The organism is Hyphobacterium sp. SN044, assembly GCF_021864465.1.
GTDB lineage: Bacteria > Pseudomonadota > Alphaproteobacteria > Caulobacterales > Maricaulaceae > Hyphobacterium.
This window is the reverse complement of the sequence record NZ_JAKKUV010000005.1, coordinates 1-94,454: the sequence shown is the minus strand read 5'-3', so window position 1 is coordinate 94,454 and position 94,454 is coordinate 1. Positions and strand designations below refer to the sequence as shown.

Below are 94,454 nucleotides of genomic sequence, written 5' to 3'. Positions count from 1 at the left end.
CCGGTCAGCCGGGCTTCGGCCTCGTCGGCCAGCGTGATCGCCAGTTCCCGCGCATTGCCGCAGCGGCGGACGGCTTCCGCGTCGCAGGCCATTTCCCGGTCGCGGTCGATCCGCGCACTGATCCAGTGCATCGCCGGATTCCACCAGAACAGTGCCAGTACCAGCTTCTGGACGAGGGCGATGGCCGGGTCGGCGCGCGACACATGGGCGCGCTCATGTTCGAGGATCGCCGCGAGCGCGGAGGCGGTGCGGGCGTCGGTGAAATGCTCCGGCAGAAGGATGGTGGGACGGGTCAGGCCGACCACCATCGGGCCACCCACCTCGGCATGCTGGCGCACGGCGATCCCGGCGAAACGGATCGAGACCGGCTCGGGCAGGGTGACGGGTGTCGCCGCCCGGCGCAGGCGTTCCGCGGCAAAGGCGGCCACCAGCGTGCGCAAGGCCAGCAGGACCGATCCCGCCAGCATGATGAGGGCGGCGGCCTGTGCTGCGATCACACCCCAGGCGAAGGCCGGACGGGCCAGAGGTGCCGCCGCGCCGATGAATTCCGCGTCGCCGCCGAAATCGAAGGCCGCATCGGCGATCGCCTGCGCACCCTCCATCGGGGCGCCGCCGCCGAAGCCGAATTCCGGAAGCAGGGTCGCGAGCGGGGCGAGGGCCGCCAGCGTGAACGCCGCGAGGCCAAGCACGAGCCTTTGTCCCGGGCGCCGGCCGAGCGCGGCATAGCCCGCCGCCAGTGCCAGCGCGATCAACGCGCCTTGCCACAGATGATGCAGGGCGAAGGGCAGGAATTCCGTCAGCGCGCTCATTGCCCGTCCTCCGCATCGTCATCACCGGCCTCGTCGATCCGCCTGCGGATTTCCGCCAGCTCGTCGAGGTCGAGATCGGTATCCTTCATCAGATGCTGGGCGAGGGATTCCGGCGAGCCGTCGAAAAACTGGCCGAGCAGCTGGCGCAGCGCCTGGCTGCGCGCCTCGTTGCGGCTGACCAGCGGACGGTAGATGAAGGCACGGCCTTCCTGGCGCGGCGCGGCATAGCCCTTGTCGGTCAGAATGCGCAGCTGCGTCAGCACGGTCGTGTAGGCCGTGCCGTGATCGGCTTTCAGCGCTTCGGTCACGTCCCGTACGCTGGCCTCACCCCTGTCCCACAGGACGCGCATGATGCGCTGTTCCGTCTCGGTCAGGATTTTCGATTTCTTCCGCGCCATGCCGCACTCCCCGTTCTCGCCGAAGGCTCGATTCACGGGGGCGTGGAGTCAACTAATTTATTAGTAAGTTTCAGAATGAAGTCTTGAATCGATGTTAATTCAGCGACTTAAATCTAATGATGGTCGCCGTTTTCCGGTTCGTGACCCGCATCGGACGACGGCGCGTCATGTCCGCTGTCGGCCATGCGGGTCGTGCCGGGCGGTGTCGCAGGCAGACCGGCGAGCGTGACTTCGGCCTCGACCGCATTGACCGGGACATCGGAGACGAGGGTGCGGAAACTCCGCGCCTCGCCCGGGCGCATCGGTCCGCCTTCGACCAGCACCGTCCATTCCAGCACCGAGGCGGCTTCGCCGTTCAGAAGCGCCGCGCGCAGCGCCGGAGCGGCCCGTTCGCGGCGGTCGATATTGCGGATCTCGCCCTCGATCACGATCACCGGCAGGCCATGCTCGGTCTCGCGGGTGATGGTCAGATCGCCAAGGGCGACCCCGTACGGATTGGCTTCAATCCCGACCGCGGCATAGGCGCTCGACGCCTGCGGCCAGGCGCTGACGATGTCGGCGCGGAACAGAAGGGCGCAGACCAGAACCCCGGCCACGGCCGCGCCCAGACCGCCCCACGCGCCGCCAGCGGCGGTACGGATCGCGTTCTTGCGCTTCTGCTCGACCTTCTCGCGATAGGCGCGGTGCGGCAGTTTCGGCTCGGTGTCGGCGGCGGGCTGGATCTCGGGCAGGGTGGCCGCGTCGATTTCCGGCTTGGCCATCCAGACATGCCCGCACGATGCGCAGCGTACCTTCCGCGATTGCGCACCAAAGGCGCTGGCATCGGCGCGGTAGCGCGTGGCACAACTGGGACAGCTCAGTATCATCTCGGCTCGATTCACCGCATCGTAATCCCGTCAGTGTCTGGAGTATTCCGTGCCGTCCGCTTCGCCCGATACCCGCCCCGACGACGCGTTCGAAAGCGTGATCCGCTTCGACGGAGTCGGCATGCGCTACGGACGCGGACCGGAAGTCCTCCAGGACATCACATTCGATCTACCGCGAGGGAGTTTCCAATTCCTCACCGGACCGTCCGGTGCCGGTAAAACCTCGCTTTTGAAGCTGATTTATCTCGCGCAGCGCCCGTCGCGAGGGCTGATCTGGCACTTCGGACGTGATTCGTCGAAGCTTCACAGGCGCGAATTGCCCGATGTCCGGCGCCGAATCGGCATGGTGTTCCAGGATTTCCGGACGCTCGATCACCTCTCGGTTTTCGAAAATGTCGCCCTGCCGCTGCGCGTGGCCGGCCGCAAGCGCAAGGAATACGCCGACGATGTCGCGGAGCTGATCCACTGGGTCGGCCTCGGCGACAAGATGGACGCCCAGCCCCAGACCCTGTCGGGCGGTGAACAGCAGCGCGTGGCGATCGCCCGCGCCGTGGTCGGACAGCCCGAATTGCTGGTCGCCGACGAACCCACGGGCAATGTCGACCCGGCGATGGCGCGCCGTCTCCTGCGCCTGTTCACCGAACTCAACCGCCTCGGCACGACCGTGCTGATCGCAACGCACGACATCACCCTCGTCCGCGCGCTCGACGTGCCCATCATGTCGCTGGCGGACGGACGGCTGAACACCGGCCGCCGGAAGGCGAGCGCATGACCGAGGACCGCCTCCCGCCCACCGCGCCGGAAAAGTCGGCCCCGCTGCTGCCCGCCGATTCCGGCCGCGATCGCCCGCTCTTCGCGGTGGCGGCGATCCTCGTCTTTCTCGCCTGCCTTGCGGCGCTCGGCGCGCGCGGGGCGTGGACCGTGTCCGATGGCTGGATAGCCGATCTGTCCGGCCGCATGACGGTGCAGATTCTGCCCGTCGACGGCCGCGATGCCGAGGCGGATGCCGCCGAGGCCGCGGCGCTGGCCGAAGCCCTGCCCGGCGTGCGCCGCGCCGCGGCCGGCACGCGCGCCGAGGCCGAAGCCCTGCTCGAACCCTGGCTGGGCGGGGAGGGACTGCCCGCCGACCTGCCTGTGCCCCTGCTGGTCGATATCGAACTCGACTCTGGCAACCCGGCATCGGCAGCCGATCTGACGGCGGCGCTGGACACAGCAGGCATTCCCGCCCGTGTCGACGACCACGCACGCTGGAGCGAGGCCGTGGTCCGCACCGCGCGCCTGGCACGCCTGATGGCGCTGGGTCTTCTCGCCCTGATCGCCGGGGCGGCCGCGGCGGTGATCGCCTTCGCGGCGCGCGCCTCGCTCGCGGCCCGTCAGTCGGTGGTCGATGCGCTGCACCTCGTCGGCGCGCAGGACGGCTATATCGCCCGCCTGTTCGAACGCCGTTTTTTCGTCCTTGGCGTCAGGGCCGGAATCGCCGGGGCCTTTTTCGCTTTCGCGATTGCGCTCCTCGTCACCTATGGCGGACCGGGCCAGTCGGAAGGCTTCATCCCGGTCTGGTCATTCAGCCTCTGGGACGGCGCCGTGCTGCTCTTGGCCCCTGTGCTTGCCGGGCTGATCGCGGCATTGTCGGCCCGCCTCGCGGTCGCCAATGATTTGCGGGCGCGCTGGTGATCGGCCTGTATCTTGCCATGATGACCGCGATAATCGGACAGGACGCGAAAGACAGGCCCGAAAGCGACCATGGCCAGACGGCGTAACCCAGAGACTTCCGGCGGCACGCTGCTTTCGGCCGCCCGCCTCGGCGCCTTTCTGGTGCTGGGCGTGCTCCTCGCCGGTTTCCTGGCATTCAGCGTCCATGTCGCGGGACTGGAGCCCGATGAAAGCGCCCGCGGCGATGCGATCATCGTCCTGACCGGCGGCGAAGGACGTCTGGCGGTGGCCACCGAGCTTCTCGAACGCCGCGCGGGGTCGCGCCTCCTGATCTCTGGCGTTCACCCGGACGTCACACCCGACGAATTGCGTGCTGCCATGGGCACCAGCGCGCCGCTGTTCGACTGCTGCGTCGATCTCGGGCGCGAGGCCGCCGACACGACCGGAAACGCGATCGAGACGGCCGGTTGGGTGTCGGAGCAGGGCTTTGACCGGGTGCTGATCGTGACCAGCGACTACCATCTGCCGCGCAGCCTTCTGGAAATGCGCGCGCGCATGCCCGATGTCGAGCTTGTCGCCTACCCGGTGCGATCGCCGCGCCCGTGGACGGATGTGCATTCGGCCCGGCGCTGGGTGCTGGAATATCTGAAGTTCACGGCGGTCTGGGTGCGCTATAGCGTCTCCAACCCGCACGCCTGACCCTCAACGAAACGCACCGCCGATGACCCTGATCCGTTCCCTCCTCTTCGTTGTCTGGATGTATGGCCTCGTCCTCGTGATGGGCCTTGTCGGTATCTGGCTCCTGCTCTGCCCGCGCAGCTGGGTACGCGCCTATTACCGCCTCTGGCTGGCGTTGGTCTTCGGCGGGCTGAAGGTGATCTGCGGCCTGCGCTACAAGGTGGAGGGGCTGGAAAACATCCCCGAAGGCGGTGCGCTGATCGCCTCGAAACACCAGTCGATGATGGAAACCCAGGCCTTCTGGCAGATCCTGCCGGATCCGGCGATCATCCTGAAGAAAGAGCTCGCCTACTTACCCTTCTTCGGCTGGTTTGCGGTGAAGCTCGGCAATATCGTCGTCGACCGTGGCGCGGCAGCCAAGGCACTTCGAAAGATGCTCGGCGACGCGCGGCGCTGGGCCGGCGACGGGCGCCAGATCCTGATCTTCCCGGAAGGCACGCGCATGGCGCCCTTCGAGACGGATGAATTCAAACCCGGCGTCGCGGGTCTCTATTCCGCGATGAAGGCACCGTGCGTTCCCGTGGCGCTCAATACCGGGCATTTCTGGGCCGGACGCGGCGTCATCCGCAAGCCGGGCGTGGCCACGATCCGCTTCCTCGAGCCGATCGCGCCGGGCCTGCCGCGCGAAGACTTCATGGCGCTTCTGAAGCAGCGCATCGACACAGCCACCGCCGAGCTGGAAGCCGGCCTGGAGACGAAGCGATGAGTCAGTCCCGCCGCGGCGGTATACCCGCGCGCTTTCTCCTGCCCTTCATCGGCGTCATCGTCCTGATCGTCGCCTACACCGCCTACTGGCTCTATGCGCAAGGCCAGATCCGCCAGTCCGCGCTCGCCTGGATCGATCTGCAACGCCAGTCCGGCTACGAGATCGAACACGCGCCCGTGCGCGTCGGCGGCTATCCCTTCCGCTTCGAAGTACGCATTGCAGAAGCCACCGTCTCGACACCCGAGGCGGTCGAGGGCTGGACGCTTCAGACCGGCCGCGCCGTTGCGGTGGCGATGCCCTATGACTTCAATCACTGGATCGTCGAAATCCACGATCCGATGACGGTCAATTTCGATGCCGGCGGCGAATACCGTCTGGCGTCCGCAGCCACCCGCTTCAGCATCCGTTCGGGGCTGGGCGGCACGCAGCGCCTCGCCGTCGAGATCGACGATCTAGGGGTCGAGGCCCTGTCCGGCCCGCCGGCGGCGATCGAACGCGTCGGGCATCTGCGCCTGATCAGCGAACTGACCGGCGCAGATACGCTCGATACGCAGCTGGCCGCTGGCGAGATCACCATCGGCGATGTGGCGCTCGATGACGCCCTCCTCGAGGAACTTGGCACGGAGATCGCCCTCGTCCGACTCGAACTGTCCGTGACCCATTGGTCCGATCTCGCCCGCGAGGCCCGGACCGACATGTGGCGCGAGGCCGGCGGGCAGGTCGAGATCACCGAATCCGGGATCGACTGGGGCTCGGTCGCCTTCCAGGCCGAAGGCGCGCTCACGGTCGACCCCTCTGGTTATCCCGATGGCCGCGTCAGCCTCTTCGTGCTCGATCCCGAAGCCCTGGCGGACGTCCTCGTCGCCAGCGGCACCGTGCGCGGCGAGAACGAGAATGCCCTGCGTCTGCTGGCGCAGTCCGCCCCGCGCGGCGAGCGCGGCACGGCGGTGCCGCTCACCCTGAGGCGCGGCGGCGTCTATCTCGGTCCGGTGCGGATCGGCGAACTGGAACGCGTCGGCGGCTGATCAGGCCGACATGAACTCCGTCAGCGCGTCGACAACCTTGCGGTTGTCGTCGGCGAGGCCCGCCGTCAGCCTGAGCGCGTTCGGCAGATTGTAAGGCACCAGAGGCCGCACGATCAGCCCGCGTTCGGTCAGGAAGCGGTCGGCATCGGCCGCCGTCTTTCCGGCCGTCTCCGGGAAGTGGATCAGCACGAAATTCCCGACGCTTGGCGTGATCTCGAGACCGATACCGCGCAGCTGCTGGGTCAGATAGGCGACCTGTTCGCGGTTGTGGGCGGCAGACTTTTCGCGGAACTCGACATCGCGGATCGCGGCGATACCGGCATCGATCGCGGGCAGGTTCACATTGAACGGTCCGCGCACGCGGTTCAGCACGTCGATGATCGAACGGTCGGCATAGGCCCAGCCCAGGCGCAGCGCGGCAAGTCCGTGGATCTTCGAGAAGGTGCGCGTGACGATCGTGTCGTCGCGTTCGCGCGCCATGGGCAGCATGGTCTCGTAGTCCGGCACGTCGACATATTCGGCATAGGCCTCGTCGACGACGAGGAGGCAGCCTTCCGGCAGGCCGGCACGCAGGCGGCGGATTTCCTCGCCCGACAGATAGGTGCCGGTCGGGTTGTTCGGATTGGCGAGGAAGACGATGGCCGCATCGTCGCCGGCCGCTTCGAGCAGCGCATCGACATCGGCGCGGCAGTCCGTCTCCGGCGCGGAGACGAATTGCGCCCCCGACGTCATCGCGACGAGGCGGTAGACGAGGAAGCCATACTCCGACTGCACGACCTTGTCGCCGGGTTCGAGATAGGCGCGGCCGAGCAGCTGCAGGATTTCGTCCGAGCCGCAGCCGCACACGATGCGGTCGGCTTCGAGGCCTTCGACCTCGGCGATCGCTTCGCGCAGCTTCCGCGCGCCGCCATCGGGATAGAGGTTCAGCTTCTTCGACGCCGCCTCGAACGCTTCCTTCGCCTTCGGCGAGCAGCCGAGCGGGTTCTCGTTCGAGGACAGTTTGATCGGGTTGGCGATCCCGGGCGCATCCGCGGCACCAGGCTTGTAGGGGCGGATGTCGAGAATGCCGGGGCGGGGCGTCACGGGCATGGGATCACCGGGTTTTGTGAGAACGGGAAATTGGTTTGGTGCGGGATAGCGCGGGGGCGGGTCCGCCTTCAAGTCCGCGTACCCGCGTGGGGCTGACCTTGACGGCGCGCGGCGTCATCCCGCCGACGCGTTTGACGGCCTCGACCATCAACACGCCGCCGAAGCCGGGAAACAGACGGCCGCCGATCGCTTCCCACGCGTCCGCGCCGCGCGGGCCGCAGCACCAGGAGAAGGGCGGGGCGAACAGGGTCCGGGTCGAGTGCGTCACCTCGAACATGCCGTCGCCGAGAAGCGTGCCGAGCTGGCCGCGCGACCACGGGCGGCCATGGCCGAAGGGCGTGGCATCGGTTCTCGCCCACAATCCCGAACGGTTGGAAACCGCGAACACGACCCGGCCTTCCGGGGCAGTCACACGCCAGATCTCGCGGATCAGCGCCTGCGGCGATTCCGCGTCTTCCAGCGCGTGCAGCGCGATGACGCGGTCGAATTGCGCGTCGGCGAAAGGCAGGCGGACTTCCTCGGCCAGCGCTGTGCTCGACTTGCCGTTCGGCGGCCAGATCACGGCGCCCTGGCTGGCCGGCATGGCGGCCACCACGCGGCGCGCCCCCTTGGGCAAACCGTCCAGCAGGGGCGTTGCGAATCCGAGGCCGAGCACGTCGAGCCCGGTGAAGGACGGCCACAGCGCGACGATCCGGACCAGCATCAGCCGTTCGGCGGCCTGTCCGCGCTTGGTGGCGTAGAAACGGTCGAGTTCGACGGCGTCCTGTCGCATGTCCTGTCCAATCGGGCGGTGGCCCTTCAGCGCGGCGATGCTAGGTTGGGCGGTGAAACGCGCAACCGGAGCCCTTTACCTATGGCGTCTCTGCTCGTCCGGCAATTTCCCTGCCTGCAGGACAATTACGGTTTTCTCGTCCACGATCCCGAAAGCGGCGAAACCGCCGCGATCGACACGCCTGATGCGCCGCGCATCAAGGCCGAGGCCGACAAGGCCGGGTGGAGGATCACCCAGATCTGGAACACGCACCATCACTGGGATCATGCCGGCGGTAACGCTGCGCTGAAGGAGATGACCGGCGCGCGCATCGTCGCGCCGTCCTACGACCGCGCCCGGATCGAGGGCATCGATGTCGAGGTTTCCGACGGCGACACGGTTTCGCTGGGCACGAAGACGGCACAGGTCTTCTTCACGCCCGGCCACACGCTCGGCCATGTCATCTACTGGTTTGAGGAGGACGCGGTCGCCTTCGTCGGCGACACGCTGTTCGCGCTCGGCTGCGGCCGCCTGTTCGAGGGCAGCCCGGAGCAGATGTGGTCGAGCCTGTCCCGGCTAGCCGCACTGCCGGAAAAGACCGCCGTCTACTGCGCCCACGAATACACGCAGTCGAATGCCCGATTCGCGCTGTCGGTCGAGCCGGATCATGCCGCGCTCAAGGCCTATGCCGGCGAGGTCGAGACGCTGCGCGCGCGCGGCGAGCCGACCGTGCCGACCACGATCGGGCGCGAAAAGGCCGCCAACCCCTTCCTGCGTGCCGCCGACCCGGATCTGCGGCGGGCACTGAACATGCCCGCAGCGAGCGACGCCGAAGTCTTCGCCGAAGTCCGCCGCCGCAAGGACAATTTCTGAGAGACGCCATGACCGCAGACGAAATCATCGACCTGTTGCAGCTCGAACCGCACCCGGAGGGCGGGGCGTTCCGCGAGACCTTCCGCGACCGGGGCGGCGAGGATGGCCGTGCCAAGTCGACGGCGATCTATTTCCTCCTGCGCCGGGGCCAGCGCTCGGCCTGGCATACGGTCGATGCGATCGAGATGTGGCACTGGTATGCCGGCGCTCCGATGAAGCTGTGGATTTCCGAGGACGGAAAGACAGTCGACGAGATCAACCTCGGCAATGATCTCGCGGCCGGTCAGCGCCCGCAGGGCATCGTGCCGGAAGGCGCCTGGCAGTCCGCGGAAAGCCAGGGCGACTGGACGCTCGTCGGCTGCACCGTCGCGCCGGGCTTCGAGTTTTCGGGATTCGTGCTGGCCGCGCCCGGCTGGGAACCCGGCTGATCTCAGCTCGACTGGGTTTCGCCCGCCACGATGTGGGCGATGCGCTCCGATGACGGGCGCCCGGCAAAACCGCCATCGGGATCGATTTCGACGATCAGCTCGGTGCCGGAATAACGCACATCGGCGGCATCCCCGACGACAAAGCGGACAAGGACCAGGCCGTTGGCCGCCCGCTCGTCGCGCAGGCGCGCCTTGCGGATGCCCGTGACGGTCAGGTCGATCGCTTCGAACATCACGGCGAGGCCGTCACGCGGCGCGGCGCCATAATCGACCTGCACCCCGTGGCCCAGTTCCTCGCGCAGCGCGCTGGCGGCCCAGCGTATCCGGTCGGTCACTTCCTCGACCGTCCGGTTGCCCATACGCAGCGGACCGGCCGGTTCCCACGCGTCGGCGATCACGCCCGACGGGACGTCGGGAGGGTAAAGCGTCGCGCCGCCATAGGTGTTCACGCGCAGGAGCTCATGGCCCCAGTCCGTGACCAGCGAGGTTTCTCCGCCGGCCGCGCGGCGGGCCGACAACACCATCACTTCGGTGGAATCATTCCAGCGGAACAGGATGCCGCTTCCGGCCCGGTCGAGCACGAATCCGCCTTCGCCGTCCGCGCGTTCGAATCGCGAGACCGCAGCGACTTCGGAACGGCGATTGCCGAGCCGGTCGCGTATGGCATTGCTCTGCTCGTTCGCGGTCGCGGCGACGGTTGAGAAACCGGCGGCGATCACGAGCAGGGCGCGAAGGAGACGTCCTGTCATGGCTTCGCGGTCTGACCCGGTATCAGGGCGCTTTTTTGGCAGGTTGATGAATGGCGCAGTTTTGGTCTGGACCGTGTCTTTTCGGCCAAACCCGCGCGCCTAGCCGCACATATACTGGCCGCCATTGGCGGACAGTGTCGCCCCGGTGATGAAGCCGGCGTCCTCGCTGCACAGGAAGGCCACCGCCTTGCCGATCTCGTCGGCCTTGCCGAGCCGGTTGACCGGAATGCCGGCGATGATCTGGTCCAGCACGTTCTGCGGTACGGCGGCGACCATGTCGGTGTCGATATAGCCCGGCGCGACGCAATTGACGGTGATGCCCTTGCGCGCGGTTTCCTGCGCCAGCGCCTTGGTGAAGCCGATCACGCCGGCCTTGGCGGCGGAATAATTCACCTGGCCCATCTGGCCCTTCTGGCCGTTGATCGACGAGATGTTGACGATCCGGCCCCAGCCGCGCTCGCGCATGCCGTCGATCACCGGACGGGACATGTTGAACAGCGAGGACAGGTCGACGCGGATTACCTCGTTCCAGGCCTCCGGCGTCATCTTGTGGAACATGCCGTCGCGGGTGATGCCGGCATTGTTGACGACGATGTCGATCCCGCCGCCGAGAACGCTTTCAGCTTCCTTCAGGCCGGCGGCGCAGGCGTCATAATCGCCGACATCCCATTTGATCGTTGCGATCCCGGTCTGGTCGGTGAAGGCCTTGGCCGCTTCGGCATTGCCGGCGAAATTGGCGACGACGTCATGACCGGCGTCTTTCAGCGCGATCGAAATCGCTGCACCGATACCCCGCGTTCCACCCGTCACAACTGCCCTGCGCGCCATTGAAAACTCCCGGTTTGCTGCACCTTTTGCTGCGCCGCGATGTCTTCGCGCTTGCAGCAACAGTGTTTGATCGCGATGATCGTTAATGAAGCAGGCGGGGTGTCTTGTCGAGACGATCCGTTTCGATTCTGGCGAAGCCCGCTATGCAAAAAGGAAAGGGAAGGGCGCTGCCATGAGCAAGTCCGGAACCAAGGGCGATACGATCGTCATCAAGAAGTATGCGAACCGCCGCCTCTACGACACATCCACAAGCCGCTATGTGACGCTCGACCATTTGCGCGAGCTGGTGAAGCAGGACGCAGAATTCGTCGTGCTTGATGCCAAGTCCGGCGAGGACCTGACGCGTGGCGTGCTCGCCCAGATCATCTTCGAGGAAGAGGCCAATGGCGCGAACATGCTGCCGCTGCCCTTCCTGCGTCAGCTGATCAGCTATTACGGCGATGCGCTGGAAGCCGTCGTGCCGAACTACCTGCAGATGACGATGAACAATTTCGCGCAGGAGCAGGAACGCCTGCGCGAGAACTTCCTTGAGGCGATGGGCTCGCCCGGCGCCATGATACAGATGATGGAGGGCCAGACCCGCCGGAATATCGAGATGTTCCAGCAGGCGATGCGCATGTTCACGCCCTTCCCCGAGGGCATGCCCGCCACCGGCACGATGCCCGAGCCGGAAGACAAGCCCGCCGCGTCCGGCGAGAAGTCCGAGCTCGAGAGCCTGAAGAAGGAACTCGAGGCGATGCGCTCCAAGATCGACAAGCTCGCGGGCAGCTAGGGCGCCTTAACGCCCGTCCCAATTCGTTACGCAAATCTTAACGATCCCGGTCCGGATGACCGGGATCGTGCCGTTTCCGGTGAGATTCCGCCTGTTTTCGGGGGTTAACGCCCCCTTAACAACTGGCATCCGGATTGCGACATGGGGGTCATGACGCAGATTCGTGGCCTTCTCTCCTATGTCCCGACCACCGGCGCTTCCCGTGTTCCGCCGGTCGATACGGTCACGAATGACAACGAGCAACACGCCCGGAAGGCGCCGAACCATCTCTCCCTGGTCCGGACCGGCGGCCGTCCCGCCCCGGTCCCGGCGCTTTCCGGCGAGCTCCTTGTCTCCCTGTCGGCGCTGCCGCGCCGCCGCGGCCTGAAGGCCGACCCGAGCGAGCGCAACCGCTATGCCCGGGCCTATGCCGGTCTGGCTGCAGATACGGCAACGCCGCCCCCGATGCGGGAGCGGCGTGCGTGATGGGCGCTGTGGCCCGATCCTTGACCCTGAAGCGGCTGGCGCTGGCGATTGACGCCACCGTGGCCGCAGGGCTGGTTCTGTTTCTGCTCTAGGCCTGAGATCAGGCCCCGCCGTCGCCCCCAACCGCGAGGTCGCGGCGCGAGGCCACGATCGTCACGACGAAGCCGGCCATCACGTCGATCAGCGTCATGATCATCAGGATGAAGAAGGTCGAGGTCGCGAAGCGGCCCACCAACAGGAAGAGCGCCAGAGCGATCACGAAGACGATCATCGAAAGCGCATGATTGACGATGGTCGTCGATCCGGTCCCCGACGACTGCATGAATTCGATGAACAGGACAATGAGGCCGAAGACGAGCAGCAGATCGCCCGTGGTCAGGCCCCAGCCGTCCGGCGTCGACATCATCGGAATGGTAAACAGGACGCTCGACATCGCTCCGGTTCCGGCGATGAAGGCGACAAGCGCGTAAATGATGATCGGAACGATCATCTTCGGAAACATACTGAACAAGGATCCACCCCCTGATTGCGGCCCGCCCGACGTATTCCCCTGCCGTTCGCGAGCCCGGCGAGCGGCCATCATGCCCAGGAAGAAACCTGAATCTCCGGTGTTCGCCATTGGTTACCCCTACACTTCGTCTGACCCGCGCGGATTCCTGGCCCGCGCGTTGAGCCAGATCATTCCTATCATGTCTGCAAGTGAGGCGAAAAGCCGACCGAAATTCGTATACTTCGATTTTCCTGCTCCGCGGGGCCGGTGACCGACATCGCGGAACTCGCAGCGGAAGCCCTCGCGCTTCATCAGTGCAGGCAGGAAACGGTGCTGGTGATCGAAGAAGGGCAGCAGAAGATAAGCCTGACGGTCAAAGGCTTTAAGCCCGCAACCGGTGTCGTCGGCGTCGTCGTTCAGGAGGCTCTTGCGGACCCCGTTTCCGATCCGCGAGGCCAGCTTCTTCCACGCCGAATCCTGGCGTTTCGCGCGGCGTCCGCCGACCAGTTTCAGATCCTCCGGAGCGTCCGGACGCATCAGCGCATCGGCCAGTGTCGGGATGTCGGCGGGCGGATTCTGGCCGTCACCATCGAGCGTCACGATCGTCTTGCCGCGGGCGTGGAGGATGCCGGTGCGTACCGAACGCGACTGTCCGGCATTGTGGCGGTGCGCGATCACGCGCAGCGCGGGCATCTCGGCCTTCGCCGCGACCAGTTCGGCGCGCGTCGTGTCGGTCGAGCAATCGTCGACGAAAATCATTTCGTAGTCGCGCCCCTCCATCGCGCTCGCGATCTCGCGGGCGAGGTTGGCGGCATTCCCAGCCTCGTTATAGGCCGGCACGACGACGGAGATGGCGGGAGAGGGCGTGGTCACGATCTTCATTCCTTGCGGGCTTGCAGCAGCCTTTCCCGCGTTACATACCCGGTTTCGGCAGGTGTGCGAGTGTAATTCCTGCAGGACGCGGAAGGGCGAAGGGTAATGCAGCACTGGATCGAAGGCTGGCGGGCCCCGGCAATCGTCTGTGTGATCGCGGCGATCTGCGCGCTGGCGGGCGTGTTCACCCTGCCGCCGCTGGACCGCGACGAATCCCGCTTCGCCCAGGCAACGGCGCAGATGCTGGAAACCGGCGACCTCGTCCGCATCGAATTCCAGGACGATCCGCGCCACAAGAAACCGGTCGGGATTCACTGGCTGCAGGCCGCCGTGGTGGCCGTCATCTCCGACACCGAAGCGCGTGATATCTGGACCTATCGCATCCCCTCCGTACTCGGCGTGATGCTCGCCGCCTTCGCGACCTTCTGGGGTGGACAACGCCTGGTCGGGCGCGAGGCCGCCTTCGCCGCCGCGGCCCTGTTCGCCGCGACGGTTCTCCTGGGCATAGAGGGCGGCATCGCCAAGACCGACGCCATGCTCTGCGGGCTGACGACGCTCGCCATGGCGGCGCTCGCGCATCTCAGGACCGGGGGAGGGCGAAAATCCGCATTGATATTCTGGCTCGCCATCGGCGGCGGTATCCTGATCAAGGGGCCGGTCACGCCGATGGTCGCGGGACTGGCCATCATCGGCCTCCTGATCTGGGAGCGGAAGGCGAACTGGCTGAAGCCGCTGGCCTGGTGGCCCGGCCCGCTTCTGGCCATCGCGATTGCCGCGCCCTGGCTGATCGCGGTGCAGATCGCCACTGACGGGGCTTTCCTGCGCGAAGCGATGGGCGAGGATCTGGGGCCGAAACTCGTCTCCGGACATGAGCGCCATGGTGGCCTGCCGGGCTATCACCTCCTGCTCCTGCCGGCGCTCTTCTTCCCGGCGACGCTCTTCCTTGTGCCGGGCATCGCGAAAGGCGTGGCCGCGCTGCGGCAAAAGACGGACTTCGCCCCCGCCGTCCGCTTTCTTCTGGCCTGGGCGGTTCCGACCTGGCTCGTCTTCGAACTGCTCCCGACCAAGCTGCCGCACTACGTTCTGCCGGCCTATCCGGCGCTGGCTCTGCTGGCGGGATGGGCGCTCGTTTCGCTGGGCGATCTCAAGGGCTGGCCGCGCTGGGTCTCGCTGTCGCTGGCGGCATTCGGTGCGATCCTGCTCGCCGCGGTGATCGGCGCCCTGCCGGCAATCTACGGCCCCGGCGCGACGCTCGGCATCATTCTCGCGCTCATCTTCCTCGCCGTCGCCATCGGTGCGCTGGTCGAGGCGGCCCGGCGCCGTGTCCTGACCGCGCTGATCCTGTCTATCGCGGCAGGCTTTACGTGGCACGCGGCGGCGCGCGGACTGGCCGCGCAATCCGCCAGCGACGTGCATTTGGCGGACCGGGCCCGGTCCGCCATCGTCGAGCTTGGCGGGTCACCGGATTGGCCGGTTGTCTCGACCTATACCGAACCCAGCCTCGTCTTCTCACTCGGCACGGATACCCGGCTGGCCGAGTTCGGCGAACTGCCCGGCCTTTTGCCGGAAGGCGATGATCCCTACATCACGATCGAGGACGTCTCCCGGTCGGGCGACGACCTCGCCGCGCTGGACGCGCTCGAGCGCAATGTCTGCGCTTCGCGCGAACTGCCCGGCTTCAACTATTCGCGCGGCGACGAGACCGTGCTGATCGTCCGCCTGCACAACTGCCCGGAGGCCAGCGAATGAGCCGCCCCATCGAAATCGTCGAAGTCGGCCCGCGCGACGGGCTGCAGAACGATCCGGCCCTGATGCCGACGGACGTGAAACTCGAATTCATCGACCGGCTGATCGACGCGGGTGTCCGCCGCATGGAGGTGGCGAGCTTCGTCAATCCGAAGCTGGTTCCGGCGATGGCCGATTCCGACGACATCATGGCGCGGGTGCCGCGTGACCGCGGCGTCACCTATATCGGCCTTGCTCTCAATGAACGCGGCATGCGCCGGGCGCTCGACACGAAATGCGACGAGGTCAATTTCGTGATGGTCGCCTCGGAGGGCTTCGGCAAGGCGAACCAGAACGCGAGCCCGGAAGTCACCGCCGATCTGTTCGACCGCATCGCCGTGCTGGCCCATGACGAGAAGGTACCCGTCTCCGTGACGATCTCGGTCGCTTTCGGCGACCCGTTCGACGGCGAGGTTCCGATCGACCGTGTGGCCATGCTGGCCGGACGTGCGGCCGAGGCCGGGGCGATGGAGATCGCCCTCGGGGACACGATCGGCGTGGCCAATCCCTGGGATGTGCGCGAACGCGTCGCGGCGGTCCGCGCGGCGGCCCCGAAGGCGCGCCTGCGCCTGCACTTCCACAACACCCGCAACACCGCCCTGGCGAACATCTATGCCGCAGTGGAGGCGGGTGTGGACGTGATCGACGCGTCGTGCGGCGGCATTGGCGGCTGCCCCTTCGCGCCGAAGGCGACGGGCAATGTCGCGACGGAAGACGTCGTCTACATGCTGCACCGCGCCGGTTTCGACACGGGCATCGATCTGGACAGGATGATCAAGACAGCGCGCTGGCTCGAGGCCGAGGGGCTGAAACACCCGATCGCATCGATGGTGGCGAAGGCCGGCGGTTTCCCCGCTAGTCGAGCTTCCTGATCCGGCGATACCAGCCGTCGATCCAGCCGCGCACCCAGATATAGACGGACCGCGCGACGACGAGGCCGTAGATCACCGGTATCACCATCAGCGTCAGGACGCGCTGCGGGAAACGGTCGTAGAATTTCCAGAAATATCGGCGGAAGCCGTGCGCCTTGTTCCACTCGACGCGGAACAGGCTGGCTTCGCTGGTCGAGCCGTAGTGCAGCAGTTCGGCGCGCGGTTCGAACAGGACATGGCCGCCGGCCTCAAGCACGCGGCGGCACAGATCGATGTCCTCGACATGCAGGAAGTAGCGCTCGTCGAACCCGCCGAGCGCCTCGTAGTCGTCCCGGCGCATCATCATCGCGGCCCCGGAGGTCACATCGATCCGGATCGGCCCGGGCGGGACGGGATCACGCTCGCGGTGAATGTCGTGGAAGGCGCGGCCGAACACCGGTTCGAGGCGGTGCAGGCCGAGAAAGCCGACCATGGCGGTCCAGGGCGTCAGCAGACCGCGCCGCGCCCCGCGCTGTTCCCTGCCGTTCTTGTCGAGCAGGCGCGCGCCGACGAGCCAGGGGCGGTGGGCCGTCTCGCCCGTATCCGCGAGCCGCCGTGCCACCCCGCCGGGCAGGACGGCGTCGGGATTGAGGAAGAAGAGATAGTCGCCGGTCGCCGCCTTCGCGCCGATATTGCACCCTTTCGAGAAACCCAGATTCGCGCCGGTCTCGATCAGCACCATCTTCGGATTCTCGCCCGCGCGCTGACGCAGCGCGGCCAGGACATCCGGCGGGTTCTCGTGATTGACCAGGACGAATTCATCGACGTCGGGCGCGGCCAGAACGGCCTCGACCGCTTCGGCGAGATGCGGCCCGGTCCGCCATGTCACCATGACGACGCTGATGCGGCCCTCCGCCATCAGGCCTTCCTCCGCGCGCCCAGCAGCGTGCATCCGCCGATGGCGACCGCGGTGCAGGCAATCAGCCATTCCTGCCAGATGCCATAGCTGCCCATGATCAGCACGGTGTGGACCGAGACCACCCAGGCGATGGAAGCCGCCTGAAGCCGCGACAGGCGCGGCGCGCCGGCCACCCTTCCGCCGATCATGACAAGCGCGAAGGCGAGCAGCATCGCGCCGAAGGCACCGGTTTCGAGCCAGACATTGAGTGCGGCATTGTGCGGGTGCAGCGGCAGCAGGTCGAAGCTGAGCCCGCGCACCTCCGCCGGACCGCCCAGCACCCGCGAGGCGTCAAGGCCCCAGCCAGTCCACAGCCGCTCGCGAAGCTGTTCGGAGGCATAGCTCCAGATTTCGAGGCGCATCACCCAGCTGGTGGGCATGGCATCGATGAGGCCTTGCGGAAGCGCGCCGATCAGGCCCGGCAGGGTCAGCGGGATCACGACGAACATGCCGCCGACGAGGCCGAACAGGGCCGAGAGAATGCCGCGTGGCTGGAAATAGGCGAGCGCTGCCACGAGGAGGGCGACGGCGACGGCGACGATGTTGATCTCGGTCGAGAAGCCGAAGGCGGAGATGATGGCGAGGCCGACGATCACCATCCCGATCAGCGGCGCGCCCTCGCGCCAGGCCAGCGCGGCCGCCGGTCCGGCGAGCAGGATCAGGAGGGCGGTGCCATGCCCCAGGCTCTTGTTCACGAGGTCCTGCAGGTCGGCGCCTTCGTGCGCCCCGCCTTCGACGGCAAGCTTGAACGACATCGTCCCCGCCCCGCCGGTGATGGTTTCCGCGACGAAGAACAGGCCCAGTGCGATCGTGCAGAAGAGAAGAGCGGCTTCGACGCGTGTCTTCCACCGCCCTTCCAGCAATGACATGGCGAAGGCGAAGGCCGCAAAGCTCGGCACGCCGATCGCCAGCTTCCAGACCTGGTCCGGCTGGTCATAGGGCGACCACAGGAAACTGATGCACGCCCAGGCGATGAACAGGCCCGCCGCGATCGCCTCCCATGGAGCTTCCTTACGGAACTGCCCCATGGCGCGCGCCGGGAAGCCCAGCACGCCGGCGAAAAAGGTGAAGCCGGCCACCATCAAGCCGCCGGCAATCCCGCTCACGAAAGCGAGGCCGAACAGGAGGATGGCAATGAGGCCCATGCGGGCCTGCCCCTTCACCATGCGCGTTTTGCGTCCTTCGCGGTCTAGCTGCGCTTCAGGTCCGGCGGCGTGGCTTCACCGCTCAACTTGTCGCAGGCGGCGTCCAGCGCCATCACTTCCTGATTGCGGCCTTCCTCGCCGAGGAAGCGCAGGGCGACCGTTTTGTCCTCGGCCTCCTTGCGTCCGACCACGGCGATGACCGGCACCTTGGCGAGCGAATGTTCCCGGACCTTGTAGTTGATCTTCTCGTTGCGAAGATCGGCCCTGACCCGCAGCCCCGCCGCTTTCAGCGCCTTCTCCACTTCGAGCGCATAGCCGTCGGCTTCCGACGTGATCGTGGCGACGACAATCTGCGTCGGCGCCAGCCACATCGGGAATTTGCCGGCATAGTTCTCGATCAATATGCCGATGAAGCGTTCGAACGACCCCAGGATCGCGCGGTGCAGCATGACCGGACGGTGCTTGGCCCCGTCCTCGCCCGTGAACTCCGCGTCCAGCCGGTCGGGCAGGACGAAGTCCACCTGCAGCGTGCCGCACTGCCAGTCCCGGCCGATCGCATCGCGCAGCACGAATTCCAGCTTCGGGCCGTAGAACGCGCCCTCGCCGGGATTCATGATCACCTCCACGCCCGCCGCCGCCGTGGCATCGCGCAGCGCCTTCTCCGCCCGGTCCCACGTCGCGTCGTCGCCGGCGCGCGTTTCGGGGCGGTCGGAGAATTTCACGATGAAGTCGTCGAAACCGAGATCGGCATAGACCGACGTCAGAAGGTCGATGAAGGCCTTCGTCTCGTCCTCGATCTGGTTTTCCAGGCAGAAGATGTGCGCATCGTCCTGCACGAAGCCGCGCACCCGCATCAGCCCGTGCAGCGCGCCCGACGGTTCATACCGCGAGCACGAGCCGAATTCGGCCATGCGCAGCGGCAGGTCGCGGTAGGAGCGCTGGCCCGTGCGGAAGATCTGTACGTGGGCGGGGCAGTTCATCGGCTTCAGCGCAAGGACTTCGCCGTCCTCCGTCTGGGCCGTGAACATGTTCTCGCCGAACTTCTCCCAGTGGCCGGACTTCTCCCACAGCGTCCGGTCGATCAGCATCGGCGTTTTGACTTCCTGGTAGTTCTCCGCCTGCAGCCGCCGGCGCATGTAGTTTTCCAGCGCCCGGTAGAGCGTCCAGCCCTGGTCGTGCCAGAACACCTGGCCGCGCGCCTCTTCCTGCATGTGGAACAGGCCCATCTGACGGCCGACCTTGCGGTGGTCGCGCTTCTCGGCCTCCTCGATCCGCTGCAGGTGTTCCTTCAGCTGGTTCTCGTTCGCCCAGGCCGTGCCGTAGATCCGCTGCAGCATGGCGTTGCGGTGATCGCCGCGCCAATAGGCGCCCGCCACCTTCATCAGCTTGAACGCCTTGCCGATCCGGCCCGTGGAGGGCAGGTGCGGTCCGCGGCACAGATCAATCCAGTCGCCCTGGCGGTAGATCGTGATCTCTTCCGTCTCGGGCAGGTCGCGGATCAGCTCCGCCTTGTATTTCTCGCCGATCGACTCGAAGTGCCGGATCGCGTCATTGCGGTCCCACACCTCGCGCACGAAGGGCAGGTCGCGGTCGACGATGTCGGCCATCCGCTTCTCGATCGCCTCGAAATCCTCCGTGGAGAAGGGCTCGTCGCGGGCGAAGTCGTAATAGAAGCCGTCCTCGATCGCCGGGCCGATCGTGACCTGCGTGCCGGGGAACAGCTCCTGAACCGCCTGGGCCAGGATGTGCGCCGTGTCGTGGCGGATGATTTCAAGGCCTTCGGGCTGGTCGCGCGTGACCAGTTCCACCTTCGCGTCGCCGGGCAGGGGCCGGACAAGGTCCCAGTCCTTCCCGTTCACACGGGCATAGAGCGCCTTCTTGGCAAGGGATTTCGAGATGCCCTCGGCCAGGTCCATCGGCGAGGCCCCGTCGGGCAGTTCGCGCTTCGCGCCATCGGGCAGTTGAACTTCAATCATGGTTTCGTCTCGTCTCTTGATCCCGCCTGCGGCACGTCCGGGCGTCGGGGCGGGTCGCGGAACCGCGTCACCGCCCAGAAGGGCACGTCCTTGCGCTCCACCGGAGCCGGGTCGTAGCCGTGCGTGCCGCCGGGACGGCATCGCAGGACACGGCCCGCCGCCAGGAAGAAGCCGCGCCACGCCCCCTGAACGCGCACCGAGTCCACCGCATAATGCGAGCATGAGGGTTCATGCCGGCAGCGGACCCCGAACGCGTAGAAGACGGGCGAGAGCGTCCATTGATAGAGGCGGAGCGCCCCGATCAACATAACGCCGAACGGGCCGGAACCCGTTTCATGCCTCTTCGACGAACGCATGGTCGTGACTTGCCTTTTAGCGCCGCCTGTTGGCGTGTCCACCGGGCCTTGCCGGTCGGGACCTCATACCGGGCGGGAATTTCACTTTATTGGGGTTGGGAAGGCGATTTCGGACCACACGGGGATCCGCGCCGGCGGGCGCGGGCCGCGGGCCCTATCCAGTGAGGGTGGTTTCGGTCGCCGTGTTCTGCGCGCGGGCGCACGCCTCCGCTGCCGCTTCGAAGGCGAGGCGGATCGACGCATGGCGCGCCGGATAGCCGCGTGCGGCTTCCAGAACCGACAGTTCGGCGAACCGGCCTTCGGGCGCGTCCGCACCCTTCAGCATGGCAGCGAGCCCGTCGCGCGCCGCGGCAATCTCCGCCGCCGTCGCGCCAATGGCGTGCTTTGCCAGAATGGCGGAAGACGCCTGCCCCAGCGCGCAGGCCTTCACCTGCAGCGCGATGCCGGAAACCACGCCGCGTTCGAGCGCGATCTCCACCTCCACCTCGGACCCGCACAGGCGGGACACACGGCGCGCGGAACCGTCCGGCCGGGCAAGCCGGCCGATATGCGGAATGTCCGCGGCGAGACGCAATATCTCGCTGGAGTAGAGCGCATCATTCATGTCACCGCTGCATATAGGGGAAATGTGACCAAATCGGAATGGGGGTGTTCTGAGGCAGTCGGACGGACGTTCTTCCCCTCGCTCCCATTTGGGGGAGAGGGTGGCGCGAAGCGCCGGGTGAGGGGGACAGCCTCTGACCCTGATTTCGGAGCAGAACCCCTCATCCGCCCTTCGGGCACCTTCTCCCCTTCAAAAAGGGGAGAAGGGAGCACTCAATCGTCACCCCGGCGGAAGCCGGGGTCCAGATTGACGGTTGTTCTGGATTCCGGCTTTCGCCGGAATGACGGTTTCGTTTTCAATTCAATAAGCCTTTCCCTCCCCTCAAGGGGGAGGGCGGAAGAAAGGCGATCACCCCTTCCGCCAGGTGCTCCCTTCCGGGCCGTCCTCGACACTGACGCCCATCGCGGTCAGCTCATCGCGGAGCGTATCGGCGAGGGCGAAATCCTTCGACCGCCTCGCATCACCGCGCGCCTCGACGAGGGCGTCGATCTTTTCCCGCTCCTCGGCCGGCAGGTCGGCGACGCCGAACCACGCATCCGGGTCCATTTCCAGGATCCCGATTGCGCGCCCCCCGGCGAGGAGGGCCGCAGCCGCCGCCTCCCGGTCGTCATTGGTCGCGGCCCGGTTGGCCTGACCGGCGAGATCGAACAGCACGGCGAGCGCTTTCGGGGTGTTGAGATCGTCGGCCAGCGCGGCTTCCACCGCCTCGGGCACTTCGGCGGCGGGCTCGGTGCGGATACGGCGCAGCACGCCGTAAAGCCGGTCGAGCGACTTCATCGTCCGGTCGATCAGCGCGTCGGTCCAGTCGAGCGGCGCGCGGTAATGCCCGGTCAGCAGGGCATAGCGCAGCGCCTCGCCCGGCCAGGTCTTGATGAGCTCATGGACGAGTTTCACGTTTCCGAGCGATTTCGACATCTTCTCGGAATCCATCGACAGGAAGCCATTGTGCATCCAGTAGCGCGCCATCGGCGCGCCGCCATGGCTGCAAACCGACTGCGCGATCTCGTTTTCATGGTGCGGGAAGACGAGGTCCTGCCCGCCACCATGAATGTCGATGGTCTGGCCCAGATGCGCCTCGGCCATCGCCGAGCACTCGATATGCCAGCCCGGCCGCCCGCGGCCCCAGGGGCTGTCCCAGCCCGGCTCGCCATCCTTCGCCGGCTTCCACAGAACGAAATCGGCGGCGTCCTTCTTGTAGGGCGCCACCTCGACCCGCGCCCCGGCGATCATGTCGTCCATGTCGCGTTTCGAGAGCGCGCCATATTTCTCGTAGCTCTTCACCGAGAACAGGACATGGCCCTCCGCCTCATAGGCGTGACCCTTGGCGATCAGGTCTTCGATCATCGCCACCATCTGCGGGATATGCCCGGTGCAGAGCGGCTCGATCGTCGGCGCCTGCACGCCCAGCGCGCCCATGTCGGCGCGGTAGACGTCGGCATAATGCTCGGTGATCTCCGAGATCGGTTTGCCGGTCTTCGATGACGCCTCGATGATCTTGTCGTCCACATCGGTGATGTTGCGCGCATAGATCACATGGGTCTCGCCGTAGCGCCGCTTCAGGAAGCGGAACAGCGTGTCGAACACCACGGCCGGGCGCGCATTGCCGATATGGGCATAGGAATAGACGGTCGGGCCGCAGACATAGAGCGTCACCCGCTCCGGATTGCCGGGGGTGAAGACCTGCTTCTTGCCGGTCAATGTGTCGTGCAGCCTGATGTCGGTCATGACGATTTCCTGATGGGAATGCTTGGACGCGGCGCGTTCGCGCCCTACATAGCCGGGACGCAGCGATGCGCAAACCGGAAGGACGGCGAAGACAGGCTTCGTGTTCGGACTTTCGATCTGGAAACCGGCACTAACCGTATGAAGGCGGTGTTACCGCCCCAAGCGGACCCGACAACGCAAGGATCTGATGAGCACGATGGATGCCCAAACCCCTGCCAATTCCCGCGATGCGCTCCGCGTCGTGACCTCCTCCAAGACCCGCCCGAGCCGCGAACAGGCCGAAGAGGCCGTCCGCACGCTGATCGCCTGGGCCGGTGACGACCCGTCGCGCGAAGGCCTGCTCGACACGCCGAAACGCGTCGTGAAGGCCTATGAGGAATGGTTCTCCGGCTATCAGGCCGACCCGGCGGAAGAACTTTCCCGCGTGTTCGAGGAGGTCGGCGGCTATGACGATCTGGTCCTGCTGACCAATATCGACGTCGAGAGCCATTGCGAACACCACCTCGCCCCGATCATGGGCGTGGCGCATGTCGCCTATCTGCCGAACGAGAAGGTCGTCGGCATCTCCAAGATCGCCCGGGTCGTGGAAATCTTCTCCAAGCGCATGCAGACGCAGGAGACGATGACCGCCCAGATCGCCAATGCGCTGATGGAGGCGATGGGCGCGCGCGGCGTGGCCGTGCTGGTCGATGCCAAGCACCAGTGCATGACGACGCGCGGGGTCCATCACCCGAATGTCTCGACCGTCACCACCACCTTCCTCGGCGAATTCAAGACCAATGAGGAATTGCGCGGCCGCTTCCTGAAGCACATCGAACGCGCCCCGGTCATTCAGCGGTAAATCCATGTCAGACGAGACGGTCCATGACTTCACCGCCGCCGGCGAGGACGCCGGCGCGCGGCTGGACCGCTTTCTCGCCGACAAGGCCGCCGACCTCTCCCGCTCGCGCATCAAGGCGCTGATCGAGGCCGGGCAGCTAACCGCCGACGGCAAGGTTCTGACCGATCCGTCCGCCAAGGTCGCCGAGGGCGTGACCTATGCCCTGACCGTGCCGCCGCCCGAACCCGCCATCCCCGAGGCCGAGGACATTCCGCTCGATATCTTGTTCGAGGACGAACATCTGATCGTCGTCAACAAGCCGGCCGGGATGACGGTGCATCCCGCGGCGGGCAACTGGACCGGTACGCTGGTCCACGCCCTGCTGCACCACTGCAAGGGCAGCCTGTCCGGCATTGGCGGGGTGGAGCGCCCCGGCATCGTCCACCGCATCGACAAGGACACGTCCGGCATTCTGGTCGTCGCCAAGGACGACAAGACCCATCAGGGCCTGTCGAAACTGTTCGCGAAACACGACATCGAGCGGGTCTACATCGCCTATGTGCGCGGCGCACCGATGCCGCGCGAGGGCACGATCGACGCCCCGCTCGCCCGCTCCAATGCCGACCGCAAGAAGATGGCGGTGATCAAGGCGCGCGAGGGCGGGCCGGGCAAGGACGCGGTCACGCACTACCGCACGCTCGCCATGTATGGCCGCGATCCGAAACGGCCGATCGGCCACCCGATCGCCGCGAAGGTGGAATGCACGCTGGAAACCGGCCGCACCCACCAGATCCGCGCTCACATGGCGCATATCGGCTGTCCGCTGCTCGGCGACCCGATGTATGGCCGCGGGCGGGCGCAACAGCTTCTCAACCTCGATGACGGGCGGGACTTCCGCGATTTCCGCCGCCAGGCGCTGCACGCCGCCGTGCTCGGCTTCGTGCATCCGGTGACGAAGGAAGTGCTGCGCTTCGAGGCGGACATCCCCGCGGACATGACCCGCCTCGAAGGCTTTCTGGAGACGCTCTAGACCCCTCACCCTGACGCTCGCCCGTGGCGGGCTCGCGTCTTTCCCTCTCCCTGCAGGGAGAGGGAGGGGACCCAGCCGGAGCCGAAGGCGAAGGTTGGGGAGGGTGAGGGGTCTTGAGACCTAAGCCCCGTCCCCGAACATGAAGAGGAAGCCGAAGGCGTCGGTGTCCGCGTCTTCGGGCAGCCAGAATTCATGCGCGTGCCCGGCCGGGACGAAATAGGCGTTGCCCGCCTCGATCCGCATCTCGATCCCGTTGATCCGGCCGTAGGCCCAGCCCTCGGTCACCACGAAGAGCGACGGGAAGGGATTGGTCTGCGACCGTTCGTCGGCATTCACGTGATGGCCCGGCTCGATGTGGAAGAAGCCCGAGCGGAATCCGGGCTGGTAGAAGAAGATGCCGCCATTCGTGCCGTGCGTGACCCGCGTCATGCCGCGCCCGAACGGGATCGCTTCCGGCTGGCCGCGCGTCCAGAAGTGGAAGCTGGTGGCGAGCAGCGGACCGACGAAGTCCTGGTCGGGGGTGAAGCCCTCCATCATGCCGATATCCATCGGCGCGAAATCGCTGGAGAAGGCCTTCGCCATGCCGGTCAGCGCATTGATCTCGCTGGCGTCGATCCGCGCGACGGTCTCCGCGTCGGTGACGAAATAGAAGGTCGGTTCACCCGGCTGGCCCTCGCGCAAGGATGCGCGGCCGGGTGAGGCGGTGACCGTGTACCAGTCCTCGCCCACGAGGATGCCGAAACTCTGCGCTTCGGTGACGCTGGGGTCGGCGGCATAGTCGGCGACGAAACGCTGCAACGTGTCGGCGACATCGTCGGCCAGGGCGGCGGGGGAAAGGGCAAGGGCGGCCATCGCCGCAATCAGGGAGGATTTACGCATGTCATCTCCATCCGGCGCGGATCTTCCGCCCGCGCCTGTCTTGATATGCGTCCCGTCCCCGCCCGGAAGCGGCCCGGAGCAACATTAATTTAACCGTGCGGTTAAAATCAAGCGGAAAGCGACCGGATCACCCCGTCAGCGACGAAATCGGCGAAGGCCTCCGTCTCCGGCCGGGAGAAAGTCCAGCGCCCCTCCGCGGCAAGCCGGTCGCGATAGCCGCGCGTCAGGACGAAGAAGACGAAGGCGCCGGTGAAGGCGAGGTGCACGACCTGGCTGTCGGTTGCGCAGAACTCGCCCGCCGCGACACCCTCCCGCACCAGCGCGTCGGTGCGCAGGAAGAGGCGCGACAGGCTGGCCATCGGCCCGGGCGCATCCTGCTGCCGTCCTGTGGCGTATTCCATCGTCACCATGGAACACAGATGCGGCACCTCGGTGAGGGCAAGAGCGGTCGAGCGGATATGCGCGCGCAACCTTTCGCCAGGCGCGCCGCCGGCCTCGGCGGCCGCGCCGACCTTTTCCAGAACCGCCTCTACCGCAGCATCCAGCACCGCGAGATAAAGCCCGTCCTTCGATCCGAAATGGTAGGCGACCAACGCCTTGTTCGCCGCGGCCCGCGCTGCGATCATGTCGAGCGTCGTGCCGGCGAAGCCGTGACGCGCGAACAGGGCCGCGCCTGCATCGATCAGGGCGCGGCGGGAGGCCTCGGAATCGTGGGCGCGTCGCTTCTTTTCGCTCATGGCTCGATATGATGACCGGGACCGTAGAATGTCCAATCCCGCATCACCGGCGTATGACTTTGCCGTGAAACCCTCGCAATCGGGTCCGCGTTTCCCTAAATAGCGGTCTCAACGGAGTGGCGGGGGCGCCTCCGGGCCCGCTTTCGCCATCGCGAGGGACAGAATAATGGCCAATGCCGTACCTGCAATGACGCTGTCGCCGGAAGGCGGCCTTTCCCGTTACCTCTCCGAGATCCGGAAGTTTCCGATGCTGGAGAAGGACGAGGAATTCATGCTCGCCAAGCGCTGGGCCGAGCACGAGGACCCGCAAGCGGCCGAGCGTCTCGTCACTTCTCACCTGCGTCTCGTTGCGAAGATCGCCATGGGCTATCGCGGCTACGGCCTGCCGATCGCCGAGGTGATTTCCGAAGGCAATGTCGGCCTGATGCAGGCGGTCAAGAAATTCGATCCGGACAAGGGCTTCCGCCTTGCCACCTATGCGATGTGGTGGATCCGCGCCTCGATCCAGGAATACATCCTGCGCTCCTGGTCGCTCGTGAAGATGGGCACTACGGCGGCGCAGAAGAAGCTGTTCTTCAACCTGCGGCGCATGAAGTCGAAGATGCAGGCGCTGGAAGAGGGCGATCTGCGTCCCGAACAGGTCGAGGAAATCGCCACCAAGCTGGGCGTCACGGATGACGATGTCATCTCGATGAACCGCCGCCTGTCCGGGCCGGACGCGTCGCTGAACGCGCCGCTGCGCGGGTCCGAGGACGGCGACAGCCAGTGGCAGGACTGGCTCGCCGACGACACCAGCGTCAGCCAGGAAGACGATCTCGCCGAGCATGACGAGTTCGACCAGCGCATGGAGCTCTTGCAGGCCGCCATGGGCGAACTCAACGAGCGCGAGCGCCACATCATCCAGGAGCGCAAGCTGACTGACGAGCCCAAGACGCTCGAGGAACTGGCCGAGGTTTACGGCGTCAGCCGTGAGCGTATCCGCCAGATCGAGGTCCGGGCGTTCGAGAAGCTGCAGGCCGCGATGAAGAAGGCCGCCGCCGGCCGCGGCCTCGTTCCCGAAGAGGCGTAGCGCGCCGTACGCTCAGGCTCGACGCCGGAGCGGACTGGCCCTAGGTGTATGGCAAAGCCAGCGCATCCGGGGGAATCCCATGTTCCGAATTCTTTGTGTCGCGAGCTTCGCGTTCGCCGGCCTTCTCGTCACGTCTGCTGCGTCGGCGCAGGAATTGTCAGACGGCTACCGGCGGCTGATCGCCGATGCCGCGACCTATGATGACGGCGCGAATTTCGACGAGATCGTCGTCATGGTCGCGCGCAATGCTGCGGGCGGAGCGGACGCGGTGATGGACGCCGTGCGCAGCGTTGCACCGGATCGTACCGAACAGGCCGCCGCGCTTCTGGGGCAGGTCGCGCCGGTTGCCCGGACACCGAACGTGCCCGCACCGCAAACCCTGGCGATGGAACCCGACGACACGATCACTGCGGCTGATGCGGCCCCAGCAGCGGCGCCGGCGGCTCCGGCAGCCGCGCCGGCGCACACCTCGAACCACGACTGGACCGGCCGTGTTTCGGCCGGGCTGACGCTTGCGAGCGGCAATTCCGACCAGCAGACTTGGAATCTCGGGCTCCAGCTCGACCGCAATTTCGGCAATGGCTGGTCGCTGGCGAGCCGTCTGAACTACGCCTATGGCGAATCTGCCGGCGTCGTGTCGCAGGACCAGTTGCAGGTCGAGGCGCGCGGCGAGCGCGAGATCGGCGACCGCTGGGGCGTCTTCCTCGGCGGCCAGTATGATCGCGACGTGCTGTCGAGCTATGACTGGACGGCCTTTGTGTCCGCCGGTGCGACCCGCCACGTGATCAAGCGCGAGCACATGCACTGGACGCTGCGCGCCGGTCCGGGTGTACGCTACCTCGTCCCCGCGACAGGCGGCGGCGAAGAGACGCAGGTCGTGCTCGATCTCGGCTCCGATTTCGAATGGCAGATCAACGACAATTCGACCTTCCATTCCGAGACGACCGTCCTGGCGGCGGAATCGGCCAAGGTCGAACAATCCTTCCGCTACACGACGTCTGTGGCCCAGAACTGGGCGGTGGAGTTCGAATGGCGGTACCGCCACGAATTCGATCCGCTCCCCGGCTTCGAGGAAGGCGATTCCCGTGTCACGGCTTCTCTGGTGCGGGAGTTCTAACTCTTCCGGGGGTCTGTCAGCCCGAGCGCCAATCCGAACTGCGCCGCGACATAAGTGACCCAGACCGCTGGACCGCGCCAGGCGGGGTCGTAGTCCATGAACAGGCCGAGCGCGATCAGCGTGTCGGACAGGACGAAAAGCAGCGCCCCCGCCACGGCGATCATCGGTGCGCGCGACATCAGGGCGAGGCAGGCCATGACCACGATCACGCCGTTGTAGATCGTTGCCGGAATACGCAGATCGCCCATTCCGGGTTGCAGCCAGAGCAGGAGCACGATGCCGATCAGCGCCAGCACGCCGGCGGCAGCATAGCCGGACAAGCCGCGTGTGCCGCCTGTCCGGATCAGATTGATGAAAATCACGGCGTAGACGATGTGGGCGAGGCCGAACGCCGCAATCCCGAACGTCATCTGTGCCGGCTGCAGCGCCAGCATCACATCGCCCACTGCCGACAGGGCCAGCGCCAGCGCGACCAGCGGGAAGCGTTTCAACCCGGCATAGAGCGCCAGCAGCACGATGCCGGATGCCTTGAGCGCCGCATTCCACGGATAGGGCAGTCCGAGCGCCGTCCCATCGAACAGGTAGAACGTCGCCAGAAGCAGCGCCGGAACCAGAAGCAGCGTGCCGGTCCGGCCTGGGGTGATCGCGGTCGCCATCCTACTTGCCGATCAGGGCATCGGGACCGGCGGCAATGCCGGGCTTCACGCCGCCGCGCATCGCCGTCTGGCGTCCGAGCCGTCCTGCGCGGAAATCGTCGAGATATTCGATCCAGTTCTCGCTGCGCGCCGCGATGTAGATGAAGGGACCATTGGGGTTGCGCCGGAAGTTGGAGTCCGTGGCCACGATATACCAGTCCGCCCCGTCGCGGATCATGAAGGGCGAACCGCTGTCGCCGCGCGTCGTGTCGCAATCATGCGCCATCGTGCCGTCGGCGTAGATCTCCGTCATGCGGCAGCGCTCGTTTCCGGACAGGTGCGCGCCCGTGTCCCAGCTATAGCCTGCCTGGTAGAGATCAGTGCGCATCGCGCCGCGATTGCCGGCCTCGTCGACAAGGCCCCGCGCGCCGACAAAGCCCAGCTCGCGGCCGAGCGGCGTATCGATCCGCAAGAGTGCCCAGTCGGTGTTGTCGATCTCGTCCGTGCCCGAGAAGCGGACATGATCCCAGTCCGGGTCGATGAAATAGTCGATGATCCGTGCCGTCCGCGGGCCACCGGGCAGGGCGAAGCCGGTCTCGAACCGGCCGGAGAACTCGACCTGGCCATTGTTGTGAATGCAGTGGCTGGCGGTGATCAGCACATCCTCGCCGACGAGCGTCGCGGTGCAGGCACTGCCGCGATCAAGATGGATTTCCCCGACCGCCACCCACGGGAAGACGGCCGTGTTCATGAACACGCGGTCGTCATGGCCGAAGAAGTGATCGTTGATCGTCATCGGGCGGTCGCGGCCCGCGCAATCGGCGCGGTCGGTGCGCGCCGCACAGCGGCCCGATCCGATACCGGGCTCTTCGCAAACGCCATTGAAGGCGGTCTCGCAGGCATCCGTGCGGAAGCGCAGCTCGACCACATCGCCGCAATCGGAAATGTCCGTGCCCTGGGTGCAGGCACCGGTGCCGAAGCCCGGCTCGTCGCATTCCCCGTCATTGGCCCAGCGGCAGGAATCGTCCTCGGTCCCGGCCACGATGCGCCAGCAATCGGAATAATCCGTGCCCTGCTGGCAGGCGCCGGTGCCGTATCGCGGGTCGTCGCACTCGCCGTCATTCGCCCAGCGGCAGCTGTCGTCGCCGGTGAAGCCGGACGGTGTGGCGGGGCCCGGACCCATGCCCGGCTTGACCTGGAGTGTGCGCAGATAACGGCCGATCTCGTGCGAGCTCAACTGCTCGGGCGCGTCCGCATAAGCGGTTCCGGTGAAGAGGGCCGCAAAAAGGGCGAGGCTGGCCAGTATCCGCATCATTCCGTCTCCTGTCCCTGACCGCCTGTTTAGCCACACAAATGGGACCGGTCCATGACCCGAATGGGGGAGGGCGCTGCCGGGCCTCCGGAACCGGCCGCGCCAGGGGGCGTTCATGGGGCTGAACGCTGTGTTCAGGGTGGAGACAGGTGCACGCTGCTAGACAGGCCGTGTGCTTGGGACGTCCAGACCTAGGAGACGGCAGATATGTTCACTCCCCTGAAACTCGGCGCTGCCGCCATTTTCGTGTCGCTGACGGCCATGGCCGCGGCACCGGCCGCCAATGCGGGCACCTGGCATCTGGATGCCCGCGCCTGCCCCGACATCCGCGAGGACTATCGCGATGCCCGCCGCTGGAGCGGCCGTGGCGACCGCCGCGAGGACTTCCGCGACGCGCGCCAGATCAATTGCCCGGCTCGCGCCTGGTCCTACCAGCCGGACCGGTATGAGCGCAGCTATCATCATGCCCGCTATTCAACGCCCGGCGTCGTCTATCAGGCCCGTTATGGCGGGTATTTCGCGGTGGACCGCTACGGCCAGCGCGTCCCGATACGCGTCGTGATCCACAATGAACCGCGCTACGCGCACCGTCCGGGCTACCGTGATCGCTACGACCGCTATCGTGACCGATATCGCGACCGGCACCACCATCGTGATCGCTATGGCTATCGCGGCTGGTAACGCGAAGCGTCCGAATTGAAGGAAGGGCCGTCCCGATGCCGGGGCGGCCCTTTCTCATGGCAGCGTCAGATGACCGTCGAGATAGGGCTGAGCCCGGCCGATCAGCGTCACGCGCTCGCCATAGGGGCCCACGTCCAGCGCACCGGGGCGCGGGCCGATCTGCCGTGCGGTCAGGCGTGATTTTCCGAGCCGCTGCGCCCAGTAGGGGGCCAGCGTGCAATGCGCCGAACCCGTGACCGGGTCTTCCGGCACGCCGGAGGCCGGTGCGAAGAAGCGCGAGACGAAATCCGTGCGGTCGCCAGGCGCGGTCACGATCGTATTCGTGTTCGCGATGGCCAGTGCACCATGGTCGGGCTTCAGGTGCGCGATCACGCCTTCGTCCGGATAGACGATCAGCTTGTAGTCCGCGCCGTGGATGCGCTTCACGTCGAACACGGCGTCCGGCACGCCGCCGCCCAGCGCTTCCTCGATCAGCGGATTGGACACGCCGGGCTCGAACCCGACCTTCGGCAGGTCCATGGCGAACAACTCACCATCCCGCCGCACGGTCAGCCGGCCCGACCTCGTATCGAACTTCGCTTCCCCGCCGGCGACCGCATCCTGTCCGAACAGCCAGGCTCCGGACGCAAAGGTGGCGTGGCCGCACAGATCGACCTCGACCGTCGGCGTGAACCAGCGCAGCTCCCACGTGTCCGCCTCACCCGCCTTGGGGACGAGGAAGGCCGTCTCGGAGAGGTTGTTGGACAGGGCGATGCCGAGCAGCATCCGGTTGTCCGGCCAGCGCTCCAGAAGGCAGACCCCCGCCGGATTGCCGGTGAAGGGCCGGTCGCCATCGGCGAAGGCGTGAAGTTCGGCATAGGGCAGTTTCGTCATGTCGAGACCCTGAATTCGGCTAGCCCGGCAACGGAACGAGTTGCGCACCGCGCAGTCCGTTGACGATCATCTCAACCGCCAGGGCGGCGAGAATGACGCCCATGATCCGGATCGAAACCGTGCGGGCCGTTTGGGACACCATGCGGTCGAGCAAGGGCGCGACGATCAGTGCGGCCCCCACGATCGCCACTACGGTGAAGATGCCCGCGCCATAGGCGAGCAGGCCACCCAGCGTGCCCGTGCTTTCCGAGAAGATGATCAGCGTCGACATCGTGCCCGGGCCGACAATGATGGGGATGGTCAGGGGATAGATCGCCGGATCGTCGACCGCGTCCTGCTGGGCGCGCTCCCCGGGTTGGCCGGCATGGCTGGGGTGGCGGGCCCCGGAGATCATCGTCAGCGAGATCGTGAACAGTAGGATGCCGCCGGCGATGCGGAAGGAATTGATGTCGATCGAGAAGGCGGACAGAACGGCGCGCCCCGCGACGGCCACGAGAATACAGGCGATCAGCACCGCGATCGTGGCCCGGATCGCCACCGCCTGACGCTGCTGGGTCGTGCGGCCTTCCGTCAGAGACAGGAAGATCGGCATGTTGACCGGCGGGTTGAGGATTGCGAACAGCGCAGCGGTGAAGCGCACATAGAAATCGAGATCGAACATGGTGCGCTGCGTTTCCTCTCCGGGTGCGACGATCGGCACCTTGCCCCGATTGGTGCGGACGCGCAAAGGGGAGTGCATGCAACCCACACGAATTGTCCCCGAACGCCGCGGGCCGCTGGCTCCCGGCATCGACGAGGCGCTGATCGAGCGTGTCGTCCGCGGCTTCTACGCCCGTGTGCGCGAGGATGACATGCTCGGTCCGGTCTTCGATGACGTGATCGAGGACTGGGAGCCGCATCTTCGCACGATGATGGATTTCTGGTCGTCCGTCCTGATGATGACCGGGCGCTATCATGGCCGGCCGATGCCCAAGCACATGCGCCTGCCGATCGGCCGCAATCACTTCCTGCGCTGGCTCGCCCTGTTCGAGGCGACGGTGAACGAGGAATGCGAGGGCGAGGCGGCGGCCCTGTTCATCGATCGGGCCCACCGCATTGCGCGCTCGCTTCTCCTGGGGCTGAGCTACTCGCCCTCTTCCCACGGGCCGAGCGGTCCGTAGACCGGCAGGTCGAGCGCGATCTGTGGATTCGTCGCGTCCCATTCCGCCGCCAATGCGGCATCGAGCGCGCGACCGTCAGAAAACGTCAGAAGGGCCGAACGCGCGTCGTCGCGGGCGTCGCCGCGCAGACGGTCGACATCGTTGCGCATCCGGCGGCGCTGGCGTTCGACATCGTCCTCGAAGGAATGAAAGGCCTCGACCGAGTCGGTCGCGTCGTCGTCATGGCCCGCGCGTTCGAACAGCGGCGCCATCTCCGCCCGCAGGGTCTCGATCTCGCGGTAGGCCCGCATCAGCCGCGCACCTTCACGAGCCTCCCACGCATTGATTTGCGCCATCAGCGCCTGATAGGTCTCCGTATTCTCCACGAGGCCTGCCGAACCCGGCCGGATCGACGCGTGGGCGGTGAAATATTCCACGGCATCCGATGTCGGGCGGGAATAGGCATTGCCCCAGTCGTGAACGCTCGGACCGTTCACCAGACCCAGCTCCGGGTCGACGACGAGGATGGTCGGCGTGGCATAGATCACCGGCACGCCGAAGCGGGCGGGGATGTCCTGATTGCGGTTGCGCATCCCGACATCGACCCAGACGACTTCATAGTCGGCGAGTACGGGCCGCATGGCCTCACTCGCCAAGTGCGCGGCCATGCCGCGGCTGTCATGGCACCAGTTCCCGCCGAGCACGACGATGACACGGTGACTGTGAGCGCGCGCACGGTCCATCGCCGCATCGACGTCCGCCGCCGCGTCCGCAGTCTCGTCGAACGGGCGGATGCCGTCATCGGCGAGCGCCGGAACTGTGAGGATCAGGAGGAAAATCAGTGCAAACGCGCGAAACATCGTGGAATCCGTCATCCGTCTTGAGAGGGCCAGCATAGCGGCTGGCGCGGATGACGCGACCGGTTTCGCGGTGGCCGGCAGTCAGGCGAGGCGGGCGCACCGAAGCCCGCCTCCTCGAAACCGGGAGAGATTATTTCTCCTTGCCGATTTCCTTCTGGGCCTTGCCGAATTCCTTCTGGGCCTTGCCCTGGGCTTCGCGCAGCTTGTCGTCGGTCACCTTGCCTTCGGCTTCCTTCAGCTTGCCCTTGGCGACATTGGCATCGCCCTGCTTCTTGATCGTGCTCATGTGTGTCTCCGATTGGAAATGACGGGGTCTTGGGTCGGAGAATGAACGCGGCAGAGGCGCTGAAAGTTCCTGCTGTACGCGGGAATCGGTGCGGAGTGCCGATTACAGCCAGCATCAGCCTTTCGACGGCCAATGCCTGCTGCAACCGGCTACAACCTACTTCTTCCTGGCGGCCGGCTTTTGCCCTTTGCTGGCAGCCGGCTTTCCGGCGGCTGCCTTGCCACCGGCATCGGATGGCTTGCCCTTCGCGGCCGCAGCGGCGGTCGGCTTCTTCGTCGATTTCATGGTGACCTCCCCGTTTCGCCGTCAGCCTCAGCGCCGACAGTATCGATACTCTGCGCCAAGGGGCGGAAGTTTCCAGCGCTATCGTAGTCCTGCGGCCCGTGAAGCAATGTCGAGCAGCGCCTGTTCCAGTGCGTTGAAGCCGGTTTCAGGATCGGCCTCCCGCTCGAAGGCTGCGTCGGTGCCGTTGACGACATAACCGATCGATACCCGCCCGTCGGGCGTCACCCAGGACCCGGAAATCAGGCCATAAGCCTCGCCGGCGTGACCGATCAGCCCGCCCGGCCAGCCATTGGCCTCGCCCGGCTGGACGAGGCGGGGGCCGAGCCCCCAGGCCTCACCCGGTGCGCGCCAGATCGGTCGCGTCAATCCATGGCCCATCCCCTCCGGCCCGAAGGCTTCGGCGAGCACCGCCATGTCGTGCGCACTGGCCCGCCAGCCGCCCTGCGGAGAGAACAGCGTGCCGTTCTGCCCGGGCACATAGCTGTCGAGACTCGCCCCGTCCTCCATCAGGATAGTGGGCGCATCACCCTCCAGCATGGCGCGGCCGTCGACCTGTTCGATCCAGACGCTGTTCTCCCGGACATAGAGGGTCGCACCATTGCGGCGGATATCGGCGGGGACGCCGGACCAGTTGAACCCGGTATGCGCCAGCCCGAGCGGTTCAAGGACGCGGGTCCGCGCAATCACGTCGAAACGCTCCAGTACCGCTGCTTCCATCGCGGTAGCCAGCAAGCCGTAGCCGATATTGGCGTACTCCCAGCCCTCGCCGGGCGCGTGATCGGCCCAGTGCGGCTGGTCCAGCAGTGTTTCGATCCGCCCCGGATGCGCCATCCAGTAAACCTCCGGATCGCGAATGCCGGACGTATGGGACAGCAGCATCGCCGGGGTGATCCGGGCTTCGGGTGCGAGCGGATGGTCGAGTGCGGAGTCGAACCAGACATGAAGATCGGCGCTCAGGACGAACCACTGGTTCTCGGCGAGATCTCCCGCGGCGAGCGCCGTGACCAGTTTCGACACCGACGCCGCACGGACCGGCGACCGCGTCGTAATCGGCCTTAGCGGCGTTATGCCGTCGGCGGCGAACTCGGCTGTTCCGGCCGCGCCTTCGAAAACGGTCTCGCCATCGATCCGGACGACGAGCGCGACGCCCGCAATGGCCTCCGCGCCATCGCGGCGGGTGAGGGCATCCAGCTCGTCCTGCGGCGCGGGGATGCTCGCACAGGCGGACACGGTGGCGGTGAGGAAAAGTGCGATCAGAGTGCGCATGCGCGGACCCTAGCAAACGGGCCGCATCACCGGCACTGAAATCTACGAGCCGAAACGCTCCAGCAGCCGCTCGATATAGTCGATCTCGTCCTGCGGCCGGCCCTGCTCGGCGGCGCGTTCGCGCAGCTGTTCGAGGATGCGGCGCGCACGCTGGCGGGTGTCTTCGTCGGGAATGTCGACGCCGGTGCCTGACGAGAAGGAGCCGCTGCCCGGACGGCCGAGCGGATCATTCTCGCCCTCTTCGCCTTCCGCGCCGCCTTCATTCTCGGCCATGCGGTCGAGCATGTCCTGCGCAATACCTTCCGCGCCTTCGCGCAGCGCCTGCAGAGCCTCGTTCTGGGCTTCGAGCGCGGCCTGTGCATCGCCCTGTTCCAGCGCTTCCTGGGCCTGGCGCATGGCCTCTTGAGCGCCCGACAGCGCCTCGCCGGTTTCCGCGCCGGGGAAACCCTGCGCGATGGCGGCGAGTTCTTCGGCGAGGCGGCCCTGCTGCTGTGCCAGCGCCTGCGCCTGTCCGCCGCCCTGCTGGTCCTGCGGACCCTGCGCGCCGGACCCCGGGCCCTGCTGGGGCGCGCCTTCCGGCTGCCCTGGCATGCCCTGGCCTTCCTCGGTCATGCCGAAGGTCTGGTCCTGCAATTCGCGCTGCTCGCCGATCACGTCGCCCAGTTCTTCCAGCGCCTCGCGCATCGCCTGGGTCAGCGCGTCATCGCCTTCGCCGGACCCGCCCTGTGCCATCTGCATCTGCAGATTCCGGAGAAGTTCGCCGAGCGTCTGCAGCGCGCGGCGCGCATCGGCGGTATCACCGAGTTCGGCGGCTTCGCGCAGCGCATTGAGGAGCTCCATCAGCCCCTGCGTATCCATGCCGCCTTCGCCGCCGCCCTCGGCCATCTCGCCGCTCTCGGCGGCCTCGCGGGCGAGCGCGGCGAGATAGTTCTCCATCGCCTGCTGATAGGCTTCGAACAGCGGGGCCAGCTCGCTTTCGTCGGCGCCGCGGGCGAGCGCTTCCATCAGCGCGCGTTCGGCAGCGCGAAGGGCGGCTTCGGCATCGGACAGCGAGCCGAGTTCGGCGCGCAGCGCGATCTGCCAGAGATTTTCCTCGACCGGGCCGATCTCGTCATGGCCGCGTGCCCGGCGGATTTCGAGAAGCGCCCGGCGCAGGCCGAGATAGACGATCGGGTCCTCGAAGAAATATTCCGGCGCGTCGGTCATCGCGTCGATCGCGTTGGCCGCGTGCTGCAGGCCTTCCGGCGCGCGTTCGATCCGGCGCTCGGGCTCCTCGCCCATATAGACCGTACCGGTCGGCACATCGCCGGACAGGATGACCGGCAGCTCGGGCAGGTCGGCATAATCCTCGCTGCGTGCGCTCATCACTTCGCGGCGCTGTTCGGCGACCGCGCGGGCCAGCGAGTCGAGGAAGATCCGCTCCGGCAGGGTGAAGGCGATCGAGGGCGAACGGCCGGTATTGTCCGCAGCGTCGGTGGCGGTCACGCGCAGGTCGACGCGCGAGCCGGCGAGGCGGTGCTGGCCGGTATCGACGATGGCCCGGAAGCCCTCGTCGGTTTCCGCGGCCGAAGCCGGCTGGATTTCGAGGCTTTCCCACTCGGCGCTGTCATCGCCGCGCCGGCGGAATTCGACCGAATAGCTGACCGCACCATAATCGTCGTCGGCGCGGAAGTGCAGCACGAGTTCGCCGGTGGCCCGCGCCTCGGGCGCGTCGGTCATGCGCACGACCGGCTCGGTATCGGAAATGATGTGGATGCGCCAGGACTGGCGGCGGCCGCCCGCGCGCAATTCGGGAACCGCGTCAGTCATCAGCGGGATTCGGCTTTCCCACACGCCGTCGCCAATGCGGCGGTTCTCGCCTCGCTCGCCATCGAGCCGCAGCGAGGGTTCACGGCCCACCCCGGCGGTCCGCACGATCAGCGTCGAGCCTTCCGGCGCTTCGATCCTCGCCATCTCCTCGCGGATGATGACCGGCGCGCGTCCGGTATAGGCCGGCGGGTCGAGCCAGGCATCGACCGTCAGAGCGCCGCTGGACCGGTAGATCGGCCGCAGCCCGAAGGCATCGCCGAGACGACCGGCGGCGAACTCGCCCGCGACACCCACGCCGACCACCACGAACAGCACCAGCGCGACCCGCAAGCCCCACGCGTCGATCGCGGCCCAGGCCGCTTTCGGTCGGCGGGCATTCGCCCCCGACAGGCGTGCCGACATGCGATCGCGGTGCGCCTGCCACAAGGCGACGGACACGTCGTCTCGGTCGGCCGGTTGGTCGAGCAGGGCTTCGTGCGGCCGGGCGGTGATGCCGGAGTCTTCTTCGACCCGGCGGGCCGCGTCCTCATGCGTCGGGGCGGCGAACTGCTTCCAGGCCCGCCAGACAAACCATCCGGCCAGACCCAGCCCGGCCAGCGCCGCCAGCGCGCGCCAAGGGTCGCCAACCGCGTCCCACAGGCCGAACAGCGCCAGTCCGGCGTACACGGCGAGCAGGATCGCCACCGGCCACAGGACCGGCGCAAGGCGCTCCCACCAGAGCGCGGCAAAGGCCTTGTAGAGGGCGAACCGCTTCATCGGCTCAGAAGCTATCACGCCTTCCCGGCGCGAAAAGCCGCGGAGTCATTACACTTTGGTGAGTCAGAGCGTGACCGCCGTCTCGCCCGCCAGGGTGAACCAGGCGGGGGGCGGACGGTCGAGATCGCCGCGCAGGCCGCAGGCCGACAGGGTCAGCGCCGACAGCGCGATGAGGGCGAGGGTCAGGCGTTTCTTCACGACATCGCTCCTTGAAGGCGGGCGCGCCAGCGCGCCACCTGTTCCTTAACCCGGACCGGGGCGGTTCCGCCATAGCTGGTCCGGCTTTCCATGGAGGCGCGCGCCGAAAGGACGGAAAACACGTCTTCGCGAATGTCGGGATCGACGCTGCGGAAATCCTCGAGCGTCAGGCCGGACAGCGGCACGCCCTTCGATTCGGCCAGCTTCACCGCCGTTCCGGCGATGTGGTGCGCGCTGCGGAAAGGCTTGCCGAGTTCGCGCACGACATAGTCGGCGAGATCAGTGGCGTCGGAATAGGCCTCCCCCGCCGCCCCGGCCATCGCCTCGGTGTTGAAGGTCAGATCACCGGCCATGCCGGTCATCGCGGCCAGCGCCAGTTCAAGGTCGTCGAGCGCGCGGAAGACCGGCGCCTTGTCCTCCTGCAGATCCTTGGAATAGGCGAGCGGCAGGCCTTTCACCACGATCAGGAGCTGGTTGAGCGAACCGATAATGCTGCCCGGCTTGGCGCGCACCAGTTCGGCGGCGTCGGGATTGCGCTTTTGCGGCATGATGGACGAGCCTGTCGACCAGGCGTCGGACAGTTTCGCGAAGCCGAAGCGGCGCGACGTCCAGAACACGATCTCCTCGGCGAAACGCGACAAATGCGTGGCGGTAATCGCGGCTGCGGACAGCACTTCCAGCGCGAAGTCGCGCGACGACACCGCATCGAGGCTGTTGCCCATCGGCCGGTCGAAACCGAGCGCTTTGGCGGTGCGGTCGCGGTCGATCGGAAAGGCCGTCCCGGCCAGCGCCGCCGCGCCGAGCGGGCTTTCATTGAGGCGCTTTCTCGCATCGGCGAAGCGGCCGCGGTCGCGGTCTGCCGCTTCGACCCAGCACAGCAAGTGGTGACCGAGGCTGATCGGTTGGGCGGTCTGCAGATGCGTGAAGCCGGGCATCACCGTCTCGGCGTGCTTTTCGGCCTGGTCCACCAGCGCGGCCTGGTAGGCGGCCAACGCCGCATCGGCGCGTTCGCACGCCTCGCGCATCCACAGCCGGAAATCGGTCGCGACCTGGTCGTTGCGCGACCGCGCGGTGTGCAGCCGGCCTGCCGGCTCACCGATAATCTCCTTCAGGCGCGACTCCACATTCATGTGGACGTCTTCCAGCGCTTTCGACCATTGCATCGCGCCGGAGCGGACCTCGTCGCGCACCTGTTCCAGGCCGCGCCGTATCGCCGCGCCATCTTCGCTTGAAATGATGCCCCGGTCGGACAACATCTCCGCATGGGCGAGCGAGCCGGCGATGTCCTGCTCGGCAAGCCGCTTGTCGGTATCGATCGAGGCATTGATCGCCTCCATCACCGCCGACGGGCCGGCCTCGAAACGCCCGCCCCACAGGGCATTGGCCTGTTGGGATTTTGAATCGCGGGAGTCGTCGCGGCCTGTCATGGGTCGGCTCCTGATGGGAGGGAGGGCAGTCGCCCGATGAAGTTTTCACCGCTCAAGGCCGGGCTGATCGCCCTGCCGGTCGTCGGCATTGCCGTGTTCCTATACGTGGTTTTCTCGGCCATGAACAATCCGTCGCATAGTGCCTTTTCCGACTATGCGACCGGCGAAATGCGCCAGCTCGAATTCCTCGAAGCGCCGCCGCCGCGGCCCGCGACCGCCTTCGTCGACGGCGAGGGCAATACGGTGACGCTCGCCGACTATGAGGGCCAGGTCATCCTGGTGAATCTCTGGGCGACCTGGTGCGGGCCCTGCATCGTGGAGATGCCGGAACTCGACCAGCTCCAGGGCGATCTCGGCGGCGAGGATTTCCAGGTCGTCACGATCAGCCTCGACCGCTCGATCGAGGATCCCCGCGAATTCTACGCCGAGAACGGGATCGAACACCTGCCCCTGCTGCACGAGAACACGTTCGGTATCGCCGCGGAAGCGCAGGCGCGCGGCCTGCCGATGACGATCCTCTACAATCGCCGCGGCTTGGAGATCGCCCGCATGCCCCGCGACGCCCACTGGGCCAGCGAGGACGCCTACGCCTTCATCCGCGCCGCGATTGCGATGGAGTAAAGCCATAACGCCTTGCGTTATGTAACGCGTCGCGTTATAAAATCCGAATGATCCGGAGCTTCGCCGATCGCGAAACCGAGACCATCTGGTCAGGCCGGCGGAGCCGCAAGCTGCCACGGGACATCCAGGCCGTGGCCCTGAGGAAGCTTCGCTATCTCAACCAGGCCAGGCGGCTGGAGGATTTGCGTGTTCCACCGGGAAACCGTCTGGAGGCGCTGAAGGGCGACCGGCGTGGCCAGCATTCTATCCGGATCATCGGCCAGTGGCGGATAACTTTTGTCTGGAGTGATGGAGGTGCGGATCATGTCGAGATCGTCGACTATCATGGCTGAAGCCGATCTTTTGCCGAACCCGCATCCGGGCGAAATCCTGCTCAAGGACTTCCTTGAGCCGATGGGGCTCAGCCAGAACGCGCTCGCCCGCGCCATCGGGGTGCCGCCGCGCCGGATCAACGAGATCGTGCTCGGCAAGCGCGCGGTGAGTGCCGATACCGACCTTCGGCTCGCCCGCTATTTCGGCATTTCCGAAGGCATCTTCCTCGGCCTGCAGGCGGACTTCGATCTGATGCAGCGCCGCCGCGAGATCGGAACCGAGCTTGACCGGATCGCGCCCCGCGCGGCGTGAATCGAAAAGCCCCGGCGTTTCCGCCGGGGCTTTTACCTGTCAGGCGGTGAGGACAATCAGTAACCGGCCTTGGCCAATTCCGCGTCGAGTTCCGGCAGCGCCTTGAACAGATCCGCCACGAGGCCGTAATCGGCGACCGAGAAGATCGGCGCTTCCTCGTCCTTGTTGATCGCGACGATCACCTTGGAGTCCTTCATGCCGGCGAGGTGCTGGATCGCGCCGGATATGCCGACGGCGATGTAGAGCTCCGGCGCGACGACCTTGCCGGTCTGGCCGACCTGATAGTCGTTGGGCACGAAGCCGGCATCGACCGCGGCGCGCGAGGCGCCGACGGCGGCGTTCAGCTTGTCGGCAATCTTGTCCAGCAGGTGGAAATTGTCGCCCGAAGCCATGCCGCGGCCACCGGAGATGACGATCTTCGCCGCCGTCAGTTCCGGGCGGTCGGACTTCGCCAGCTCTTCGGATACGAAGGCCGACTTGAACGGACCGGCAGGCGCATCGACGCTCTCGACCGACGCCGAGCCGCCGTCGCCGGCCTTCTCGAACGTCGTGCCGCGCACGGTGATGACCTTCTTCGCGTCGGTCGACTTCACCGTCATCATCGCATTGCCCGCATAGATGGGGCGCACGAAGGTGTCGGCGCTTTCCACCGAAGTGATGTCGGAGATCTGCATCACGTCCAGCTTCGCGGCGACGCGGGGCATGAAATTCTTGCCCGTCGTGGTGGCTGGCGAGAGGATGGCGTCATAGCCGTCGGCGAGCGACAGCACGAGCGCGGCCAGCGCCTCGGCCATCTTGTGTTCGAGGTGGTCCGCATCGGCGTGCAGCACCTTGGCCACACCGTCGAGCTTGCCCGCGGCTTCCGCGACGCCCGAAGCGCCCTTGCCCGCGACGAGGACGTGGATGTCCCCGCCCATCTTCGAAGCGGCCGTCACGGCGGCGCGCGTCGCGTCGTTGAGGCTCTTGTTGTCGTGTTCAGCGATAACCAGAACAGCCATGATCAGAGCACTCCCGCTTCGTTCTTCAGCTTGTCGACGAGCTGGGCGACGCTCTCGACCTTGATGCCCGCTTCGCGCTTCGGCGGTTCGGTCACCTTCACCACTTCAAGGCGCGGCGAAATGTCGACGCCGTAATCCTCGGGGGTCTTGGTGTCGATCGGCTTGCGCTTGGCCTTCATGATGTTCGGCAGCGAGGCATAGCGCGGCTCGTTGAGGCGGAGATCGGTGGTCACGATGGCCGGACCGTCGAGCTTGATCGTCTGCAGGCCGCCATCGATCTCGCGGGTCACCGTGACATTGCCGCCGTCCAGTTCGACCTTCGAGGCGAAAGTGCCCTGCGGCCAGTCGAGCAGCGCGCCCAGCATCTGGCCGGTCTGGTTGGCGTCGTCATCGATCGCCTGCTTGCCGAGCACGACGAGGTCGGGGCTCTCTTCCTCGACGATCTTGGCGAGGATTTTCGCCACGGCGAGCGGTTCGACCCGGCCTTCGGCGGTGACGAGAATGCCGCGGTCGGCACCCATGGCCAGCGCGGTGCGGATCGTCTCCTGCGCTTGGCTCGGGCCGATCGACACGACGACGATCTCGTCGGCCTTGCCCGCCTCTTTCAGGCGGATCGCCTCTTCCACGGCGATCTCGCAGAAGGGGTTCATGCTCATCTTGACGTTGGCGAGGTCTACGCCCGACTGGTCGGGTTTCACGCGGACCTTCACGTTGTAATCGACGACCCGTTTGACGGGCACCAGGATTTTCATGCGCGTGCGTCTCCGGTTCCGGCGCTGCCAAGCCATCTAGAGCGGCTGGTCCGGCAAGGAAAGGTGAGGGCGGAAACTGCCCCCCGGACCCTGCCCTGTCAACGTGACGCTAGGGTCAACTGGCAGGTGGGCTCCCATACCCATTCGATACTTCTGCCCCGGATTTATTCCGGGGCCTGCCTTCGGTGCGAACCGGGCGCGGGAATGACTGTCTCTGCCACCCTTCTCCCCTTTCGAAGGGGAGAAGGTGGCCTGAAAGGCCGGATGAGGGGTTCTGCTCCGAGTTTAAAGTGGGAGGCTGTCTTCGGGCCGGGATCTGTCCAACTGGCGGGCAACCCGGAAACGTGGACAGGCCCCGGAATAAATCCGGGGAAGGGTGAGTTTTTTGAGATTGGGGACATCGCAAATCCCGACGCTCCCCGGTTTCGCGCAGCGAAGACCGGGGTCCAGAGGCGATAAGACATGGATCCCGGACCGGCTATGCCGTCCGGGAGACGTCAAACAATGGTGTGATACTTCACCCCACCCCGCTCCCGTCCTTCTTGTGAAGGCCGCTCGCGTCCCTCCCCTTCGAGGGGAGGGAAGAATCATCACCACCCCTGCGCTTTCGCTGCCAGGGGCTACGTTCCGGCCGCTCTTTTGCCCGGCCGGTTCGTCCCGCCGGTCAGGCTCGAGGCATCACCCCCCGCCGCCACGATGTGAGACGACTGCAGACCGCCCCCTTCCCGCCTGCGCGGGAATGACGAATTCAGTAAGGGAACAAAAAAGCCGGCCCCTCGCGGAGCCGGCTTTGTCATGCGTTGGAGGGGATAACCCTATTCCGCGGCGTCTTCTTGCGCGGGGGCTTCCTCGACCAGTTCGGTCTCGATCACGAGAAGGACTTCGTCAGAGACGAAGGGCACGGCATAGCCGAGGCCCCACTCAGACCGCATCAGCGTCGCGGTGGCGGTGAAGCCGAGCTTGGAGCGTCCGTCCTGAGTCGCGTCGGACTTGTTCAGCGTCACGTCGAGCGTCACCGGATGGGTGACCCCGAGCAGGGTGAGGTCGCCGGTCATCGTGCCGGTCTGGCCGTCCTCGGTCTCGAACGCCGTCGCCACGAAGCGCGCGGTCGGGAATTCGGCGGTGTTGAACAGGTCGGCGGAATTCAGGTGCGCGATGAAGCGGTCATGGTGCGCGCCGACCCAGAAGCCGTCATCGACCAGCGAGAAGGTGATGTCGACGACGCTGTTGGACGGGGTTTCCAGGTCGAGGTCGAGCGTGCCGTCATACTGGGTGAACTGCATCGACTGGCGGGAATAGCCCGCATGATCCCAACTCGCGCGGATCTCGGTGTGGCTGCGGTCGAAATCGTACGACACGGGGGCGGCGGCGGCAGCCGGCGCGATCATCGCGGCGGCCGAAAGGGCAATGGCGAAACGCTTCACGGGTCAAATCCTCCTCTGGGGGCGGTGACACCGCCCGTCTCGCACTTACACATAAGGAGCGTTTTGCCGCTGTCAGCCAGCGGCGGCGAAAATCGCTTATGCCCTGTGGGAAATAATCAACACCGGCGGCGCGTCAGCGCTGTCCGCCGGGCACCCATTTCACGTCGGCCCTTCCCTCGTCATTGGCGATGCGGGCGAGAACGAAGAGCAGGTCGCTGGCGCGGTTGAGATACTTGATCGCTTCGGCATTCACCGGTTCGCCCGCCTCGGCCAGCGCCACGGTGCGCCGTTCGGCCCGGCGCATCACCGTGCGCGCCACGTGAAGCCGCGCGGCGGCTTCCGTCCCGCCGGGCAGGATGAAGGAATCGAGCGGGTCGAGCTTGGCGTTGAAGCGGTCGATATCGGCCTCGAGCGCACTGACCTGGTCCGCCGTTGCGCGCAGCGGCTCCCACTCCAGCTTCTCCCCCCGGTCGGGCACGCAGAGGTCGGCCCCGACGTCGAACAAGTCGTTCTGCACCCGCATCAGCACGGCGTCGATCGCGCTGCCGACGGGCAGGGCGGCGCGCGCCAGGCCGATCGCGGAATTGGCCTCGTCCACCGTGCCATAAGCCTCGACGCGGGCGTCGGTCTTGGAGGTTTCCGACATGTCGCCGAGCCGGGTTTTCCCGCCATCGCCGGTGCGCGTGTAGATTTTCGTCAGCCGGACCATGGGATCTGGACGCCTTCCTTCCCGCTTACACCGCGAAACTGGATCAGGCAGGGTGACGAGACAAGTCCGCAGACCGGAGACCGCCCATGATCGCCCTTGCCGCCGCCCTTCTCTTGCAGGCCGCCGAACCCGCCGCCGACGCGCAACGCCTCGTCGATCGCGGCGCGCCCGGTGCTGTCGTGATGCTGCTGGATCAGGGCGACCCGGTGATTGCCGTCGCCGGGGTTCGCGCCGCCGGCGAGGAGGCCGCGATCGAACTGACCGATCTCTGGCATCTCGGCTCCAACACCAAGGCGATGACGGCGGTCCTGGTCGCGCGCCTGGTGGAACAGGGCGTCGTCGAGTGGGACGACACGGTCGCGGAGTGGCTCGGCGACCGGGTCGAGACGATCCGCCCCGACTACGCGGACGCCACCTTCGCCGACCTGATGCATCACCGCTCCGGCATCATCGCCAATCCCGGCCCGCTCACTTCGCTGCAGCTGATGGGCACCGACGCCAGCCGCGACGTGATGGCCGACCGGCTGCGCTATGCCGCGGCCGTGCTGGACCATGACCCGGGTGCGGCGCCGGGCGAGTTTCTCTACTCCAATGCGGGCTACACCGTGGCCGGGACGATGCTGGAGGCCGCGACCGGCGAAAGCTGGGAGGCGCTGCTTCAGCGCGAGGTCTTCACCCCGCTCGGCATCGCGCATGCCGGTTTCGGCCCGCCCGGATCGACAGACGTGATCGACCAGCCGCGCGGCCACAGTTCCGGACTGTTCGGCGGACTGAACGCCGTGCCGCCGGGCGCCCGCGCCGACAATCCGCCCGCCATGGGACCGGCCGGTCGCGTCCACATGTCGATGCCCGACTACGCGCTCTGGCTCGATGCGGTGATGGCCGGCGCGCGCGGCGAGGGTGACCCGGACTTCCTGTCGCCGGAAAGCTGGCAGATCCTGCTGACCCCGCCCGAAGGCGGAAACTACGCCATGGGCTGGGGCGTGACGGACGAAGGTGCGGTGCTGCGCCATGCCGGGTCGAACACGATGTGGTTCGTCCAGGCCGTGCTGTGGCCGGAAGCCGACCGCGCCGCGGTTGCGGGCGTCAATGACGGCCGGCTCGACCGCGTCGCCCCGCATGTCGGTGAGGTGGTGCTGGGCTACGCGCCGGAGTGATCCGCCGCGTTCAATCAGAACAGTCTTGAATTCCCGGACGCGCTAGCGCGATCCGGGACCTCGAACCGGCAGGGCGCAAAGGCGCCCGTGAAATTGCAGATTCGGGCGGCTCCGCCTTTGCTCCCTGATCTGCCGAGGTCCCCGCTTTTGCGGGGAATTCAGAAATCGACAACGCTGACGCTCCCCGGTTTCGGGGTCCCCGCATTCGCGGGGAAAACGAAGACCGGGGTCAAATCTGGATCCCGGCTCGCCCTGACGGGCGTCCGGGAAACGTCAGTTTGAGTGCTGAAAAGCTTAACCCGAAATCGCGCCGCGGATGATGAAGCCGAGCACCATCAGTGCGATGGCGGCGAATTGCAGGCCGACGCGCCAGCGCATCAGCACGTTCGACCGACCGGCCGAGCCGTCGCCGCCCCGCGTCATGTTGACGAGGCCGGCGATGAGCGTGACCAGCACTAGGAGGAGCGCCACGCCGATCATGATGTTCACGAAAAGAAGCATATCGACCTATCTGGACCGGCCGGTCCGTTCGGCAAGCGCCTAGCTGCGCCAGCGCAGCGTGGCGGGCTTTACCGGATTGACGAAGGGGTCGCCGGTCTGGCGGTGTTTCCGCCACGCCTGCTTCAGCTTGTAATACCATTTCGCCTGAACGTCGGCGTCGTGGATCAGCATCAGCTTCGGGTCGTAGGCGAGGCCCTTCTGCTGGGCGTTCACCGCGTCGCGGTCCTGGCGGACAAAGGTGGTGATCGCCTTCCGCAGGATCGCGTTCGGCAGGATCTCGAAGATCGGATGCTTCCAGTAGACGACGATGGTGATCGTCGTGGAATCCGCCGTCGTCGGCGTCACCGCCGTGAAGCCGGTGAAGAAGGAATTCCCGACCTTGATATATTCGGTGCGAAGGCCCGGCAGCTGGAAGCGGATCTCGGTTTCCGGCTTCGCGCCGAGGATTTTGTAGGCGAAGGAATTCGAGGACGGCCGGTGCGGCAGCATCGAGAAGCCGCGCTCCACGGGGCCGAACTTCTTCGCCTTCTCGTGAACGGACTTCTCCGTGCGCCACCACCACTGCCGGTGGATGAAGGGGATGTGCGCCGGGTCCATCAGGCCGATCACGGCGTGATCGACATGGCAGTTGAACACTTCGCGCTCGACCATCTTCACCCGCGCGCCCTCGGGCAGGTCGAGGGTGGGCGGGCCCAGGTCCGGCGCCGCTTCGGGATCGGCCCCGAACCAGATCCAGATCAGGCCCTGTGCCTCGTGCACCGGATAGGAGCGCACCCGGATCTTCGATAATTCCATCGCCTCGGCCTGGTCGGCGGTCAGCGAGGGGATGGCGGCGCAGCTGCCGTCCTTGCGGAAGCGCCAGCCGTGATAGGGACATTCGACGGTCGTCTCGCCGTCCTTGTTCACCATCCGCCCGGTCGACAGGATGATGCCGCGGTGCGGGCAGATATCCCGCATGGCGAAGGCCTCGCCGTCATGCGTGCGGCCGAACAGGACCGGCTCGCCCAGGATCTGGCGGTGCAGATGCTGGCCGGGCTTCAGCTCGCTGGCGACGGCGCCGAAATACCAAAGGTCGCGCAGGAAGCCGTCATCTGTGACGGCTTCGTCGGAAACGCGCGGTGCCGGGGTCGGGCTCTGTCCGGTGTCGGGTGCCATCCCCGCCTTCTACGCTTCCGGCCGCTGCTTCGCAAAGGGCGGAGTTGCCGCAGGCTTCGCGCGCCGCTGCGCCAGCCACACTCCAGTCAGCACCAGCCCTGCGCCGAGGAACTGGATTGCGACCAGGGCCTCGCCGAACATCACCCAGCCGGCGATCGCCGAAACGACGGGCTGGACGAGGATGATGATCGAGGCGACCGGCGCCGGCACGCGCCCGAGGCCGAAGGCGACACTGCCCTGTCCGCCGATCTGCACACCGAGCGCTAGGCCGATCAGGATCAGCCATTCAATTCCCGAGGGCGGCATCAGGCTCTCGCCCATGCCGAAAGCGACGATCAGCAGCACCGGGGCGGAGGCGAGGCTGGTCCACAGGATGACCATGCCGGTCGAGGCGAAGGCCCGTGCCCGCCGCACGGCGAGGATATAGCCGGCATACCAGACCGCCGTGATCAGCGAGAGCGCGTCGCCTGGAAGCCGTTCCGGCGCGATGGAGATGTTCGCCGCTGACAGGAGACCCGCCCCGGTCACCGCCACGGCCGCGGCAATCAGGAAGGCGCGGGTCGGCCGGTCGCGGAAGATCAGCCAGCTCGCCAAGACCACGAAGACCGGCTGGAGATTGGCGAGGAAGGTCGCGTTCGCGACCGTCGTGATCTTGATCCCGGAATGCCAGAAGGCGAGATCACCGGCGAAAAGAAGGCCCGGCAGGGCGAGATAGAGATATTTCCGCCAGCCCGGCGGCGCCGCCTGCGGTCTTGGATTGCGGTCGATCCCGGCCCAGATCAGTCCGGCGGGGATGGCGAGCGCCATGCGCCAGAAGGCCACCGCCGTCGGCTCCATCGCCGACAGCTTCACCAGCGGCGCGGCCATGCCGATGCCGATCGCGCCGAGGATCAGCACGATCGTGCCGATGGCGATCTGCCGCGGTGTCAGATGGTCGGTCGAATCCCCCATGGGGCGGAGCCTAATCCCGGAAACCGAGCTGCGTCAGCACGTCTTTTCGCGTCATCCCGCGCTCGCGCATCGACTTCAGCGTCGCCGACTTGTCGCGCTTGGCGTAGCGCTTGCCGTCCGGCCCGGTCATGAGGCCGTGATGGCGCCAGACCGGGACCGGCAGGCCGAGGAGGTGGATCAGCAGGCGGTGCAGGTGCGTGGCGTGATAGAGGTCCTGCCCGCGGATCACATGCGTCACGCCCTGCAGCGCGTCATCGTGCACGACGGCCATGTGATAGCTCGTCCCGACATCCTTGCGCGCCAGGATCACATCGCCGAGCAGGTCCGGGCGGATCGGAATCTCGCCGGTCTCGCCGTTCGGGCCTTCGCCGGTTTCGGTGAAGCTCAACCCGTCCCAGTCCGCGCCGAGCCGCTCGCGGCACGCGCCGAGCGACAGGCGCCAGGCATAGGGGTCGCCGGCCGCGAGCCGGCCCTCCTCCTCCACCGGGTCGATAGGCTCGTCCGGTCCGGCATAGATCACGCCCTCCGGGCCCTCGCCGGGATGGTGCGGGGCGCGCTCTATCTCCTCCATGATCTCCTTGCGGGTCTTGAAGCAGCGATAGACGAGCCCGTCCGCACGCAGCTTGTCGAGCGCCGCGGCGTAGTCCGGGAAATGGTCGCTCTGCCGGCGGATCTCGCCGTCGTGGGTGATGCCGAGCCATTCAAGGTCTTCAAGGATCGCCGCCTCGAACTCCGGCTTGCAGCGGGTGCGGTCGATATCCTCGATCCTGAGAAGAAAACGCCCGCCCGCCTCCAGTGCCGCGCGCCATGCCGTCATCGCCGAGAAGGCGTGACCCAGATGCAGATAGCCGGTCGGGGAGGGCGCGAAACGCGTGACGAAAGCCATGCCACTGCATCGCGCGACCGGGCCGGGGCTTCAAGTGCTGCGTTGCGTGATTATAGTCCGCCGACCCATGACACCGGAGACGAATGGACATGATGCTGATCGACGGACCCCGCCAGCCGCCCGCTTCCGGCGGCCGCCCGAAAAAGCTGGTGATCTTCCTTCACGGCTATGGCGCAAATGGCGAGGATCTGATCGGTCTGGCCGGCCCCTGGGCGCGCGAATTGCCCGACGCGCAATTCGTCTCGCCCAACGCCCCCGAACCCGTGCCCGGCGCGCCCGGCGGCTATCAGTGGTTCCCGCTGACCCGGCTCGATCCGTCCGAAACCGAACGCGGCACGAAGAAGGCGGCCCCGGTCCTGCAATCCTTCATCGAAGGCGAAATGAAGCGCTACGGACTCGGTCCGTCGGACGTTGCACTCGTCGGCTTCTCGCAAGGCACGATGATGGCGCTGCATGTCGGTCTCCGGCAGGACCAGCCCTTCGCCGGGATTCTCGGCTTCTCCGGCGCGCTCGCCGGGCGCGAGGGGCTGAAGGGCGAGATCGCCTCGAAACCGCCGGTGATGCTGATCCATGGCGATCAGGACCAGGTGCTGCCGCTCGGCTTCATGTTCGACGCCTGCGAGGGTCTCGTCGAGGCCGGACACGGTGCGCAATGGCATATCTCGCCGGGCATTCCGCACGGGATCGGCCCGGACGGGATGGAGCTGGGCGCCCACTTCCTGCGCAAGGTGTTGTCCGGACGCTACGGTCAGACCGCAATATCTGGGGTCTGACAGCACTTGTCATAGGCGCGTCATGCGAACGGGACTATATCTTCCGTCATGGATCGGACGGCCGGGTATGGCGATGCCGTATCTTCAGCCCGGCCCGAACCCTCGGGAGGCGCGTTTTCAGTACGCTCTCAAGACCTGACCGGTGTCGAACCGGTGCGGCCGGAAACGGAGGCCGCGATGCAAGTGCTCGATAAGGCACCGCAGGGCTGGCCCTGTCTGGTTCTGAACGCCGACTATCAGCCGCTGTCCTACTGGCCGCTGTCGACCTGGCCGTGGCAGGAGGCGGTGAAGAACGTCTTCCTCGACCGCGTCGATGTCGTCTCCAGCTACAAGGAATGCGTCCACAGCCCGTCGCTGACGATGCAGGTCCCCTCGGTCGTGGCGCTGCGCGAATTCGTGCCGCAGAACCGCTTCCCGGCCTTCACCCGCTATAATGTCTGGCTGCGCGACGGCTTCAGATGCGTCTATTGCGGCGCCGACGACGTCCACAACCTGACCTTCGACCACGTCATCCCGCGCTCGCGCGGCGGCGAGACGTCGTGGGAGAACATCGTCGCGGCTTGTGCGCCCTGCAATCTGAAGAAGGGCAATCGTACACCGGCCGAGGTCGGGATGGTGGCCAAGCACATCGCCATGCGCCCGACCATGCATCAGCTGCAGGCGCAGGGGCGGCGCTTCCCGCCGAAATACCTGCACCAGAGCTGGCTCGATTTCCTCTACTGGGACGTCGAGCTTACGTCCTGACCGCGCCCGCGGGCGGGGCAGAGGCCGCGCGCCGCGCCGGCAAGGCGCCGAACACCAGACCGCAGACAAGGCCGATCAGCGCGCTGGCGCCGAACACGGATGGTTCGAAGCTGATCGGCCAGCTCCAGGCGCGCGATGCGGCCAAGCCGATCGCCAGCGCCAGAACCCCGCCAAGCGCGCCGCCGAGCACGCCCAGCACGGCGTTCTCGGTCAGGAATTGCAGGATGATGTCGGACTTCGACGCGCCGAGTGTTCGTCTCAGCGCGACTTCCCGGCGGCGTTCCGACGCCGCCGCGGCGACCGCGGACCCGTAGCCGATCAGACCCGAAATCAGGCCCACCCCGGCGATCACGAACAGCAGCCGCGCGACCAGTTCGCGCTGCTGGCGCAGGCTGCGGACCGAAGCAGTCGGGTCGGCATAGATGAAGGGCGAGGCCTGCGAGAAAGGCACGCCATAGCGCCGGCGCAGCGTGCGGTCCGCCCACATCTGCGCCCGCTCCAGATAGCGCCCGTCATTCAGGATCAAGGTGAGCTGTGTCGCTTCGTCCGGGGCCATGACCGTGGTGTAGGTGAAATAGCGGGACGCCGCGCCGAACGTGGTCAGGACTGCGCCGGCATAGCGTTCAGCGATGCGGTTCTGCGGTTCGCCCAGCACGCCGATCACTTCGCACGACACGCCATTGATCCGGATCGGCCTTCCTACCGCCGCCTCGTCCGGGAAGAAGCGCCGCGCGGCGTAATCCCCCAGGACACAGATCCGCCGTGACGTATTGGCCTCGTCGCCGGTGATATGACGGCCCGCCGCCAGCGGCGCGCTCGCTTCGCGCCGGAAGTCGCCATAGACGCCGTAGATCTCGGTCTGTCCGTGCGCGTCCGGCGTATCGACCTCCGCGCCATAGAGGATGCGCCAGGCGGCGGCGCTCTCCACGCCCGGCACAGACTGGCGCAGCCGTTCGATATCCGACAGGCGCGGCGACCCGACCCGGTCTTCGACGAAGAAATTCTCCCGGATCACCAGCGAGCGGCCATAGGCACCGAACGACATCTGCTCGATCCGGCGTTCGAAGCCGCTGAGGACGCCGGCGACCAGCGCCACGGTCGCGACCGAAATCGCCAGCGCGATCAGGGTCGCTGACGTCCGGGCGGGGCGGCTCGCCAGCCCCCAGATCGCTTCGCGGAAGACGTCGCCGGCCTTCATCGCGCCGCCCCCGTCTCGGTGATGCGGCCATGGCGCATTTCGTAGATCCGGTCGGCGAGCGGCATTAGATCCCGGTCGTGTGTCGCCAGGATGACCGAGGCCCCGCGCTCCTTCATCTCGCTGATCCGGCGCGCCACATCCTGCGCCGTCGCCGCATCGAGCGCGGCGGTCGGTTCGTCGCAGATCAGGATGTCAGGATCGCAGACGATGGCGCGGGCCAGTCCGGCGCGCTGGCGCTCACCGCCCGACAACTCGCCGGGCGCGTGGTGCATACGGTCGGCCAGCCCGACGGCTTCGAGCGCCGCTTGCGCCCGGTTCTCCCGCTCCTTGCGGGGCACGCCGCGATAGATCAGGGGCAGGGCGGTGTTGTCGAGGATCGGTTTGCGATCGATCAGACCGGCGTCCTGGAACAGGAAGCCCAGATGGGTGCGCCGCAGCTTCGCCCGCGCGTCCTCGCTCGCGCTTGTGACATCGTCTCCATTCAGGAAGACCTGACCGCCATCGGGCGGATCAAGCAGGCCGAGGATCGACAGAAGCGTCGACTTGCCGGACCCGGAGGGTCCCATGATCAGGACGAGTTCGCCCGCGCGGGCCTCGAAATCAGCCGAGTCGAGCGCCACCACCTCGCTCCCGCCGCTGCGCTTGTAGCGGCGGCTGACACCGGCAACCCTCAACCGCGCAGGCCCGTCACCGTGCGGCATCTGCGGGGCCGATGATGATCAGATCGCCTTCCTCGACCTCGCCGTCCGCGATTTCGAAGTAATCGAGATCCTGGATGCCGACGCTGATCTCGCGCATGTCCGGCGAACCGGAGTCGAGCACGAAGACACGCGCCCGGTCGCGCGCGATCAGGATGCCAACCTCGATGCTGGCCAGGAAGGTGCGGCGCATTTCCGGCGTGTCGAAGCGCGACAGCGAGCCGCGCTCCTCCGCCATGCGCAAGGCTTCCTCGGGCAATTCCGGCTCGTAGTCGTCGGGAATGAAGTAGAGCGTCTCGATCGGCGCGCGCAGAACGCTGCGCGCATCGCTGTGAACGAATTCGACCGAGGCGGTCATGCCGGGCAGCAGGCGTTCGCCCGGGTCCATGGCGCGGATCTCGACCGGATAGCTGACCAGCCGGCCGGTGCGGATCGGCGCGCGGCGGATCGGGCCGCTTTCACCCTCGAAATACTCATCGGGATAGGCATCGACCGTGAAGCGGACGCGCATGCCTTCCTCGATCCGGCCGACATCATTTTCCGCCACCCGCGCTTCGATCACAACCTCGGTCAGATTGGCGGCGATGACGAACAGGGTCGGCGCGGTCTGGACCGCGTTGACGACCTGACCGGCTTCGACCCGGCGCTCCAGTACGAAACCGTCGATCGGCGCGCGGATTTCCGTCCGGCCAAGCGCGAACTCGGCGTCCTCGACCCGCGCTTCGGCCAGCGCCACACTGGCCTGGGCCCGCGCCAGGTCGGCGCGCGCCGACCGTACGGCGAATTCGCGGTCCTGCAGTGCCGAGGCGGAACCCGCGCCCCGGCCGGTCAGCGTCCGGATCCGTTCCAGCTGGGCGTTCTGGGAATCGTATTCGGCTGAGGCGGAATCGCGGTCGGCCGAGGCCATGCTCAGCTGAGCCTGGGCCTGGCGCAGGGCGGCCTCGAACGGGGCCGGGTCGATCCGCGCGAGCAGTTGTCCGGCTTCGACCGGCTCGTCGAAATCGACGAAGACCTCGGCCACCGTGCCGCTGACTTCCGCCCCGACCTCGACCGCCGCGGCAGCCTGGATTTCCCCCACGGCCGGGACGATGTCGACAATGTCGCCGCGCGTGATCGGGATGACGCGGTAACCCGCGCGCTCGAAGATCTGGGTCTCGCCGCCCGGGGTCTCGTCCGGCCCGGAGCCGCCGGAACAGGCGGCGGCAAACGCGGCAAGGAGAAAGCAGGCGGCCAGTCTTTTCATCATAGCTGAGGGCTCTGACCCGCCATCGCGGGTGCGCATCTGCACCGACCGGTTATGGCTCTATTCGGTGCCTGCGTCACCTTCTTCGCCCGGAAAGGTTAAGCGGGTCGCACGGATCAGATACTCGCCCGTGTCCGTCTGCAGCGGCCAGCCATAGCGGGTCGACAGGGCGATGGTCCGGGATGTGGTGACCGTCATGTCGGCTTCGGGACGGCGGCCTGGCATGTAGGAGCGGGAATCCGAGACCACCCGGTAGAAACGGACCGGCTCGACCGAGCCATCGACCTCAACCGTGCCGCATCCCTCGAACGTCACGATGAACGGGCCGCGGATCGTCCGCGTGCGATTGCCCATTGCCGAGGTCTCGGCGCGTTCGGTCGTCGCGGTTTCGCCCGGCTCCAGCCCGGTCAGCAATTCCAGCGGATCGTCGGAATAACCATAGCGGCGGCGGCCTTCATCGCCTTCTGCCGGACCGGAATCCAGCATGAACAGCGCCGCGACGGATCGCTGTTCGCGCGGCGGGAAGAGGCGTTCGCCCGCCATGTCGAACGAGGAGATGCTCTGACGGATCCATTCCGTCTCCGCGCCGTCGCTCTCGCCGATCCGGTTCAGCGTCGTGATGCTGAGCACCCGGCCGTCATCGCTGACGGTCTCGTACAGGACTTCCATCCCGGCTGGCGGCGGCGCGTAGGAATCAAGAGCGGCACAGGCGGTATCCCCATCCTGTGCCGCAATTGCCAACGATGCCCCCAAAAGCGCTGGGCCAAGACCCGCGATTTCAAGAAAGAGCATGCTGTAAACTCCAGAAGGCTTAGAACGTCAGTTCTGCAACCTTTGGATTAATCGTCAATGCACGCGACGATGCAACCCACCTGGCAGCCATCGAGGCAGGCATTGAGCTCGCCTTCGTCGTCTGCATAGGCGTTGTTGCAATAGAAATTGCAGATGCCACCACACGTCTGGCAGTTGGCATAAACAGCTGTGCTCAGCATCAGCGCGCCGACCACACCCACAGCGATCCGATACAGTTTCATGAGGAGTCCCCTGCTTTCACTCGAACGACCCGCACTGCGGCGGGATGCCCGAGACTACCGGGGGCTGTTAACCAAAGTAAATAAAAACTTAACGCGTCGCTGCAATTGAGCGTAAGTCATCAGATACGTTTGCAAATTCCGATTGCAGTCCGGCAACCCGCCTTGATGGCCGCTGAAAGCAGCGGATAACCGGCGGCGTCGCGGGCCCCTTCATGCAAGGCGGTGTCGCGGTGCGCGATCTCTTCCTCGCGGAATTGCGCGAACTGCGCCGCCAGGCCGGTTTCGCTCATGGTTTCAAGCGCTTCGATCTGACCGGCATAGTGGCGTTCGATCACGTCCTCGACCGCCTCGGTGCAGGCATGGGCGGCTTTCTCGCCCATCAAGGCGGTGCCGACGCCGAGCGCGCGTCCGGCAATCTGCCACAGCGGCATCATCAGCGTCGGACGTGATTCGCGTTCCGCGATCAGCGCATCGAACGCGTCGAGGTGGTGCTGTTCGTCGGCTTCCATCTGCTTCAGCTGCGCCGCGACGCGTCCCTTCGACGGGATCCGGTCGAAGACGGCGCGCTGGCCCTGATAGATCGTCACCGCGCCGTATTCCCCGGCATGGTCGACGCGCACCATCGACTTCACGGCCTCGCGACTGGAACGCGATCCGGGCAGGGGCGGGCGCTTTGCGCGGCTCATGCGCGCCTCCAGGCGATGAGGCCGCTCAAGCCCGCCAGCCCGGCGGACATCAGCGCATTGTATCCGGCCATCGAGATGCCGGCGAGCGTCCAGGCCGCCTCGTCGCACAGGACGATCGGATCGCCGCCGCCCGACAGGAGGGCGTTCAGATCGTCCATGGATACACTCGTGCTGCCGGTATTGGTGCAGGTCGCGGGACCTTCCCACCAGCCGTACTCGATCCCGGCATGCCAGCCGGCGAAGCCGGCGGAATAGACGTAGATCGCGCCGATCAGGAGACAGGCGAGCCAGCCGAAGCGGCGCGTCCCCGGGGCGAAATGCATGACAAGGCCGGTCACGAGACCCGCGCCGATCACCGCCTGGTGGATGTGCCGCTGGTCATAGCACAGCGCGCAGGGGGCATAGTTCAGCACGTATTGAAAGAAGTACGCCCCGCCCAGGATGAGCGCGGAAGCGAGCGCGGCGAACAGTGGCCAGCGATGGGCGGCGGGAAGCATCATGGTTCAGACGATAGGCGAGCGGCGCGCGCGCGCAAGCATGGAGGGCTGCGGCAGTCAGCCGCCCCCGTTGATGAAACCGCGCGCCCATTCGACCATGGCGTAGATCAGCGTCGGCCCGCCGACCACGAGCAGCGTGATCCACGCCACCCCGAAGATCAGGCCAAGCAGGATCAGGATTCCATCGCGCGTGATCAGGCCGAGCGAGCCGAGCGTGATCGCCATGCCCGGCGCGGAATTGGTCAGCGGCAGCGGCACCAGGATCGAGGCGCAGAACAGGCAGAAGAAGGCGCCCGTGACCCGCTCCCCGATCGGTCCGGACAGGAAGAGCAGGCGCGGACGCGCCAGCGCTTCGAGCCAGCCGAACCAGCGGCGACCATTCTTCGCCATCGACTGAAGCCCGGCCTTGCCGATCCGCCGCTGCGCGAATTTATGCGGCAGCCAGGGTTCGCCGAGCCCGGCGACCATCTGGCCGGCCAGCACGATCATCGGCAGGGCGACGACCTGCGGCACGAGATAGAGAAAGGGAATGCACACCGGCAGGGCGAGGGCGAACAGGACGACGCCAAAGGCCCGCTCGCTGAGCGCCTCAATGAAGTCCTCAAGCGTGATGCCGTCTTCCGGCGCGTCGGCGGCAATTTCCTCAAGCCGGGCGATCAGACCGGTCGCGCTTTCCTTTTCCTCGAAATCGGATGGGGCGTCGGTCATGGCGGCTCCGGCTGCAGCGTGACGGCGGCGCGAAACTAGGCGAGCCGGGGCGCCGCGTCGAGCGCGCTTGCTTGTTGATTTGCCGCGCGACCGGAGGCAAGTTCCGCCCGCTTCACGGCAATGGCCCCCGTGGCGGAATTGGTAGACGCGACGGACTCAAAATCCGTTTCCTTCGGGAGTGTCCGTTCGAGTCGGACCGGGGGCACCACTCTTTGTCTTATTCTCCCTCGCTCCGCTCGGTCGTTCCTCGCTAAAGCTGCGGGCGCGCGGTCGCGCTTGCGGACCCTGCGGGTCCGGTGTCACGCGCGTCGCGATCTCCGAGTTGGCACCTACGCTGCGCCCACCGGGCGGCTGCCGCCGATATTCAGCACCTTTTTCACCAGGCCCGTGATCAGCGTGGCGACGGTGGCCACCGCGACATCGATCGCGATACGCCCGCCAAACCCGTCGAGCAGGCCAGGCTCGTCGGCGACATCGCCGGCGCGTTCTGCCATCGCCATCGACACGGTCTCCGGCTGGCCGGTGACCATCATCGTCAGGCGTTCCTGCAGGGCGATGTTGAAGGCCAGCACGTCCTGAAGCACCGGGTGGAGCGACAGGTCGAACAGGCCGGTCAGTTGCGCCGCCAGCGAGGACAGCATCGACCAGGTGATCAGCGCGAGCGGGATGGCGATGACCCAGGAGATCACGGTTCGGCGGGCGGGATAGAAGATCATCGCCAGCGCCGCGAACACCATGACGCCATAGCCGATCTCGGCGGCCCATGGCACGGACTGGCCGAGGAAAAATCCGCCGAACACGCCGACAATGCCGAGGGCGGCGAGGAACACGTAGAGCCTGAGCATGGCCGTACACCCTTTTTTCGCGCTTTGAAGCGACCTTATCAGAGACGGTTAACGGCGCGAAGATGAAACCGGCCTGAACGGGCAAGGGGGCGGTCCGGCAAGGCCTGTAACATTGCGAAGTGAACCGTGTTCACTTTTGCCGCCTTACCTTTCTTGACCGGGGGAGTCGCCCCCTTATCGTCTCGCGCTTGGCCCGCAAGTGGCCGCTATCGGGGAGTAACAGGCGAATGGGTCCGATCCGCTATCTCGGCCGCGAATTCTTCTATCTGAAGGAACTGCTGCGCGTGACGCGGGAGGTGGGCTGGATCAAGCCGGATTCCGAAACGCTGACGCCCGACCATCTCGAAGAGATCGTCGACGAACATCGCGATCTGCCGGTCTTCATCACCGAGACCGGCGAGGTCAGCTATGCCGAATACGATGCCTATGCGAACCGCGTCGCGCACTGGGCGCTGGGCCAGGGTCTGAAGCCCGGCGACACGGTCGCGCTCTTCCTGACCAATCGCTGGGAGTACATTGCCCTGTGGTACGGCCTGTCCAAGGTCGGCGTGGTCTCCGCGCTGGTGAATTACCAGCTGCGCGGTGCGTCGCTGGCGCACTGCCTGTCGATCTCCGGCGCAAGCAAGGTCATCCTCGAGGACGATCTGAAGGAGGCTTTCGACAGCGCCTGCGACGAGATCGATTGCGAGATGGTGCCCTGGTATCTCGACCGCACCCCGGCCCCGGACGGGGCGGGCGATTTCGACGAGGCGATTGCAGGCCAGCCCGCCGACCGTCCGTCGCGCGAACACAGGTCGCATCTGCGCGCCCGCGATGCCTGCCTGAAGATGTACACATCGGGCACGACCGGCCTTCCGAAGGCCGCGCCGCTCGCCCACACGCGGGTGATGTACTACCTCAACATCTTCTCCGCGGGCTGCAATGCCGGACCGGGAGACCGCATGTTCATGGTGCTGCCGCTCTATCACTCGACCGGCGGGTTGTGCGGCGTCGGCTGTGCCATCTCGCGCGGCGGCGCACTCATCGTGCGCAAGAAATTCTCCGCCTCGCTGTTCTGGGACGAGGTCCAGCGCTACCGCGCCACCCTCTTCATGTATGTCGGCGAGCTCTGCCGCTTCCTGCTGTCGACCCCGCCCAATCCGGCCGAGGACGACCACGACATCCGCTGCATCATCGGCAATGGTCTCAGGCCCGACATCTGGGTCGAGTTCCAGAAGCGCTTCGCGATTCCGCGCATCATGGAGTTTTACGGCGCGACCGAGGGCAATGTCGGCCTCGTCAATCTCGACTCCAAGCCCGGTGCGATCGGGCGCATACCGCCCTGGCTGAAATGGCGCTTCAATGTCGAACTGGCCGCGTTCGACTACGAAACCGAGGCGCCGGTGCGCGGTCCCGACGGGTTCTGCCGCAAGACGGAGCCGGGCGAGGTCGGCGAAGCCATCGGCCGGATCGATCCGAACGACACCCGCTTCCGCTTCGAGGGCTATCAGAACAAGGAAGAGACCGCGAAGAAGATCCTCCGCGACGTCTTCGAAACCGGCGATGCCTGGTTCCGCACCGGCGACCTGATGCGCCGCGATGCCGAGGGCTATTACTATTTCGTCGACCGGGTGGGCGACACCTTCCGCTGGCGCTCGGAGAACGTCTCGACCAACGAGGTCGCCGAGGCGATCGGCCGCTTCCCGGGGGTCCAGCAGGCCAATGTCTATGGCGTCGAGGTTCCGGGCTATCCCGGCCGTGCCGGCATGGCCGCGCTGGTCGTCGCGCCGGACTTCGACCTCGCAGGCCTGCGTGCCCACATCCATGGGGCGCTGCCGGCCTATGCCCGCCCGGTCTTCATCCGGCTGCAGCAAGAGACCGACACGACCGGCACGTTCAAATTCCGCAAGGTCGATCTCGTGAAGCAGGGCTACGACCCGAAGACGGTCAAGGACCCGCTCTGGTTCGATGACGAGGAGAAGGGCTATATTGCACTGAAACCGGCCCTGTTCACCGCGATCAACGACGGAATCAAACGCCTTTGACGACGCTCACGCCGCAATCGGTTCTGACATTCTGGTTTGAGGAAATCCCGCGCGAGCGCTGGTTCGTCTCCGATGCGAAGTTCGATGCGAAAATCCGCCGGCGTTTCGCGAAGGCGATCGAGGCCGAGGCGCGGCGCGCCGAGCCGGATGGCCATCCCTGGGAAGCCACGGCGGATGGGGCACTCGCCCTCATCATCCTGTTCGACCAGCTGACGCGGAACACCTGGCGCGGTTCGGGCAAGGCGTTCGACTTCGACCATCTGGCCCATGCCGCGGCCTTCCGCCTCGTCGACAGCGGGCTCGACTGGACGATCGCACCGTCGCGCCGCTCCTTCGCCTACGTGCCCTTCATGCATTCCGAGGACATCGAGGATCAGGATCTCTGCGTCGCCCTGTGCGCCGAACGCTTGCCCGAAGGCGACAACACGGTTGAACACGCGAAAAAGCACCGCGAGGTGATCGAACGCTTCGGCCGCTTCCCCTATCGCAATGATGCGCTGGGGCGGACCTCGACGCCGGAAGAAATCACCTATCTCCGCAATGGCGGCTACGCACCCGGCGCGAAACGCCCGGCAAAATCCTCCGGCACGGCAGGATCGTCACGAACGCCGGTCTCCGAGCAATCGACCAACGACAATTAAATCAAGGGCTTGGGCGCGCCTAGCGCTGGCCCGGCCCTTGCTCCCTATCCGGTCAAACCCATCCGGAGAGTTTTCATCCCATGCACCCGTCCTCCCGCATCACCCCCGATGACATGCGTCAGATCGCCTTCACCCTCGTCGACCGTCACGGCGCGCGCGCCATCGGCTATGCCGACGAGGCGGTGGGCGAGATGGAGGCCCTCGGCGATGACGGCCGCGCCGACGCCTGGCGCGCCCTGCGTTCGGTGATGGAAGACGCGCTCGCCGGCCGCCTCGACCGCGGCGGCGAGATCACGGTGCATTAGACCCCTCACCCTCCCCAACCTTCGCCTTCGGCTCAGGCCGGGTCCCCTCCCTCTCCCTGGAGGGAGAGGGAAAGACGGGCGGCCCTGAAAGGGACGCGCGTCAGGGTGAGGGGGAATAACATCGAAGGACGAGGGCGCTTGCCCGCTCCCCTCCACCCGGCTATCGCCAATCCATGAGCGATTTCGGAAAAGAATTCTGGACCAAGCTGGGCATGTCGGACCCGTTCGCATCCGACGCCATGATCGCCCGCGTCCGCGACGGCATGGGCAAGGCGCCCGAACTGATCGAGGCGACGCCGCCCGCCATCCTCGACACGCACGACCTCGACATTCCGGGCCCGGCCGGTCCGCTGAAGGCGCGCCTCTACCGTCCGGAACACGCCCACGAAACCGGGCCGCTCTGCGTCTTCTTTCATGGCGGGGGCTATGTCTTTGGCGATCTCGACAGTCATGACCGGGTCTGTCGACGGCTCTGCGCCATCGCCAATGTCCGCGTGCTCGCCATCGCCTATCGCCTCGCGCCCGAGAACCCCTTCCCGGCGGCCTATGACGACTGCCTTGCCGCCTTCGACTGGGCGGTGGGCCAGGGCGCGGCGCGGATCGGCGCCGATACCACCCGCGTCGCCGTGGCCGGTGACAGCGCGGGGGGCGGACTTGCCGCGGCGGTGGCGCAGGCGCGGCGGGGGCAGTTGCGCTTCCAGCTCCTCATCTATCCGCTCTTGCAACTCGCCGAGGTGCGCAAGGACAAGCTGAAAGCCTTCGAGGGCCATTTCGTCTCCGCCAAATCGCTGAACTGGATTCGCGACAATTATGCCGGCAGCACCGAAACTGCCCGCGACCCGCGCGTCTCGCCGCTCTTCTGCACCGATCTGGCGGGGCTGCCGCCAGCCTATATCGCCGTGGCGGAATATGACCCGCTGAAGGACGAGGGCGCGGCCTATGCCGACATGCTGTCGGCGGCCGGGGTGCGCGCCGAGCTGCATTTCGCGAAGGCCCTGCCGCACGGCTATTTCAACTTCACCCGCATGCTGCCCGTGGCGAAGAAGCTGGCCGACAAGGCCGCCGATGCGCTGGGCCGCGCGCTCGCCGATTGACCTTGCGGGGCAAGGCGAAGCCGCCTAGCTGAAACGCATGGCTTTCGATTTCCGTCCCGACCGCGCCTTTCCCGCCCTCGGGGCCGAGTTCGCCGATCCGGTCGATCCGGCGGACTTTTCCCATATTCAGGAACGCTTCTGGAATGCCCGCTGGGCCCGCGAAATCGGGCTGGATGGTCTCGGGCGCGACGAGAAGATCGAGCATTTCGCCCGCTTTGCGCCGCTGCCCGGATGGACCGACCCCCCGCTCGCCATGCGCTATCACGGCCATCAATTCCGGCAATACAATCCCCAGATTGGCGACGGGCGCGGTTTTCTCTATGCCCAGATGCGCGACCCGGCCGGGCGCCTGCTCGACTTCGGCACCAAGGGGTCGGGTCAGACGCCCTGGTCGCGGTCCGGCGACGGGCGGCTGACGCTGAAGGGCGCGGTACGCGAAATCCTCGCCGCGCAGATGCTTGAGGCGCTTGGCGTCTACACGTCGAAGGCCTTCGCCGTATTCGAGACCGGCGACAAACTGCACCGCCATGACGAGCCGTCGCCGGCGCGCGGCGCGGTGCTGACCCGGCTGCAGCACTCCCATGTCCGCTTCGGCACCTTTCAGCGGCAGGCCTATGAGCAGAACACCGGAAATCTGACCGCGCTGGTCGATCACTGCATCGCCGCCTACTACCCGGCGCTCGATGACCGCAAGGGTGAGGAGCGGCCGCTCGCCCTGTTGAACGAAATCCTCGCCCAGTCCGCCCGGCTCGCCGGCGAGTGGATGGCGGCGGGGTTCGTCCACGGCGTCCTCAACACCGACAATCTCAACGTCACCGGCGAAAGTTTCGACTACGGCCCGTGGCGCTTCCTGCCGTATTTCGAGCCGGGCTTCACCGCCGCCTATTTCGACGAGCACGGCCTCTATGCCTTCGCGCGCCAGCCCGAAGCGGTGTTCTGGGCGCTCCAGCAACTCGGCGCGGCGCTGTCGTTGATCGTGCCGGGCGAGAAGCTTGTCGAAGTGCTGAACACCTTCCCGGAGCGTTACCGCACCAGTGTCGGCACGGCCTTCACCCGGCGGCTGGGCATAAGGCACACGGAAGGCGGTTCGCACGACGATCTGATCAGGTCGGCGCTCACCTTCCTGAAGGACAGCCGCGCGCCGTGGGAGGCCTTCTTCTTCGACCATTTCGCGCAGCGCGGCATGGAGGCCCCGGACGACCGCCGCGCCCTCTATGCCGGTGAGACCTACGACGCCTTCCGAACCGCCTTCGACGCCTTCGAAGCCGAGCGCCCGGAACGGCTGGAGCATCCCTATTTCCGCCGCAGCGATCCGGTTCACATGACGATCGAGCAGATGGAGGCGAGCTTCGCCCCCATCCACGAGCGCGACGACTGGTCGGCCTTCCATACGCTTCTGGGCGATATCGCCGAGGCGCGGGCGGGTTATGATCTGGGGGCCGGGCGGACCGGCTTTCTGCCGGAGGAGACGGGGTGAGCGACCTGGAATTCCTGCACGCGGACACACTCGACCGGCCGGGCATCGTCCACGCCTTCACAACGCGTCATGGCGGGGTTTCGACCGGCGGCTATGCCAGCCTCAATCTCAGCTGGAAGGACGGCGACGACAAGGCCGCGATCACCGAGAACCGCCGCCGCGTCACCGAGGCGCTCGGCCTCGACCGGCTGATTTTCCTCAACCAGGTCCACGGCAATACCGTTCACCGCGTCGATGCCATCCCGGAGACGGGCTGGTCGGTGGGGCAGGGCGACGCGATGATCACCAACCTTCCGCGCCTCGGCCTCGTGACCCAGACCGCGGACTGCACGCCCGTCCTGCTCTTCGACCCGGTCAGGCGCGCCGTCGGTGCGGTGCATTCGGGCTGGCGCGGCACGGCGCAGGACGTGGCAGGCGAAACCGTCGAGGCGATGGTGCGTGAATACGGCACTGATCCGGCCGACCTTCTGGCTGCCATCGGCCCGGCCATCACGGCGCAGAATTACCGCGTCGGCCCGGAAGTGCTGGAGCAGTTCGAAGATCTGTTCGGCTCACTCGAGGGCCTGGCCCTCGAACGCGACGCCGAGGGCGGTGCCGGGATCGACGTGTCGGAAGCCGTGCGCCGCCAGCTCGCAGCGGCGGGCATTCCGGAGACGCAGATCGAGCGCCTGCCGGTCTGCACTTATGCCGACGAGCGCTTCTTTTCCTGCCGCCGCGCGAAGGGCACGCCCTTCGGCGGTCAGGCGGGGATCATCGCGCTGGTGTGAGCGATCTCAGCGAAAGTGGATACCGGTTTCGCGGTTCGAGATCGTGACCACAAGAATACCTGAGCGGTATCAGTTCTGGTGCACCGCCAGAAGCGGAACCCGCGCGGCGCGGATGCCCGGGATGATTCCGCCGAGGAAACCGACGGAAAGCGCCAGCACCAGGCCGGAGATCACCGAGCCGAGCGTCACCTCGAAGGAGAAGACGATCTGGGTGAAGCCGCCGCCGAGCGTCGACGCCGAATTCCCGTTGAACAGGATGTAGATCACGAGGATCGCCAGCGCCCCGCCGAGCAGGGCGAGCACGAGCGATTCGATCAGCGTGCCCATGAAGGCGGTAAAGCCGCTGAAGCCGATCGTGCGCAGTGTCGCGATCTCGCGGGTTCGGGAATCCACCGACGAATACATCGTGTTCCACGCCCCGGCGAAGGCACCGATTGCCATCACGATCGACAGCGGCCAGCCGACGAATTTCAGCAAGGTGGCGATACCGCCCGCGCTGTCGGCGAAATATTCGCGCTCGCTCGTGACGTCGAGATTGAGCCGGTCTTCGCCCTCGACATAGGCGCGGACGTCTTCGATCGCGTCCGGCGAGGTCAGCCGGGCGCGGAGGGACTGAACGCTGGAGCCGCGTTGATAGAGGTTTTGGACGACACCGAGATCGGCCCAGACCTCGCTGTCGAACACTGACCCCCCGGTCGAGAATGTCCCGACGATCGTCCAGGTATTGCTGCCGAGACGGATCGTCTGGCCCAGATCAAAGCCTTCGAATTCGCGGATCACGCCTTCGCCGACGACAAGTTCGGCCGTGCCCGGCTCGAACATCCGTCCGCCCGTCAGCGCGAAATTCTGGCGCAGATTGACCGCCTGTTGCTGCACGCCGCGCAGCGGCAGGTTCGCTTCGGTCTGCGAGGAGCGCTTGGTGCCATCGACGATCACATAGAGTTCGGCCGACATGATGGGATCACCGCTCTCGTCGGTCGCGATTCCCGGCGCGACCTCGATCAGCCGCGCATCCTCTCGCGCCAGGACACTGTTGACTTCGGCCTGCGAACCGCCGCGCAGGAAGACGGCGACATCGTCCGAACCTGATCCGTTGATTGTCTTCTCGAACCCGTTCGCCATGGCGAGGAAGCCGAGCAGAACCGCGACCATGAACGCAACCGACGTGATCGTCGCGATGGACATGCCCGCGCGCTGCGGGATCGAGCGGACATTCATGCCGATGACGGCAAACAGCTGTTTCATGGCCTCGCTCCTAGAGTTTGCCGAAGGCTTCGACGATCCGGATCCGCATCGCGTTGAAGGCGGGGAAGAAACCCGTCACCAGCGCGAAGGCGATCATCAGGGCGAACGCCTGCCACACGACGCTGAGCGGCATGCGGAAGCCGGGCAGGAAGGCCTGGAAGCCTTCAGCGGCGGCCATGACCAGAGCCGTGGCGAGCCCGAGGCCGATCGCCCCGCCGATCAGGCTGAGGAGGAAGGATTCCGTCAGGATCATCCGGAAGATGCGGCCTGACTGGAAGCCGAGCGTCTTCAGCACCGCGATTTCCTTGGTCCGCTCATTGATCGCGAGGACCAGCGTCGTGCCGACAATCATCAGGATGGTCGCGAAGGCCGCGCCGATGACCGAGGTGAGGATCAGATTGATGTTGCCGAGCTGCTCGACAAACGCCTGGCTGAACGCCGCCTCGGTCGTGGTTTCGGTCTCTGCCGGGGAGTTCGCGAACATGGCGTCGATCTCGTCGGCGACCTGGTCGTTCAGCGAGACGTCCTCGGTGGTCAGGATCATCCATCCGATCGTGTCGCGCGCGAAGGCGAGGCTCTCGTTGAAATACTCGTAGTGGAACATCGCGTAATTCGTCGGCACCGAGCTGTCTTCGGCGGTGAAGATGCCGCAGATGTCGAAATCCCAGTCGCTTGACCCGTCGGCCTGTTGCCAGATGTTCGAATTGAGCGGGATCCGGTCCCCGAGCGACCAGCCGTATTGCGTCGCCAGCGCCTGCCCGACGATCAGACAGGTCCGCGTGTTGATCCACGCCTCGCGCTGTTCGGGCGGCAGGATCAGTTCCGGATAGACGTCGAGATAGGTTTCCGGCTCGACCGCGAAGGTCTGCACGAAATTCGCCGGCTGTTGGTAATAGCCGCCGAACCAGTTCGCATGCGTGACGTGCGTGATGCCATCCACGCCCTGGACCCGTCCGAAATAGGCGTAGGGCATGGAGACGGTGAAATTGATCGCGTTGACAATGACAAGGCGGTTCGCCGCGGCCACGTCGACGCCGGCGTTGAACGCCTTGTTCACCGCGCCGAGCACGCCGAAAATGAAAAAGGCAATCGAGATCGAGACCATCATCAGGATGGCGCGCAGCACCTTCCTGAACAGGCCTTTCCTTATCAGGGTGGCTTCGTTCACGACCGATTCCCCCGCTCCACGAACTCGCCCTTGTCGAGATAGAGCTCGCGCTTGGCGTATTTCGCCGCCGAGGGGTCGTGCGTGACCATGACGATCGTCTTGCCGAGTTCGGTGTTCAGCTGCTGCAGCATGCCGAGGATTTCGTCCGCCGTGGTGCGGTCGAGGTCACCGGTCGGCTCGTCGGCCAGCAGGATTTTCGGGTCGGCCACGATGGCGCGCGCGATCGCGACGCGCTGCTGCTGCCCGCCCGACAGCTGGCGCGGCTTGTGCCCGGCGCGGTCGGCGATGCCGACGATTTCGAGTGCCGTCTTCACCCGCTTCTTGCGCTCGCCGCCAGACAGGCCGGTGAGCAGCAGCGGCAGTTCGACATTCTGCGCCGCCGAGAGGGTCGGCATCAGATTGTAGAACTGGAAGATGAAGCCGACATTCCGCGACCGCCACTTGGCCAGCGCACCTTGGCTGAGATTGTCGATCCGCTTGCCTTCGAACACGACCTGGCCGGACGAGGGGCTGTCGATGCCGCCGAGCTGGTTCAGCAGCGTCGTCTTGCCCGAGCCGGACGGGCCCATGATGGCGATGAAGTCGCCATGCTGGATGTCCATGTCCAGGCCCTTGAAGATCGAGATCGACTCCTTGCCGCGCGTATAGGTCTTGGAGAGGTCGCGCAGCTGGTAGAGCGGCTGTTGATCGGTCATGTCAGTCCCCGTTGTTCGCCCTGTCCTATCACGGCCCAGCGAAACTTTAAATTATAAAGTTAATTCCGTTCGACGAAGGTCACCCGCGCCGCCATGTCCGGCAGGATGCGGTCGTCGCGCTCGTCGAAGGCCACGCGGACCTGGATTGTCGCGCGGCTGCGGTCGGCGGTCGGGATGATGGCTTCCACATGCGCCGGAATCCGCCAGTCGGAATAGGCATCGAGCACGGCCTCGACCTGCTGGCCGGGCGTGACGCGCTGGATCTGGCCTTCATTGACGTCGACCTCGATCTCCAGCGAACTCATGTCGACGAGCGTGGCGACGCCGGTCCGGGTGAAGCCGCCGCCGGCCGAGGCCGGTGACAGGATCTCGCCGACCTGAGCATTCTTGGCGATCACCACGCCGGCAAACGGCGCGCGCACGACATAGCGTTCGATCAGGTCTTCCTGGCTTTCCACCTGCACGCGGGCTGCGGCGGCATCGGCGCGGGCGGACTGGATCTGGGCGTTCAGGCTCGACAGCTGCGCCTGTGCAGCAGTCACCGCGGCTTCCGAGCCGATATTCGACTGGGCGAGGCGCTGCGCGCGTTCCAGCACGGTCGCGGCTTCGGCGCTTTGTGCGTTCAGCGCGGCCACCCGCGCTTCGGCGGCGGCCACGCGGGCGCGCAATTCCTGCAGCTGCAGCCGGGCGCGCGTGTCGTCGAGGCGGGCGAGAACCTGACCGGCTTCGACCTCGGTTCCTTCCTCGAACAGGATTTCCTGGATGCGGCCGGTGATCTCGGCCGAGACCGTCGCCTGGCGGCGCGCCACGACATAACCGGACGCGACGAGACCGGTCGAGCGCGGCACGGCGGGCGATGATGCCGCGGTCGTCTGCGCTGGCGCTTCGGTGCGTGCCGGTTCAGCGGTTCGCACCGGCGTGGCAGGTTCGCTTCCGGTTCCGGTCAGCAACCAGGTCGCCCCGGCACCCAGGCCGGCGAACACGATCGCAACCAGTACAACGACCAGCAGCGGGATGCCGCCGCGCGGGGCCTCCTCGGTGCGGTCGATACTTAGCGAACGCAGCTGTTCGCTCCGCGTATCATTCATGCGCAGTCCCTCCATCGGTTGCACATCTAGCGCGCAATCGGCCCGCTTGTAATCGGGACAGGAGAATTCACAGTCCCTGTTGCACTGCGGCATCGCAAGGGCAGTGCGGGGCTGGCTGGTTACCGCGAGTAAACCCCGAACGCCGTTGTCACTTGGTTTTTATGCAGTTTTGTGATACGTTAAGACATTATTAGGCGGTGCGAAGAGCAGCGCCATCCTTCGGTCGGAGTAAGGCATCCACTCCCGGGTCGTTTCGTTTTCGCCGGAACGGTCTTGGGGAGGCGGGAAAGTTTTCGCCTGGTCCGACCCAGCCAGAGAGCATCCATGTCGAAGAAAACCGCGAATGACAACACGTCCTTCAAGAAGGGCGACTTCATTGTTTACCCCGCTCATGGCGTGGGCCGTGTGACCGGCGTCGAGAAAGACACCGTCGCCGGGTTCGATATCGAGGTTTATGTCGTTGCCTTCGAGCAGGACAAGATGGTCCTGCGCGTGCCGACCGCGAAGGCGACCCAGTCCGGCATGCGTTCGCTGTCCAGCGACAAGATCGTCAAGGACGCGCTGAAGACGCTGAAGGGCAAGGCCCGCGTGAAGCGCACCATGTGGTCGCGCCGGGCCCAGGAATACGAAGCGAAGATCAATTCCGGCGACCTGATCTCGATCGCGGAAGTCGTGCGCGACCTGCACCGCGGTGAAGACCAGCCGGAGCAGTCCTACTCCGAGCGCCAGCTCTACGAGTCGGCGCTGGACCGCATGATCCGCGAAGTCGCGGCGGTGGAAAACATCGACCACGACACAGCGCGCGACAAGCTGTCGAAGTCGTTGCTGGCGAAAGCCGCATAAGGTTTCAGGCTCCGTCCCGAACCTGATGGAACGCCCGGCCGCCTTGGCCGGGCGTTTCGCGTTTTGCCGTCATGCAGCCGTGAATGATCCAACCCGCCCCCGCATGCGTAGAGTCGCAGGCGAGGAGATACGGATATGGAATCTTCAGGACCCGCACGCCGCTCTGCTGATCCGGACCGCCGCTTTCTGCGCCGCGCGATGGACGAAAAGCTTCTGGAGCGTGACGAGGAACAGGAACTGGCCCGCCGCTGGAAGGACCAGCGCGACGAGGCCGCGCTTCACAATTTGACCCAAGCCTATATGCGGCTGGTCATCTCCGTAGCATCGCGTTTTCGAAAATACGGACTGCCCTTCGCTGACCTGGTGCAGGAGGGCAATGTCGGCCTGATGGAGGCGGCGGCCCGTTTCGAACCCGACCGCGATGTCCGCTTCTCCACCTATGCCGCCTGGTGGATCCGGTCCGCGATCCAGGACTATGTCCTCAGAAACTGGTCGATCGTGCGCACCGGAACGACCTCGGCCCAGAAGACGCTCTTCTTCAACCTGCGGCGCGTGCGCGCGATGATCGACGATGTCGGCACGACGATGTCGCCCGAGCAGCGCGCGAAGATCGCCACGCTGCTGCGCGTGAAGGAAAGCGATGTCGAGGCGATGTCCTCGCGGCTCGCCGCGTCGGATCGCTCGCTGAACGCCCCGATGGGCGAGGAGGGCGACGCGACCTGGATGGATTTCCTGCCGGACGAACAGCCCGCGCCGGAAGACGATGTCATGCTGCGCCATGACAGCGCCAAGCGTGTCGGCTGGGTCCGCGACGCCATGCAGGTCCTGACCGAGCGGGAGCAGCTGATCATCCGTGAGCGCAAGCTGAATGACGACGAGGTCGTGACGCTCGAAGCGCTCGGCGAACGGCTCGGCATCTCCAAGGAACGCGTCCGCCAGATCGAGCATCAGGCGCTCGGCAAGCTCTCCAAGGCCCTGAAGTCGCGCTTCGGCGAAGACGAGGTCGATGGCCTGATCGCGGACGGTTAGGCCGGCACGCCCGCTTCCTTCCCTTTCATGAAGGTGAATGAGTTTGGCGTTCTTCCCCTCGCCCCCTTTTAGGGGGAGAGGGCGGCGCGTAGCGCCGGGTGAGGGGGACGGCCACTTACCGTGATTTCGGAGTAGAACCCCTCATCCGCCCTTCGGGCACCTTCTCCCCTTCAAGAAGGGGAGAAGGGACTGTCCGCCACTGCCGACTATGCGGGTGTAACAACCGGTATTCAGTGAGGATGGCTTCCGCGGGCACAAGGCCGGTACGAACGCTGGATCGTCCTGTGCTCTGTCAGAAAGGCTCAACCCTCCCCCGTAAACGGGGGAGGAAAGAAAGGAAGATCAGGGCGGACTTAATATCTCCAGCCGTTCGGGGTGATCGATCGTGATCGCCGGGCCATTCATTGCATAGACCCAGCCTCGAACCCGGACCTCCGCGCCCTCCAGCGCAAGCAGATCGATCCCTGCCGTCTCGAAGGCGCGCCGATCGCGCGCTTCGATACTGATCGTGAAATCGCTGCGGTAGTCGAAACCGAAATTGAGATAGGTCCGCCCGTCGACCTGCGCGGTCGAGATCACCCGCCCCTCGACGATCTGCACGCTGTCGAGATCGAGCGCGAGCAGGTTCGGGTCGGGTGTACGGATCCGGTAGGCCGGGTCGGACCACAGTCCGTGGCCGGCTTCCCGCGCCTCGGCTTCAAGCGCCAGCAATTCCGCAATCCCCGCTGTCTCGCCGGGCCAGGAATAGACCCGCGCCCAACCGGCGGAGACCAGCGCATCCTGCAGCGTCGCCCGTCCTCAAAGGTAACGACGGCGATTGCCCGTTCGTATCGATCCCGTGTCTCGCCGGGATAGGACAGGGACACCGTCCGGCCGTCCGCAATTTGCGCGAGAAACGCGGCTGCTTCATCCGCGAGCGGGTCGTCGCCGGAGGGGATCAGGATGCCGGCGGGCCGAACCGCCAGCGGCGGGACATCACCGAGCTCGAGCGACAGCCATCCGTCCCCGGCCGACAGGCGTCCGGTTTCACCCGGCGCCGCGTCCTGTGCCTCGGCCCCGCATGCCGCCAGAGCGGCCGCGCACAGCCATGCTCCATACCCCCGCATGCGCGTAGCAAAGCCCCGCTGCACGCCAGAGTCGAGTCCGCGTCGGGTCCATGTCGAGCCCGGTCAGGCGCGAAGCGCCGCCGCAGCAGGGAAATGATCGTCAGGCGGCACTGGTTCTCTGGGTATTGGCGCGTAGCGCAGGAAGTGCATTTCGGCGCGCGCACGACCCTCAAGTGCGATGTCGAGGGCGTGTTCGTAATCGAGCAGGTTTGCGAGCGGCACTTCAGCTGTGATGACCGTTTGGCCGACCTGCCGATTCCCTGCCCCGACATTGCCGCGGCGCGATTTGATATCGGCAAGCACCGCCTCGCGATCCGCATGCGGGCTGGTCACGGTGACATGCATGATCGGCTCAAGCAGTTGCGGAGCCGTCTCGGCTTTTGCCAGTCTTAACGCGGCCCGGCCGGCCGTCTCGAACGCGTTCATGGACGCCTTGCCGTCTCCGGCCTCGGCACTGAGGAGCGTCGCCTTCACGCCGATCATCGGAAAACCCGCGATCAAACCGCCTTCCGCGGCGGAGCGGACGCCGCGTTCAACGGCCCCGGCGATGTCCGGCGCGATAGAGCCGGATACTGGCGCACTGACGAATATGAATTCCGATTGCGTATCGACGGGTTCGAAGCGGATCGTGACGGCTGCATGCGCCGGCGTCTCGGTGGACGAGCGGCGCTGAACGTGCTGCACGGTCGCCGCGCGGCCCAAAGTCTCGCGATACGCGACCTGCGGCTGGCCGGCATGGAAGGCGACGCCGAACTCGCTTCTCAGCCGATCGATGATGTGCTCGAGCTGCAGCACGCTCCGACCGCCGATAATGGTCTGACCGCTCTCGGGGCCGACCAGAATCCGGCGGGTTTTCTCCGTTCGGGACAGAAACGCGATCGCGTCGGCCAGCCGCGCGCGGTCATCCGGCGAACGGGCTTCGATCGCGATTTCGACGAGACACAGGCTGGGGTCGTTCGTCACCATGCCGGGAGCAAACCGCCGGGAGCGCTCCGTGTCGAGTCCGGTCAGGCGAACAAGGGGATCGGGCCGCGCCCGCCGCCATTCCAGTTCGACCAGTTCGGGAATACATAGGGCATGTCCGCATCGCTGACGCCAAGCCAGCGGGCGAGCGCGCCGCCATATTCCTCCACCGAGACCGCGGGAATCCAGCGCCCGTCATCGCGGGCATCGTCCGGCCCGCCGAGCGCCAGTTCCGGGTAGCGGCCGAGCAATTGGGACCCGTTCAGACCGCCGCCGACGACGAAGTGGTGCGCCCCCCAGGCATGATCGGACCCGCGTGAGCCATTGCCTTCGAACACGCGGTTGAAATCCGACATGGTGAAGAGCGTCACGTCGGCATCCATGCCGAGCGCCTTCATCACATTCCAGAAGCCGTGCGCGCACCGCGCCACATTGTTGAGCAGGCCCGCATGCGTGCCGTTTGTGGCCTCGCCGCCGACCTGGTCGCGGTGGGTGTCGAAACCGCCGGTCGAAACGACGAAGGTCTGGCGCGTCGCCGACAGGCGGTCGCGGCCTTCGATCAGACGCGCGACGCGCTTCAGCTGGGTTGCGAGCGAGGAATTCACCGCATTGCCATTCGCGTCGAGGAAATTGGCGTCGACGATCGAAGTGCTGCCATTGATCACGTCATTGAGGATCGCGCCGGCGTCGAGGTCGCCCTGCATGATCGCTGCCGTGATGTCGGCGAGGCGAGAACCCTGCGTGCCGGTCAGCATGGCATCGAAGGCGGCCCGCCGCGTCGTCGTCCGCGTCGAGGTGTCGATCGGCGAGAAGCCGTAGAGCGACAGATTGTTGCCCGAGATCAGGATCGGCGAATTGCGGTCACCGATCAGCGAACGCTGCGACCCGGCGAGCGAGACCGACGGATTGCGCACACCGGCATCGACATAGCGGTCCCCGATGCGCCCCAGCCAGCCCGTGGTCAGTTCCGACTGCGCGCCAGCGGTCTGCCAGAGGTTTTGCTGGGCATCGTGGCTGAACAGATTGGCGGGCCTGAGGCTTGGCGAGTTGTTGTACTGGTCGCGCGTGATCGGCTCGATCAACGGCCCGGAATTCAGCACCCAGCTGAGCGCGCCCTGGTCCCAGATCGACGCCAGATCCGACATCGCCGGATTGAGACCGAAATTCGTCCCCGTCAGCGGCGTCAGCGAAGCCTGCGGTATGGCGAGCGCAGATCCGCGCAGCCGGGCATAGTCGGCATGGCGCGCGTCGGTCGGCACGATCATGTTGTTGGCGTCGTTGCCGCCATAGAGGAAGAGCATGACCGTGGCGCGGTAGCCGGACCCGCCGCCCACCGTCTGGGCGCGAGCAAAGGCGGGGGCCAGCGCGGCGAGGCTGGAACCGGCAACGAGTTTGAGGACTTCGCGGCGATCGAGACCCATGATGTCCTCCTAGTGATCGATCTGGAATTGCGGCGAGGTGACAATCAGATAGATCGCCTGCCGGGCCTGAAGCTCGGCCTGGATCAGCGGATCGTTGTTCGTGCGGTGACGCAGCGATTCCAGGATCGCGGCGCGCTGCACCGGGGTCAGGTCTTCCTCGAGCGCGATGGCATCGAGCGTATCGATCAGCCGTTCGGGCGTCTGGGCCAGCCGTCCCCACGGCGTCCAGTCGATCTGCGTCCCCGTCGAACCCGGGAAGTCGCCGAGCGGGTTCCAGTCCCATCGGCCATTATAGCCGTTATAGGTCCAGTCATAGAGAAGGTTGTGCCGCTCATAGACGGTCGAAAGGTTCATCAGCGCCTGCGACGGGCTCTGCAGACCTTCGCTCCCCGGCAGGGCGAAGTCCGGCGGGTAGAAGTTGAACACGGAGGGGGATTCGAATGGCACCTGCCCGAGCGCGCTGATCCGCCGGAGGAAGGCATAGCCGTCCGTCCGGGCCCCGACGAGGCGCATCACGCTGGTCGTGAGAAGCACCGGATCGCGAAGCTTGCCGCCCGTCTCGTAATTGGTGGAGATCGTCCGCGCCGCCGGGTCGAGCAGGATCGCCCGGACCACGGCCCGCAGATCACCGCGCACGCCCGCGCCATTGTTCTCGAACACGGCGGAGATCCGCGCGACATAATCGGGCGGCGGGTTCGACATGACGAGGTGCTGGATCAGCTGCCGCGACACGAAGGGCGCGACATTCGGGTGCTGATAGACGGCCGCGATGACGCTTTCGAGGTCTGCATCCGCGCCCTGACCGGCGGGCAGGCCGACGCCCAGCACGATCTTCGGCCCATTGTCGTGCTCGGCCGGATAGGGCGACATGTCCCGGTCGTAATAGCGCGGCGACCGCGGCGAGGGCAGTTCACCCGGCCGCGTTGGATAGACCCAGCCGGTCAGCGCGCGGGCGACCTCCAGCACGTCCTGTTCGCTGTAGGCGGGCATGCCGCGGCCCTGATTGTCGAGCACCGGCGTCCCGTCGGGATTGAGGAGAGTCTCGCCCAGCCCGAAGAGCTGAAGCAGTTCGCGCGGGAAATTCTCCGCCGGCGCTTCGGCCCGCGAATTCACCGTGTCGAGATAGTCTCCCATGACCGGCGAGCGCGCGACGCCTTCCAGGATGTCCCGGTAATTTCCGAAAGCATTGTCCAGCAGCATCTGGTTATAGGTCGCCAGCGCGTAATTCATGTTCACCTCGTACTCGGACACGACGAGGATTTGCGACAGGGCGAAGGCGACCCGCTGGCGCAGCTGGTCGGGCTGGTGCACGGCATTCTCGAAGAAGCGCATCTGCAGCGGGAAGGCCGAGAAATGGTCGCGCGAGCAGGGATAGGGAATGCCGGAACAATAGCTGGTATTCACTATCTGCCCGGCGAGGTCGGCATAGGACGAATCCGTCAGCGTCAGCTGGTGATCGATCCAGCCCTCGATGCCGCGGCGGCGGATTTCCTCGATTGTCCCCGACGTCGGCCCGAAGGTCGCCTGCTGGGCGAGGCGCAGCGCGTCGCGCTGATCGGTCTGGAAGCTGGGTCCCGGCGCGGTGATCGCCGCACCGGCGGCCGCCGCAAGCCGGTTGCCGACCAGAAAGCGGACCTCGACGCGCGTATTTGCAGGTGCCAGCGTGATCCCGATCCCGTTGTCGGCCTGAGCGAAGACCGAGAAGGTCCGCACCTGGCTCTGCGCGAACGACACCGACAATTCGCTGACCGGCGATGACAGGCAGCGCCCGTCGGACCCGGATTCGCAGATCGTCAGCGTGGCCGGCAGGCGGTCATTGAGGCCATAGACCCCGACCGGGCGCACCGTAACCGTATCCGCCGCGCCGATATTGATCGCCGCTACGGCCATCGCCTGGCGTCCGCCCTCATTGGCGATGCGGATCACGCCGTCATTGTTCGGCAGCGCGATACCAATGGCCAGAATGTCCGCCGGCGCGGTTTCCGACACGGTCAGCGCCAGCGTGTTCACGCCGTAGAGCACATCCGCCGTCGCCCCGCCCGAGCATTCGAAGACCGGCGAGGCGATGCCGTCGAACTCGGCATTCGCGGTGAAGGCCAGTGCCAGCGCGCGCGATCCGCGCGGGTCGAGCGAGAAGGGCGTGTTCTCGCTGCCGGGAACGGCGGAATTGTCGGCCGCATTCGTCCACACCCAGCCGACTGCGAGCGGGCTGCCGCGCGGCATGTCGACCGTGCAATTGCCGAGCGCGCTGTCGGTCCGGTTGATCACGGTGGCATAGACGGTCGCGGTCGCCGTGCCGCCCGGCGTGATCGAGACCGAACGCGCCGTCGGCGAGATCGCCGACGACAGATCGCCCGCGTCCGCCGCCCCTGAAAGGAGCAGGATGAAAAGCGCCGCGCTCATTGCGCGGCCGATGCGGCTGAAGGGCTCCGTCATCCCTCTATCCCCGTCGCAAATACCGGTATCGTGAAAGCCTAGCGCATTTCTCGCGCACGCCTAACAAAAGAGTATGTGACAGGGTTGATCGCGTCTTGCGGGAAAACGTCGGATTGCGGGCGGTCCGGTTCAGTACCTGTGATGAACGAAGCGGGACGTCCCGCGTTACGTGGACGCCAGCCACCCGGGCGAAGAACGAAATGGACCGCGAACATCCGCTCGAAGACGTGCTCGACAAGGCGGCCGAAGCCGCCGAGGGCGATCAGGTGAAGATCGCCGATATTCTCGATCTCTATGGGGACCGGTCCTTCGGGCCGATCCTGCTGCTGCTCGGGCTGATCGCCGTGATTCCGCCCATGGGCGCCATTCCCGGCGTTCCCGCGGCGGTTGGCGCCGTGATCATCCTGTTTTCCGTCCAGATGCTGTTGGGACGAAAGCATGTCTGGCTGCCTGGCTTCATCGCGGATCGATCCATCAAGAAGGACAAGATCCGCAAGGCGCACGAGAAGTCGGAATCGGTGCTCTCGGCGATCGACCATATGGTCACCGAGCGGCTCGAATGGGCGACGGGCGGAACCGCCCGCTACGCCGCTGCGGTGTTGGTGACCCTGTTGTCGCTCGCGCTGATCCCGCTCGAACTCGTGCCCTTCGCCGTGGCGATACCGGGCGTGGCGATCAGCGTCATCGGTCTCGCGCTGATGGCGCGGGATGGTGCGCTGATGCTGCTCGCCTACGCGCTCTGCGCAGTCGCCGGCTTCGTCCTCGTCAGATTCTCGCCGCTCGCCGGGATGATTGGCCTCTAGCCCCCAGCGCGCGATCCGGGACGTCAGCGCCCGGCTCGGGGTCGAGCGTTACTGCGTTGTTTCGAGTTCACGCATGAGTTCGGGCGCCTTGGGGGCACGACCAAGGAAAAAGAAACGAACGAAGAGAACAAGACTCACGAGTGCCAAAAAGCCGCCAAGAATGGCCCAGGGAAGCTGGTTGCTTTCACGTTCGGAATAGAAAGATGCGCGCCCCGCTTCATATTGATCAGCGGCCCAGCCGAGAGCGACAATCGCGAGAACGAATAATACGCAATTAATCAAAAAGCGCCGAAGGGTGCGCATATTATACTTGTTTGCGAGGGCAGCTAACTCGGCGAACGCATAAGGATACGGCGATCCATGCTGCCGCTCCCATCTTGCCGCTTCAATGTCGAATGCGGATCTGAGCCTTTGATTGCCGCCTGATGCGACACCAGAAAAGAACACGGCTGCAACAATCAGGATGAGACCAATTGGACCAATTACGAGCATCAATACCCCCCCCATTTCAACACAACGATATGATATCGTTGGCCCTTCGACCGGTCAACGAAGCGGGACCCACGCCCGGATGCGACACAAGCCAGTAACGAGACTTGTAAGCAATTCGCCAATCTATCAGAAGACACCCATGCGTCCCCGTAGCTCAGCAGGATAGAGCAACGGTTTCCTAAACCGCAGGTCGGAGGTTCGAATCCTCTCGGGGACGCCACGTTAAAAGGGGACGGGGACATGGACTTCAACGGCACGATCGCCATCGTCACGGGCGGCGCATCCGGCATCGGCAAGGCGCTCGCCGAGGGGCTTCACAAGCGCGGTGCGCGCGTCGCCGTGTGCGATCTCGACGGCGCGGGCGCGGAGACCGTCGCTCAGGCCTGCGGCGGGATCGGCCGGCGGGTCGATGTCTCCGACGAGGGCCAGGTCGCAAACTTCCTCAACACGGTCGAGCGCGAAATGGGCCCGGTCGACGTTTATTTCTCCAACGCCGGCGTGGGCTATTCCGACGGTCCGCTGTGGCAGGCCGCCAGCGCCCCCAATGCAATCTGGGAGAAGCAGTGGGCGATCAACGTCATGGGCAGCGTCTATGCCGCCCGTCACGTCATCCCCGGCATGGCGAAGCGCGGCAAGGGCGTCTTCCTGATCACCGCCTCGGCGGCCGGCGTCCTCAACCAGATTGGCGATGCCGCCTATTCCGCGACCAAGGCCGCGGCGCTGTCGCTGGCGGAAAGCATCGCCATCACCCATGGCGATGAGGGCATCAGTGCCCACGTCCTCTGCCCGCAATATGTGAAGTCGAACATGACCGCGCTTCTGCCCGAGGCCATGAAGCAGATGGACGGCATCATCGAGGCCGACGAGGCCGCCGAGATCACGCTGAGCGCCATCGAGGCGGGCCAGTTCCTGATCCTGACCCACAAGGCGACCGGCGAGCACTATGCCCGCAAGTCCGGTGATCGCGACCGTTGGCTGTCCGGCATGCGCAAGATGCGCCGCTTCCTGCTGGAGGCCAATCACGGCCGCCCGATCTGACGGGACGGTGAGGGCGCTGCCCTAGTCGCCCTTGCCGGGCTTTTCGGAGAAGTATTTCTCGAACTTGCCCGTCTCCTTCGCCATTTCGTCGGCGTCGGCGGGGCGTTCCCCGATCTGCGTGATGTTCGGCCAGACCTTCGAGTATTTCGAGTTGATCTCCAGCCACTTGCCGTCGGCGTCGTCCTCGGTGTCGGGCTTGATCGCCTCGACCGGGCATTCCGGCTCGCACACACCGCAATCGATGCACTCGTCGGGATGGATGACGAGAAAGTTCTCGCCCTCGTAGAAGCAGTCCACGGGGCAGACTTCCACGCAGTCCATGTATTTGCAGCGCACGCAGGCGTCGGTGACGATATAGGTCATCGCAGATTCTTCACGCGGGGCAGGTGATCAGATCGCGCCGGACATGTGCCGACAGCGCCGCTTTGTCAACGCTTGCGGGCTGCGGCCTCTGCGCGCGACCGGGCGAAGACGCGCTCGCGGTCATCGACCGCCAGCAGCGGCGCGACCGTGCGGATGAAGCTTTCCTCGAAGGGCGATTTTTCGCCGTCCGACAGGGCGACGGCCCAGAGATGCTCGATCAGCGACACGCGCTGCGCTTTCGGCAGGCAGGCCTTCACCACCTTGGTGAACCTGTAGTGGTCGACCGCGGTCTCGGCCAGATCCTCGGCCTCGTTGTGGATGCGTTCGGCTGCTGCCTCGTCCAGTTCGAAGGTCGCCATCAGGATGGCGCGGATCTGCTTCTCCTCGATCTGTGCATAGACGCCGTCGGCCAGTGCGGCTTCGACCAGCAGCGCGGCGGCGGCCACCTGCGGGTCGAGTTCCGGGTGGGATTTCGGCCGCTCGGCGGCGAACAGGCGTTTCAGGGCATCAAGCATGCGCCTCTCCTACGCCGGGCAGTGTGGTCTCGTAAAGCGCGCGCGCTTCGGCCGGCGGGCCCCGGCGCACGCCGAGGCTGGCAATCCGAACCTGGCAGACGCCGGAATGCAGGGACAGGGTGAGCACATCGCCCGGCATCACCAGCACCGAGGCTTTCTCGATCCGAGCGGTTTGTCCGGCCCGGCCAAGGCGCACCGAACCGGTATCCACGAAGCGGGTCGCCTTCGAGCGCGACTTGAAGAAGCGGGCGCGCCACAGCCAGACATCGACGCGCACGCCCGCCGCCTCGCTCATTTGCGCGCCTTCTTGGCGCGGCGCGGCTTTCGCCGTGCAGCCGGCTCCGGCGCCGGGCGGGCGAGCGCGGCAAGGGCGGCAAACGGGCTGTCGGGATCGACCTTCACTGGCGCAGGTTCCTGCGCGCGGTGCTTGCGAACGCGCACGGCCCAGCGTTCGCCCTCGGCCTTTTCCGGGTCCGGCCCGGTCTGGATGCGGCGATAGCCGAGCGCGTTCAGCACGCCGCGCAAATCGGCGACCGAACAGCCGAGGATGGAGGTCATGTCCGCCGTCATCGCGAAGCCGTGTCCGTCCTTGGCGGCGCGGCCCTCTCGGATCAGGTCGGCAAGACGTTCCAGCATGTCGACGCGCACCGCCAGCGGCCCGCAGCGGTGGAAGCCCGCAGCGGCATAGTCGCCTGCCGCCCGACCCTCTTCCGCCGGCACGCTGACGAGACCCGGTCCGGGCAGGAAGGGCGCATGCCCGTCGCCGCGCGCCGTCGCGCGCAGGAGAGAGGCGAGGCTTGCCGCAGCCGGCTTGGTCAGCGCCGGCATGAAGAGGACATGCTCGCCGATCCGCACGCCGAGACTGCGCAGCTGGCGGCGTTCCACGGGAGACAGGGCGCGCACCTCGGTCAGCACGTCGGCGCGGGCCACGCAGCCGCCAGCTTCTTCCAGGCGGTGCGCGATGCCGCGCGCCATGCCGGTCACCTTGCCCTCGGCCGCAGCGGCGGGCAGCGCCAGCAGCGGCGCCAGCTTCGCGGCGATCTCGCCCTGAACGAAGGCGTCGAGCCGGCGCATTGCCCGTTCCCGAGCTTCCGCCGAGCCCAGCTCGCCGCCGATCAGCTTTACGCCCGGCTTCAATAGCGTGTCGCCCGCCACCAGGAGGGCGACCGGCGTCTCACCATCGAGGATGCGTCCGTCCGCGGTGATGCTCAGCGTGGTGTCTTCGGCCTTGGTCAATCGTCCCAGTCTCCGGTTCATTTCAGGTCTCAGCGCCCGGTCGGCGGCCTGCCGCAGGGCGCGCGCTTCAAGCGCTCCGCCGGAAATGTCCGGCAGGAATTTCAATCCTTCAAGATGGCCGACCTCATGGCCTTCCACCGTCACCCGTCCGTCGGGTGTCACACCGGCCAGCAATTCCTTGTCCTCGCGCAGGCCGCGGATCAGCGCGCTGGTGCGCCGATCGACGAAGCGCTGGGTCAATCTTTCGTGCAGCGCGTCGGACAGGCGGTCTTCCACCTCCCGCGCCCGGTCGCGCCACAGATGGGCGTCTTCACTCCAGTCGGTGCGGTGGCTGACATAGGCCCAGGTGCGCACATGCGCGAGTCGCTGGGAGAGGATATCGACATCGCCCTCGACCCGGTCGAGCCGGTCGAGCTGCCGCGCCATGAAGTCCGACGGGATGCGCGCGTTCGGGCTCATCAGATGGTCGAGGATCTGCCGCACCAGGCGCGCGTGCGCGTCGATCGTGATCTTGCGGAAGTCGGGAATGCGGCAGGCGTCCCAGACCATTTCCACACCGCGCGGGGTGGAGGCGTAACGGCGCACATCCGGATCGGCGGCCAGGATGTCGAGAACTTTTTCGTCCTCCGCGCCGCGCACGCGTTCCAGCGCCGGATCGGGCGAGGGGCGGCGAAGCGAGGCGAACAGGCGGTCGAGCGAGCGGAGGTCAAGATCGCTGTTGCGCCAGGACAGCTTTTCCAGCCGCGCGAATTCGTGGTTCTCCAGCGCCTCGACCACCTCGCCTTCCAGCGGGCGCACATCGGACGTCTCGCCGAACGTGCCGTCATCGCGGAACCGGCCCGCGCGTCCGGCGATCTGACCCAGCTCTGCCGGGGTCAGCTTGCGGCGGCGATGCCCGTCGAACTTGGTGATCTCGGCAAAGGCGACATGGTCGACATCCATGTTCAGACCCATGCCGATCGCGTCCGTCGCGACGAGATAGTCGACCTCGCCGGACTGGTAGAGCGCGACCTGGGCATTGCGCGTGCGCGGACTGAGTGCGCCGAGCACCACGGCCGCGCCCCCGCGCTGGCGGCGCAACAGTTCGGCGATGGCGTAGACGCTCTCACCGGAGAAGGCGACGATGGCCGAGCGCCGCGGCAGCTTGGTGATCTTCGCCGGCCCGGCATAGCGCAACGTCGAGAAACGCTCGCGCTGCAGGATCTCGGCATCGGGGACGAGGCGGCGGATCAGTCCTTCCACCGTCGATGCGCCCAGCAGCATCGTCTCTTCCGTGCCGCGCATGTGCAGGAGGCGGTCGGTGAAGACATGCCCGCGGTCCGGGTCGGCGGCCAGCTGCACCTCGTCGATCGCCACGAAGGCGACGCGCATGTCGAGCGGCATCGATTCGACGGTGCAGATGAAATAGCGCGCGGTCGGCGGGGCGATCTTTTCCTCGCCGGTGATCAGGGCAGCGGCATGAACGCCCTTGGCCTTGACCACCCGGTCGTAGATTTCCCGCGCCAACAGGCGCAACGGCAGGCCGATCATGCCCGAGGAACGCGCCATCATGCGCTCCACGGCGAGGTGGGTCTTGCCGGTATTGGTCGGTCCGAGGACCGCGGTCAGTGCGGAATAGGCAGACATGATGGCTCACACATAGACCGCGTGTGCGACAGGTGCGAGGCCGCGAGGCGCTATTCGATGGAAATCGAGCGCGCCTCGACCGTGATGCCGCCGAATCCGGCATTCGCGCGGATACGCACCGGAAAATACACCTGACCGTCGGCAAAGGGTGCAAGCCACAGCGTCACCGGTTCGGCGATGTCTTCCGCGGTCGGCTGGTCTTCCGGGTCGTATCCCGCAATCGGCTCGTAATAGGCGTTGCACACGATCGCCTCGCCGCGATAGCCGCGATTGCGGACGCTGTCCGTGCCCTGGCGTTCCAGGCGCAGATTGTAGCGCGCCTTGCCGTCGAACACCGGGATGCGGCCGGTGCAAGGCTCGCCGCCATTGGAGCGGTAGTTCACGGCCATCGAGATCATGCCCGTCAGCGGATCGATCGCGCCGGTGCGCTGTTCCGCGCTGGCGGGCGGTTCGCCCATCGAACCGAAGGGCGGGTTGATATTGGGTTCGGCCACGCGTTCCGGGAAGGTGATTTCGATCACCCGGTTCTTCGAACTGGCGTGATTGCGGTGCTGGTACTGCCAGGGCTGGAGGTGCGCACCCTCGTTGTAGCCGCTGACCCCCGCCTCGATATCGGCGTCGGAGAAGAGCGCGGCCAGGCCCGCGGCGCGGAATCGCGCATTGGCGGAATAGGTGTCGTCGGCGATTTCGCTCGACACGCGGATGTTTGCGACCTGGAAGATCAGGACCGAACCGGAAAATTCGGCATTGATCCGCAGCGGCTCGCGGGCCGGAACAGCGGCCTCATCAGCGCCGGCGAGGCCGAAACTGAACGCCAGGGCGGTCAGGGCATGGATTACTGCACGCATGGGGATAGACACTCCTGCCTCGTCTTCTCGGCACCGCCCCCGGCCCGTTGCAGGTAATATATCATCGAACCCGTCTGCAAGATGAACGGCGCAGAACTGCGACAATGCTTGACGGGAGGGGCGCTCTTGGCTATCTCGCCCGCTCCCGCGCCGTCCCCCCGTCGGAACCGGCGTAGAATTTTGCGAGATAAGGGAAGTCAGTCATGTCGCGGCGCTGCGAACTCACCGGTGTCGGCCCGATGGTCGGTAACAACGTGTCCCACGCGAACAACAAGACGAAGCGCCGGTTCCTGCCGAACCTGTGCGACGTGACGCTTGCGTCCGAAGCGCTGGGCCAGTCCTACCGCTTCCGCATCACCGCCGGCGCGCTGCGTTCGGTCGACCATGTCGGTGGCCTCGACACCTTCCTGATGAAGGCCCGCGACGCCAACCTGTCGACCCGCGCCCTCAAGGTGAAACGCGCCCTGAAGAAGAAGGCGGACGCCGCCGCGGCCTGATCGCGCGCCCGCTTCTGATACAGCGTTCCGAACGCCCGCCGCACTCCGGCGGGCGTTTTCTTTTGCCCTTCCGCCCGATAGGGTCCGCTCCGACACGATTTTCCGTCGCCATCCGAGGAATTCCCATGCGCCTTCTGCCCGTCCTGGCCGCCGCTGCGATCGCGGCCTGTTCCCCGTCCGAACCGCAGACATCCGGCGAAACCGGAACAACGGCGGAAGCGCCGGCCACCGAATACGCGACGATGATTGTGCGCGGTGGTCCGATCCACACCGCCGACGACGCCGTGCCGACGGCCGAAGCGGTCGCGGTGCGCGATGGCCGGATCGTCTATGTCGGCGATGAGGCGGGCGTGGAAGCTCTTGCCGGGCCGGAGACCGAGATCGTCGAACTGGACGGTGCGGCGCTCTATCCGGGCTTTACCGATGCCCACGTCCACGTTCTGGGTGTCGGCTCGCGCGAACGCACGCTGAACCTCGAAGGCACCGAATCGATCACCGACCTGCAGGACCGGGTCCGTGCGGCTGCCGCCGAACTGCCCGAAGGTTCGGTCCTCTATGGACGCGGCTGGATCGAAACGCATTGGCCCGAAGGCCGCTTCCCGAACCGCGAAGATCTCGATGCTGCCGCGCCGGACCATGCCGTCGTGCTGACCCGGGCCGACGGTCATGCCCTCGTCGCCAATTCACTGGCACTTGAACGCGCCGGGATCACGGCGGACAGCATCGCCCCCGAGGGTGGCGACATCCTGCGCGACGAGGCGGGCGAGCCGACCGGCATGCTGATCGACACCGCCATGTATCCGGCCAATGCCCTTGTCGGTGATCTGGAAGGCGCGGAGCGCGCCGACACCTATGCCGAAGGCGCGAGTGTCATGGCGAGCCTGGGCTGGACCGGCGGGCACGACATGTCCGTGCCCTATTCCGACGTCGCGATGATCGAGGGGCTGGCCGAAGAGGACCGCCTGCCGATCCGCGTCTATGTCTCGGTCAATCCCGACGGCCTCGCCGAGTTGGCGCGCGCGACCCCGCGCATCGCAGACGATGGCCGCGTCATCACCCGCGCCGTGAAAATGTATATGGACGGCGCGCTGGGCAGCCGCGGGGCCGCGCTGCTCGAACCCTATTCCGACGCACCGTCGAACCAGGGCCTGATGCTGTCGAACGAGGACGAGACGCTGTCGGCCTTCACCGAAGCCCTGCGCGCCGGCGTCCAGATGAATGTCCACGCCATCGGCGACCGCGGCAATCGCCTGCTGCTCGACTGGGTCGAGGCCGCCTATGCTGCCGTGCCGCCGGAAGAGCGCGCGATCGAGAACCCGCGCTGGCGCGACGAGCACACCCAGATCGTCGATCCGGCCGACATCCCCCGCTTTACCGAACTGGGCGTCATTCCGTCCATGCAGCCGAGCCACGCCATCGGCGATCTGTTCTTCGCGCCGGACCGTCTGGGCGAGGAACGTCTCGATGGCGCCTATGCCTGGCGCGACCTGATCGATTCGGGCGTGGTGATCGCCGGGGGGTCCGACGCGCCGGTCGAACGCGGCGATCCGCGCATCGAATTCTACGCCGCCGTGGCGCGCCGCGCACTGGATGGCACCCAGACCGAAGAATGGCACCCGGACCAGGCCGTGACGCGGCAGGAAGCCCTGCGCATGTTCACTGCATGGCCGGCCTATGCCAGCTTCCGCGAGGACGAGCTGGGCCGCATCGCCGTGGGCCTGCGTGCGGACTTCACCGTCTTCTCCGAAGACATCATGACCATCCCGGAGGAGGACATCCTGACGGTGGAACCGGTGATGACCATCGTCGACGGCGAGGTGGTCTACAGCGCGCGCTAACCTTCCTGGGGTGAGCGCACCGTCATCCGGAGGGCGTGGACCGGCCCGGCCAGTTCCTCGGCAAGGGCGGCATTGACCGCGCGTTGCCGGTCAAGCCGGGATTTCCCGGTGAAGGCCTCGGCGACGATCAGGACGTGGAAATGGCTTTCCCCGCCCACAGGCGCGCCGGCATGCCCGGCGTGCGAGGCGGACTCATCGGTCACGTCGAGCCGCGACGGCGCGAAAGCTTCCGTGAGCTTTGCAGCAATCCTGCCGCGAAGGTCACCCATGATCACACCCCTGTTTATTGCCGCTTTAACCGCTGAGCCCCATACTTAGAACCATGCACGGCACGTACAAATACCGCCCGCGCTTTCGCGACATCCGGATCAAGCCGCCCAAGGACAAGCCGGAACCGGAAGATCGCGTCTGCGAATGGCCCGGCTGCCTGTCGAAGGGCGATTCCCGCGCGCCGAAGGGGCCGGACCGTCTCGACGACTATCACTGGTTCTGCCAGCACCATGCCGGGCAATACAACAAGAGCTGGAATTTCTTCGCCGGCATGAGCGAAGGCGAGATGAAGGCCTTCAACCAGTCCGCCCATTACGGCCACCGGCCGACCTGGAATTTCCGCGGCAATACCGGCGCACACGCCAAGTCGGCGCGCGCCTCGGCGGATTTCTCCAAGGGGTTCGACGACATGCTCGGCCTGTTCGGGCACAAGCCGGCCAATGACCGCCGCAATGACGAGGCGCCGCGCCGCCGCTTCGGCCGGCTGCAGGAAATGGCGCTGGAGACGATGAACCTCACCGGCGACGAGACCAAGGGCGAGGTGAAGAAGCGCTATGCCGAGCTGGTGAAGCGCTATCACCCCGATGCCAATGGCGGCGACCGCTCAAGCGAGGAACAGCTCGGCCGCGTCATCCACGCCTACCAGATCCTCAAATCGGCGGGCATGGCCTAGCAAGAATTGACCTTCCCCGGTTTCGCGAAGCGAAGACCGGGGCCCAAATGATGCTGAAATCTGGATCCCGGATCGCGCTTCGCGCGTCCGGGAGGCGTCGATTTCTTGCTCTTATGCTTCACCCCACCCTGACCCTCCCCTCAAGGGGAGGGAATAAGTGCGGCGTTTCTCTCCCTCCCCTCTCAGGGGAGGGTTGGGGTGGGGTGACCTAAAGCCGCCCGAGCATCTCCAGCATCGCGTCGAGATTGGCCGCGCCGAGCCGCTTGCAGCGCTCCGGCGACCAGGCCTGGTCGGGCTCGGGATGGTTCGCCGCATCCTTGAACGGCATTTCCAGCGTCATCGAGAGACAGCGGAAGCGCGAATAGATGTAGTGCGTGGCGATCGTCATCTCCGCGCCGCCCGGCCGGTCCGGCGCATAGCCGTGCTCGGTCTGGAAGTCGGGCGAGAGCCGCGCGAGGATGCCGCGATAGGCGTCGAGCCTGTCCTGGTCGGCCGTCTCCCAGCCCGGCACGCCTTCCGCCCCGGCGATGAAATTGTAGGGCAGGCCTTCATCCCCGTGGACGTCGAGGAAGAGATCGCAGCCCGTCTCCTCCATCTCCTTGAGGACGCAATGAACCTCGGGCGAGTTCTCGGGCGAGGCCTTGCCCCATTCCCGGTTCAGATTGACGCCCTTGGCGTTGGTGCGCAGGTGCCCGCGGCACGACCCGTCCGGATTCATGTTCGGCACTATGTGGAAACGCGCGTCGCGCAGCAGCTTGCGCGCCACCGGGTCGGCCGGATCGACGAGGCGTTCCAGGAAGCCTTCCATCCACCACTCGGCCATCGTCTCGCCGGGGTGCTGGCGGGCGGTGACCCAAATGGTCTTCGGCCCGTGCCCGATGACGAGGCAGTCCATCGTCTGGCCTTCGAGCGTCTGGCCGAGGACTTTCAGCGTCACGCCCGGGGCGTTCTGAATGTCGGCGATGAGGTTGTTGTGCCGCTCGACCGGATAGGGCGCGAAATAGGCGTACCAGACCGCGTCGGCGGCCGGCGTGTCGCGGATCACGAGTTCGCCGTTCTCATAGGTCGTCGGCACGCGGAACCAGTAATCCCGGTCGGTTGAGGCGGCCGCGTGATAGTCGGTCCAGCCCTCGGGATAGCTCGCCCCGCCGGCATTCGTGATGCGCAGCGTCAGCGGCACACCGTTTGCGCCGGAAACCCGGAAGAAGAACCACTGATAATGCTCCGACCCGGCATCCTTGCGGATCTCCAGCCTTATGTCGGAGGGATCGGACGCATCGACGACATTGATGTTTCCGCTGTCGAAGGCGGCGGTGATGTGAAGGGACATGGGTCGCTCCGGATGGGTTTGGGTGAGGGGTAGCCCAAGCCTTCCAATCCTTCAAACGCCGATCTGCCACGAACAGTTTCTCCCCCCGCTTGCGGGGGGAGTGCCCCCGGACTTGTTCCGGGGGCGAGGGGGGGGGAGAAAAGGGGGGGGGGGGGGGGGGGGGGGGGGCGGGGGGGGGCCGAGAAAATCCCCCCTCCGTCGGCTCCGCCGACACCTCCCCCGTGAACGGGGGAGGAAAACATTGAGATCGAGCCTGGCCTGAGGAGGACGCGAAGCGGCGTCTCAAACGCGGCTCGATATATCCGACGCTCCCCGGTTTCGCGAAGCGAAGACCGGGGCCTAACCTGGATCCCGGACCGACTTCGTCGTCCGGGAAACGTCAATCAGTCGGCTGAATGTCACCCCACCCCGCTCCCGTCTTGCTGTTAGCAAGCCGCTCGCGTCCCTCCCCTTCAAGGGGAGGGGAAAGGAACGCTATCCCGGAATCGCGAAGCTCAAGAGAAGCGTGCGCTGGGACGGGTTGTAATTGTCGTCGGAGATGAGGAAGAGGCGGCGTTCGCCGTCGACCGTGGCGAGCGCCGCGCCCTCGATATTGTCGACCGTGATGTCCGGCGTGAATTCCGCGAGGAGGTCGGGCTGGATCACCGAGCCGGCCGCGCGGGCGTTCTCGATCGCCTGCGGCGTCACCCGCACGACGCGGATCCGGTTGCCGATCGCCTGCGAATAGAAGCGCTCCACGATGATCAGCGTGCCGTCTTCCTGCACCGCGATGGCCGTCAGGCCGAAGCCGCGCTCGGCTGCGAGATTGTAGGACAGGTCGATTCCGCCGCCGGTGTGGATCTGCCAGACCGTGTGCGGCCGTCCGTCGATGATCGGGTCCTCCACCGCCATCCAGATCGACCCGTTCGGGCCCGGCGCCATGCCCTCGATCCCGGCATTGTTCCTGAGGCGCTCGATCCCCGGCGGGCCGGGCAGGGGCGAGGGCAGGGCATTCTCGATGCCGGCCCAGTCCGCGCCGATGTCATAGGCGAGCACGCGGTGATCGCGCTCGAAGCTGACGGCGTAGTGGCCCTCACCCAGATCGGCGAGGCCTTCGGCGTCCTCGTGATCGCCTTCCAGCACTTCTCCCGCCATACCCAGCATGTCGGCCATGCGAACGTCCGTGAGGCCGCTCAGGCCGCCGGCCTCATAAGCGAGCGACGCGGTCATCCAGTAGCCGCTGTCGGAAATGGCAAGCAGACGCGTGCCGTCTTCGCTGACCTCGATGGCGGAGAAGCCGCCGAAACGGTCGTCATCGGAGGACAGGACCAGACCGCCGCGATAGTCGAGTGATCCGAGATCGAGCCGCTGCGCCTCTTCCGGATAGAGCGCGACATACTCCGCCGTGACGGTGACCTCCGCCGGGCCGCCATCCCCCGCGCCGCAGGCGGTCAGGACGAAGGCGGCGGCAAGGGCGAAGCGTTTCATCGGCGGGGTCCCACTCCGGCAAGGTCGAGCCGCCTTATGGCGCTCAACGGATCGGTCTTCTGCTGCGACCACGGCCGGCGGCGGTCGTGGCTGTCGGGGTCGAACAGGGCGGCCAGCTGTTCGGTGATCGCACCGCCCAGTTGCTCGACATCGGTGATCGTAACAGCCCGGCGATAATATCTTGTGACATCGTGGCCGATACCAATCGCGAGAAGCTCGACCTCGCTGCGCTTCTCGATCGTCGCGATCACTTCGCGCAGGTGCCGTTCGAGATAGCTGCCCGCATTGGCCGACTGCGTCCCGTCATCGACCGGCGCGCCGTCGGAGATGACCATCAGGATCCGGCGCTGTTCGGGGCGCACCGACAGCCGCCGCCACGCCCATTGCAGCGCCTCGCCGTCGATATTCTCCTTCAAGAGGCCCTCGCGCATCATCAGGCCCAGCTTGTCGTGCGCGCGCCGCCAAGGCGTGTCCGCCGCCTTGTAGATGATGTGGCGAAGGTCATTCAGGCGGCCCGGATGCGGCGGCTTGCCCTCGGCCAGCCACTTCTCCTTCGCCCGTCCGCCCTTCCAGGCGCGCGTGGTGAAGCCGAGAATCTCGGTCTTCACGCCGCAGCGTTCCAGCGTGCGGGCGAGAATGTCGGCGCAGGCGGCAGCGACGAGGATCGGCCGCCCGCGCATCGAGCCGGAATTGTCGATCAAGAGGGTCACGACCGTGTCGCGGAACTCGGTCTCCTTCTCCATCTTGAAGGAGAGCGGCACGGTGGGGTCGGTGACGACGCGGGTCAGGCGGGCGGTGTCGAGCACGCCCTCCTCGAGATCGAAGCTCCAGCTGCGCGTCTGCTGCGCCATCAGGCGGCGCTGCAGCCGGTTGGCGAGCCGGCCGACGACGCCTTCGACGCCTTTCAGCGCCTGGTCGAGATAGCGGCGGAGGCGCACCAGCTCCTCTTCGTCGCACAGCTCGCCGGCCTCGATGATCTCGTCGAACTCGGTGGTGTAGACGCGGTAGGCCGCCGCCGGCGTCTCGTCGGGGCGGACGAATTGCGGGCGCATGGCGCGCTGGCTGTCGCCGCTGTCGTCGGTCGCCTGCACCTCGCCCTGCTTCTCGTCCGACTGGAAGTCGATCTCGTCCTCGTCCGCGCTTGAGCCTTCGGCGTCTGACGGATCGGTATCGTCGCCGCCATCAGGCTCCGATCCGTCATCCTCGCCGGTGCGTTCCTCGCGGTCGACGCCGCTGTCGTCCTCGGTCTCGTCCTCGCTGTCTTCCGGGTCGCCGCCGAGTTCGTCGGCGAGGTCGAGATCCTTGATCACCTGGCGCAGCTTCTTGGCGAATGCGCCCTGATCCTCGGACCGCTCGGCGAGGGCATCGAGCGCCTTGCCGGCCTTGTTCTCGATCTCGTCGCGCCAGACCTCCATCAGGCCTTTGACCGCCTCGGGGGCCGGGCGGCCGGAAATCCGCTCGCGGATCATCACGCCCAGCGCCTCGGCCAGTGGCGCCTGCTGGCGGTCTTCGGCGCGGTTCCAGCCCTTCTGCTCGGCGCGTGCGCTCAGCGCCGCATCGAGATTGGCGGCAACCCCGCGCATCGCCTTCGCGCCGAGGCCTTCCACGCGCGCCTGCTCGGCGGCGTCATGGATGGCGCGGGCCTGCGCCCCGGGGGGCAGGGCGCTGGCATGGCTCTCGTCGGAATGGTGCAGGATACGCAGCGCCAGCGCGTCAGCGCGGCCCCGGGCGGCCTGTAACTCCTTCGCCGTCATGCCGGCGGGCGGGCTCGGCAGGACCAGCTTGCCCTTGGCCACGGACGCCACCTCGCCGCCGAACTTCACCTCCAGCTCGCGGTCGCGCGCAATCGCCCGCGTGGCGATCGCGGTCGCGCGCTTGAAGGCTTCCTGCTGCGGCGTGTCAGTCATGGGCGGCGATCCAGGCGTTGAAGTCGTCGAGCGGCACCTGTTCCGGCTCGATTTCAAACTGGGTCGGGATGCCGCTCAGATCGACCATGTCGTCAGACACGATGACGGCAAATGGTTCCACCAGAGAATCCGGGCGTCCGTCGAATCGGAACCAGCGCGCGTCCTGTCCGGGAGCGCAGCCGAATCTATTTGTATCGGAACAGTCCCCGGCGACTGTCGGGTACAGCAACGCGGCCACGTCTTCGGCTCGGCGTGGTGGAAGGCGTTCTTCGTCGGGATTGGCCAGAAAATATCGAACGGTCTCCAGCCAATCGTCGTCCTCGGACCGGATCAGACGGAAATTCAATTCGTTCACAGGGCGGACCGAGCCGTCCTCATCGAGGAAAACAAGATGCGCTTCCCCTTCAGCAAAACTGAGAATCTCGCCTCCGCATCTGATCAGGACCATCCGTTCATCGCCTTCGGGCAACTCGGAAAACCCGCCGATACCGCCGGTCGAAGGCATGCTTGTTCTAAAGTTCAGCGCCTCCCAACCTTCATGTCCCTGTTCGGACAGACAAACGCGATCCGAGACTTGCCGTTGAGCCGGATCGTCGTACTGCGCACCGCATGCGTAAGCGGAGATATCCGCGATGGGGCGGGACGCATCGAAGGTGAAGCTTGATATCGTCGGTCCTGAGAGGCTTTCGACCATTTCAAACGTATATCGATAGGTTCGCGTCGGTATGCCGTACTGGCGTTCCTCGACCGGCAAAGGCTCAACCCGCGCAACGCGGGCCAGCGCGACCGAGCCGGGCTGCCGAATGTATTCTGCCAGTGAATTTCCCGGCAGGTAGGTTGGCCTCGGATACCGGCACCCCTCCGCCTCCGCGGTCACGGCCGCGGCGGCGGCCAGACCGAGAAGGAGGGGAGCCGCTTTCATCGCCCTTACGCCGCGCTGGCGGGTTTCGGATTGGCGGCCTTCACCGGGGCTTCGGGAAGCTCCTCGCCGAAGACGCGCTGATAGAATTCCGCCACGGTCGGGCGTTCCAGCTCGTCGCACTTGTTGAGGAAGGTGAGGCGGAAGGCGAGGCCGACATCGCCGAAAATCTCGGTGTTTTCCGCCCAGGTCAGCACGGTGCGCGGGCTCATCACGGTGGAGAGGTCGCCATTCATGAAGGCGTCGCGGCTGAGGTCCGCCACCTTCACCATGTCGGCGATCGTCTTCTTGCCTTCCTCGGTCGCGGCAAAGCGCTTCAGGCGCGACTGGACGATGGCCTCCTCGGTCTTGGCCGGCAGATAGTTCAGCGTCACCACCATCGACCAGCGGTCCATCTGGCCCTGATTGATCTGCTGCGTGCCGTGATAGAGGCCGGTCGTGTCGCCCAGGCCGATCGTGTTCGTCGTTGCGAACAGGCGGAAGAAGGGGTTCGGTCGGATCACCTTGGTCTGGTCGAGCAGGGTCAGCGAGCCGGAGGCCTCCAGCACGCGCTGGATCACGAACATCACGTCCGGGCGGCCGGCATCGTATTCATCGAACAGGAGGGCGACCGGGCGCTGCAGGCACCAGGGCAGAATGCCTTCCTGGAATTCGGTGATCTGCTTGCCGTCTTTCAGGACGATGGCGTCCTTGCCGACCATGTCGATGCGGCTGACATGGCTGTCGAGATTAACCCGGATCATCGGCCAGTTGAGCCGCGCGGCGACCTGTTCGACATGGGTCGACTTGCCGGTGCCGTGATAGCCCTGGATCATCACCCGGCGGTTGAAGGCAAAGCCTGCCAGGATGGCCCGCGTCGTTGCCGGATCGAACACATAGGCGTCGTCCACCACGGGGCAGTGTTCGTCGCGCTTCGAAAAGGCCGGAACCTCGAAACCGGGGTCGAAGCCGAACAGTTTCTGGCAGTCGGCGACGGTATCGGGGGTATCCAGCGGGAAGGACTCGGCCATCAAATCACTCGTCTCGGGGCGTTAAATCGGGTCTGGCCGTCAATGTCGGCCGCGGGCGCGGAAAGGCAAGCGCCTTCGCATGTGCGGCATAGCATGGGGGCGGAGGCGGGTTAAAGCGGCGCAGTGAAGTTTTCCCGCCCTCGTCCTTCGAGGCTTCCACCTGACGCCGATGAATTTCTCGACGTTCCCCGGTTTCGCGCAGCGAAGACCGGGGTCCAGAATCTATAGGACATGGATCCCGGATCGGCTTCGCCGTCCGGGAAACGTCATGTGTGAAGTTGATGGGGTCCCCATGAAAATGGGGACCTGAAGCAAGTACCCGGTTTCAGGTTCCCGCTTTCGCGGGAACCCCGGAAAAAAAAGAGGAAGTTTCACCCCACCCCGCTCCCGTCGTCCGGACGGACGCCGCTCGCGTCCCTCCCCTTCAAGGGGAGGGAGGGGTGGCGCGTCGTGGATTGAGGCCGTAAAGCCCCGCCCATGACGCTTTACATCGATGCCGATGCCTGTCCGGTGAAGGACGAGGCGATCCGTGTGGCCGAGCGCCACCGCACCGAGATCAAGCTGGTGTGCGACGGGGGGCTCCGCCGCCCGGACAGCCAGTGGGCGCAGCTGGTCATCGTGCCCGGCGGGCCGGATGCCGCCGACGACTGGATCGCGGAGCGGATCGGTCCGGGCGATATCTGCGTCACCGCCGACATTCCGCTCGCCGACCGCTGCCTCAAGGCTGGCGGCGCGGCGATCGACCCCAAGGGCCGCGCCTTCGACGCCGACAATATCGGCGCCCTCCTCGCCTCGCGGAATTTGATGAGTGATCTGCGCTCGTCCGGCATGATGGAGGGCGGCGGCCACAAGCCCTTCGGCCCGAAGGATCGCTCCGCCTTCCTCGACGGGCTGGAGCGCCTGTTCCAGAAGCTGAAGCGGGGTTAGGTCCATACCAACGTTTTCTCCCCCCGTTCACGGGGGGAGTGTCCCGAAGGGACGAGGGGGGCATGGGGGGGGGGGGGGGGGGGGGGGGGCGGGGGGG

The 94,454-nt window shown here is 66.2% G+C and carries 102 protein-coding genes and 2 tRNA genes; 39 read left to right on the top strand and 65 right to left on the bottom strand.

Annotated elements, in window-relative coordinates:
• The 3 genes from L5876_RS08350 to L5876_RS08340 form a co-directional block, all read right to left on the bottom strand.
• On the bottom strand, nt 1–809 hold an 809-nt coding region (locus tag L5876_RS08350), incomplete at its 3' end, for a M56 family metallopeptidase (protein ID WP_236955767.1).
• Nucleotides 806–1,207 (bottom strand): BlaI/MecI/CopY family transcriptional regulator, encoded by a 402-nt coding sequence (locus L5876_RS08345; RefSeq protein WP_236955765.1) that lies wholly within the window; start codon nt 1,205–1,207, stop codon nt 806–808. The genes L5876_RS08345 and L5876_RS08350, both read right to left, overlap by 4 nt.
• A gap of 113 nt (nt 1,208–1,320) precedes the next feature.
• Nucleotides 1,321–2,073, bottom strand: a complete 753-nt coding sequence (locus tag L5876_RS08340; RefSeq protein ID WP_236955763.1) for an MJ0042-type zinc finger domain-containing protein — start codon at nt 2,071–2,073, stop codon at nt 1,321–1,323.
• 121 nt (nt 2,074–2,194) lie between these two features.
• On the opposite strand from L5876_RS08340, the gene ftsE reads away from it, so the two are divergent.
• The 5 genes from ftsE (at nt 2,195) to L5876_RS08315 (ending at nt 6,195) form a co-directional block, all read left to right on the top strand.
• Entirely contained in the window at nt 2,195–2,845 is a 651-nt protein-coding gene (gene ftsE, locus L5876_RS08335) for a cell division ATP-binding protein FtsE (RefSeq protein WP_272906931.1), read from the top strand.
• Complete coding sequence (locus L5876_RS08330) at nt 2,842–3,747, top strand: ABC transporter permease (protein ID WP_236955760.1); 906 nt, start codon at nt 2,842–2,844, stop codon at nt 3,745–3,747. The genes ftsE and L5876_RS08330 overlap by 4 nt, the downstream gene beginning before the upstream one ends.
• A gap of 69 nt (nt 3,748–3,816) precedes the next feature.
• A complete protein-coding gene (locus L5876_RS08325; protein WP_236955759.1) occupies nt 3,817–4,425 on the top strand; it encodes a YdcF family protein in 609 nt (202 codons plus the stop codon).
• A gap of 22 nt (nt 4,426–4,447) precedes the next feature.
• Nucleotides 4,448–5,170, top strand: coding sequence for a 1-acyl-sn-glycerol-3-phosphate acyltransferase (locus tag L5876_RS08320; protein WP_236955758.1), 723 nt, complete (start codon nt 4,448–4,450; stop codon nt 5,168–5,170).
• Nucleotides 5,167–6,195 (top strand): DUF2125 domain-containing protein, encoded by a 1,029-nt coding sequence (locus L5876_RS08315; protein ID WP_236955757.1) that lies wholly within the window; start codon nt 5,167–5,169, stop codon nt 6,193–6,195. The genes L5876_RS08320 and L5876_RS08315 overlap by 4 nt, the downstream gene beginning before the upstream one ends.
• Here L5876_RS08315 and hisC read toward each other — a convergent pair whose 3' ends face one another.
• Nucleotides 6,196–7,284, bottom strand: coding sequence for a histidinol-phosphate transaminase (hisC, locus tag L5876_RS08310; protein ID WP_236955756.1), 1,089 nt, complete (start codon nt 7,282–7,284; stop codon nt 6,196–6,198).
• 4 nt (nt 7,285–7,288) lie between these two features.
• Entirely contained in the window at nt 7,289–8,056 is a 768-nt protein-coding gene (locus L5876_RS08305) for a class I SAM-dependent methyltransferase (RefSeq protein ID WP_236955755.1), read from the bottom strand.
• Nucleotides 8,057–8,137: 81 nt separating this feature from the next.
• Here L5876_RS08305 and gloB point away from each other — a divergent pair, with 81 nt between their 5' ends.
• The gene (gene gloB, locus L5876_RS08300) at nt 8,138–8,908 is read left to right on the top strand and encodes a hydroxyacylglutathione hydrolase (protein ID WP_236955754.1); all 771 of its coding nucleotides are present in this window, start codon (nt 8,138–8,140) and stop codon (nt 8,906–8,908) included.
• A gap of 8 nt (nt 8,909–8,916) precedes the next feature.
• On the top strand, nt 8,917–9,336 hold the full coding sequence (locus tag L5876_RS08295) for a cupin domain-containing protein (protein WP_236955752.1): 420 nt from the start codon (nt 8,917–8,919) through the stop codon (nt 9,334–9,336).
• 2 nt (nt 9,337–9,338) lie between these two features.
• Here L5876_RS08295 and L5876_RS08290 read toward each other — a convergent pair whose 3' ends face one another.
• Entirely contained in the window at nt 9,339–10,085 is a 747-nt protein-coding gene (locus L5876_RS08290; protein ID WP_236955750.1) for a DUF4908 domain-containing protein, read from the bottom strand.
• Between the two features lie 99 nt (nt 10,086–10,184).
• The gene (gene phbB, locus L5876_RS08285; RefSeq protein WP_236955748.1) at nt 10,185–10,913 is read right to left on the bottom strand and encodes an acetoacetyl-CoA reductase; all 729 of its coding nucleotides are present in this window, start codon (nt 10,911–10,913) and stop codon (nt 10,185–10,187) included.
• A gap of 172 nt (nt 10,914–11,085) precedes the next feature.
• Between phbB and phaR the strand changes: the two genes are divergently transcribed.
• Entirely contained in the window at nt 11,086–11,685 is a 600-nt protein-coding gene (gene phaR, locus L5876_RS08280) for a polyhydroxyalkanoate synthesis repressor PhaR (RefSeq protein ID WP_236955746.1), read from the top strand.
• Nucleotides 11,686–11,835: 150 nt separating this feature from the next.
• Nucleotides 11,836–12,150 carry a hypothetical protein gene (locus L5876_RS08275; protein WP_236955744.1) on the top strand — a complete coding sequence of 105 codons (315 nt, stop codon included), beginning with the start codon at nt 11,836–11,838 and terminating at the stop codon, nt 12,148–12,150.
• Between the two features lie 100 nt (nt 12,151–12,250).
• Here the strand turns inward: L5876_RS08275 and L5876_RS08270 are convergent, their stop codons facing one another.
• Nucleotides 12,251–12,661 carry a hypothetical protein gene (locus tag L5876_RS08270; protein ID WP_236955742.1) on the bottom strand — a complete coding sequence of 137 codons (411 nt, stop codon included), beginning with the start codon at nt 12,659–12,661 and terminating at the stop codon, nt 12,251–12,253.
• A 117-nt stretch (nt 12,662–12,778) separates the two neighbouring features.
• The gene (locus L5876_RS08265; protein ID WP_236955740.1) at nt 12,779–13,522 is read right to left on the bottom strand and encodes a glycosyltransferase family 2 protein; all 744 of its coding nucleotides are present in this window, start codon (nt 13,520–13,522) and stop codon (nt 12,779–12,781) included.
• A 96-nt stretch (nt 13,523–13,618) separates the two neighbouring features.
• Here L5876_RS08265 and L5876_RS08260 point away from each other — a divergent pair, with 96 nt between their 5' ends.
• Nucleotides 13,619–15,262, top strand: a complete 1,644-nt coding sequence (locus L5876_RS08260) for a glycosyltransferase family 39 protein (protein ID WP_236955738.1) — start codon at nt 13,619–13,621, stop codon at nt 15,260–15,262.
• Nucleotides 15,259–16,170: a hydroxymethylglutaryl-CoA lyase gene (locus L5876_RS08255; protein ID WP_236955736.1), complete on the top strand. Its 912-nt coding sequence runs from the start codon at nt 15,259–15,261 to the stop codon at nt 16,168–16,170. The genes L5876_RS08260 and L5876_RS08255 overlap by 4 nt, the downstream gene beginning before the upstream one ends.
• Here the strand turns inward: L5876_RS08255 and L5876_RS08250 are convergent.
• The 6 genes from L5876_RS08250 to cysS form a co-directional block, all read right to left on the bottom strand.
• Complete coding sequence (locus tag L5876_RS08250) at nt 16,154–17,068, bottom strand: glycosyltransferase (protein WP_236955735.1); 915 nt, start codon at nt 17,066–17,068, stop codon at nt 16,154–16,156. The genes L5876_RS08255 and L5876_RS08250 overlap by 17 nt on opposite strands.
• Complete coding sequence (locus L5876_RS08245) at nt 17,068–18,252, bottom strand: O-antigen ligase (protein WP_236955734.1); 1,185 nt, start codon at nt 18,250–18,252, stop codon at nt 17,068–17,070. The genes L5876_RS08250 and L5876_RS08245 overlap by 1 nt, the downstream gene beginning before the upstream one ends.
• A 44-nt stretch (nt 18,253–18,296) precedes the next feature.
• The gene (thrS, locus tag L5876_RS08240; RefSeq protein WP_236955733.1) at nt 18,297–20,228 is read right to left on the bottom strand and encodes a threonine--tRNA ligase; all 1,932 of its coding nucleotides are present in this window, start codon (nt 20,226–20,228) and stop codon (nt 18,297–18,299) included.
• Complete coding sequence (yidD, locus tag L5876_RS08235) at nt 20,225–20,584, bottom strand: membrane protein insertion efficiency factor YidD (protein WP_236955731.1); 360 nt, start codon at nt 20,582–20,584, stop codon at nt 20,225–20,227. The genes thrS and yidD overlap by 4 nt, the downstream gene beginning before the upstream one ends.
• 154 nt (nt 20,585–20,738) lie before the next feature.
• Complete coding sequence (locus L5876_RS08230; protein WP_236955730.1) at nt 20,739–21,188, bottom strand: iron-sulfur cluster assembly scaffold protein; 450 nt, start codon at nt 21,186–21,188, stop codon at nt 20,739–20,741.
• A gap of 348 nt (nt 21,189–21,536) precedes the next feature.
• Nucleotides 21,537–22,913: a cysteine--tRNA ligase gene (gene cysS / locus L5876_RS08225; protein ID WP_236955729.1), complete on the bottom strand. Its 1,377-nt coding sequence runs from the start codon at nt 22,911–22,913 to the stop codon at nt 21,537–21,539.
• A gap of 196 nt (nt 22,914–23,109) precedes the next feature.
• Between cysS and folE the strand changes: the two genes are divergently transcribed.
• Together folE and L5876_RS08215 are read left to right on the top strand one after the other, a co-directional pair.
• A complete protein-coding gene (gene folE / locus L5876_RS08220; protein ID WP_369281026.1) occupies nt 23,110–23,754 on the top strand; it encodes a GTP cyclohydrolase I FolE in 645 nt (214 codons plus the stop codon).
• 4 nt (nt 23,755–23,758) lie between these two features.
• Nucleotides 23,759–24,763 (top strand): RluA family pseudouridine synthase, encoded by a 1,005-nt coding sequence (locus L5876_RS08215; protein WP_236955727.1) that lies wholly within the window; start codon nt 23,759–23,761, stop codon nt 24,761–24,763.
• Between the two features lie 120 nt (nt 24,764–24,883).
• Here L5876_RS08215 and L5876_RS08210 read toward each other — a convergent pair whose 3' ends face one another.
• Together L5876_RS08210 and L5876_RS08205 are read right to left on the bottom strand one after the other, a co-directional pair.
• Entirely contained in the window at nt 24,884–25,642 is a 759-nt protein-coding gene (locus L5876_RS08210) for a hypothetical protein (protein WP_236955726.1), read from the bottom strand.
• 107 nt (nt 25,643–25,749) lie between these two features.
• Complete coding sequence (locus L5876_RS08205) at nt 25,750–26,379, bottom strand: TetR/AcrR family transcriptional regulator (RefSeq protein WP_236955725.1); 630 nt, start codon at nt 26,377–26,379, stop codon at nt 25,750–25,752.
• Between the two features lie 166 nt (nt 26,380–26,545).
• Here L5876_RS08205 and rpoH point away from each other — a divergent pair, with 166 nt between their 5' ends.
• Nucleotides 26,546–27,448, top strand: coding sequence for an RNA polymerase sigma factor RpoH (gene rpoH, locus L5876_RS08200; RefSeq protein ID WP_236955723.1), 903 nt, complete (start codon nt 26,546–26,548; stop codon nt 27,446–27,448).
• A 79-nt stretch (nt 27,449–27,527) separates the two neighbouring features.
• Nucleotides 27,528–28,565: a YdiY family protein gene (locus L5876_RS08195; protein ID WP_236955721.1), complete on the top strand. Its 1,038-nt coding sequence runs from the start codon at nt 27,528–27,530 to the stop codon at nt 28,563–28,565.
• Here the strand turns inward: L5876_RS08195 and L5876_RS08190 are convergent.
• Both L5876_RS08190 and L5876_RS08185 read right to left on the bottom strand, forming a co-directional pair.
• Complete coding sequence (locus L5876_RS08190) at nt 28,562–29,221, bottom strand: lysoplasmalogenase (protein ID WP_236955719.1); 660 nt, start codon at nt 29,219–29,221, stop codon at nt 28,562–28,564. The two genes, L5876_RS08195 and L5876_RS08190, sit on opposite strands and share 4 nt — an antisense overlap.
• Before the next feature lies 1 nt (nt 29,222).
• The gene (locus L5876_RS08185; protein ID WP_236955718.1) at nt 29,223–30,515 is read right to left on the bottom strand and encodes a serine protease; all 1,293 of its coding nucleotides are present in this window, start codon (nt 30,513–30,515) and stop codon (nt 29,223–29,225) included.
• 204 nt (nt 30,516–30,719) lie between these two features.
• Here L5876_RS08185 and L5876_RS08180 point away from each other — a divergent pair, with 204 nt between their 5' ends.
• Nucleotides 30,720–31,193, top strand: coding sequence for a hypothetical protein (locus L5876_RS08180; protein ID WP_236955717.1), 474 nt, complete (start codon nt 30,720–30,722; stop codon nt 31,191–31,193).
• Between the two features lie 54 nt (nt 31,194–31,247).
• Here L5876_RS08180 and L5876_RS08175 read toward each other — a convergent pair whose 3' ends face one another.
• Together L5876_RS08175 and L5876_RS08170 are read right to left on the bottom strand one after the other, a co-directional pair.
• Nucleotides 31,248–32,066 carry a PhzF family phenazine biosynthesis protein gene (locus L5876_RS08175; protein ID WP_236955716.1) on the bottom strand — a complete coding sequence of 273 codons (819 nt, stop codon included), beginning with the start codon at nt 32,064–32,066 and terminating at the stop codon, nt 31,248–31,250.
• Between the two features lie 19 nt (nt 32,067–32,085).
• Nucleotides 32,086–32,805, bottom strand: coding sequence for a MarC family protein (locus L5876_RS08170; RefSeq protein ID WP_236955715.1), 720 nt, complete (start codon nt 32,803–32,805; stop codon nt 32,086–32,088).
• On the opposite strand from L5876_RS08170, the gene L5876_RS08165 reads away from it, so the two are divergent.
• A complete protein-coding gene (locus L5876_RS08165; protein WP_236955714.1) occupies nt 32,804–33,226 on the top strand; it encodes a group III truncated hemoglobin in 423 nt (140 codons plus the stop codon). The genes L5876_RS08170 and L5876_RS08165 overlap by 2 nt on opposite strands.
• Here L5876_RS08165 and L5876_RS08160 read toward each other — a convergent pair.
• The 7 genes from L5876_RS08160 to argH form a co-directional block, all read right to left on the bottom strand.
• Nucleotides 33,190–34,065: a thioredoxin family protein gene (locus tag L5876_RS08160; RefSeq protein ID WP_236955713.1), complete on the bottom strand. Its 876-nt coding sequence runs from the start codon at nt 34,063–34,065 to the stop codon at nt 33,190–33,192. The genes L5876_RS08165 and L5876_RS08160 overlap by 37 nt on opposite strands.
• Nucleotides 34,066–34,195: 130 nt before the next feature.
• The gene (locus L5876_RS08155) at nt 34,196–34,351 is read right to left on the bottom strand and encodes a CsbD family protein (RefSeq protein ID WP_236955712.1); all 156 of its coding nucleotides are present in this window, start codon (nt 34,349–34,351) and stop codon (nt 34,196–34,198) included.
• Between the two features lie 156 nt (nt 34,352–34,507).
• Nucleotides 34,508–34,636 carry a hypothetical protein gene (locus tag L5876_RS14760; protein ID WP_272906922.1) on the bottom strand — a complete coding sequence of 43 codons (129 nt, stop codon included), beginning with the start codon at nt 34,634–34,636 and terminating at the stop codon, nt 34,508–34,510.
• A gap of 78 nt (nt 34,637–34,714) precedes the next feature.
• Complete coding sequence (locus L5876_RS08150; protein ID WP_236955710.1) at nt 34,715–35,902, bottom strand: serine hydrolase; 1,188 nt, start codon at nt 35,900–35,902, stop codon at nt 34,715–34,717.
• Nucleotides 35,903–35,944: 42 nt separating this feature from the next.
• Nucleotides 35,945–38,467, bottom strand: coding sequence for a DUF4175 domain-containing protein (locus tag L5876_RS08145; RefSeq protein ID WP_236955709.1), 2,523 nt, complete (start codon nt 38,465–38,467; stop codon nt 35,945–35,947).
• 63 nt (nt 38,468–38,530) lie between these two features.
• Nucleotides 38,531–38,665 (bottom strand): lipoprotein, encoded by a 135-nt coding sequence (locus L5876_RS08140; protein ID WP_236955708.1) that lies wholly within the window; start codon nt 38,663–38,665, stop codon nt 38,531–38,533.
• On the bottom strand, nt 38,662–40,092 hold the full coding sequence (gene argH / locus L5876_RS08135; protein WP_236955707.1) for an argininosuccinate lyase: 1,431 nt from the start codon (nt 40,090–40,092) through the stop codon (nt 38,662–38,664). The genes L5876_RS08140 and argH overlap by 4 nt, the downstream gene beginning before the upstream one ends.
• A 36-nt stretch (nt 40,093–40,128) precedes the next feature.
• On the opposite strand from argH, the gene L5876_RS08130 reads away from it, so the two are divergent.
• Genes L5876_RS08130 through L5876_RS08120 form a run of 3 tightly spaced genes read left to right on the top strand, consistent with a single transcriptional unit; the run spans nt 40,129 to nt 41,337 of the window.
• Complete coding sequence (locus L5876_RS08130; protein ID WP_236955706.1) at nt 40,129–40,713, top strand: TlpA disulfide reductase family protein; 585 nt, start codon at nt 40,129–40,131, stop codon at nt 40,711–40,713.
• A 47-nt stretch (nt 40,714–40,760) separates the two neighbouring features.
• Nucleotides 40,761–41,045: a type II toxin-antitoxin system RelE/ParE family toxin gene (locus L5876_RS08125; RefSeq protein WP_236955705.1), complete on the top strand. Its 285-nt coding sequence runs from the start codon at nt 40,761–40,763 to the stop codon at nt 41,043–41,045.
• Nucleotides 41,017–41,337 carry a HigA family addiction module antitoxin gene (locus L5876_RS08120; protein WP_369281024.1) on the top strand — a complete coding sequence of 107 codons (321 nt, stop codon included), beginning with the start codon at nt 41,017–41,019 and terminating at the stop codon, nt 41,335–41,337. Before L5876_RS08125 ends, L5876_RS08120 begins: the two co-directional genes overlap by 29 nt.
• 56 nt (nt 41,338–41,393) lie before the next feature.
• Here L5876_RS08120 and L5876_RS08115 read toward each other — a convergent pair whose 3' ends face one another.
• The 4 genes from L5876_RS08115 to L5876_RS08100 form a co-directional block, all read right to left on the bottom strand.
• Nucleotides 41,394–42,335, bottom strand: a complete 942-nt coding sequence (locus tag L5876_RS08115; protein WP_236955703.1) for an electron transfer flavoprotein subunit alpha/FixB family protein — start codon at nt 42,333–42,335, stop codon at nt 41,394–41,396.
• Between the two features lie 2 nt (nt 42,336–42,337).
• Nucleotides 42,338–43,087 carry an electron transfer flavoprotein subunit beta/FixA family protein gene (locus L5876_RS08110; RefSeq protein ID WP_236955702.1) on the bottom strand — a complete coding sequence of 250 codons (750 nt, stop codon included), beginning with the start codon at nt 43,085–43,087 and terminating at the stop codon, nt 42,338–42,340.
• A gap of 815 nt (nt 43,088–43,902) precedes the next feature.
• Nucleotides 43,903–44,511, bottom strand: coding sequence for a YceI family protein (locus tag L5876_RS08105; protein ID WP_236955701.1), 609 nt, complete (start codon nt 44,509–44,511; stop codon nt 43,903–43,905).
• 133 nt (nt 44,512–44,644) lie between these two features.
• Nucleotides 44,645–45,220, bottom strand: coding sequence for a cob(I)yrinic acid a,c-diamide adenosyltransferase (locus L5876_RS08100; RefSeq protein ID WP_236955700.1), 576 nt, complete (start codon nt 45,218–45,220; stop codon nt 44,645–44,647).
• An 86-nt stretch (nt 45,221–45,306) separates the two neighbouring features.
• Between L5876_RS08100 and L5876_RS08095 the strand changes: the two genes are divergently transcribed.
• Nucleotides 45,307–46,377, top strand: a complete 1,071-nt coding sequence (locus L5876_RS08095; protein ID WP_236955699.1) for a serine hydrolase — start codon at nt 45,307–45,309, stop codon at nt 46,375–46,377.
• Between the two features lie 294 nt (nt 46,378–46,671).
• Here L5876_RS08095 and L5876_RS08090 read toward each other — a convergent pair whose 3' ends face one another.
• Genes L5876_RS08090 through gluQRS form a run of 4 tightly spaced genes read right to left on the bottom strand, consistent with a single transcriptional unit; the run spans nt 46,672 to nt 49,870 of the window.
• Entirely contained in the window at nt 46,672–46,878 is a 207-nt protein-coding gene (locus tag L5876_RS08090) for a twin transmembrane helix small protein (RefSeq protein ID WP_236955698.1), read from the bottom strand.
• 39 nt (nt 46,879–46,917) lie between these two features.
• Complete coding sequence (locus tag L5876_RS08085; protein WP_236955697.1) at nt 46,918–48,033, bottom strand: aromatic ring-hydroxylating dioxygenase subunit alpha; 1,116 nt, start codon at nt 48,031–48,033, stop codon at nt 46,918–46,920.
• Between the two features lie 9 nt (nt 48,034–48,042).
• The gene (locus L5876_RS08080) at nt 48,043–48,984 is read right to left on the bottom strand and encodes a DMT family transporter (RefSeq protein WP_236955696.1); all 942 of its coding nucleotides are present in this window, start codon (nt 48,982–48,984) and stop codon (nt 48,043–48,045) included.
• Nucleotides 48,985–48,994: 10 nt separating this feature from the next.
• Nucleotides 48,995–49,870, bottom strand: coding sequence for a tRNA glutamyl-Q(34) synthetase GluQRS (gene gluQRS / locus L5876_RS08075; protein WP_236955694.1), 876 nt, complete (start codon nt 49,868–49,870; stop codon nt 48,995–48,997).
• Between the two features lie 89 nt (nt 49,871–49,959).
• Between gluQRS and L5876_RS08070 the strand changes: the two genes are divergently transcribed.
• Both L5876_RS08070 and L5876_RS08065 read left to right on the top strand, forming a co-directional pair.
• Nucleotides 49,960–50,643: an alpha/beta hydrolase gene (locus L5876_RS08070; protein WP_236955693.1), complete on the top strand. Its 684-nt coding sequence runs from the start codon at nt 49,960–49,962 to the stop codon at nt 50,641–50,643.
• Between the two features lie 177 nt (nt 50,644–50,820).
• Nucleotides 50,821–51,387, top strand: coding sequence for an HNH endonuclease (locus tag L5876_RS08065; RefSeq protein WP_236955692.1), 567 nt, complete (start codon nt 50,821–50,823; stop codon nt 51,385–51,387).
• On the opposite strand, the gene L5876_RS08060 is transcribed toward L5876_RS08065, so the two are convergent.
• The 8 genes from L5876_RS08060 to L5876_RS08025 all read right to left on the bottom strand — a co-directional run bounded on the left by L5876_RS08060 (nt 51,377) and on the right by L5876_RS08025 (nt 57,451).
• Nucleotides 51,377–52,585, bottom strand: a complete 1,209-nt coding sequence (locus L5876_RS08060; RefSeq protein WP_236955691.1) for an ABC transporter permease — start codon at nt 52,583–52,585, stop codon at nt 51,377–51,379. The genes L5876_RS08065 and L5876_RS08060 overlap by 11 nt on opposite strands.
• Complete coding sequence (locus L5876_RS08055) at nt 52,582–53,205, bottom strand: ABC transporter ATP-binding protein (RefSeq protein ID WP_236955690.1); 624 nt, start codon at nt 53,203–53,205, stop codon at nt 52,582–52,584. The genes L5876_RS08060 and L5876_RS08055 overlap by 4 nt, the downstream gene beginning before the upstream one ends.
• Before the next feature lie 67 nt (nt 53,206–53,272).
• Nucleotides 53,273–54,529 (bottom strand): efflux RND transporter periplasmic adaptor subunit, encoded by a 1,257-nt coding sequence (locus L5876_RS08050; RefSeq protein WP_236955689.1) that lies wholly within the window; start codon nt 54,527–54,529, stop codon nt 53,273–53,275.
• 57 nt (nt 54,530–54,586) lie between these two features.
• On the bottom strand, nt 54,587–55,318 hold the full coding sequence (locus tag L5876_RS08045) for a hypothetical protein (RefSeq protein WP_236955688.1): 732 nt from the start codon (nt 55,316–55,318) through the stop codon (nt 54,587–54,589).
• Nucleotides 55,319–55,365: 47 nt separating this feature from the next.
• Nucleotides 55,366–55,560: a hypothetical protein gene (locus L5876_RS08040; protein ID WP_236955687.1), complete on the bottom strand. Its 195-nt coding sequence runs from the start codon at nt 55,558–55,560 to the stop codon at nt 55,366–55,368.
• 119 nt (nt 55,561–55,679) lie between these two features.
• Nucleotides 55,680–56,246 (bottom strand): demethoxyubiquinone hydroxylase family protein, encoded by a 567-nt coding sequence (locus L5876_RS08035; protein WP_236955686.1) that lies wholly within the window; start codon nt 56,244–56,246, stop codon nt 55,680–55,682.
• Nucleotides 56,243–56,746: a disulfide bond formation protein B gene (locus L5876_RS08030; protein ID WP_236955685.1), complete on the bottom strand. Its 504-nt coding sequence runs from the start codon at nt 56,744–56,746 to the stop codon at nt 56,243–56,245. Before L5876_RS08030 ends, L5876_RS08035 begins: the two co-directional genes overlap by 4 nt.
• A 54-nt stretch (nt 56,747–56,800) precedes the next feature.
• Nucleotides 56,801–57,451 carry an exopolysaccharide biosynthesis protein gene (locus tag L5876_RS08025; protein WP_236955684.1) on the bottom strand — a complete coding sequence of 217 codons (651 nt, stop codon included), beginning with the start codon at nt 57,449–57,451 and terminating at the stop codon, nt 56,801–56,803.
• A 123-nt stretch (nt 57,452–57,574) separates the two neighbouring features.
• Here L5876_RS08025 and L5876_RS08020 point away from each other — a divergent pair.
• Nucleotides 57,575–57,659 (top strand) — tRNA-Leu (locus L5876_RS08020).
• A 121-nt stretch (nt 57,660–57,780) separates the two neighbouring features.
• On the opposite strand, the gene L5876_RS08015 is transcribed toward L5876_RS08020, so the two are convergent.
• On the bottom strand, nt 57,781–58,296 hold the full coding sequence (locus tag L5876_RS08015) for a hypothetical protein (RefSeq protein WP_236955683.1): 516 nt from the start codon (nt 58,294–58,296) through the stop codon (nt 57,781–57,783).
• Nucleotides 58,297–58,523: 227 nt separating this feature from the next.
• Between L5876_RS08015 and L5876_RS08010 the strand changes: the two genes are divergently transcribed.
• The 6 genes from L5876_RS08010 to pgeF all read left to right on the top strand — a co-directional run bounded on the left by L5876_RS08010 (nt 58,524) and on the right by pgeF (nt 64,604).
• On the top strand, nt 58,524–60,320 hold the full coding sequence (locus L5876_RS08010) for a long-chain-acyl-CoA synthetase (protein WP_236955682.1): 1,797 nt from the start codon (nt 58,524–58,526) through the stop codon (nt 60,318–60,320).
• The gene (locus L5876_RS08005; protein WP_236955681.1) at nt 60,317–60,961 is read left to right on the top strand and encodes a DUF924 family protein; all 645 of its coding nucleotides are present in this window, start codon (nt 60,317–60,319) and stop codon (nt 60,959–60,961) included. Before L5876_RS08010 ends, L5876_RS08005 begins: the two co-directional genes overlap by 4 nt.
• An 80-nt stretch (nt 60,962–61,041) precedes the next feature.
• Nucleotides 61,042–61,266 carry a hypothetical protein gene (locus L5876_RS08000; protein WP_236955679.1) on the top strand — a complete coding sequence of 75 codons (225 nt, stop codon included), beginning with the start codon at nt 61,042–61,044 and terminating at the stop codon, nt 61,264–61,266.
• A 173-nt stretch (nt 61,267–61,439) separates the two neighbouring features.
• Nucleotides 61,440–62,360 carry an alpha/beta hydrolase gene (locus L5876_RS07995; protein WP_236955677.1) on the top strand — a complete coding sequence of 307 codons (921 nt, stop codon included), beginning with the start codon at nt 61,440–61,442 and terminating at the stop codon, nt 62,358–62,360.
• A 37-nt stretch (nt 62,361–62,397) separates the two neighbouring features.
• Nucleotides 62,398–63,837 (top strand): protein adenylyltransferase SelO family protein, encoded by a 1,440-nt coding sequence (locus L5876_RS07990; protein WP_236955675.1) that lies wholly within the window; start codon nt 62,398–62,400, stop codon nt 63,835–63,837.
• Nucleotides 63,834–64,604, top strand: coding sequence for a peptidoglycan editing factor PgeF (gene pgeF / locus L5876_RS07985; protein WP_236955673.1), 771 nt, complete (start codon nt 63,834–63,836; stop codon nt 64,602–64,604). Before L5876_RS07990 ends, pgeF begins: the two co-directional genes overlap by 4 nt.
• Nucleotides 64,605–64,673: 69 nt before the next feature.
• Here the strand turns inward: pgeF and L5876_RS07980 are convergent, their stop codons facing one another.
• Genes L5876_RS07980 through L5876_RS07965 form a run of 4 tightly spaced genes read right to left on the bottom strand, consistent with a single transcriptional unit; the run spans nt 64,674 to nt 68,800 of the window.
• Nucleotides 64,674–65,849, bottom strand: a complete 1,176-nt coding sequence (locus tag L5876_RS07980; protein ID WP_236955672.1) for an ABC transporter permease — start codon at nt 65,847–65,849, stop codon at nt 64,674–64,676.
• Between the two features lie 10 nt (nt 65,850–65,859).
• Nucleotides 65,860–67,017 carry an ABC transporter permease gene (locus tag L5876_RS07975; protein WP_236955671.1) on the bottom strand — a complete coding sequence of 386 codons (1,158 nt, stop codon included), beginning with the start codon at nt 67,015–67,017 and terminating at the stop codon, nt 65,860–65,862.
• Nucleotides 67,014–67,712 carry an ABC transporter ATP-binding protein gene (locus L5876_RS07970; protein WP_236955670.1) on the bottom strand — a complete coding sequence of 233 codons (699 nt, stop codon included), beginning with the start codon at nt 67,710–67,712 and terminating at the stop codon, nt 67,014–67,016. The genes L5876_RS07975 and L5876_RS07970 overlap by 4 nt, the downstream gene beginning before the upstream one ends.
• 59 nt (nt 67,713–67,771) lie before the next feature.
• Entirely contained in the window at nt 67,772–68,800 is a 1,029-nt protein-coding gene (locus L5876_RS07965; protein WP_236955668.1) for an efflux RND transporter periplasmic adaptor subunit, read from the bottom strand.
• Nucleotides 68,801–69,124: 324 nt separating this feature from the next.
• Between L5876_RS07965 and L5876_RS07960 the strand changes: the two genes are divergently transcribed.
• Both L5876_RS07960 and L5876_RS07955 read left to right on the top strand, forming a co-directional pair.
• Entirely contained in the window at nt 69,125–69,643 is a 519-nt protein-coding gene (locus L5876_RS07960; RefSeq protein ID WP_236955666.1) for a CarD family transcriptional regulator, read from the top strand.
• Between the two features lie 135 nt (nt 69,644–69,778).
• A complete protein-coding gene (locus L5876_RS07955) occupies nt 69,779–70,672 on the top strand; it encodes an RNA polymerase factor sigma-32 (RefSeq protein WP_236955664.1) in 894 nt (297 codons plus the stop codon).
• 342 nt (nt 70,673–71,014) lie between these two features.
• Here the strand turns inward: L5876_RS07955 and L5876_RS07950 are convergent, their stop codons facing one another.
• The 4 genes from L5876_RS07950 to L5876_RS07935 form a co-directional block, all read right to left on the bottom strand.
• Complete coding sequence (locus L5876_RS07950; protein ID WP_272906926.1) at nt 71,015–71,458, bottom strand: thermonuclease family protein; 444 nt, start codon at nt 71,456–71,458, stop codon at nt 71,015–71,017.
• A 383-nt stretch (nt 71,459–71,841) separates the two neighbouring features.
• Entirely contained in the window at nt 71,842–72,744 is a 903-nt protein-coding gene (locus L5876_RS07945; RefSeq protein ID WP_236955661.1) for a hypothetical protein, read from the bottom strand.
• A 41-nt stretch (nt 72,745–72,785) separates the two neighbouring features.
• Nucleotides 72,786–74,162 (bottom strand): DUF1501 domain-containing protein, encoded by a 1,377-nt coding sequence (locus L5876_RS07940; RefSeq protein ID WP_236955660.1) that lies wholly within the window; start codon nt 74,160–74,162, stop codon nt 72,786–72,788.
• A gap of 9 nt (nt 74,163–74,171) precedes the next feature.
• Nucleotides 74,172–76,598: a DUF1800 family protein gene (locus L5876_RS07935; RefSeq protein ID WP_236955659.1), complete on the bottom strand. Its 2,427-nt coding sequence runs from the start codon at nt 76,596–76,598 to the stop codon at nt 74,172–74,174.
• 200 nt (nt 76,599–76,798) lie between these two features.
• On the opposite strand from L5876_RS07935, the gene L5876_RS07930 reads away from it, so the two are divergent.
• Nucleotides 76,799–77,401, top strand: a complete 603-nt coding sequence (locus tag L5876_RS07930) for an exopolysaccharide biosynthesis protein (RefSeq protein WP_236955658.1) — start codon at nt 76,799–76,801, stop codon at nt 77,399–77,401.
• A 48-nt stretch (nt 77,402–77,449) separates the two neighbouring features.
• Here the strand turns inward: L5876_RS07930 and L5876_RS07925 are convergent, their stop codons facing one another.
• Nucleotides 77,450–77,896 (bottom strand): hypothetical protein, encoded by a 447-nt coding sequence (locus L5876_RS07925; protein ID WP_236955657.1) that lies wholly within the window; start codon nt 77,894–77,896, stop codon nt 77,450–77,452.
• A 140-nt stretch (nt 77,897–78,036) separates the two neighbouring features.
• Here L5876_RS07925 and L5876_RS07920 point away from each other — a divergent pair.
• Both L5876_RS07920 and L5876_RS07915 read left to right on the top strand, forming a co-directional pair.
• Nucleotides 78,037–78,113 (top strand) — tRNA-Arg (locus L5876_RS07920).
• Nucleotides 78,114–78,133: 20 nt separating this feature from the next.
• A complete protein-coding gene (locus L5876_RS07915) occupies nt 78,134–78,931 on the top strand; it encodes an SDR family oxidoreductase (RefSeq protein ID WP_236955656.1) in 798 nt (265 codons plus the stop codon).
• A 21-nt stretch (nt 78,932–78,952) separates the two neighbouring features.
• Here L5876_RS07915 and fdxA read toward each other — a convergent pair whose 3' ends face one another.
• From fdxA to L5876_RS07890, 5 genes are all read right to left on the bottom strand, one after another.
• On the bottom strand, nt 78,953–79,294 hold the full coding sequence (gene fdxA / locus L5876_RS07910; RefSeq protein ID WP_236955654.1) for a ferredoxin FdxA: 342 nt from the start codon (nt 79,292–79,294) through the stop codon (nt 78,953–78,955).
• A gap of 65 nt (nt 79,295–79,359) precedes the next feature.
• Nucleotides 79,360–79,809, bottom strand: a complete 450-nt coding sequence (locus L5876_RS07905) for a TerB family tellurite resistance protein (RefSeq protein WP_236955652.1) — start codon at nt 79,807–79,809, stop codon at nt 79,360–79,362.
• On the bottom strand, nt 79,802–80,104 hold the full coding sequence (locus L5876_RS07900; RefSeq protein ID WP_236955650.1) for an RNA-binding S4 domain-containing protein: 303 nt from the start codon (nt 80,102–80,104) through the stop codon (nt 79,802–79,804). Before L5876_RS07900 ends, L5876_RS07905 begins: the two co-directional genes overlap by 8 nt.
• Nucleotides 80,101–82,671 carry a helicase-related protein gene (locus L5876_RS07895; RefSeq protein ID WP_236955648.1) on the bottom strand — a complete coding sequence of 857 codons (2,571 nt, stop codon included), beginning with the start codon at nt 82,669–82,671 and terminating at the stop codon, nt 80,101–80,103. Before L5876_RS07895 ends, L5876_RS07900 begins: the two co-directional genes overlap by 4 nt.
• Nucleotides 82,672–82,721: 50 nt before the next feature.
• On the bottom strand, nt 82,722–83,519 hold the full coding sequence (locus L5876_RS07890) for a DUF3108 domain-containing protein (protein ID WP_236955646.1): 798 nt from the start codon (nt 83,517–83,519) through the stop codon (nt 82,722–82,724).
• A 203-nt stretch (nt 83,520–83,722) separates the two neighbouring features.
• Here L5876_RS07890 and rpmB point away from each other — a divergent pair, with 203 nt between their 5' ends.
• On the top strand, nt 83,723–84,016 hold the full coding sequence (gene rpmB / locus L5876_RS07885; RefSeq protein ID WP_039717841.1) for a 50S ribosomal protein L28: 294 nt from the start codon (nt 83,723–83,725) through the stop codon (nt 84,014–84,016).
• A 125-nt stretch (nt 84,017–84,141) separates the two neighbouring features.
• The gene (locus L5876_RS07880; protein ID WP_236955644.1) at nt 84,142–85,854 is read left to right on the top strand and encodes an amidohydrolase; all 1,713 of its coding nucleotides are present in this window, start codon (nt 84,142–84,144) and stop codon (nt 85,852–85,854) included.
• Here the strand turns inward: L5876_RS07880 and L5876_RS07875 are convergent.
• On the bottom strand, nt 85,851–86,123 hold the full coding sequence (locus L5876_RS07875) for a BolA family transcriptional regulator (protein ID WP_236955642.1): 273 nt from the start codon (nt 86,121–86,123) through the stop codon (nt 85,851–85,853). The two genes, L5876_RS07880 and L5876_RS07875, sit on opposite strands and share 4 nt — an antisense overlap.
• A 53-nt stretch (nt 86,124–86,176) precedes the next feature.
• Between L5876_RS07875 and L5876_RS07870 the strand changes: the two genes are divergently transcribed.
• On the top strand, nt 86,177–86,797 hold the full coding sequence (locus L5876_RS07870) for a J domain-containing protein (protein ID WP_236955641.1): 621 nt from the start codon (nt 86,177–86,179) through the stop codon (nt 86,795–86,797).
• Nucleotides 86,798–87,005: 208 nt separating this feature from the next.
• Here the strand turns inward: L5876_RS07870 and L5876_RS07865 are convergent, their stop codons facing one another.
• The 5 genes from L5876_RS07865 to cobS all read right to left on the bottom strand — a co-directional run bounded on the left by L5876_RS07865 (nt 87,006) and on the right by cobS (nt 93,430).
• On the bottom strand, nt 87,006–88,127 hold the full coding sequence (locus L5876_RS07865) for a M14-type cytosolic carboxypeptidase (protein ID WP_236955640.1): 1,122 nt from the start codon (nt 88,125–88,127) through the stop codon (nt 87,006–87,008).
• Nucleotides 88,128–88,601: 474 nt separating this feature from the next.
• On the bottom strand, nt 88,602–89,594 hold the full coding sequence (locus L5876_RS07860; RefSeq protein WP_236955639.1) for an esterase-like activity of phytase family protein: 993 nt from the start codon (nt 89,592–89,594) through the stop codon (nt 88,602–88,604).
• Entirely contained in the window at nt 89,591–91,501 is a 1,911-nt protein-coding gene (gene cobT, locus L5876_RS07855) for a cobaltochelatase subunit CobT (protein WP_236955638.1), read from the bottom strand. The genes L5876_RS07860 and cobT overlap by 4 nt, the downstream gene beginning before the upstream one ends.
• Complete coding sequence (locus L5876_RS07850; protein ID WP_236955637.1) at nt 91,494–92,423, bottom strand: hypothetical protein; 930 nt, start codon at nt 92,421–92,423, stop codon at nt 91,494–91,496. The genes cobT and L5876_RS07850 overlap by 8 nt, the downstream gene beginning before the upstream one ends.
• A 5-nt stretch (nt 92,424–92,428) precedes the next feature.
• Nucleotides 92,429–93,430, bottom strand: a complete 1,002-nt coding sequence (gene cobS / locus L5876_RS07845; RefSeq protein WP_236955636.1) for a cobaltochelatase subunit CobS — start codon at nt 93,428–93,430, stop codon at nt 92,429–92,431.
• Nucleotides 93,431–93,907: 477 nt separating this feature from the next.
• Between cobS and L5876_RS07840 the strand changes: the two genes are divergently transcribed.
• A complete protein-coding gene (locus L5876_RS07840; protein ID WP_236955634.1) occupies nt 93,908–94,357 on the top strand; it encodes a YaiI/YqxD family protein in 450 nt (149 codons plus the stop codon).
• Nucleotides 94,358–94,454 lie beyond the last annotated feature (97 nt).

Bases quoted from the DNA above. Each gene is read 5' to 3' on its own strand.
- L5876_RS08345 (WP_236955765.1), bottom strand. From the start codon at position 1,207: ATGGCGCGGAAGAAATCGAAAATCCTGACCGAGACGGAACAGCGCATC.
- L5876_RS08340 (WP_236955763.1), bottom strand. From the start codon at position 2,073: ATGATACTGAGCTGTCCCAGTTGTGCCACGCGCTACCGCGCCGATGCC.
- ftsE (WP_272906931.1), top strand. From the start codon at position 2,195: ATGCGCTACGGACGCGGACCGGAAGTCCTCCAGGACATCACATTCGAT.
- L5876_RS08330 (WP_236955760.1), top strand. From the start codon at position 2,842: ATGACCGAGGACCGCCTCCCGCCCACCGCGCCGGAAAAGTCGGCCCCG.
- L5876_RS08325 (WP_236955759.1), top strand. From the start codon at position 3,817: ATGGCCAGACGGCGTAACCCAGAGACTTCCGGCGGCACGCTGCTTTCG.
- L5876_RS08320 (WP_236955758.1), top strand. From the start codon at position 4,448: ATGACCCTGATCCGTTCCCTCCTCTTCGTTGTCTGGATGTATGGCCTC.
- L5876_RS08315 (WP_236955757.1), top strand. From the start codon at position 5,167: ATGAGTCAGTCCCGCCGCGGCGGTATACCCGCGCGCTTTCTCCTGCCC.
- hisC (WP_236955756.1), bottom strand. From the start codon at position 7,284: ATGCCCGTGACGCCCCGCCCCGGCATTCTCGACATCCGCCCCTACAAG.
- L5876_RS08305 (WP_236955755.1), bottom strand. From the start codon at position 8,056: ATGCGACAGGACGCCGTCGAACTCGACCGTTTCTACGCCACCAAGCGC.
- gloB (WP_236955754.1), top strand. From the start codon at position 8,138: ATGGCGTCTCTGCTCGTCCGGCAATTTCCCTGCCTGCAGGACAATTAC.
- L5876_RS08295 (WP_236955752.1), top strand. From the start codon at position 8,917: ATGACCGCAGACGAAATCATCGACCTGTTGCAGCTCGAACCGCACCCG.
- L5876_RS08290 (WP_236955750.1), bottom strand. From the start codon at position 10,085: ATGACAGGACGTCTCCTTCGCGCCCTGCTCGTGATCGCCGCCGGTTTC.
- phbB (WP_236955748.1), bottom strand. From the start codon at position 10,913: ATGGCGCGCAGGGCAGTTGTGACGGGTGGAACGCGGGGTATCGGTGCA.
- phaR (WP_236955746.1), top strand. From the start codon at position 11,086: ATGAGCAAGTCCGGAACCAAGGGCGATACGATCGTCATCAAGAAGTAT.
- L5876_RS08275 (WP_236955744.1), top strand. From the start codon at position 11,836: ATGACGCAGATTCGTGGCCTTCTCTCCTATGTCCCGACCACCGGCGCT.
- L5876_RS08265 (WP_236955740.1), bottom strand. From the start codon at position 13,522: ATGAAGATCGTGACCACGCCCTCTCCCGCCATCTCCGTCGTCGTGCCG.
- L5876_RS08260 (WP_236955738.1), top strand. From the start codon at position 13,619: ATGCAGCACTGGATCGAAGGCTGGCGGGCCCCGGCAATCGTCTGTGTG.
- L5876_RS08255 (WP_236955736.1), top strand. From the start codon at position 15,259: ATGAGCCGCCCCATCGAAATCGTCGAAGTCGGCCCGCGCGACGGGCTG.
- L5876_RS08250 (WP_236955735.1), bottom strand. From the start codon at position 17,068: ATGGCGGAGGGCCGCATCAGCGTCGTCATGGTGACATGGCGGACCGGG.
- L5876_RS08245 (WP_236955734.1), bottom strand. From the start codon at position 18,252: ATGGGCCTCATTGCCATCCTCCTGTTCGGCCTCGCTTTCGTGAGCGGG.
- thrS (WP_236955733.1), bottom strand. From the start codon at position 20,228: ATGATTGAAGTTCAACTGCCCGATGGCGCGAAGCGCGAACTGCCCGAC.
- yidD (WP_236955731.1), bottom strand. From the start codon at position 20,584: ATGCGTTCGTCGAAGAGGCATGAAACGGGTTCCGGCCCGTTCGGCGTT.
- L5876_RS08230 (WP_236955730.1), bottom strand. From the start codon at position 21,188: ATGAATGATGCGCTCTACTCCAGCGAGATATTGCGTCTCGCCGCGGAC.
- cysS (WP_236955729.1), bottom strand. From the start codon at position 22,913: ATGACCGACATCAGGCTGCACGACACATTGACCGGCAAGAAGCAGGTC.
- folE (WP_369281026.1), top strand. From the start codon at position 23,110: ATGGATGCCCAAACCCCTGCCAATTCCCGCGATGCGCTCCGCGTCGTG.
- L5876_RS08215 (WP_236955727.1), top strand. From the start codon at position 23,759: ATGTCAGACGAGACGGTCCATGACTTCACCGCCGCCGGCGAGGACGCC.
- L5876_RS08210 (WP_236955726.1), bottom strand. From the start codon at position 25,642: ATGCGTAAATCCTCCCTGATTGCGGCGATGGCCGCCCTTGCCCTTTCC.
- L5876_RS08205 (WP_236955725.1), bottom strand. From the start codon at position 26,379: ATGAGCGAAAAGAAGCGACGCGCCCACGATTCCGAGGCCTCCCGCCGC.
- rpoH (WP_236955723.1), top strand. From the start codon at position 26,546: ATGGCCAATGCCGTACCTGCAATGACGCTGTCGCCGGAAGGCGGCCTT.
- L5876_RS08195 (WP_236955721.1), top strand. From the start codon at position 27,528: ATGTTCCGAATTCTTTGTGTCGCGAGCTTCGCGTTCGCCGGCCTTCTC.
- L5876_RS08190 (WP_236955719.1), bottom strand. From the start codon at position 29,221: ATGGCGACCGCGATCACCCCAGGCCGGACCGGCACGCTGCTTCTGGTT.
- L5876_RS08185 (WP_236955718.1), bottom strand. From the start codon at position 30,515: ATGATGCGGATACTGGCCAGCCTCGCCCTTTTTGCGGCCCTCTTCACC.
- L5876_RS08180 (WP_236955717.1), top strand. From the start codon at position 30,720: ATGTTCACTCCCCTGAAACTCGGCGCTGCCGCCATTTTCGTGTCGCTG.
- L5876_RS08175 (WP_236955716.1), bottom strand. From the start codon at position 32,066: ATGACGAAACTGCCCTATGCCGAACTTCACGCCTTCGCCGATGGCGAC.
- L5876_RS08165 (WP_236955714.1), top strand. From the start codon at position 32,804: ATGCAACCCACACGAATTGTCCCCGAACGCCGCGGGCCGCTGGCTCCC.
- L5876_RS08170 (WP_236955715.1), bottom strand. From the start codon at position 32,805: ATGCACTCCCCTTTGCGCGTCCGCACCAATCGGGGCAAGGTGCCGATC.
- L5876_RS08160 (WP_236955713.1), bottom strand. From the start codon at position 34,065: ATGTTTCGCGCGTTTGCACTGATTTTCCTCCTGATCCTCACAGTTCCG.
- L5876_RS08155 (WP_236955712.1), bottom strand. From the start codon at position 34,351: ATGAGCACGATCAAGAAGCAGGGCGATGCCAATGTCGCCAAGGGCAAG.
- L5876_RS14760 (WP_272906922.1), bottom strand. From the start codon at position 34,636: ATGAAATCGACGAAGAAGCCGACCGCCGCTGCGGCCGCGAAGGGCAAG.
- L5876_RS08150 (WP_236955710.1), bottom strand. From the start codon at position 35,902: ATGCGCACTCTGATCGCACTTTTCCTCACCGCCACCGTGTCCGCCTGT.
- L5876_RS08145 (WP_236955709.1), bottom strand. From the start codon at position 38,467: ATGAAGCGGTTCGCCCTCTACAAGGCCTTTGCCGCGCTCTGGTGGGAG.
- argH (WP_236955707.1), bottom strand. From the start codon at position 40,092: ATGACAGGCCGCGACGACTCCCGCGATTCAAAATCCCAACAGGCCAAT.
- L5876_RS08130 (WP_236955706.1), top strand. From the start codon at position 40,129: ATGAAGTTTTCACCGCTCAAGGCCGGGCTGATCGCCCTGCCGGTCGTC.
- L5876_RS08125 (WP_236955705.1), top strand. From the start codon at position 40,761: ATGATCCGGAGCTTCGCCGATCGCGAAACCGAGACCATCTGGTCAGGC.
- L5876_RS08120 (WP_369281024.1), top strand. From the start codon at position 41,017: ATGTCGAGATCGTCGACTATCATGGCTGAAGCCGATCTTTTGCCGAAC.
- L5876_RS08115 (WP_236955703.1), bottom strand. From the start codon at position 42,335: ATGGCTGTTCTGGTTATCGCTGAACACGACAACAAGAGCCTCAACGAC.
- L5876_RS08110 (WP_236955702.1), bottom strand. From the start codon at position 43,087: ATGAAAATCCTGGTGCCCGTCAAACGGGTCGTCGATTACAACGTGAAG.
- L5876_RS08100 (WP_236955700.1), bottom strand. From the start codon at position 45,220: ATGGTCCGGCTGACGAAAATCTACACGCGCACCGGCGATGGCGGGAAA.
- L5876_RS08095 (WP_236955699.1), top strand. From the start codon at position 45,307: ATGATCGCCCTTGCCGCCGCCCTTCTCTTGCAGGCCGCCGAACCCGCC.
- L5876_RS08090 (WP_236955698.1), bottom strand. From the start codon at position 46,878: ATGCTTCTTTTCGTGAACATCATGATCGGCGTGGCGCTCCTCCTAGTG.
- L5876_RS08085 (WP_236955697.1), bottom strand. From the start codon at position 48,033: ATGGCACCCGACACCGGACAGAGCCCGACCCCGGCACCGCGCGTTTCC.
- L5876_RS08080 (WP_236955696.1), bottom strand. From the start codon at position 48,984: ATGGGGGATTCGACCGACCATCTGACACCGCGGCAGATCGCCATCGGC.
- gluQRS (WP_236955694.1), bottom strand. From the start codon at position 49,870: ATGGCTTTCGTCACGCGTTTCGCGCCCTCCCCGACCGGCTATCTGCAT.
- L5876_RS08070 (WP_236955693.1), top strand. From the start codon at position 49,960: ATGATGCTGATCGACGGACCCCGCCAGCCGCCCGCTTCCGGCGGCCGC.
- L5876_RS08065 (WP_236955692.1), top strand. From the start codon at position 50,821: ATGCAAGTGCTCGATAAGGCACCGCAGGGCTGGCCCTGTCTGGTTCTG.
- L5876_RS08060 (WP_236955691.1), bottom strand. From the start codon at position 52,585: ATGAAGGCCGGCGACGTCTTCCGCGAAGCGATCTGGGGGCTGGCGAGC.
- L5876_RS08050 (WP_236955689.1), bottom strand. From the start codon at position 54,529: ATGATGAAAAGACTGGCCGCCTGCTTTCTCCTTGCCGCGTTTGCCGCC.
- L5876_RS08045 (WP_236955688.1), bottom strand. From the start codon at position 55,318: ATGCTCTTTCTTGAAATCGCGGGTCTTGGCCCAGCGCTTTTGGGGGCA.
- L5876_RS08040 (WP_236955687.1), bottom strand. From the start codon at position 55,560: ATGAAACTGTATCGGATCGCTGTGGGTGTGGTCGGCGCGCTGATGCTG.
- L5876_RS08035 (WP_236955686.1), bottom strand. From the start codon at position 56,246: ATGAGCCGCGCAAAGCGCCCGCCCCTGCCCGGATCGCGTTCCAGTCGC.
- L5876_RS08030 (WP_236955685.1), bottom strand. From the start codon at position 56,746: ATGATGCTTCCCGCCGCCCATCGCTGGCCACTGTTCGCCGCGCTCGCT.
- L5876_RS08025 (WP_236955684.1), bottom strand. From the start codon at position 57,451: ATGACCGACGCCCCATCCGATTTCGAGGAAAAGGAAAGCGCGACCGGT.
- L5876_RS08015 (WP_236955683.1), bottom strand. From the start codon at position 58,296: ATGCTCAGGCTCTACGTGTTCCTCGCCGCCCTCGGCATTGTCGGCGTG.
- L5876_RS08010 (WP_236955682.1), top strand. From the start codon at position 58,524: ATGGGTCCGATCCGCTATCTCGGCCGCGAATTCTTCTATCTGAAGGAA.
- L5876_RS08000 (WP_236955679.1), top strand. From the start codon at position 61,042: ATGCACCCGTCCTCCCGCATCACCCCCGATGACATGCGTCAGATCGCC.
- L5876_RS07995 (WP_236955677.1), top strand. From the start codon at position 61,440: ATGAGCGATTTCGGAAAAGAATTCTGGACCAAGCTGGGCATGTCGGAC.
- L5876_RS07990 (WP_236955675.1), top strand. From the start codon at position 62,398: ATGGCTTTCGATTTCCGTCCCGACCGCGCCTTTCCCGCCCTCGGGGCC.
- L5876_RS07980 (WP_236955672.1), bottom strand. From the start codon at position 65,849: ATGAAACAGCTGTTTGCCGTCATCGGCATGAATGTCCGCTCGATCCCG.
- L5876_RS07970 (WP_236955670.1), bottom strand. From the start codon at position 67,712: ATGACCGATCAACAGCCGCTCTACCAGCTGCGCGACCTCTCCAAGACC.
- L5876_RS07965 (WP_236955668.1), bottom strand. From the start codon at position 68,800: ATGAATGATACGCGGAGCGAACAGCTGCGTTCGCTAAGTATCGACCGC.
- L5876_RS07960 (WP_236955666.1), top strand. From the start codon at position 69,125: ATGTCGAAGAAAACCGCGAATGACAACACGTCCTTCAAGAAGGGCGAC.
- L5876_RS07955 (WP_236955664.1), top strand. From the start codon at position 69,779: ATGGAATCTTCAGGACCCGCACGCCGCTCTGCTGATCCGGACCGCCGC.
- L5876_RS07945 (WP_236955661.1), bottom strand. From the start codon at position 72,744: ATGGTGACGAACGACCCCAGCCTGTGTCTCGTCGAAATCGCGATCGAA.
- L5876_RS07940 (WP_236955660.1), bottom strand. From the start codon at position 74,162: ATGGGTCTCGATCGCCGCGAAGTCCTCAAACTCGTTGCCGGTTCCAGC.
- L5876_RS07935 (WP_236955659.1), bottom strand. From the start codon at position 76,598: ATGACGGAGCCCTTCAGCCGCATCGGCCGCGCAATGAGCGCGGCGCTT.
- L5876_RS07930 (WP_236955658.1), top strand. From the start codon at position 76,799: ATGGACCGCGAACATCCGCTCGAAGACGTGCTCGACAAGGCGGCCGAA.
- L5876_RS07915 (WP_236955656.1), top strand. From the start codon at position 78,134: ATGGACTTCAACGGCACGATCGCCATCGTCACGGGCGGCGCATCCGGC.
- fdxA (WP_236955654.1), bottom strand. From the start codon at position 79,294: ATGACCTATATCGTCACCGACGCCTGCGTGCGCTGCAAATACATGGAC.
- L5876_RS07905 (WP_236955652.1), bottom strand. From the start codon at position 79,809: ATGCTTGATGCCCTGAAACGCCTGTTCGCCGCCGAGCGGCCGAAATCC.
- L5876_RS07900 (WP_236955650.1), bottom strand. From the start codon at position 80,104: ATGAGCGAGGCGGCGGGCGTGCGCGTCGATGTCTGGCTGTGGCGCGCC.
- L5876_RS07895 (WP_236955648.1), bottom strand. From the start codon at position 82,671: ATGTCTGCCTATTCCGCACTGACCGCGGTCCTCGGACCGACCAATACC.
- L5876_RS07890 (WP_236955646.1), bottom strand. From the start codon at position 83,519: ATGCGTGCAGTAATCCATGCCCTGACCGCCCTGGCGTTCAGTTTCGGC.
- rpmB (WP_039717841.1), top strand. From the start codon at position 83,723: ATGTCGCGGCGCTGCGAACTCACCGGTGTCGGCCCGATGGTCGGTAAC.
- L5876_RS07880 (WP_236955644.1), top strand. From the start codon at position 84,142: ATGCGCCTTCTGCCCGTCCTGGCCGCCGCTGCGATCGCGGCCTGTTCC.
- L5876_RS07875 (WP_236955642.1), bottom strand. From the start codon at position 86,123: ATGGGTGACCTTCGCGGCAGGATTGCTGCAAAGCTCACGGAAGCTTTC.
- L5876_RS07870 (WP_236955641.1), top strand. From the start codon at position 86,177: ATGCACGGCACGTACAAATACCGCCCGCGCTTTCGCGACATCCGGATC.
- L5876_RS07865 (WP_236955640.1), bottom strand. From the start codon at position 88,127: ATGTCCCTTCACATCACCGCCGCCTTCGACAGCGGAAACATCAATGTC.
- L5876_RS07860 (WP_236955639.1), bottom strand. From the start codon at position 89,594: ATGAAACGCTTCGCCCTTGCCGCCGCCTTCGTCCTGACCGCCTGCGGC.
- cobT (WP_236955638.1), bottom strand. From the start codon at position 91,501: ATGACTGACACGCCGCAGCAGGAAGCCTTCAAGCGCGCGACCGCGATC.
- L5876_RS07850 (WP_236955637.1), bottom strand. From the start codon at position 92,423: ATGAAAGCGGCTCCCCTCCTTCTCGGTCTGGCCGCCGCCGCGGCCGTG.
- cobS (WP_236955636.1), bottom strand. From the start codon at position 93,430: ATGGCCGAGTCCTTCCCGCTGGATACCCCCGATACCGTCGCCGACTGC.
- L5876_RS07840 (WP_236955634.1), top strand. From the start codon at position 93,908: ATGACGCTTTACATCGATGCCGATGCCTGTCCGGTGAAGGACGAGGCG.